The following is a 111388-nucleotide window of genomic DNA, read 5'->3' on the forward strand; positions in this document are numbered from 1 at the left end:
GCTACTTCGACTTTCTGCCCATGTATGCCATGTGGCGGGTCTATGTGCTGAAGAAGGACGTCTGAAATGAGCTCCGAATGGTTGAGCGGAGCGCAGCCACGCTTCGGCTTCGGTGACTGGTGGCGTCGGCAGGGGCTATGGGTGGAAAAACCCAACCAGCGGCGGGGCGGCTATAGCGGCGTTCAGCGCATCGAGCGAGGCGGTCGCCTGCTATATGCCAAGCGTCAGGTTGGCCATACCTATCGTGACTTCCTGCACCCGTTTGGCCAGCCCACCGTTCTTCGCGAGCGGGAGGCCCTATTCGGCCTGCAACGATTAGGGGTCCGCGTACCGCATCTTGTGTTCTGCGGGGCGACACGAACGGAACAGGGGTGGCATGGTTTGCTGGTAACCGAAGCGTTAGAAGGCTTCGTGGACCTGAACGAGTGGATCACCAGTGGCGAACACGAGCGGCAAGGCAAGGCCGTCCGTGAAAAGTTGCTGCAACATTTGGCATACACACTGGCGAGGATGCACCGTGGACGCTGGCAACATGGCTGCCTCTACGGCAAGCATGTCTTCGTTCGGGTGATGGGGATGAGCGACAGCGCCGAGGTGGAAATTGCGCTCATCGACCTTGAAAAGTGCCGGCGCAGACTGTCCGCGAGGCGCGCATCGCAAAATGACCTGGGTCAGCTCAAACGCCACTCGTCGCTCTCTGCTGGCGAATGGGAAAAGCTGACCTACTTTTATCAGTCGATGTTCACTCAAAGCGAATCGGGCCTCGATCCATGAAAAGCATAACTACAAGAACACTGTTCGTCGCCATGGCATTAGTTCTTACTGCCTATGCCGCTTCGGCTTGGTACCCGCCTCGGCCAGCCGTGGTGAGCTGCGCGGCGCCAGGCGAAGCGCTTTGCCCGATAACTACCCTTCGTGTCGGCACTGCTGCGGCAAGTCCGTCGGCCGATATATTGCTCTTCATGTTCGGCATGGCGCAGGGTGGGCGCGGGTACTGATCAGCAAGCCGGCATCCGTACGTGATTGTCCCACCAGCCTGAGGGTAGCTCGAGGGGCCGACCGACAGCCTCGCCCTTGCTGAAGTCGTACATTCGGCACCGGCCTTGTCCCGACGTCGCTACGAATCCATTGTCGACGGCGCCTACGCCTGCGCAATCCGGCATATGCACGTCCAGCCGAAGCGCCCCGGTGTCCAGGTCCCAGACGAAGAAGCGATTACCGCGCGGAGCGGTGACAGCCACTAAGCGCAGATCGCTATGGATGGCTACGCTTGCCGTGTACTGGCCCATCGCACGCCGCTGCGCTTCGCCTACCGGAAAAGGCTCCAACCGGCCGCCGGGACGTTTGATCGCCAACAAGGGGGCAACCTCGTCCGCATCACCCATGTACTGCTGGCATGTGGCAATCGTGCCGTCACGGCCTACGTCGAGATGGCGGATGCTGTTCATCGCTTGAGCCAGCGTTTCCTTGCTTAGCAGCGTGCCGTCAGGCCGCATCAGTACGAGGCTCGGCTCCATCGCATCCAGGTTCATCTCAACACGGCTTTCGGCTTCCGTGCGAATTCCGCCGTTAGCCACGACCAAGGTCTGGCCGTCTGGCATCCAGCAGACTTCGTGCGGGCCGAGGCCGTGGGTCGAACGCTCACCAACGCGCTGTAGGCACCTGTCTCGATAGGCATATACCCCAAGCAAGCCACGCCCGGGGTCAGTGGTGTCGTTTTCGGTGGCATACAGGTATTCGCCCGCCCTGTCGAACACGCCATGGCCGAAGAAGTGCCGGTCTGGCTCGCTGTCCAGCGTTTGCAGCAGCGTGCCGTCGCGTAGGTCAATCAGGTAGCTCTGTCTGCCAGGGCGTCGTGCGAAATAGAGCGCCAGTGGCTCGGTCGGGTGTTCGATTATGGCGTGGCACCGCAGTGGGACCTGCGTAGCGAACGCTTCTTCACCATCCAGTCGATAGCCAACCACATAGTGGCGGCCATCGGCGTCGTCTCGCGCCGAGAGCAACAGGGCATGAACATTTCGGATAGGACGGAATATCGTCAGAAGCTTAGCGAGCAGGGCGTTTGGCATGGGATGGGTCTCAGTCTCCGTCGTTGGCGTTGAAACCGATCTGAATGTTGAGCGCGCGGGCGAGATCGGTCTGGTGCAGACGGTGTAGTACGTTGAGCGAATCGTAGAACCGTGAAAGCTGGGCTCGGCCGTCTTCGCTCTTGAGCAGGGCATCCAGTGGGGGCTGCAGCGCACCCAGGTGTGACTGAGCTTGTGCGTAGGCGTCGTCGACCTGTTGGCGAAGCGGTTGGTGGTCGGCGGAGAGCAATGCGTTCAGGCCTTTGTTCTGCTCATGTCCCTCCCACAATTGTCGCGCACTGTTGAGGCTGGCCGCGATGCTGGCGAGAGATGCGTGGCTTCGCCAGGCCTCGGCCTGATACGGCTGGATAATGCCTTTGCTCTGGCGGCCCAGCGGGGCGCCCAACTTTTTCTTCAAGGTGTCCAACGCGGTGACCTGCGCACGATACAGATCGGAGATCGCTTCACTGGATTCCGCATATCGGGCATTCGGGAAGCGGCTCATCTGATCGAGCATGCCTTCCTTGGCTTTCCAGTTCGCAAGGATCTCATCAGCCAGGCTGCGCTGGTGTTCTGCAATCGCCTCGAGAAGCGGGCAATAGCGGGCGCGCGTCTCCGAATCCGCCAGTTCCACGTTACTGTCGAACAGGATGTATTCGTAGGCGCTGAGTCCCTGAACGACCACACTGGCGTTGGCCAAAGACGACTCGTCGATAGGGGTATCAGCCTTGATCAGCTGCTCGACCTGCCGTGCGACCAGGTTTTTCTTGTCGGGCCAGAATTGGACCTGCCAGGCGCGGTTGCCTTCGGCCATCGGCCCGATTAACAGCGGTTGCAGCTCTGCCCAGGCACGCTGTGCCGCCAGGAACGCCTGTCGTGCCTGCTCGAGATCCTCCTTGCCTGAGCAATAGGCAAGCGCGCTGCTGGCTAGCGCCTGATCGGCTTCGGCCCAGCGACTGTAGCTCGGTAGGATGACCTGCTCGGCGAGTGCCGCGCTGGTCACTGCCTGAGGATCCTGGGGTGCGCAGGCGCCCAGTGCGATTGCCAGACTGGTCAGTAATAGCTTGGGGCGGAACATCGTGGGCTCCTTATAGGGACTGCAGGAACGCGAGCAGCGCGGCACGCTGCTCGGCATCGAAGGTCAATACGCGATCGCGGGCCCAGGTGGCCTCACCGCCGTGCCAAAGAATAGCTTCGAGCAGGGTGCGGGCGCGGCCATCATGCAGGAATTCGCTACGGCCGCCGATGATCTCTGTGAGGCCAATTCCCCACAACGGAGGGGTGCGCCACTCGCGTCCGGTAGCCTGGAACTCGCTGCGGCCATCCGCCAGGCCTTCTCCCATGTCATGGAGCAACAGGTCGGTGTAGGGCCAGATGAGTTGGTTGGCCAGTTCCGGCTGTGCAGCATCGAGCCCGGTCCTGAAACTGGGCGTGTGGCAGCCGGCGCAGCCTGCCTGGTGGAAGAGTGTCTTGCCAGCCAGCACCTTCGGGTTGGCTACGTCACGGCGCTGGGGTACGGCGACGTTTCGGGTATAGAACAGCACACTGGCGAGAATGTTGTCGGCTACCTCGGGCTCGCCACCATTGGGGGCCTGCCGGCACTCGACTTGCCGCTCGGTGCATTCATCGTGGGGCAGTAACGTCGTTGTAAGCCCCATGTCGTTCGAGAACGCGTGGGCATTTTGTTGATTGAGGCTCGGCTGTCCGGCTTTCCAGCCAAAGCGACCCAGCCGGGTACGTTGTTCGGTCAGGTCCCAGACTTCGTTTGGCCGGCCGGATATGCCATCGCCATTTTTATCTTCAGGGTCGGCGTTGGCTCGGATGGCCGATTCGGGGATGGCCTCGAGCAGGCCCAGTCCGACCATCGGCGGGGCAATCCTGACTGAAAATTGTGTATCACGGTGCAGGGCTCCGTAGCCCAGCCGGTCGATATGGAGGCGAGGCGCACGAAGCTCGACGGTATGGCCGTCCGCGAACGCGATCGTGGATGACTGCCACTCCAGCCGAGCGCGGCCCTCAGGGGGCACGCCTGGTATTGCCATATCCTGCAACTGAGTGCCATAGGTCGGCTCCGGTACCACGCCGAGCGTTGCGAGTGTCTCGGGTGGTCCGGCTGCATCCGGCAACGAAATGCGTACCAGCATGGAGACGGCATTGGTGTCGTCCATGGATGCCGGATGCCCGCGCCCATCATTGATATGGCAGTTCTGGCAGGCATTGGTATTGAACAGTGGACCCAGTCCATCCCGTGCCGTCGTGGTCGAAGGCGCGATGACCCACGGACTCCGGAAGAAGCTGTTCCCGACGGCAAAATCCAACCGACGTTCCGGCTCGAGATTCGCCAGTGGCATGCGAAACGCGCGTTCATCCTGACGTGCGACCGTTGTCGCTCCGCCCGACATGGCCTCGCCGGGTTGTACCGGCATGTTCGGTACGCTGGAATCACAGGCCGCAAGGGGGAGTACGGTGAGCAGGACGAGGCAGCAGCGGTGCATGAACGCAGTCACACAGAAAGAGGGGGCGGACATGAACAAGCGGCACACGAAGCGCCGCTTGCAAGAAAGCGCCAGGGCGTTATGGCCCCGACTGATTTAGAACTCGTGATCGGCGTTGTCCGGGTTCAGGTCGGCCACGGTCAACGCTGAAGCGGCCCTTTCGATGGCGCCCGTCTGCTTCACCAGGGCTTGAATCGCATCGCGCACCAACTGCTGACCTTCGGTGTTGTCCGCTGCGATCAGCTGATCGAAATGCCGCCCGTTATTCGCCGAATCCACGAGCTTCTGCAGTTTGGCTTGAGTGTCGTGCAGGTCGGCCTTCAGCGTCTTGTCTGCATCGGCGTTCACCTTTGCGACCAGCGAAGACAGGCTCGGGCCGCTGAGCGTCTTGCCGTCGACGGCTTTGTACTCGCCCAGGTATACGTTCCGGATGCCAAGGCCGTTGTAGTAGTGCGAGTTGTGAGTGTTATCGCTGAAGCAGTCATGCTCGTCTTCGGTAGAGTTGGCTTCCAGCGCGACCTTCATTCGCTCGCCAGCGAGTTCGCCCAGGGACAGGCTACCCATGCCGAAGAACATCTTGCGCAAGCCATTGTCGACGGATTCGCCTTCGAGGGTTGCGCGATAGTTTTCGCTATCATTGGGTGCCCACTGCGCGGTCATTTCCTCGAGATCGTCCACGAGCAGGTCCGTGACGGCCTTCAGGTAGGCGCGGCGGCGATCACAGTGGCCGCCCGTGCAGCCCTCTCTCTCGACATAATCGGTGTGCGGACGTTCGCCGGCGCCTGGGCCGGTACCGTTTAGATCCTGGCCCCACAGCAGGAACTCGATGGCGTGGTACCCGGTCGCGACGTTAGCTTCGGAGCCGCCTAGCTCGTTCAGGCTGGCGAGCAGTTCGCCGTCGATGTTCGAAACATCGATCTTGTCTTCGCCGACCTGTATCTCGGTGTTGGCGATGATGTTCGCACTTGCAGCCGGGTTGCCCAAGGCATGTTCGTAGGTCGAGTCCACGTAGTCGATCAGGCCTTCATCAAGCGGCCAGGCGTTCACCTGACCTTCCCAGTCGTCGACGATGGTGTTGCCGAAGCGGAAAACTTCGCTTTGCATGTAAGGGACCCGGGCGGCGACCCAAGCTTTCTTGGCGGCTTCATGCGTATCCGCAGTCGGGTTGGCCAGGAAGGCGTCAACCGCCTGCTGAAGCTTTTGCGCAGTGGTGGTGGCATCACTGAATACCGCATGCGCCATATCTGCATAATGCTTGACGACTGCCTGGGCCGCCGCTTCATCGTAAGCGGCATTGGTGCTAGTTGCCGCCGGTGCTGCGCTTTGTTCGGCAGGCGCTGCGCTCTGCTGTTGGGTGGGGGCTTCTTTCTTGTCCTCGCCGCAACCGGCGAGAGCAATGGCAACGGCGAGCAGGCTAGCGGACACCAGAGGCGTACGGGTCATCTTGGCGAAATCCTTTGCAATGAAGTGGCTTATGCTAAGCGCAAATAGGAAGCCGTAACATAATGCGAAAGATTTTCATTTTTGAAAAGGGTTCTGCCGAGTATGGGCGTGCCGCTGTCAGGCTTCGACCGACTGCAGTGAATGACCGTGTTGCTTGAGGTACTGCAGACAATCCTGAGCGGGTAACGGCTTGCTGTACAGATAACCCTGACCTTCATTGCAGCCCTGCGCCACGATGTAGGCTTCCTGATCTTCGACCTCAACCCCTTCGGCGATCACCTGAAGGCCGAGGCTGCGCGCCAGCTGGATGATCGCGCGCACGATAGTCGCGCTGTCCTCGTCCTGCAGCAGGTCATTCACGAAGCTGCGGTCGATCTTGATCTTGTCGAGTGGAAGGCTTCGAAGGTAACTCAGGGATGAATAGCCTGTCCCGAAATCATCAATGGCGATCAGTGCGCCCGCGCGCCGGAGGGCCGCGAGGTGCTCGGTTGCTGCCGCTACGTCTTCCATCAGGCCGGTTTCAGTGACTTCCAGCTCCAGGGTGCCAGCGGGCAGGCGATAGGCCTGGATCATATTGTCGACGAGGCGAGGCAACTCGGCATGGCGAAGTTGAACGGTCGAAAGATTCACTGCCATCCGAACTGAAAGGCCAATATCACGCCACTCGCGAAGTTGTCGGCAAGCCTGGTCCAGTACCCATTCTCCGATCTGCAGGATGCTGCCACTCTGCTCAGCAATCGGTATGAACTGGTCTGGCGGAACGAAGCCGTATTGGGGGTGCTGCCAGCGGATCAAGGCTTCCACGCCACACACCCGCTTGGTCCGGTAGTCGACCTGCGGTTGATACACAAGGTGCATCTCGCCTCGGCAAGTGGCGTCCTTGAGGTCGTTTTCCAGTTCGCGGCGACGGCGCATCTCGCTGTCAACGCTCGCAATGTAGAACTGGTAGCGATGTCGGGAGCGCGTCTTGGCCAGCGTCATGGTCTGCTCGGCCTTCTGTAGCAGGGCCTCGGCGAGGTCGCCGTCGTCCGGGAAGAGCGTGATGCCGATCGTGGCGCTTAGGCGTACCTGTTGATCACCGATCAGGAACGGCTGATCGAGCGAGTCCAGCACACGCTGGGCGAGGTCGGCGGCTTCATAGGTCTGTTCGATATCCGCCTGGACCAGCGCGAACTGATCGCCGCCCAATCGCGCGAGTGCGCCCATGCTGCCTTGCAAGGCACGTAGTCGGTCAGCCAGGCGGACGAGTAGTTGATCGCCAGTACTGTAGCTGTAGCGCTCATTGATGGTCTTGAAATCATCCAGGCCCACGCAAAGGATAGCTACACGACGCTTGCGCTGTGCCGAACGTTCGATCATCCCGGTGAGCTGCGCCTGAAACTGCTGGCGATTGGCGAGGCCGGTGAGGAAGTCGTGCAGCGAGAGGCGATGCAGGCTGTCCTCGGCTTCACGACACATCTCGTTCGCTTGTTGGATGGAGGCGAGCAGCTTGTTCGCACTGTTGACCCATTGCCCGAGTTCGTTCTTCTCGTGGCCCTGGATCATGGGAAGCATGTGGTCAGCCGGGCGGCTCGGGTCAATCTTCGCCAGATGCTGAACCATCTTTGCCAGCGGGCGGGTTAGCAGCCATTGATAAATGAAATACAGTATCAGCGCCATGGCCAGCGCGCGCAGCATCCCGGACAGCATGATCACCATCGAATCCCGAAGAAACTCCCGGCCATAGGTCGCAGTGTCGAGGGTGATACCGAGGTCACCGTAGTGCTCGTTGTACGGTGGGCGGCCCTCCAGGCGAATGCTGTATACGCGCTGTGGCTCGAGCAGCAGGTCGGTGATCCAGCGGGTACGGTTCGTTGAAAGTGGGCGTGCCTTTTCGGCCAGGGGCGTCTCTCCATCCTGACCAATGCTCGCCTGTCGGATTGCATCGTGGCGGAGTAAGCCTTCGAGAACCTGCATAGCCATTTCACGATCCAGGCTGTAGATGGCCTGCGTGGAGGGGTCGCGAAACATCATGAGGATGCGCTGTGCGTCGGCGTCGAGGTTACGGCGCACCTTGTAGGCATCGAACACGATTTGCGAGCAGCTGAGCACGACGCCAATGACGAGCGCGGACAGCAGTACCGCACGCAGTAGCTTGCGCGACAGGCTCTGTTCGATGGACAGCGTCAAAGGAGGGCTCCTGGCTCAATGCGCGGCGGGCTGACTGAAACGGTTGGGCGCCACGCGTGGCAGGCGCTTGATAGTGTGTCGGTCAGACAGGGCAGGACTTGAGGTCCGTCGAGCAGGACAGCTGGCTGAAAATAGAAAGGGGTGCGGTGGACGTGCTTGGGCAACAGAATAAAGCGGAGCCAGTCTGAACCAGCTCCGTTCATGCTCAACGGCGAACCAGAGGCTGCTGCTCGAACGAAACGGCGACAAGGCCGTGCTTCTGGAGCGAGCGAATGTTGGCGTGGTCGAAGCCGTCCGGCGTTGCTCGCACGGCGCGGTAGTGTTCCCCAAAGGCCAGAAGGGCTTCCTCATCCGAGAATTGCTCGAGCAGCGCGAGCCCGAGGGTCTTGCACGAACCTTCGTTTTGGCCAGCGTCGTTTTCAACGTCGCCGTTACTAAATGCGGCGGGGGTGTACTGGTAATGCTCACTCACAAAAGCGAGTGTATCGGCGAACATGTGCTCGCCAGTCTTCAAGGCATCACGGAATTGATCGAGTGCGGTCATGGCTTGCTCTTTTCAAAGGCGGCTTTCTGTTCCGCCGTCGCTTCTTTCTGGTATTTGGCTTTCCACTCGGCATACGGCATGCCGTATATTTCTTCGCGCGCAGCGTCGGCGCTGACGTCATAACCCAGGTCGTCTGCGGCTGCCTTGTACCACTTGGACAGGCAATTGCGGCAGAACCCTGCCAGATTCATCAAGTCGATATTCTGCACGTCCGGCCGGTCTCGCAAATGCTGCACGAGCGTTCGGAAGGCTGCGGCTTCGAGCTGTTGGCGTTGATCATCGTTCATGGTGAACCTCGGAAAAAGTGGACTCAGGCGGCCGGCGCGTCGCGATGGGCCGTCAGCGTGATGGACACTGATTCCGCGAAACGTAGCGCATGTGGCTTGTCCACTTCCACCTCCGCGTAGCGGACGGACTCGTGGCTCATGACGAGGTCAAGAATCTCTTGCGTGAGTCGCTCGAGCAGCGCAAAGCGATTCTCTTCGACATGCCGAATGATGGCTTTCGTGATGGTGCGGTAGTTGAGCGCATGTTCGATCACGTTGTCGCGCACCGCATCTACTGCGGGGTAAAGGATGGTCAGGTTGATGAGCACGTCCTGCTTGTTGACGATCTCTTCTTCCTTGATGCCGATGAAGGTGCGAAGACGAAGGTCCTTGACCCTGATTCGCGCCATTCCGGGTTCTTGTCTGAGCATGATGTTCTCCTAACGGGCCCGCATTATTTCACGTGGCGACCGCCGTTGACGGTCAGCGTGGTGCCTGTCACGTAGGGATTGTCCAGCAGATAGCGCAGGCTTTGAAAGATCACGTCCGGTCCCGGCTCAATTCCTAATGCGGATTTGCACAGTGCCTTGCGTCGATAGGCCTCGTCGTCACCCTCGTTGAACATGATCAGTGCCGGCGCAATGGTGTTGACCTTAATGTCCGGTGCGAAGCGCGCCGCGAAGGACAGCGTGAGGCTTTCCAGCCCGGCCTTGGTTGCGCAATACGCCACGTGTTTACCGCTGCCCTTGCGCACCACATCGTCAGTGATATGGACGATGTCGGCCTTGGGCGACAACCTCAGGAGGTCTGCCGCGTGCGAGTTGATCAGGTACGGCGCCAACATGTGCACATGGAACATGCGTAGAAAATCTTCGGCCTCGTGGCCTGCTGTCTCGCTGATCCACTCAGAGGCGTTGTGCACGACTGCGCGCAGGCTCGGTGTGATTTGCTTGAGCGCGTCGATGAATGCCAGCGTGCCGGCTTCGCTGCTGAAATCGGCATACACGGTTGTAGCGCCAAGTGCTTCCAGCGCTTCGATAGACGCTCGGCGAGTGCGATAGGTGATGATAACCCGCTCGTCTTGCTCCAGCAGGCGCGTCGCACAGTGCAAACCGACGCGTTGCGTCGCGCCAGTGATGAGGATCGGCGGAGTGTCGGGAATCATGAGCAGCTCTATCTGTGCAGGCGGCCTAAATGGCCTGGAGTTGAACAGCGCCGCCCCTGTGCAGGGACGGACGAAGTGCTCCATGATGCCCGCTAAGGGCTGCGTGGCAAAGCGCCAACGAACTCGAAAGGCCTCAGGCTCGGCTCGGCCGACCAGTACGCTGCGTGCGGGGCATTTCGGCAAGTAGCCAGGGAGCCAGCAGGCGTGTAGACAGCGGGATGAACAAATACACCATGATTGGTGTAAGGGCGAGCGTGCTTACCAGGATGCGGGGCACGAGCGTGAGCGGAGCGAGCCAATCGCCGAACAGGGCATTGAATGCCAGCGAGACTGGAAAGAACGCAAGCCAGATTGCAATCGACTGCTTCCAGCGCGGCGGACGTTTGTCACCGCTGCCGAACCAGGCGTCCAATCCGCTGGCTCTGCGTTCGGACGGTTGCTCAAACAGGCCGGTACCACGCGCCAGCCATGCACGGCGGGATTCGGAATGCTCCCACGTGGCCATCGTTGCTTCGTCCGAGAAGCGGAAGACCATCTGAAACTGATCATCGCCGGCCGGTGGCGCCAGGACGCCAGAGCCAAGGTAGCCGGGGAAGTCTGTCGCGAGGCGCTCGCCTTCGCGTAGCCAGGTCATGAATTCATCATAGCGTCCGCGCGCGACGCGGCGGGCCACCATGAGGGTGACGGGTTCGGTAGACATGGTTATCTCCATAGTGTCTACGGGGCAGGTCTGGTGGACCGCTCCGCAATCGCAACGCCGGGGTATTGGCTGCGATAACAATCAGGCAAGGATTATTCCTGATTTGGACCTTCTTCGGTGAGATTCCGATCCGTGGCGCTCATCGGCAGGCGTTCGAAGACAAACTGTCGGAGGTGCTGCTCGTCCACTTCTGAGAGCTTGAGCCGATAAGCGCCACGGCCGGCGGGTGTCGTTCTGACCCAGCGACCTTTTACCCTCATCGTGGGCTGGCCCGGCAAGGGCAGCTGCCCTTCGAAGTGCTCGGGCATCAATCCCCCTCTGGTGGCCTCCACCAGTGCGCCATTGGGTGACAGCTCGCGAACATGGAGGCCCATCTCGGTGCCATTGGCTTCAAGCAGCGGCAGAGGCTCATCGAGCTCCAGGCGCCAAGGCCGGAGTGTCGGCCCTTTTTGAAGAATGCGCGGTGCATCAATGGTCAGATGAAGCGTGTCGGCTTCGCGCTCGCTGACATGTACTGAAAAGGTCAGGGCACGGTCGGGCAATTGAGCTTCAAGTGTGAGCTTGCCGCAGTCGGCCAGGCCCTTGAGTAGCGTTAGGGCCCGTGAGGACTCTTGCCCGAGTGAGGCCCCAGAGAGATGCAATCCCCATTGGGGGGTGTCGAGCACGTCTCGGATGAATGCGAGTTCGTCCTGCGTAAGCAGAGGTTCATCCGGGGAGTGTGGGTCGTTCATGTTGAAGCGGTCCGGCTTGCGTATCGAGCGTCGACTTACGACCTTGATAGGCCCTTTGAGGGCCTGCCTGTGATTCGTCAACGATGTTACGGATCTACTGCGAGCAGCCGCTGCCGTAGCGAGGCGTTATCGGCGAGGGCTTCGGTCTGCAGCGTAACGTCTTTCTGAACACCGATGTAGTAGGTCAGATTTTCATCCTGATCGAAGACCGGCGTGATCGACAACTCATTCCAGAACATGCTTCCGTCCTTGCGGTAGTTACGAATTACCTGCCGGCACGGGCGCTGTTGGCGGATGGCTTCGCGGATGGATACGAGGCCAGGCTGATCCCGATCATGTGCCTGGAGAAAGCGGCAGTCCTGATAAAGGATTTCTTCGGCGCTGTAGCCCGTCAGTCGCTCGAAGGCCGGGTTCACGTAGATCAAAATCGTGTCATGGCCTTCCTGCTCGGCCACGACGATTCCGTCGTTGGATGCGTGAACCATCTTTTCTAATAGCTGCGAGCTGATCACGGCCGCCTCCTTCGTGTCGGTGTCAGGGAGCCTTCCGGCATAATGCCGGGTCAGCACGTGTCACATGCTGTTAGCGGATCATGCACGCTGAGCACCGTGTCGCGATAGTCCAAAGACATTTCAACAGGAGTAGGCATGAATATCGCCATTCTATCGGGCAGTGTTTACGGGACGGCGGAGGAGGTCGCTCGCCACGCTGCGCAGCGTCTTGGGACAGCCGGCCACAATGCGCGCTATCTGGCCCGGGCGGGACTGGAGGACCTGTTGGGTTTTGAGCCCAAGGCGATTGTAGTCGTCTGTTCGACGACAGGGCTCGGTGAGCTGCCTGACGATATTCAGCCGCTCTATCACGCGCTTCGAGATGGGCTCCCAGCTGCGCTTCGCGGTCTGCAGGGCGGCATCGTCGCATTGGGCGATTCTGCCTACGGCGACACGTTCTGCGCAGGCGGTGAGCAGATAGGCGAACTATATTCGGAGTTGGGAATCGAGCAGCCCCTGGAAATGCTGCGCCTGGATGCGAGCGAAACGGTGACCCCGGAGTCAGACGCTGAGCCGTGGCTCGACGCGTTTGCGGCCGCCGTTAAGTGAAACTGTCGCCTTAAAGCCCGGCTCTGCCAGCGACAGAGACAGCCTAGTGGATTGGCCCGCGTGTATTAGGCAGGTTCCTTAGTTGCTGTGTGAGCGCAACACGCTGTGCAGCGTCGTTCGTGATCAGCAATGCGCGTTCCAGATCGTGGCGGGTCGCTTCGAGGCAGTCGAGTCGCTGATAGAGCCAGGCGCGGGCGAGGTGATCATCTACAGTAGGCTGCGTGATCTCCAGCACCCGGCTGGCATCCTTGAGTGCAGCGTTTAACGATTCCGCGTGTCGGTGAAGCTCACGTAGATTACGTGAGAGGCGTGTGAGCATTTCGCCGGGCGTTAGCGCCTTTAGGTGAGCAGCGGAAAGTTCGGCAAGGGGGCCCGCTTGCATGCGGAGAAGCTCGCGGCATTCCGATGTATAGAGGCGACGGCCACTGCATGGGTCAAGGCAGTGATCCGCGCCCGGCGCGCGCAATAGAAAGTACCCGGGGAAACCGACACCTTCGAGCGGTAGCTCAATACGCCGCGCGCACTCGAGTGCGACGATGGCAAGTGAAAGCGGCTGGCCGCGTTTTCGCTCGAGTACGCGGTCGAGCAAGGCAGCAGCGGGTGTGAGGGGCCGGTCATCGTCCATGGCGAACCCAAGAGCGATGAGTTGGCGGACCAGCGCCTGTGCACGTTCGTGAGGCGCGCCATCGACCACGGTGGCGCCTATGGTTCTGGCGAGATCGCCGACAAACTCTAAACAATGCTGAATGTCGAGCTTAGGGTCGTGCTCGGCCGCAATCCAAAGACCAGCTTCAAGCAGCGGAGCCGGTGTTCGGGTTAGACAATCCAAGAATGCGTCGCGCGGCGTCATGGACGGCTCCAACAGGGCACGTTCAACCTATTTAGCGCGTACGCGATCCCGAGTCCAGCAGTAGGCGAGGGCTGGCGTCAGGGCATCGCCATCCGGAGATTAATCGCCGATATCGCCGAGGTTAATCTCTTTGAGGGCATCCGGCTGATTCTTGAATGCCTTGGCAAACTGGTCGCGATTGCGTGCCATGAATATTCCAAGGTCTTCCACCTGCTGTTCGGAAAGCGACGGTACGGCCTGTTGCAGCACTTCAGCCAGGGTCTCGGCCAGCTCCAGCATGCGGTCGTAGCGATCCGCCTCCGCCTTATCCACGAACAGGCGCTCCTGATCTCGACTGCTGCGGTACACCACTTCGACGGCCATTCATCACCTCTGCCTTCCGTACGGATACTGTATGGATGAACAGCATAGCTGCGGCTGGCTATTTTGCAAGCCTGGCCGAGCTACCTTGGCACTGAACCGCTGCGTCGGCCCCGGTCGGTCAGGCCGCTCCAGGCATTGCTTGTCGAGCGGTCGCCTTGGTCGCGGCGGCGCGGACATGGTCAAACGCGCCGCCTTCTATCATGGTTGTCAGCATCTGGGGTGCGGTGTGGCCGCGCTCGATTGCGATGCCGAACCTTACGCTCTGAATCAGCCGATCAAGCTGGTGAATGTCCTTGAGAACGGGCGCACTGATCATGCGCTTCGCGACGAGCCCATCTTCATCAGACAGGGTCAACATGATGCTGCCATCGAGGCGTTCGACACTGAAGTTAACTCGATAGTCTGCCTGAAAGGCCTGAGTAAGGATTTTGAAAGGGTTATCCATGTCAATGTCCTGTCGCACGATAGCGGGGTCGTGGGAATGGACATATCCGCTAGAGGGTAAGTTTCGAACGGAAAAGCGGATCATCTAACTTGCGAGCTGTGTCATAAAAACCGTACATGCCTCGCGCCCCTCATTGGGGCAGGCGAAACGGCGAAATCTAACTTGTCTGGTGGTTTGGTCAGGCTTTGTGTACCGCAACTCCCTGGTTTGTGGCGCACGGTTGTGCACGTTCAGAAGGCTCGCCCCGGATGGGTACAAATGGCCGTTGCGACGGGTGGTATCCCATCAGGCTTTTATTTAACGCCATCCGGGAAGCGTCGGACGCATTCTTTTGGCGATGCGCAGCAGAGCGGAAGGCAACAAGACGCGGTGTGGTTGTTGTGCGCGGGCCAAGCCTGACCGTAATTGAAACCTGTTTGACAAAGCAGTCAGCTGTCGTCGAGTAATGGGTATGCCGAATGGCAAAGGCCTATGGATGTGGCACGTACGCGGCGTCACGGTGGGAAGGACGTCAGTCGAAGCTGCCGTTAAGCGATTCGGCCCGGTACTCAAGTGTTTCGGCGCGATAACCGGATCGGATAGGAGGCGTCGGTACGCATTCCTGCCACAGCCCGTCAGGCTGGATGCCACCCGGGGCATCGTAGCGGGGCCGGTCATAGTCGCGTTGCGCGAGGTTGCTGGTCTCGCCAGGAAAGTAGGCCGCAATCTGCCAGTTCAGGGACGAGAGCACCGCATCACTGCGATTACGGATGGCAATGGAGAGCGGTTTCGCCGGTGGGCAAGCGTTGAGGTCATAGGCGAGTCTGATGTCCAGGCTTGCGAGGCGATGATCAAGTCGATTCTGTTGCCAGACGACCCACGCCGCGACGATGCCGAGCAATGCGACGGCGGTCATTGAGACAGGCAGCGCTTTGGCCGGATATCGAAACAGCAGTACCAGCCAGATGACAACGAGTAAAACACCTACGATCATGCAACGTCCCGGAACGAAAGCCCCCTCGAAGGAGGGGGCCAGGGTTCGTCAGCGCGCGGTGCCGATCTTGGCGCGCGGCGCATCTTCTTGCGCTTCGGTACGTCCGTAGACGTCTTCGTAGCGCTCGATGTCGTCCTCGCCAAGGTAGCTTCCGGACTGCACTTCGATGATTTCCAGCGGAATCTTGCCGGGGTTGGCAAGGCGATGGACCGAAGCGATAGGAATGTAGGTCGACTGGTTTTCGGTCAGCAGGAAAACCTTGTCGTCACACGTTACCTGCGCGGTACCAGATACCACGATCCAGTGCTCGGCACGGTGGTGGTGCATCTGCAGAGACAGGCTTGCACCTGGCTTAACGGTGATGCGCTTCACCTGATGGCGGTCGCCATTGTCCACGGAGTCGTACGCACCCCAAGGGCGGTAGACTTCGCAGTGGCTGTTGGTTTCCTTGCGGCCGCTGGCGTCGAGCTTGTTTACAAGCTTCTTGACGTCCTGGACGCGGTCTTTGTGGGCCACCATTACGGCGTCCTTGGTCTCGACAACCACGATATCTTCAAGGCCAAGCACGGTGACGAGCTTGCCATTGCCCTGAACGAGGCAGTTGCGAGCATCGTGCATCACCACATCACCTTTGGTGACGTTGCCGTCTTCGTCCTTGTCCTGGACATCCCAGATGGACGACCAGCTACCGACATCGCTCCAGCCCGCGTTGAGGGGTACGACGCAGGCGCGGTCAGTGTTTTCCATGACGGCGTAGTCGATGGAGTTCTCTGGGCAGCACGCGAACGTAGCGGCGTCGATATGGATTTCTTCACCTTCAGTGCGGCTGCGCTCAAGCGCAAGGCGGCAGGTGTCGTAGATGTCAGCGTCGTGCTTTTTCAGCTCTTCGATGAAGCGGCTGGCACGGAACATGAACATGCCGCTGTTCCAGAAGTAATCGCCGGACGCGACAAACTCACGGGCGCGCGCTTCGTCGGGCTTCTCGACGAACTGCGCAACGCGCGCGACGCCTTCGGGCAGGCTGTCGATCTGGGTTGCGCGAATGTAACCGTACCCGGTTTCGGGATGCGTGGCGGGTACGCCGAAGAGGACCATTTCACCTTCGCGAGCGGCTTCGCTGGCGAGGAAAAGGGCCTTTTGGAACGCGCGCTTGTCTTCGATGACGTGGTCGGCTGGCAATACCAGCAGCAGTTCATCACGGTCTTCGGCAAGCAGTTTCATCGCGGCGATCGCGATGGCAGGTGCGGTGTTGCGCCCGAAGGGTTCGAACAGCATGGCCTGTGCTTTCTGACCGATGCCCGCCAACTGTTCGTTGACGATGAAGCGGTGTTCCTGGTTGCACACGACAACCGGCGGCTCCATGCCTTCGATGGCAAGGCGATTCACCGTCTGTTGGAACAGGGTGCGCTCGCCGGTCAGGGCAAGGAACTGCTTGGGAAATTGCTTGCGCGACAGCGGCCATAGGCGGGAGCCGCTGCCCCCGGACAAAATCACCGGAATCATATTATCTCTCCTGAGCGTAACTCATTGATTCGTGACGCATTGTTTGATCAGCGCGTAGTTTCAGTGCCGGGCTATATCAGGGCTTTGATGCTCTGTTCATACCACTCGGATGATGCGCGAGCGGAGGCAATGGGTCGGGATCGCAGGGCTGGGGGCAATCCATGGCATCGTCATAAGGTTCTCGTACTCGCCTGACATTCCGTGGCTGAAGGTCTAGTCCGTTACCTGGTAGGTCGGTACGCGGTATGTGACTGGCGTTTTTTGATTTGGTGCCGCGCCGAAAGAGAAATTTTGCGATGGGTTCGCGGGCGGAGGGATAGAGCGGATGAACGGTGGGAGGCAAGGGCATGCCGAAAGGCTTGATCCAGGGCGCCTGCACGGGTCGCGAGCGCCCCTGAAAAGCGAGTCAAACGGGGGCGGAATCCCGTAGAAACACAAGCTTGTTGCTCGACGAGCGGCTGTCATCGAAGCGATAACCGTGACTATCGAAGGCCGTAAGCTGCTCAACTGTGTCGATACGGTTTTTGACAACATGGCGCGCCATCATTCCGCGTGCTTTCTTGGCATGGAAGCTGATGATCTTGTACTCGCCGTTTTTAAAATCGCGAAACTCGACGTCAATAATGCGACCATCGAAAGCAGCCGGCTTTACCACGCCGAAGTACTCATTCGAAGCCAGGTTGAGCAGTACATCATCGCCTTGCTCAGCCAGATCGGCGTTGAGTTGTTCGGTGATGCGATTGCCCCAGAAACTGTATAGGTCCTTGCCCCGCGGGTTCTCGAGCCTGGTACCCATTTCCAGTCGGTAGGGTTGCATAAGGTCGAGCGGTCGCAGTACGCCGTAGAGCCCGGACAGCATACGCAGGTGTTCCTGCGCGAATGCCACATCATCATCGTCGAAGTCGTCGGCTGCCAAGCCGGTGTAAACATCACCTTTAAAGGCAAACAATGCTTGCTTGGCGTTTTTCGCCGTGGGCTTGAACGTCCAGCTTTCATAACGAGCGACATTGAGTGCGGCAAGTTTGTCCGAAAGCTTCATTAGGCTGGCAATCTGATCAGGCGTATACGGCTTGAGCGTATCTATCAGCGCCTGCGCCTCCTTCATGTGCCGGGGCTGTGTATGCGCTTTGGTGGGGGAGGGCGTGTCGTAGTCGAGGGTCTTGGCAGGCGATAGGACCAGCAGCATGTCGATTCTCCTTTAGCTGCGGAAATTCTAAGTGCTGCAGGCGTCCGGGGCGAGCTATGTCACGCTTAGCGGCTTTCTATTGACTAATGCTGGGCCAGGCCGTTGTCGTGAACGTCCTGTCTGGGGCTCAAGACGCGGAACCCGCTGATGTCCCTACGGGCCGGGCCCGTTTTAAACAAAACCGGAATTTCGTGGTCCGAAGGCGCGGCGCGCTTTTGGTCGCGGTGGAAATGTTCCCGAGCAAGCGTCCGTGCCGACCCGGGAAGACACGCCGATTAGCGACGTGAAATGCTGCAACAGGCGCTACAGCGGCCACCATCCTGGTGAGGGTGCCCCCCGACACCCGGTGAGTGGTTAGCAAACGGCATGCCAGGCCAAATAAGGCCAGCCATCGCGCCGGAGCGTCGTTCAGGGTGGTGGGGCTGCCCGATTGCGGTGCAACTGTGCACCGCGGTGATGCGCGCCTGAAACCGGCGCTTCTGCTGTTTATACTGCGCCCATTCCGGGCCAAGACGAATAGGACGCTACATGCGTAACGACTCATTTGATGAACTGGATGACATCCCGAGTGTGGTGACATCCAAGCGTGAGCGTAACGATCGGGAACCTTTCGACCGTCATCGTTCCCGCGAGAGTAATAAAGAGCGACCTCAGAGCGGGCGTGGTTCGGGAGTGCTCTGGACCATCGTCGTCGCGTTATTGATCACGCTGGGTGTACTAGGCTGGTGGAGCTATCGCCAGATCGCCATCCTTGAACAGCAGCTTGTTGCTACGCAGGAAAGTTTTGCGCGCATCAGTGAGGAAGCGGCCGGTCGTATACAGGACATCTCCGGCAAGGTCGTAGCGACGGAGACGAATGTGTCCTCAGGCAGCGAGGCATTGCAGACGCAGGTCCGTCAGCTGCAGAGCCGAGTGACGGACATGGGGAAGCAACAGCAGGCGCTGATTGGGCAGCTCGAGAATCTGGTGCAGCGCATGGACAGCGTCAGCAGGGACGTCGCCTCGGCTCCGAGGGGCGGAGATAGCGGCGCCAGCGATGCTCAACTACAAACCATGGCCAATCAGATCAAGCAGCTATTGGAGCAATCCACGGCGTTGGCCAATCAGCAGAAGACGTTGGCAAGCGAGCAGAATGCGCTGAAGGAAGCGCAGAGCGCGCCCGCGCCGCAACAACAGGATGTATCGGCCGACCTTGGCACGATCAATACACGTCTCGATGCGCTGGCGGCAGATATGAAGCGGTTGCGTGATCGGAACGCGGGCTATGACGTGCAGGCGCTCCAGCAGGACATGACCGTGCTACGTAGCCAGCTGGAAAATCGCGGTAACAGCGAATTCGATGCGTTTCGCGCTCAGATGACTCGCAACATCAACTCGCTGCAAAGCCAGCTTCAAAGCTTGCAGCAGCAGATCAACAGCCGTTAAGACGGCACCGCAAACGAAAACGCCCCGCCGGCACACCCCGCCCCTGAGAGAAGCGGTGCGCCGGCGGGGCGTTTCGTTATTGCGAGCGGGATCAGCCTGCGAAGTTCTTCGCGACGAAGTCCCAGTTCACCAGGCTCCAGAACGCTTCTACGTACTTCGGACGCGCGTTGCGATAGTCGATGTAGTAGGCATGCTCCCAGACGTCGCATGTCAACAGCGGGGTGTCGCCGCTGGTCATCGGGTTGCCGGCACCAATGGTGCTGGCCAGTGCCAACGAGCCGTCGGCCTTCTTGACCAGCCAGCCCCAGCCGGAGCCAAACGTGCCGATGCTGGTCTTGGTGAATTCTTCCTTGAACTTCTCGAAAGAACCGAACGCCGTGTTGATAGCGTCGGCCAGGGCGCCGGTGGGCTCGCCACCGCCATTCGGGCTCAGGCAGTTCCAGTAGAAGGTGTGGTTCCAGACTTGGGCGGCGTTGTTGAACACGGCACCCGAGGAGGACTTGATGATGCTTTCCAGGTCCTTGCCTTCGAACTCGGTTCCCGGAACCAGGTTGTTCAGCGTGTTGACGTAGGTAGCGTGGTGCTTGTCATGGTGAAACTCGAGGGTCTCGGCCGAGATATGTGGCTCGAGTGCATTCTTTTCATAGGGCAGCGGCGGCAATTCAAAAGCCATGGTTGTCTCCTTATCAGATCAGGCTGGTGCGCAAGCGCTGGGCCGTTCACGGTCGGCACTGGAAGTGCGGCAGGGGTATTCGCGTACCCTTCATGTACCGCAGCGGCCGGATCATAGCATCGCGTCTCCGTCCTATCCACGCTGCATCCATGCTGCAATAGGCTGGTTCAGAGCGGTTCCCGTCAGGTCTCCAAGACCAATCGTGCCGCGAGTGACCACATCATGACGGCTACCAGAAGATCTACGGCACGCCAGGTCGAAGGCCGGGACAGCCATTTCGACATGAACGACCCGGCAGCGGCTAACAGGCCAAACCAGAGAATCGAGGCGCTTGCAGCGCCAGCAGCATAGGCAATGGGAGAGGGTTGCTGAGCGCCGAGTGATCCGACGAGAACCACTGTATCGAGATAGACATGTGGATTTAGAAGCGTGACGGCAAGCGTCGACGCCATCACTGCGCCGAACGACCGCTTCGGTTGGAAGTGCGGACTAAGAGCGCTAGGGCGGATTGCGCGTTTCAACGCGCTCAGGCCGTAAATGAAGAGGAATATGGCGCCTGCCCAGCGCGTTATCCCAAGAAGGATCGGGCTCGAGACGAGGAGGGTGGCGAGGCCAAAAACGCCGGCGCAGATCAGTACCAGATCGCACAGGGCGCAGGTGGCAGCGACAGACCACTGGTGCTCTCTTCGCACGCTCTGGGCGAGCACGAAAGCGTTCTGGGCGCCAATGGCGACGATGAGCCCGGCCCCGATCATCATGCCATTCAGATAGCTTGGACTCATCATTGAGCACCGGCTATGACGAGGCAGCAGCCGTGGATAACAGGTGAACGAAACCGAAGCATCAGCATGTCCCAACTGAGAGAATGCTGCGAGTGTGGCCCGTTCTCCGTTATAAGAGAAACCGAATCAGTTAATTATGCATTAGGGTTTCTTATGCTCGACTACAAGTTACTTGCTGCTCTGGCTTCCGTGGTAGAGCAGGGCGGGTTCGAGCGAGCTGCAGCTGCCCTCGCCCTGTCTCAGTCTGCAGTCTCTCAGCGCATAAAACTGCTGGAGGCCCGCCTGGGGCAGCCTGTACTCGTTCGTGCGACTCCGCCTTCCCCGACGGATCTGGGGCGACAGCTGTTGAATCATGTCCAACAGGTGCGCTTGCTGGAGCGCGACCTCAAGTCGAGCGTTCCGGTGCTCGAAGATGGGCACGCGGAGCGCATACGGGTTGCCATCAACGCGGACAGCGTTGCCACCTGGTGGGTCAACGCGATCGCCGGGTTCTGTGTCGAGGAGGGCGTGCTTCTTGATCTTGTGGTCGAGGATCAGGATGTGGGATTGAAACGTATGAAGGCTGGAGAGGTGGCAGCTTGCTTGTGCGCTACCGAACGTCCGGTTGCAGGTGCGCGCTCGGTTGCCCTTGGCGCTATGCGTTACCTGGGTCTGGCGAGTTCAACGTTCATTGAACGGCATTTTAGGGACGGTGTAACGCCTGACTCGCTGGCGAATGCCCCAGCCATCGTCTTCGGGCCTGATGATCTGCTTCAGCACCGCTATATCGCCTCGCTCGGCGGCGGGGGCAGCTTTCGACACCATCTCTGTCCAAGCTCTGAAGGGTTCGTGCATATGGCCTGCGCGGGGATGGGCTGGGGGCTCATGCCGGAGTTGCAGGTCTCTGCAGAACTGAAATCCGGTGCGTTGAAGGAGCTCGTTCCTGGACTGTATGTGGACGTGCCGCTCTATTGGCACAGCTGGCGCAACGGCGGAGGGCTGCTAGACGCACTAACGAAACGGCTGAAGGAGGTGGCAGCACTGATGCTGCGCGAGCCGCCAGCGTAGTCGAGGACTTTAGCGGCGAGGGCCGGACGCGCCAAGCGGTATTCGTCAAGTCGCAAAATATTGAGGCGAAAGGTTAAAAATCCGTTGGGTTATCCAGCAAATTGAGGTATCAGGGAAGTAGACCGCCGAACCCTGCAGACAGGTGGCGGCCCTCGGCCCTCATCTATGCTCAGACTTCCGCGCCGCGGCCCGGAAGGTCGGTGGTCCATCACGGCGCATCGCTCCCATGGGCGATTGCCGTCTGGCTCAATAGGGGATGTCTGCCTCTCGACGGGCAGGGCACCCTAGACAAGGTGACCGAGTATGGATGACAACGGACGCGCCAGCGCCACTACGCCTATCTTTTATGTCCTCGATACCAACGTCCTGATCCACGATCCCAACGCCCTCCTGAACTTCCAGGAACACTACGTCGCCATCCCGATGACCGTGCTCGAGGAGCTGGACAAGCTCAAGACGGGTAAGCATACGGTCGCTGCAGAATGCCGTCAGGCGATACGCCTGATTGATACGGTGCTGGGCGAGGCGACGCCTGACGAAGTGGAGGAAGGCGTGCCGATTCAGCGCGGCAAGAGCGGCCCACGTGGTTACCTGACCATTCTGATGAGCAAGCGAGCAGCACCCACTACCTGGCTTCCAGACAACCTGAACGACAACCGGATCATCAACCAGCTAGTTGAGTTGAGAACGCAGCGGCCGGGCTTGAGCGTCGTATTGGTCACCAAAGACATCAATATGCGTCTCAAGGCGCGCGCCTGCGGTATTGCGGCCGAGGACTATCACACCGACCAGCTCGTCGACGACGTCAACCTGCTATCACGGGGGTATCACAACGTGACCGGCTCGTTCTGGGACCGCGTCGCGAAGGTGGATACGCGTCAGGAAGCGGGGCGAACCTGGCACAGGGTCCAAATGACCGAGCCGCTTCCTTCGGTCCACATGAACGAATTCATCCTGGATGAACAGGGTTTCGTCGGCTGGGTCAAGGGCGTTCGAAATGACGAACTCATTCTGCTGGACCTCCATCAGGAACCCCTGCTGCACCAGGAAGCTTGGGGCCTGCGCCCAAGGGATATCTACCAGTCGCTGGCCCTCTTCGCGCTGCTGGACCCAGATATACATCTGGTCAACCTGTCCGGGGCTGCAGGATCGGGCAAAACCATCCTGGCTCTAGCGGCCGCAATCGAACAGACCATGGTCAGCAAACGCTACCGTCGAATCATCGCGACCCGGAGCGTACAAGGACTCGATCAGGAGATCGGTTTTCTGCCCGGAACCGAAGCGGAGAAGATGGAACCCTGGCTCGGTGCGATTACCGATAACCTCGAAGCGCTGCACATGGATGACGAGAACACACACAGCAGCGTCGACTACATCCTTCAGAAAGTGCCGTTGCAGTTCAAATCGCTGAATTACATCCGAGGGCGCAGCTTCCAGCACAGTTTGATCCTCATCGACGAGTGCCAGAACCTGACGCCTCATCAGATGAAAACGATCATTACGCGCGCCGGCACCGGCTCGAAGGTGATCTGCCTAGGCAACCTGGCCCAGATCGATACGCCTTATCTGTCCGCGCCCAGTTCGGGATTGACCTACCTGACCGAGCGATTCAAGGACTTTTCCCATGGTGTACATATCACGCTCCAAGGCGTGCCGCGTTCCGTGTTGGCCGAGTATGCCGAAGCCCACATGTAACGAAATGTAGGCTGCGCGCTGTCTTAGCGCAGATGCAAAACCCCGGGCTGAGGGCCGGTCCGGGGTTTTGCTTCAAGGCCTGATGAGAGGTCATGCCCAGGGCTGCGACCATCGGTCTCGGTGTCCTCACCGCGCTCCAGGTAGCAAAAAATGCTATGTTTCGCGCCCTCTGACGTGAGGGTGTTTCATGACTGATCAATCGCAAACGCCTGCATCTTCCGGCCTCGGGAAGGGCGGATGCTTATGGCTCATGCTGGTAGGCATCGGCATCATTGTGCTGGTGTTCTCCGTCATCATCTATTCGATCACGCGGCCATCTACAGAAACCGTTCAGGCGAACGAGCGCGCAGCGATTACCTCGTGCTGGAAGAGGGCAAATGACGAGGCCGCGAAACCGACCTCGCGTTCCTTCGCCAAGGACAGCTGCCTGGAGATGGAAAAGCAGTACCGAATCAAGTTCGGTAGTGAGCCATGAGCCGGCTGGGGAATGGGACGCCATCGCGGCGCTTTCTTCTGATCTCCGCTGCCATCGCCGTCGTATTGATGATCGCGGTAGCGCTGGCATTCTGGTGGCGTTTTGGTGTTTCGAACCTGAGACCGTATGCGCAGCAGGCCTATTTCTTCAGCGGCGATGCATTGCGCTTACCTGACGAGCTCAAAGGGCCTGGCCCAATTCGTTTTGTGCACTTCTGGGACCCAAATTGCCCATGTCACAGGGAGACCGATGCGCATCTCAACTACCTGATCAGCTTGTATCGATTCTCGAACGTTGTGTTCTACAGCGTGCAGAAGCCTGGTACGCAAGGTGAGATGGCTTCCTATCTTAAAGGCAAGCTAAGGCCGCTCGACAGTATCGAAGGAATGGAGACGGTACCGGCCAGTCCGGCGGTCGCAATCTGGAACGAGGAGGGCGAGCTTGCGTACGCAGGTCCCTACAGCGAGGGGCTGGTATGCAATTCGTCAACGAGCTTCGTTGAACCCGTATTGGACGCACTCTCATCCGGGCGGGAGGTGTCTTCCACGAATACCATGGCGCTGGGTTGTTACTGCGATTGGTCGGGTAGTGCCAAGTAAGGCGCGACGGTGCGTTGCGCAACAGCAACAATAGGATGTCGAGAGGTGCGGTGCGACACATTGCCGCGCCATTTGAGAGGGTAATTTCGCTATTATTACCCGCGTATTTCGAGTGCCATCCCTGACCGGTCAGACAGGTCTTTCGCGAGTCGGTTCATATTGTTCGAACCCGCAATCGCTACGGTTCGTACAGCCGCACGTCGAATCACTACCGAACCGATCATTAATGTCTACTCTAAATGCGCGAGGTTCGTTCATGGGCGTGGCTGTTTAGCGCCGCATGAGAGGGTGCGTCGACAGAGGGAGACCGGTTGCTTGGATATCCGGTCGCGTTTTCCCCGGTTGTAACTGCATAATATGCGCCCTTCCGTACCAGCCGGTTTCATCGATGGCGTGTCCGGAGACGGTACCTCAGGTGCCGCGCGTTCCAGGTTCACCTCCAGCACGCAGTGCGGGGCGCTCCTGCGGCCCCGATCGAGCGCCGGGCGTTTGGCTGAACAAACCGATATGTGGGATATCACTTTGCTGAAGGTCGTGAAATGAGAGAAGAGAAGTACCACCGCTTTTTCCGCTCGCTTCTATTAATAGCCGCTGCCGTATCATTGAGCGGTTGTGACTGGGCGCTTTTCGACTCGAAAGGGCAGATAGGCATCGAGCAGCGGAACCTCATCATTACCGCCACCGCGCTGATGTTGATCGTAGTGGTCCCGGTCATTGTCATGACCTTCCTGTTCGCCTGGCGCTACCGTGCGTCCAACAAGCAGGCGACCTATACGCCTGAGTGGGCGCACTCGCACAAGATCGAGGCCGTCGTATGGGGCGTGCCACTGATCATCATCGCCGTACTCGCGGTCATCACGTGGCGCACCACCCACTCGCTCGACCCCTACCGGCCGATCGAAGCGGACAAGCCGGGAATGACGATCGAAGTCGTTTCGATGGACTGGAAGTGGCTGTTCATCTATCCCGAGCAGGGCATCGCTACGGTGAACGAGCTTTACATCCCCGAGAAGACGCCAGTGACCTTCCACGTGACTTCCCAGTCGGTCATGAACACGTTCTTCATCCCGCAGCTCGGCGGCATGATCTACGCCATGGGCGGCATGCGTACGCACCTCAATCTGATCGCGAACGAGACTGGCCAGTTCTTCGGTCTTTCTGGCAACTACAGCGGTCATGGCTTCACTGGCATGCGCTTCGTGACTCACTCTGTAACGGACCCGGAGTTCGATCAGTGGGTCAGCAAGGTCAAGGAGTCCCAGAACACGCTTGACTTCGAGAGCTACAAGATGCTCGCGAAGCCTAGCGAGAACAATCCAGTCGAGTACTTCAATGCTCAGCCAGGTCTGTTCCGTCAGATCCTCGGCCAGTACATCGACTACAAGAAGAGCAATCATGTAGGTGAGGCTACGCACGCCAGTTCCGGTGCGGAGGAATAAGAGATGTTCGGAAAGCTGACATTTGACGCAATACCCTTACACGAGCCCATTCTCGTCGTCACGATGATCGCGGTGGCGCTGGGCGGGCTCGCTGCAGTCGCCGGGCTGACCTACTTCAAGAAGTGGGGATATCTCTGGAACGAGTGGTTCACTTCGGTTGACCACAAGAAGATCGGTGTCATGTACATCGCGGTCGCACTCGTGATGCTGCTGCGTGGTTTCGCTGATGCCATCATGATGCGTACTCAGCAGATGCTGGCTCACGGCGGCGCTGAAGGGTACCTGCCACCTCACCACTATGATCAGATCTTTACCGCTCACGGTACGATCATGATCTTCTTCGTGGCGATGCCACTGGTAGTGGGCCTGATGAACATCGTCGTACCGCTGCAAATCGGTGCGCGCGATGTGGCATTCCCGTTCCTGAACTCGCTCAGCTTCTGGCTGTTCGTAGTTGGCGCGCTGCTCATCAACATCTCGCTGTTCGTTGGCGAGTTCGCGATGACCGGTTGGGTTGCGTACCCGCCGTTGTCAGGGATCGAGTACAGTCCCGGGGTCGGTGTCGACTATTACATCTGGGCGCTGCAGATATCGGGTATCGGTACGCTGCTCACGGGTGTGAACTTCTTCGTCACCATCATCAAGATGCGTGCCCCGGGCATGAACCTGATGAAGATGCCGATCTTCACCTGGACGATCCTGTGTACGTCGGTGATCATCTGTGGTGCCTTCCCGATCCTGACCGTCACGCTGGCCATGCTGACGCTCGATCGCTATCTGGATTTCCACTTCTTCACCAACGAGTTGGGCGGCAACCCAATGATGTACGTCAACCTCATCTGGGCCTGGGGCCATCCTGAGGTGTACATCCTGATCCTGCCAGCGTTTGGTGTGTTCTCCGAAGTCACCGCAACGTTCGCCCGCAAGCGTCTGTTCGGTTATCACTCGATGGTCTGGGCCACCGTGGCGATCACCGTGCTGTCCTTCGTGGTATGGCTGCACCACTTCTTCACCATGGGCTCGGGTGCGAGCGTCAACGCCTTCTTCGGTATTGCAACGATGATTATTGCGATTCCGACCGGGGTGAAGATCTTTACCTGGCTGTTCACGATGTATCGCGGCCGCCTGGAACTCACTGCCCCCATCATGTGGACGCTGGGCTTCCTGGTAACCTTCTCCATCGGTGGTATGACCGGCGTTCTGCTTGCTGTTCCGGGCGCTGACTTCCTGCTGCACAACAGCCTGTTCCTGATCGCGCACTTCCATAATGTGATCATCGGCGGTGCCGTATTCGGCTACATGGCCGGTATCACCTACTGGTTCCCGAAAGCGTTCGGCTTCAAGCTGCACGAAGGTTGGGGCAAGGCGTCGTTCTGGTTCTGGTGCATCGGCTTCTACTTCGCATTCATGCCGCTCTATATCTTGGGCTTCATGGGTATGACGCGTCGTCTGAACACCGTCGACAACCCAGAGTGGGTGCCGCTGACCTACGTTGCGATGATTGGTGTAACGCTGATCGCGATCGGTATTGCTTGTACGCTGATCCAGTTCGTCGTTTCGATCATTAATCGCAAGAAGCTGGCTGATGTTACTGGCGACCCGTGGGATGGCCGTACGCTCGAGTGGTCGATCTCTTCGCCGCCGCCGTTCTACAACTTCGCTGTTGTACCACGTGCCGACAAGCTGGACGCGTACCACGAGATGAAGCGTGATGGTCTACCGACTCCGCCAGCTGAATATGCGCCGATTCACATGCCCAAGAACACAAGCGTAGGTGTGATCATTTCGCTGTTCAGTGGTGTGCTTGGTTTCGCTCTGATCTGGCACATCTGGTGGTTGGCTGCAGTCTCGTTCGTAGGCGCCGCGGTCTTCCTGATCGCGCGTAGCTACAACGAAGACGTTGACTACTACGTGCAGCCCGACGAGATCGCGCGGATCGAGCAGGCTCACATTCAAGCTAAGGCAAATCAGGCGTAAACCATGTCCAGTGAAGTGATGAATAACCACGCCGCTCACGCCGACGAGCATGAGCATCACCATGACGCAGGGGAGTTGAAGGTCTTCGGGTTCTGGATCTACCTGATGACCGACTGCATCCTGTTCGCGAGCATCTTCGCCGGCTTTGCAGTGCTCAGCACTGCATATGCCGGTGGGCCCACGCCCAAGGAGTTGTTCGACCTGAACCTGGTTCTGGTCGAAACGTTCGCTCTGCTGTTCTCGAGCATCACCTACGGCATGGCGATGTTGGCCATGTACCGTGGGGACAAGTCCAAAACGCTGCTTTGGCTGGTCGCGACCTTTATCTTCGGCGCGATCTTCCTGAGCATCGAGCTCTATGAGTTCCATCACCTGATTCATGAAGGTGCTGGTCCGCAGACGAGCGCTTACTGGTCTGCGTTCTTCACCCTGGTCGGGACTCACGGTCTGCACGTCACCTGTGGCCTGATCTGGATGGCGATCATGATGCACCAGGTCGCCACCCGTGGCCTGACTTCGACCACCGAAACACGTTTGAGCTGCCTGAGCCTGTTCTGGCACTTCCTGGATATCGTCTGGATCTGCGTGTTTACCGTTGTATACCTGATGGGGGCTCTGTAATGGCTCACGACCACCACACCACTTCGGCTGGCGCCAGCCACGGTAGTGCCAAGTCCTACATGGTCGGCTTCGTCCTGTCGGTGATCCTGACCGTCATCCCGTTCGGGCTCGTGATGCATCCGATCATGTCGCCGGCTGCAACTTTGTTCACCATCGTCGGCTTCGGCGTTGTGCAGATCTTCGTACACCTCGTGTACTTCCTGCACATGAACACCTCGTCGGAGCAGCGCTGGAACACGGTTGCCTTCGTATTCACCGTGCTGATCAGCATCATCGTCGTCGTGCTCTCCATCTGGATCATCTGGAGCATGCACTTCTACATGATGACCAACTAAGAGAGCGTGCTCCGATGTTCAAGCAATACCTGCTCCTGACCAAGCCGGGCATCGTCTTCGGAAACCTCATTTCCGTTGCCGGTGGCTTCTTCCTGGCTTCGAAAGGGGATATCGACCTGGCGCTGTTCCTGGCAACAGCGGCCGGCGTCGCGCTGGTCATTGCTTCCGGTTGCGTGTTCAACAACTACATCGATAGGGATATCGATGTAAAAATGGAGCGGACCAAGAACCGGGTGCTGGTAAAAGGCCTGGTCGCTCCGGCAAATGCCATTCTCTATGCCTGTGCACTTCTGGTGGCAGGCATTGCCTTGCTCTATAAATCGACCAATATGCTTGCGGTCGGTCTGGTGCTGATGGGGTTCGTCGTATACGTCGGCCTCTATAGCCTCTACCTCAAGCGTCATTCGGTTTATGGAACGTTGGTTGGCAGTCTGTCGGGCGCCGCTCCGCCCGTTGTCGGCTACTGCGCCGTTAGCAACGAGTTCGATATGGGCGCGGCTATCCTGCTGCTGATCTTCAGCCTCTGGCAGATGCCCCATTCGTACGCCATCGCAATTTTTCGCTTCAACGATTACCAGGCTGCAAACATCCCGGTCCTTCCTGTTATCAAGGGTGTACCGGCTGCCAAGCGGCATATCGTGCTCTACATTGCGGCTTTCCTGATCGCTACGCTGATGCTTACCATCAGTGGCTACGCTGGCTACAACTACTTCGCGGTAGCGGCAGTAAGCGGCGCCTACTGGTTGTGGATGGGTGTTTCAGGGTACAAGGCTGCCGATGACAAGGTATGGGCGCGCAAGCTGTTCGTGTTTTCCATTGTGACGATCACAGCGCTTAGCGTAATGATGTCCGTGGATTTCCGTTCCACTCCCGATCAAGTGCTGATGACGTCGATCAACAGTATTTGCACGGGCATGGTCGGCGCGGAGAGCTCGATCTGCGAGACGTTCGCTGTACGTTGATGCGCGCTGCGTTCAAGAGGCCTGCCATTCATGATGGCGGGCCTTTTTTATTTAAGGGCTAGCCGGGCGGATGTGAGCGTTGCAGCCGCGCGGGCAGTCCAACAGTGGATTTCGGTTTTAAGGAGGTCGACATGCTGACTCATCTGGATGCGCAGGGGCGTGCCAATATGGTGGATGTTACGGACAAGGAAGTGACGTCCCGAGAAGCGCTGGCCTTGGCCACGGTAAGAATGCAGCCGGCCACGCTAGCGATGATTGTTGATGGCGCGCATCCAAAGGGCGATGTATTTGCCGTTGCGCGAATCGCGGGTATCCAGGCGGCAAAGAAGACCAGCGACCTCATACCGCTGTGCCATCCTTTGATGCTGACCAGCGTCAAGGTAGAGCTTCAGGCCGTGGGCGACGATACCGTGCGTATCGAGGCGCGGTGCAAGCTAGCGGGCCAGACGGGGGTAGAGATGGAAGCGCTCACAGCCGCCAGCGTCGCCGCGCTCACCATCTATGACATGTGCAAGGCGGTTGATCGGGGAATGGTCATCCAGGAGGTGCGCTTGTTGGAGAAGAAGGGTGGCAAGAGCGGGCATTACGTAGGGGAGGAGGGCTGATGGAGGTCCATTACTTTGCACGGTATCGAGAAGCGCTAGGGGTCGGCGTGGAGCAAGTCGAGTGGGATGAATCGCTACATACGCTCGAAGCACTGCGCGATCGGTTGGTAAGCCGAGGCGGGGCATGGGAGGTGTTGAACGAGCGCAATTTGATGTGCGCGGTCAATCAGGAGATGTGTAGCCTCTCCACGGCGCTGGGGCCCGATGACGAGGTCGCCTTCTTTCCTACCGTAACAGGGGGCTAATCATGAGCGTTCGTGTCCAGGAGCAATCGTTCGATCCGGGTACCGAGACGAATGCCATGCACGCGGCCAACCACGGTATTGGAGCCGTGGTCTGTTTTGTCGGCTACATGCGCGATTTCAATGCAGGGGACGACGTAACGGGGATGTACCTTGAGCACTATCCGGGGATGACCGAACGAGCCCTTGAGTCGATCGTGGACGAAGCGTACCAGCGTTGGGCACTGCTCAAGGTGCAGGTGGTTCACCGTGTGGGCGCGCTTGAGCCGGGAGACCCGATTGTCTTCGTGGGCGCGGCGAGTGCCCATCGGAAGGATGCGTTCGATGCATGTGCCTTCATCATGGACTATCTGAAGACGCGTGCACCCCTCTGGAAGAAGGAGCGGACCGCGAGCGGCAGCCGCTGGGTAGACGGTAGGGAGAGCGACCAACAAGCTGCTGGTCGCTGGTAGCGACTCGGTTTAGGAACCGCAAACCTGCTGCGCGACCGGAGCGGTCGATTGCGAGTCGCTTCGCAGGCGTGAGCCGCAGATTGTGGCGTCTTCGCTCGCTGGGCGCTCACTATCATCTAAGACGGCAACATGTACACGAGCCTGTAGAAGATCGGGCCGAACATTCCTACGATCCCCACGGCGATGAGCCCCATGGCCCATTCATGGTCGCGACAGGCAAAGCCAACGCACATTAGCAGGAAGCCGATCGGGAGAATGACCATCACCGCATGATACGGGTCCATCTTATTCCCCTCTGAGCAGTGTGGTTTAGATAAAGTCTAGACCGCCCTGCCCAGAGCGTCGAACGAGTGTGTCGAGCCGGGGGAAAGGAACGCTAAGGGTGAGTTAATCTCCGGTGGAGGCCTCTTACGAAGCCCCTCGAGGATGGATCAGGGCTGGGTCGCCGGCGGCGCGACACGCTTTGATAGCCGGGAGATCAACCACTTACGCGCGGGTACCACAAGGCGCTCCTGAAACAGGACGCTCGCCACGATGAGCAGTGCGAGGAAGATGAAATAGCCCGTTAGGGTGTTTTCCACGGCGCCTGCTGCAGCGATGCACGCATCCCATTCCGTGAAGCATGCCGCGAAATTTCCAAGCAGGAGCTTCTCGACGGTCCGGAACAGAGCCGACAGTGGCACGTGTAGCACGAAGATCGAGAGCGACGCAGCGCCAAGACGCGGCAACCAGCGCCTCAATGCTCCCGAAGCCGGTTCGCTTATCAGCGCGGTGAGGTATACCAGCATTAGCTGTGCGGGCAGCAGCAGCCCATTGTGAAGCAGGTAGTACCAGAATTTCGGCCCGTGCGTGAACAGTGCCGTGCCAATGATAAAGCTGACTGCCACATAGAAGATCATCCCTGCCCGCAGGGGCGTACCAGGCAGAGCTGAGGCCGCTTGCTGATGCCGGAAGATCGAGTAGACCAGGATTCCGGCGAGGAACTCCGGTAGTCGGAAAAGGGGGAAGCGATGGATCAGGCCTGTGAACGGGATACCATAGTCCTGATACCAGACCACGAAGAGAGGCGGGATCAGATAGAGCGCACCGACCAGGACAAGCAGTTTCCACGGATGCTGCGACGCCATCAGGCGTGGGCCCAATAGCGGGAACATCAGGTAGAAGAAAAACAGGGCCGAGATCGACCATAGCGGCGCGTTGAAAGTCAGGTAGAACGGGTTCCACGCATGCAAAAGCGTTAGCTGAAGGACGGAATTCAGCGCGAGTTCCCAGTTGCTCATGTAATGATGGAACAGTTCCGGCTGCTCGCGCGCCAACACTTCGTTGGTATCAAAGATCACGAACCGAATGCTGGCCTTGGGACCGTCTGGCGGTATCGCCAGATACTGCATTGTCAGCAGGACCCCAATAGTCAGAATCAGCGAAAACACGTGTATCGGGTAAAGGTTGGCCAGGCGTTTCAGCCAGAAGCTGGGTGCCGGCTCGCGAAGCCTGTTGTCGACAAAGTAAACGTGCGCAAGCAGGAAACCCGAGAGGACGAAGAAGGTGCTCGTCGCGAAGAAGCCCATGCTCGTAGCATCGCGGAGCCACTGCAGGCTGCCGTCGTCCGGGAAGTACATGTGTGCCGTGTGATAGACCGCTACGTACATCCCCATGAGGAATCGGAGCCATTCCAGCCCGATGAAGCGTTGTTTCTGGTTTGAGCCCACGGGCAAATGTCGTCCTGTTTCCAATGCAGGGGAATAGACCTGCAACGCGCCGCTTGGTGCCACGCGTTTTTCAGGGGCTGGAACCGCCCGCTGTGGGGCGATGCTCAGCGGGTGCGTTGGACGGGCGTCAACAATTCCGCTGGCGGCTGCTCGCAGTCGATCTTGCGACCGAGCAATTCTTCGATGGGAGGGAGAGCAAATGCATCGTCTTCACCTGCGAAGCTGATCGAGGTACCGCTGGTGCCTGCACGGCCCGTCCTTCCAATCCGGTGGACGTAATCGTCAGGGTCCTCTGGAAGCGTGAAATTGATCACATGGCTGATGCCGTCGACATGGATACCACGACCGGCGACATCGGTTGCGACCAGTACACGTATCCGGCCTTCGCGGAAACCTTCCAGGGTCTTGATGCGCTTGTGCTGCGGAACGTCGCCGGACATTTGGGCTGCGCTTACGCCGTCCTTGGTCAAGCGTTCTTCGATGCGGCGTACTTCGTCACGCCGGTTCGCGAACACCATGACGCGCTCCCAGTTGTTCTGGGTGATCAGGTTATAGAGCAGTGTGTATTTTTCGCGGTCCGAAACCGCATAGACGTGCTGCGTAACTGTATCGCTCGCGACATTCTCCGGCTCGATCTCTACTATCGCCGGATCCACGGTCCACTGCTTCGCCAGGTTCATGACGTCTTCGGTGAAGGTTGCAGAGAAGAGCAGTGTCTGGCGTTCGCCCTTGCGCGGAGTCTGCCGGATAATCTGCCGCACCTGTGGAATGAAGCCCATGTCGAGCATTCTGTCCGCTTCGTCCAGTACCATGACCTCGACCATATCGAGGTGGACTTCGCCGCGTTGGTTGAAATCCAGCAACCGGCCGGGCGTAGCGACCAGGATGTCGCAGTAGCGGGATTCAAGTTGCTTGAGCTGTTTGTCGAAGTCCATCCCACCGACGAAGCTCATGACGTTCAGTCCGCTGTAGCGAGTGAGCGCTTCGGCATCCCTGGCGATCTGAACCACCAGCTCGCGCGTAGGCGCGATGATGAGTGCGCGGGGCTCGCCCATGTAGCGCTCGTCCGGGACGGGCGTTTCGAGCAGCTGGGTAATGGTGGATATGAGGAAGGCGGCGGTTTTGCCTGTCCCAGTCTGAGCGCGACCGATCGCATCACGCCCTTTGAGCGTATAGCCCAACACCTGAGCCTGGATTGGCGTGCAGTAGGGGAAACCGAGGTCATGAATGGCATGCATGAGTCGGTCGTCGAGGTTGAAGTCATGGAAGCGCGTCTTGCCTTCCTGGGGCTCCACAACGAAATCTGCGATGGACCAAGTGTTGACTGGAAGTGGGGCAGGGCGCTTGGCGCGTGGTGTTCGGGCCCTGGGCGTGCTCGATGCTTGCTCTTGGGCTTCTGGGGAGACAGGCGCTGAGTGCCGAGCTGCTTCACCGCTTTGGCTTGGCGGCGTTACGTCGAGGTCCGCAGCGGTGTGCGGCGTCGCAGGATTGGAAGGCTCGCCCACGACGGCGCTGTCCTTGCCAAACATTTTCTTGAGTGCTTTGAGCACGGGATTCTCATCATTGGAATAGGGTCATTGATATCCGCCAGTGTAAAGCAAGAACCACGCCCGGCGAAGCGCCCACACGTGCTTGCGACCAAATGAGCTTTACCCAATGATGTTCAGCCGCAGAGACAGTTGCGGCCTTCCTGCTTGGCTTGGTAAAGCGCGCTGTCGGCGCGAGCAATCAGTGTTTCAAGCTTGTCCTTGGGGCGCATCTGGGCGACGCCTATCGAGATCGTGACGCCAGGTAGCGCGCCCAGGGGAGAATAGAAAATGTCGGCCCGCTCCAGGCTTCGGCGAAGCCGTTCGCCAATATCGCGCGTCTCCGCGAGCGTAAGATCCGGAAGAAGAATGATGAATTCCTCGCCACCATAACGCGCCATGCTGTCCTTGGGGCGGAGCTGGCCGCGTAACGTATTGGCGACCATGGCCAGTGCGTAGTCTCCGGCGAGATGGCCATGCGTATCGTTGTAGGCCTTGAAGTGATCCACGTCGAGCATGAGCATGCAAAGCGGAGAGCCATCGAAGGCGCAGCGGGTGCTTTCTCGTTCGTAGACATGACGCAGCCAACGCCGGTTTGGAAGCCCCGTAAGGCTGTCGATGTTGGCGGTCTGTTCCACGTCTTGAATGATGCGGTTGCCCTGACGAACCCGTTCGCACAAAAGTGCGAGCAGGTTGCGTGTCAAGGCAGGCGACTGGTCCAAGAGCCTCAGAAGACGCTCGCGGTGGAGGCGAAGTGCGACGGAGGCTTCAGAAGCAACGACAAACGCGCTAGGGTTTTCATCATCGATGAAGCTGATTTCACCCGCGCATTCACCGGGTCGGATGACGTTGACGGTCGGATTGTGGATATCACCAAGCCGTACCTCAAGTTGGCCATCCACAACCAGATAGAGGTAGTCATTCCGACTGGTCGGTGCTAGTAGCACCTCGCCGCGCTCAAACTCCCACGCAGACGCCTCATCGAGAAGCCGGTTGAGATCGTGCAGCTCAACATTTTTGAAAAGGCGCATGCGACGCAGGAAATGGATATCGCGCCATTCCTTCGTTTTCATGACTTCCTGTCTCCCCGTCGTGGGGCATGCATGACTGCGGCCATCTGGACGTCCCGGCGCTGCGATGGGTTATGGACCGAGCTGCTCTGACAAAGTGCCCGACCTGCCGACGGTCGGCGCTGTTGGGCGTCCCGGACGGCTCGGTGAGCCGTCTCGATACCGCTTAGGCAAGCTCCTGATTGGCCAGGCGCTCTCGTAGCCAGGCATCAACGGTATCGACCTCGACCAGCGTGACTTCATGGTCCATGTCGAACGCGTGCCATGTAACAGCTATACCCTGGCTTTCAAGGCAGTCATGTGCCAGGCGTCCAAAGGGCAGGGTGACGACATTGTCTTTCGTGCCGTGAGCGAACAATGCGGGCGTTTGGCGGCAGGCAGACAGGATCGGTTCGCTGCTATTCAGCGTCGGGCCATAGGTCGATAGGGCGATAGCGCCACCGATGGCGTAGGGCAGGGAACGGTACGCGGTGTGCAATACGACTGCGCCACCTTGTGAAAAGCCGGCAAGCACGATTCGGTTTTTTGCAATGCCCGCCTCGGCCTGAGCATCTATCAGTGCACGAATTGAGTGCGCGGACACCTCGATATCCGACTCGCTAATGTCGCGAGCGGTGGGACGCATCGCAAGGATGTCGTACCAGCTCGGCATGGCAATGCCGCCGTTGACAGTCACCGGCTTGGTCGGCGCCTGGGGAAAGACGAACCGGATCGTAGGCTGACGCTGCTGGAGCAGACGGCCTACAGGCTCGAAGTCGTAACGGTTGGCGCCGAGGCCGTGCAACCAAATGACGCACGCATCGGCAGTAGAAACAGGCTCAAGGATAAGGGGGTCGGTCATCGGTGCTCCTTTTTAGTGCTGCAATGGCCAAATTGGGGCGGTGTATTCGTCGGGCGGTGCCGGTTTACTGAACATAGTGTCGCAACGATGGAACTTTCATGCTTGACCCTATCGTTCGAGAGCCCTGATGGCACTCTGGTACGCCGCTTGCAATACCTGCTGCGTACTATCGCTCCAGCCAGCACGGTAACACCGTGTGGGACTGGGACGCACTGGTGACGCCCTGGCCTTATCGACTTCGTCCGGACCTCATCGGAACGAATCACGTGAACAGCCAAGGATGCAGCTGTACCCGTGGCGGGTGGAGGGCATTCATCCGACCGGACCCACACTAAGAAGAGCAACTGGAGGTTTTGATGAAGATGGTTAAGTCCACACTGGCGGCCCTGACCGCTGCTGGCGTGCTCGGCCTCGCCGGCACTGCACATGCGGGTGTCACCCTGGATGCTGTTAAGAAGAAAGGCTTCGTTCAGTGCGGTATCAGTGACGGTCTGCCGGGCTTCTCCTACGCCGAAGCAGGTGGCGCGTACAAAGGTCTGGACGTGGACGTTTGCCGGGCGGTCGCAGCAGCCGTATTCGGCGATGCCACCAAGGTCCGCTATTCGCCGCTGACGGCCAAGGAGCGCTTCACTGCCCTTCAGTCCGGCGAAATCGACATGCTGTCCCGTAATACGACCTGGACCAGCTCCCGCGATGCGGGTATGGGCATGAACTTTACCGGCGTTACCTACTACGACGGCGTGGGCTTCCTGGTGAACAAGGACCTGGGCGTCTCAAGCGCGAAGGAACTCGACGGCGCGACGATCTGCATCCAGGCCGGCACCACGACCGAGCTTAACGTCTCCGATTACTTCCGCGCCAATGGGCTGAAGTTCACCCCGATCACCTACGACCGCTCCGACGAAAGCGCCAAATCGCTCGAGGCCGGCCGTTGCGACGTACTGACGTCGGATCAGTCTCAGCTGTATGCACAGCGCATCAAGCTCGCACAGCCTGATCAATATGTCGTACTGCCGGAAGTCATCTCCAAGGAGCCGCTTGGCCCATCCGTTCGTCGCGGTGATGATGAATGGTTCGCCATTGTGAAGTGGTCACTGTTCGCCATGATCAATGCCGAAGAGCTGGGTCTGACTGCGGCGAATGTCGAGGAGCAGGCCAAGTCCTCCAAGAACCCGGACGTCGCGCGTCTGCTGGGCTCCGAAGGCAGCTTCGGCAACGATCTCAAGCTGCCCAAGGACTGGGCTGTTCAGATCGTCAAGCAGGTAGGTAACTACGGCGAATCGTTCGAGCGCAACGTGGGTCAGGGCAGTGAGCTCAAGATCAAGCGCGGCATGAATGCACTGTGGAATAACGGCGGCATCCTGTACGCGCCTCCGGTGCGCTGATCTGTCGTCGCCGTTGCCGGCGGGAGCATCGCTCCTGGTCGGCAACGGCGTTTTGTTTAGCCTTCACCGGAAAGCATCATGGCAAAGCCAGTCGGGGCATCGCGCTCCTCGTTTATCAACGATCCGCGCACACGAGCATGGGCGTTTCAGATCATCGCCATCCTGGCGGTGGTCGCATTGGGCTGGTATCTCTTCCAGAACACGCAAACCAACCTCCAGAATCGGGGCATTACCTCCGGTTTCGGCTTTCTGAACAACAGTGCGGGCTTTGGCGTCAGCCAGAGTCTCATCGACTATTCTGAAGCGAACACCTACGGAAGGCTGTTTTTCGTCGGCCTCCTGAATACGTTGTTGGTGTCGGCGCTAGGGATCATCATTGCTACGGTCCTTGGCTTCATCATTGGTGTGGCGCGGCTATCGCCGAACTGGCTGATCCGCAAGATGGCTTCGGTATACATCGAAGTCTTCCGAAATATCCCGCCGCTGCTGCAGATCTTCTTCTGGTATTTCGCGGTGCTGCGACTGGTGCCAAATCCGCGCCAGAGTCTCAGCTTCATGGACACACTGTTCCTCAACAACCGTGGCCTCTATGTTCCCGCACCACAAGCAGCGGAAGGCATCACGCCGTTTATCGTCGCGTTGATCATCGCGCTGGTGGGGAGCATTGCAGTGTGGCGCTGGGCTCGGATACGGCGCCACGAGACCGGCGAGCGGTTTCCCGTGTTGCTCACTATCCTCGCGTTGTTCGTTGCGCTGCCAGGGTTGGCCTCAGTGATTTTCGGAACACCCTTCCATTGGGAAGTACCGGAGCTCAGGGGCTTCAACTTCAACGGTGGCTGGGTTGTCATTCCAGAGCTGTTCGCACTGCTGGTCGCGCTCTCGGTGTATACCGCCGCGTTCATCGCCGAAACGGTGCGCTCCGGCATCCAGTCCGTCAGCCATGGCCAGACCGAGGCGGCCAGCTCGCTCGGCCTTCCAGCGGGCAAGACGCTGCGTCTGGTGATCATTCCCCAAGCCATGCGGGTGATCATTCCTCCGCTGACCAGCCAGTACCTCAATCTCACCAAGAACTCGTCGCTGGCGGCCGGTATCGGCTACCCGGACATGGTGGCGCTGTTCGCCGGTACGGTGCTCAACCAGACCGGCCAGGCCATTGAAACGATTGCCATCACGATGTCGGTGTATCTGACCATCAGCCTCACCATTTCGCTGCTGATGAACATCTATAACAAGCGGATGGCGCTGGCGGAGCGATAGGACATGACCACACATACATTCAAACCGGACCTGCCGCCGCCCAGCCAGACCGTGGGCGCATGGCCTTGGATGCGGGCGAATCTCTTTTCGAGCCCCATCAACACAGTTCTCACGCTGTTTGCGGCGTATCTGATCTGGCTGTTGGTTCCGCCGCTTCTGAACTGGGCGTTCTTCAGCGCGACATTCGTCGGTACGACGCGCGCGGATTGCGCCCCGGACGGTGCGTGCTGGGTGTTCATCAAGGAGCGTTTCGGCCAGTTCATGTACGGGTTCTACCCGACTGAGGAGCGCTGGCGCGTAAACCTGACGCTCATTCTGGCCGTCGTCGGTGCAGCGCCCGTGTTCTTTAAGGCTATGCCGCGGCGGGCCTTCTACGGGATTGGCTTCCTGATCGTATATCCGGTCGTTGCGTGGGTACTGCTCTACGGCGGCATGTTCGGGCTGGTCGAAGTGCCTACCGCACGCTGGGGCGGCCTCACTCTGACGCTGGTGATCGCGGCGGCGGGTATCGCTGGCGCACTGCCGCTCGGGATTCTGCTGGCACTGGGGCGGCGCTCGCACATGCCGGCCGTGCGGGTGCTGTGCGTAACCTTCATCGAGTTCTGGCGGGGCGTTCCGCTCATCACCGTGCTGTTTATGTCTTCAGTGATGTTGCCCCTGTTTCTGCCGGAAGGTATGAGCTTCGATAAGCTTCTTCGTGCATTGATTGGCGTGATTCTGTTCCAGTCAGCCTACATTGCCGAGGTGGTGCGTGGCGGTTTGCAGGCGATCCCCAAGGGGCAGTACGAAGCGGCGGGCGCGATGGGGTTGGGCTACTGGCGCATGATGGGGCTGGTGATTCTGCCTCAGGCGCTAAAGCTCGTTATCCCCGGCATCGTCAATACCTTCATCGCACTGTTCAAGGATACGAGCCTGGTCATCATCATCGGGCTGTTCGACCTGCTCAACAGCCTGCATCAGGCGACGGTCGATCCGGCGTGGCTGGGTATGTCCACCGAAGGCTATGTGTTCGGTGCGCTGATCTATTTCATCTTCTGCTTTGGCATGTCCCAGTACAGCCAACGTCTCGAACGCCGGCTCGACACCGGTCATCGCCGCTAAGGAGCGAAGCAACATGAGTGAGAACGCCAAGCGCCTGGAAATCGGCGACAAGACCATGATCCGCATGACGGACGTGAACAAGTGGTACGGCCAGTTTCACGTGCTCAAGGACATCAACCTGAACGTCAGGCAGGGTGAGCGAATCGTCCTGTGCGGCCCATCCGGTTCGGGCAAGTCGACGACGATCCGTTGCATCAATCGACTGGAAGAGCATCAGAAGGGCAGCATCATTGTTGATGACGTCGAGCTGACCGAAAACCTGAAGGACATCGAAACCGTGCGCCGTGAGGTTGGAATGGTGTTCCAGCACTTCAATCTTTTTCCGCATCTCACCGTTTTGCAGAACTGCACGCTCGCACCGATGTGGGTCCGCAAGATGCCCCGGAAGGAGGCAGAGGAAATCGCGATGCATTACCTGCAGCGCGTTCGCATCCCCGAACAGGCCAATAAGTTTCCCGGTCAGCTCTCGGGTGGGCAGCAACAGCGCGTAGCGATTGCCCGTGCGTTGTGCATGAAGCCCAAGATCATGCTGTTCGATGAGCCGACCTCGGCACTCGATCCGGAGATGGTGAAAGAAGTGCTCGACACCATGATCGGTCTCGCAGAGGACGGCATGACGATGCTGTGTGTGACCCACGAAATGGGCTTTGCCCGGACCGTAGCCAACCGCGTCATCTTTATGGACAAGGGTGAAATCGTCGAACAGGCTGAGCCGAACCAGTTCTTTGACAACCCGCAGAACGAGCGGACCAAGCTGTTCCTGGGACAGATACTGCACTGACCCACCAAGTCTGCTGCGCTGAGAAAGGGCCTTTCGAGGCCCTTTTTCTATGCATTATTCGAGCATATGACGTGTTTCAGCTCGTCAGGTGGGCTCGAACGAGGCCGGATTGTCATGGTCTACTGCGCAATTGGCAGACGTGAGGTGATGCGCCTACGTGTGCTCAAGCAAACATTTTTCGTTACAGGCATGGCTTGCGTGTGGCGAGGAAGGAATAATCCGCAGTTCCAAACAATGTCGAGATTCTGTTAGTGGCCGAGTACCTGATGTTCGATAAAGCCAAGGCCTGGAGCGCTCATGCCATCACCATCACGGGGGTGATCTTCGGGTTGCTTTCCATGCTTGCGCTCGTGCAGGGGCAACCACAAGCATGCCTGCTCTGGCTTGGCGCTGCGCTGATCGTGGACGGGCTCGACGGGACACTGGCGCGCAAGTTCCAAGTGAAGGTGGTGCTGCCTCACTTCGATGGCGTCATCCTCGACTCTGTGATCGACTACCTGAGCTACGTGTTCATTCCTGCACTCTTCATCTACCAATACATCGAGATGCCGCCAGCGCTTTCGCTCGTCGCGGTCGGACTGATTCTCGTGTCGTCGCTGTATTGCTTCTGCAATGTGAACATGAAGAGCAAGGACAACTACTTCGTCGGTTTTCCGGCCGCCTGGAACGTTGTTGCCCTCTATCTCTACCTGTTGGACATGAGCGCGACGGTCAACCTTGTTGTCGTGATCGTGTTGGCTGCACTGACGCTGACGCGTATGAAGTTCCTCCATCCCTTCCGAGTTCGCGAGTTCATGCCGTTGAACATCGCGGCCACCGCTATCTGGCTTCTCAGCAGCGCGCTGTTGATCTGGCAGCATCCGGATCACTCCGCATGGGCAACCGTTCTCTGGTGGCTGTCGGGCGTCTATTTCGTCGGGGTCTGCGTCTGGCGCACTGCGCGTGGACAGATGTCGGGTGCCTGAAGGCGCTCCATCCACTGCGGCAGTCGTGGATAAACCCTGGTATGTCTATCTGGTCAGGGCGTTGAATGGCGCCCTGTACTGCGGGATCAGTGATGACCCTCATAAACGCTTCGCCCGCCATCGGGCCGGCAAAGGCGCACGCTTCTTCCGGTCAAGCCCGGCTGTTGCGCTGGTGTATATCGAGCCGCTTGCAAATAAGTCAGACGCTTTGCGGCGCGAGCGAGCGATCAAGCGACTGAGCAAACCGCGCAAGGAAGCGATGGTGCATCAGTGGGTTACAGCGGAGCCATTGGCCCATTCGACGAATGCGCTGTCACTTGGTGGCACCGATTCAACCGTCGAGATGCCACCGAGCGAGGCACAAGCGTTGCCCCGCTCGGCTGAACCTGACGCTAGTCCTGCCGTCGCTTGAGCTGATCCTTCAGCTGCGTGGGCACTTGACGGATGATGAGCACATCCTGCTGCTCGTCATACTCGATCTTGGATCCCAACAGATGCGCCTCGAAACTGATCGATAACCCTTCGGCACGACCTGTGAAACGGCGGAACTGATTTAGCGTTCGTTTATCCGGGGGAATTTCAGGCGCAAGGCCGTAGTCCTTGTTCCGGATGTGGTCGTAAAAAGCCTTCGGCCGTTCCTCATCCAACAAGCTGGACAGTTCGTCGAGTGTCATTGGCTCGCCCAGTCGGGCCTGGGTGCTGGCGTAATCCACCAGCGTATCGGTCTTCGCCTTGGCCTGGGTCTCAGGCATGTCTTCGCTCTCAACGAAATCGCTGAAGGCCTTTAGCAGTGTTCTCGTTTCGCTTGGCGCGTCGACGCCTTCCTGGCAGCCGATGAAATCGCGGAAGTAGTCCGAGACTTTCTTTCCGCCTTTGCCCTTGATGAACGAAATGTACTGGCGCGACTGCTTGTTGTTCTGCCATTCCGACAGATTGATACGCGCGGCAAGGTGCAGCTGGCTCAGGTCCAGGTGTTTGGCAGGCGTCACGTCCAGGCTGTCCGTTACGGCAACGCCTTCGCTGTGGTGTAGCAGGGCAATGGCAAGATAGTCAGTCATGCCCTGTTGGTAATGCGCGAACAGTACGTGGCCACCTGTGGAGAGGTTGGATTCCTCCATGAGCTTCTGCAAATGCTCGACAGCCTGGCGTGTGAACGGAGCGAAGGGCTGTTCATCTTCCAGGTAAGCCTTGAGCCAACCGCTAAATGGGTAGGCGCCGGATTCCTCATGGAAGAGGCCCCAGGCTTTCCCCTGTTTGGCGTTGTAGCTGTCGTTCAGGTCAGCCAGCAGATTTTCGATGGCTTTGGATTCGGCGAGTTCGGAGTCGCGCGCGTGCAGGACGGCGGGGGAGCCGTCCGGCTTTTTCTCGATCAGATGAACGATGCAATGTCGGATGGGCATAGTGTGTCCCGGCGTGAGGGCAAAGCTCGAAATTCTACCCGAGACCGTCCGACTCCGCAGGGCTCGATCAGTCGCGCCGTTTGGGCGGCGTCTCCTGAAGCATGTGGACGATACCAGCGAGCTCGCGCATGTCGTCGAACACCCGTTCCACACCCAGCTGAAGCAACGTTTCACCGTGTTCGCTCGGGATATGGCTGGCACCAAGGAAGCCCACTACGCGCATGCCTGCCGTCAGCGCCGCCGTCACGCCCGTGGCACTGTCTTCGACTGCAAGGCACCGCTCGGGCGGAACACCGGCCGCTTTGGCGGCGGCCAGGTACACGTCGGGCGCCGGCTTGGGGCGTTCGACCTTGTCCGCACTGAAGATTCCGATGTCGACCCGCTCTGCGAGCTTGCAGCGGTCTAGGGCAAATTCCACGGCATCCAGACGGCTATTGGATGCAACCGCCAAAGGCAGGTCGATGGACATCAATGCATCACGGACGTAGGGGATGACCTCTACCTGGCTACGAATCTGTGCTTCGGTGCGCGCCCGCATATCGGTGTAGAAGGAAGGCGGGAGCTGGACGCCGAAATGCGCCTCGACCCGGGCGAGAATGTCTCGACTCTGAAGGCCGAAAGTGCCAGCGAGCACGCGTTCCAGCTCATCGGCTGGAAAGCGCTCTGCAAGGGTGTCGTGGACGTTGCGCTCGGCGATGATTTCACTGTCGATCAGCACGCCATCGCAGTCGCAGACGAGCAGATCGATGTATCGGGGCCTGTTCATTCAACCTCTGAAGCTATGGGCAAAGCGAATTGGATGGCCCGTGGCGTCCAAAGATTCAACGGGCCGGGCCTGAACAGTGTAGACCTGTGCCGTGACAGTTCGCCCGCCGTCTCTCCGGCACGAGCGCGTTCAGACATCGCTCGCGACCGCAACTGGCGCCTTTCGCATAAGCAGCAGCGGCAGGCCTGCCGCCAATACGACAAGGCCCAGCAACGCTCCCATTCCGGCATACACCGTGCTCGAACAGAACAGAGCAAAGCAAACGGCTGCGAACAGCAGTGGTAGCCACGGGAAAAGCGGCACGCTGAAGGGCCGCTTGCGCCCGCGATCGATGCGGCGAAGACGCATGAGGGACAGTGTCACCATCAGCATGAAGAACCAGAACACTGGGGCTGTGTAGGCGACCATGCTATGCACACTGTCTTCACTGAGTGCGCCGAACAGTACCAGGATCAATGTAATGCCGCCCTGCACGAGCAGGGCGCGGACGGGCGTCGAACCTCGGTCGTTCCATTCGCCTAGCATGCTGAGCTGCGGCACGTCCCGGCCAAGCGCGTAATACACGCGCGCGCCAGTCAGGATCGTGGCGTTCAGGGTGCTCAGCGCCGCAAGGCAGATCACGCCGCTGAGGGCAACCGAGGCCCAGGGGCCTGCGATCACATGCATGAGTTCGGCACCGACTGCCGTGGAGTTGCGCAGGCCTTCCAGTCCGAATATCTGAAGGAAGGCAAGATTCGACAGCAGGTAGAGCACGGTTACCACGAGTGTTCCGCCGATCAGTACGCGGACGACGTTGCGGCCGGGATCCTTGAGCTCGCCCGTCAGATAGGCAGCCTCATTCCAGCCACCGTAGGTAAGCAGTACGAAGACCATGCCCATGCCAAGCATCCCGAGCGTTGCGCCCGAGGGCTCCGTCGCCTGCGCAACGACGGGCTCTTCGCCGAACGCGATACCCGCGATCGCCAACCCCGTAAGGGTCGTGACGACCATCAGGCTGAGCACCACCTGGAGTCGTTTGGATTCGCGAGTGCCGAGGACATTGAGGGCGGTCAGCGCAACGACCGAGAACAGCGCATGCCAATTGGCACCATAGGCGCCCAGGGGAAGGAGCTGTTGGGCGTATTCGCCATAGATGAAGGCGACCACTGCGATTGCTCCGGTCTGGATGACCGTCCCGCGTGCCCACGCGAACAGCAACGCGAGGCGGCCTCCCCAGGCGCGTTGCAGATAGTGGTATTCGCCGCCTTCATGGGGGTAGCTTGCGCCTAGCTCGGCGTAGCAAAGCGCACCGACCAGCATCAGCAGGCCGCCTGCCAGCCACAGGCCTAGGTAAGCCAACGGCGTATCGGCGTGCTGCGCCACCATGGGTGGGAACCCGAATATGCCGATGCCCACCACGATTCCTACCACCACGGCGATGCCATCGGTAACCGAGAGTCCCTCGCGTGGATGCTTCAGCTGTGCCGGTGCGTTCATAAGGGTCAGCTCCGCGTGGCGCTCCAGTTTTCGACCGAGCCGTCTTCGCTTACGGCCGTGATGGAGTCGCCCTCGACGGTGCCTACGAAGACACGATCGCCCACGTTCAGCCGAACACGCTCACCGTCGAGTCGGCCCTCGACATTGGCAGGTTGCCCGGCCACGTTTGCCTTGCCCTGTACTTTCTGAAAGGTCTGATCCAGCTCCAGCGTGAAGCTTTCGTTACCGGCATTGACCTGCCACTGACCGTCGACCTTCGCGGGAACGATCCACAGGTAGATGTAGCGCCCATCAACTACCGCGGTCTGGTCTGCCTCCCAATCCTCCATGCTGAATGCATGGGAGACCACACGGGTGCCGGGCTCCATTTCGTTCAGGATCACCGGCCGCAGTTGCATGTTGACGCGTGGCAACAGGTACATCGTCAGCACATTGGCATCCGAGATGTCCTTCTTGAACAGATCGCCTTGTTCGAAAGTCACCTTGTCGGTGACCCCGGCTTTCTGCGCGTTGGCCTGTGCTTCTTCGATACGCTCGGGATTGAGATCGACTCCCAGGGCGGATTTCGCACCCCGGTCCTTCACCGCCGCGATTGCGATGCGGCCATCACCTGAGCCGAGGTCAACGACATGATCGTTCTGCTGTACGTCGGCCATTTCGAGCATACGCGTGACGACGGCTTCCGGGGTTGGCACATAAGGCACATCGAGACGGGGGGCTGTCTGGGCTGTTGCCGAGGCAGGTAGCCAGGCTGCGAGGAAGAGGGCGGGAATGAGGCTGTATCGGATAGCGGTAGCGGCGGTGAACATAGTCAGGGGCTCCAGGAGACGTGTTCGGGGCCTATACGGCAGGCGCTCAGAAAGCGGACCCATGCTTCGGTGAAACGGTTCGCCTCGTCCATAAGCCTCGGCGGGCGCGCTTCGACTCAAAACCGCTCTGGTGCAGGGTTTCCGGGCCTGGAAGGGGTATGGCACGTGTGTAACGTCATGTATCGCCAGCACGGCTATCGGCCGGTGTGCTGCCGAGCGGTGGCATGCCCGCATCACGCGAGTACAATGCGACGTCTTATTACCTGTCGGCGGTGCCGGCGTTTGGAGCGAGGGGTCGAGTCATGACGTTCAAGGTTTTCGTGGATGGCCAGGAGGGCACCACCGGGTTGCGTTTGCTGGATTATCTCGGCGGGCGATCCGATATCGAGCTGCTGCGCATCGATGAAGCCAAGCGCAAGGATTCGGCGGAGCGCGGCCGATTCCTGAATGCCGCAGACGTTGCCTTCCTGTGCCTGCCGGATGCCGCTTCGCGTGAGGCGGTATCCCTGGTCGACAACCCGAACACCTGCATCATCGACGCCAGCACTGCCTTCCGGACCGACACCGGCTGGACGTACGGGCTTCCGGAGCTGGCGTCAGGTCAGCGCGAGGCGATCAAGCGGAGCAAGCGCATCGCTAACCCGGGCTGCCATGCGACGGCGTTCATCCTGTTGGTTCGTCCGCTCGTGGATGCCGGCCTTCTACCTAAGGCCTACCCGCTGAGTGCCTTTTCGCTCACCGGCTACAGCGGCGGCGGCAAGCAGATGATTGCCGAGTACGAAGCGGGCGGTAATCCGAAGCTGACCAGCCCACGCCTGTACGCCATGCCTCAGTCCCACAAGCACCTACCCGAAATGCGCGTGCAGACAGGTATAGACGCTGCACCGGTGTTCAGCCCTATCGTCGGCAGCTTTTTGAAGGGACTGGCGGTAACCGTCCCGCTGCAGTTGGCGCATTTGCCAACGGGCGTAACAGCACAGCGCCTACGCGAAGCGCTTGCCGCGCATTACGAGGGCGAGCGTTTCATCCGTGTGATGCCGCTTGAGAGCGCCGAGAACCTGGACAGCGGATTCTTCGATGTCCAGGCGTGCAACGAGACCAACCGCGCCGACCTGTTCGTCTTTGGCAATGATGAGCGTGTCACGCTCGTGGCCCGGCTGGACAACCTCGGCAAAGGCGCCGCAGGAGCGGCTGTCCAGAGCATGAACATCCACCTTGGTGTAGATGAATCCATCAGCCTGGATAGCGGCCTCTGATCTCTCTTGCCCGCCGTTTGCCTCGTCGCTGACGGTGGGCCTGCCTTGCGCGACGACGCTGGATACCCGATGCAAACCCTGTCGCTGTTTGATTCGACTCTCCCACCCGGGCGGCGCTTTCGCCTGTTGCATACCTCTGATTGGCATTTGGGCCAGCATTTCCTTGGCAGAACGCGCCAGGCCGAGCACGAGGCGTTCTGCCAGTGGCTTATTACCTGCGTGCGAAAGCATGCCGTTGATGCTGTCGTGATAGCCGGAGATATCTTCGATACCGGTACGCCACCCAGTTACGCCCGCGAGCAATACAACCGTTTTGTGCTCGCGCTGCGTGAAACCGGTGCCCGACTGGTGGTATTGGGTGGCAATCACGACTCGGCAGCGATGCTGGGTGAGTCGCGTGGCCTGCTGGCGGCGCTCGATACCCACGTGGTGCCTTGCAGTACAGACGACCCTGCAGAGCAGGTCATCGTCCTGCGCCGTCGCGATGGCTCGCCGGGCGCAGTGCTTTGCGCTATCCCCTATCTGCGGCCGCGCGATCTGGTGCGAAGCGAGGGCGGACAGTCGGCGCAGGACAAGCAGCGTTCACTGCAGTCGGCCATTCATGAACATTACCAGACGGTTTTCACGCTGGCCGAAGCGCGGCGTGCATCGACCGGCATGGCGTTGCCCCTAATCGCCACGGGCCACCTGACGACCGTGGGCGCCTCAGCCAGCGAGTCAGTGCGGGAAATCTACGTGGGTGCGCTTGAGGCGTTCCCTACGAATGCCTTCCCGCCAGCGGATTACATCGCGCTTGGGCACATTCACCGTCCGCAGCGCGTGGGTGGCCTGGACCACATCCGCTACAGCGGCTCGCCCATTCCGCTGGCGTTCGACGAGGCGGGGCAGGATAAGCAGGTGCTCCTGGTGGATTTCGAAGACGCTGCGCTGCAAAGTGTCGAGGCGCTTCGGGTGCCGACCTTTCAGCCGATGGCTTCGGTATCCGGATCGTTGGCCACGTTGGCTGGTGCCATCGCTGGCATTGGGGGCGACCTTCAGGCAGGGCAGACCACATGGCTCGAAGTCGTAGTAAGCGAGGACGACTACCTGAGCGACTTGCAGAACCGCGTGTCGGCATTATGTGAAGGCCACCCAGTCGAGGTCTTGCGTGTACGCCGCGCGCGGAAGGCGACAGCTTCGGCGCTGCAGTCGAACACCCAGGAAACCTTGGCAGAACTCGATCCGGGCGATGTGTTCGAGCGCAGGCTCGCGCAGGAAACGCTCGACGCGCCACTGGAGGAGCGCCTGCGCACATTGCATCGCGATGTGTTGCAAAGCGTGCTCGAAACGAAGTAAACCGCTAGGCAGGCTCAGTGCGCTGGAGCGAAAGCCATATCTGGTTCGCTTCAGTGCGTAGCCGATCTCGAGACGCCGCGAGATCGTCCCGCTCTGCTTGGTCCGGAATCAGCGCAAGGTTGACCTCCACGTTCAGCAGCACCGCGTCCATCGCGGCATGCAACATAAGCGCACCTGCGACAACGTCCGGTCGAACGGATTGCTTGACCAGCGGCTTGGCGTGTTCGGCCAGGCGCAGGGCGGAGCGGCAGGCATGTGCGGTGGCGAGTGGAACGGCAATGCTGTCTCGCGCCGCCTGCTGCCGCGCTTCTTCGCTGTCAGCTTCAATAAAACCGCCGAATGCGCGGGCGTCCTCATCGGCGCTCGACATCAACTGACGCTGGAGCGGTTCCGACTGCCGCAGTAGCTCCTGAGCCTCACCGCGCTCCACATGGGTGCCCAGCCGTATCGCCATCTGAATGAGTGCCAGCCCGAAGCTCGCACTGACGGCCGCAGCTGCGCCGCAGCTCGGCGTGGGCTGCTTCGAGGCGACCTGATCGCGAAAATCCGACAGCGACAGCTGCCATAGTGAATGGGCCATGATCTGGTCTCGAATGGGGGTGTTCCAGATCAGAGTCCCGGCTCGGATCAAAGGTCCACACCAGCCGCGCGCATCGGATGCACGTAGGGGGTATTCAGTGACAAAATCGCCGGCTTGGTTCGTGGGGAAGTTAGCGTTGTGAGAATCCTGAGTCTGCGTCTGAAAAACATCAATTCGCTCAAGGGCGAGTGGAAGATCGATTTCACGGCGGAGCCGTTCGCGGGGAATGGCCTCTTCGCGATTACCGGGCCCACCGGCGCAGGCAAGACCACGCTGCTCGATGCGATTTGCCTGGCGCTCTACCACCGAACGCCACGCATGGAGCGCATTGGCAGCGAAAACGAAGTAATGAGTCGGCACACGGCGGAGTGCCTGGCCGAAGTCGAGTTCGAGGTGAAGGGCGACGCGTACCGCGCGTTCTGGAGCCAGCGCCGGGCACGGGACCGCAGCGACGGGGCCTTACAGCCCGCTCGCGCTGAACTTGCACGGGTCGATGGTGAAATCCTGACCGACAAGCTGAGCGAAAAGCCCAGGGAAGTGGAACGTCTTACCGGGCTCGATTTCGGTCGGTTCACCAAATCCATGTTGCTGGCCCAAGGCGGCTTTGCGGCATTTCTCGAAGCAAGTGCCAATCAGCGTGCCGAGCTGCTGGAGGAGCTGACCGGCAGCGAGATCTATGGGCTTATTTCCCAACGTGTCTTCGAAAACAGCCGCGAAGCCTCCCAGGTACTGTCGCAGCTGCGGGCTCATGCGCAGGGCGTATCGCTCCTCACGCCCGAGGCGATCGACCTACTGACAGCCGAACGGGCCACACTCTCGGAGCGCGATGCCGCGCTCAAGGCCGATCTCACGCGGCTGGCTCGGGAGCGTCAGTGGTGTCTGGACAAATCACAGACCGAAGCGCGGCTGGTGGCAGCTCAGTCCGAAGAACTACAAGCCCGGCAGGCACTTGAATCTGCGTCGGCAGACCTGCATCGCTTGGCCCGTAGCGAGCCTGCCACCCGGTTGCTTCCGGTGTTCGAGCGTCGTCAGCAGGCGGAGCGTGCGCGCACGTCCGGTTTGGAGCTCCAACGAGCCCGTTTGCAGGAGCGTGACGCCGTACGGTTAGAGGCAAATGCCAGTCTGGCGGCCGCCGTTCGGGTAAGCCAGGACCAGGTGGACAAGGCCACCGCCGCGCTGGCGGCCTTGCAGGAACAGCGTGAGTCGCTTGAAGCCAGCCTTTCCGAGCGCGCAATGCACGCGCGGCTGGGCGAATGGCTGAACGGCTGGCGAACCCGCTTCGAAGGGCGGCTCGATGCGCAGGCGGAGATAGCAGGCGCTGAGCAGCAGAACGCCCAGCTCCAGCAGCGGGCGGCCGCTTCGGGGGGCGAGCTCGCCACGGCGCGTCGATCTCAGCAGGACGCCCATGCGGCACTAGAAAAGGCCAGGGCAGAAGCCCAGGCAGCGCAGGCCCAGTGGGACGGCGCGCTGAACGGACGCAGCGAAGCCGAGTGGCGCGCCTCCTGGCAGTCCCTCCATGACAGAGGGGCGACGCTCGGTGAGCTCAACCAACTGGCAGAACGTCGCCTGCAGCTTGAGCGAAAATCCGCGCGTACCCTTGAGTCACTCCAGAAGCACCGGGACGGCATCGCCTCGCGCAAGACGGCATTGGACGCACTGCGAGCTCGCTATCGAGAGGTCAACCAGCAGATTCGTGAGCGCGAAAAACTGCTGGAGCAGGAACAGCGTATTCATGCGCTCGAGGCGCATCGCGCTGCGCTCCAGGCCGGGGATCCGTGCCCGTTGTGCGGCTCCACCTCGCATCCTGCAATCGAGGCCTACCAGGCGCTGAACGTCTCCGAGACCCAGCAGGCGCTAAAGGCGTCCCGGACGGAGCTTGAAACCCTGTCAGAGCGAGGTCAGGCGATGGCCACCGAGGTGGCCGCGGTCGAGGAGCAGATCAAGGCATGCACCGAGCAGGATGAGGAGAATCGCCAACAGCTGCATGCCCTGAGCGTGGCCTGGAGGGGCGCGTGCGAAAAACTCGGCTGCCGTCTCGAAACGGAGGCTGACGTGCGTGCTGAGCAGACACGTCAGATCACCGAACTGGGCGCGGTACAGCAAACGCTCAACGGGCTGGATGCTTTGCGCAACTCGCTTGAGCGCAACCGTACCATTGCCCAGGACTGCACACAGCGCGAGGCAGCGGCGGCGGGTCGGATTGCCCTGCTGGAGAAGGAGTTCGAGGCGATCGAGGCTCGTTTAGACGAGTCGAACGTAAGGCTAGACCAGCTTCGAAAACGCTCGGCCGACCTCGACGAGGCCCTGGCAAAGGAGTTGGCACCGTTCGGTTATTCGCTACCGGACGATAGCGAAGCCTGGCTCAAGCAGCGTCAGGGCGAGTGCGAGCGGTGGCAGGCGGACGAACAGCAGCGTGCGGCGCTCTCAGAGCAGCGGCCCCAGCTGGAGCATGCCTATAAGGACGCAACGCGACGCGCATCCGTTTGGCAGGCCAGATACGAAAAAGTCGGAAGTGGCATAGCTGTCGATCCTGCGTTGACGGGGCTTACCCTCGATATACTTCAAGCGCGCTGGGAAGACGCCGAGCGGCGCTGCGCCGAACTAGGCGGTGCATTGGAGGCAGTGGAAGCGCGTTGCGAATCCGATGCCCGTGTACTGGAGGAGGCGTCGCGGTCATGGGAGGTCGCACTGACTGAAAGCGTATTTCAAGACGAAGACGCTTTCCGCGCGGCGTTGCTAAGCGAGCCTGAGCGTGAAGCCCTGCAGGCATTGAAGGCATCCCTCGAGACCCGCCTTGCCGAAGCGCAGGCGGTTGGCGTTGCAGCACAACGCGACCTTGATGCGTTGATGGCGGAACCGCTGACCGATACCGAGCTTGCCGTGCTGGATGCGTCCATTGCATCCATCGACGAAGCGAGCAGGACCTGCCAACAGCGTCAGGGGGAGATACAGGCGCAGTTGCGTGAGGACACCGCCCGGCGCGAGGCTCAGCAGGCCCTATTGGTGCAAATCGCCGAGCAGGAGCGCGTCTGCGACGATTGGCAGCACCTGAGCAGCCTGATCGGCTCAGCCGATGGCGCCCGCTATCGCCGCTTTGCCCAAGGGCTCACCCTCGACCATCTGATCCACCTGGCCAATCGACAACTTCAACGGCTTCACGGGCGCTATCAATTGGCGCGTCGAACCGCCGGCGAGTTGGAACTGGAAGTCGTTGATACCTGGCAGGCGGATATCGCCCGGGACACCCGTACCTTGTCGGGAGGCGAAAGCTTCCTGGTCAGCCTGGCGCTCGCATTGGCATTGTCGGATCTGGTCAGTCACCGGACCCGAATCGACTCGCTCTTCCTGGATGAAGGGTTCGGTACGCTCGACGGCGAAACCCTCGAAATGGCGCTGGATGCGCTCGATAACCTTAATGCCAGCGGCAAGACGATCGGCATCATCAGTCACGTCGAAGCGCTGAAGGAACGGATCCCCGTGCAGATTAAGGTGAGCAAGGGCGTAGGCCTCGGCTATAGCACGCTTGACCGCCGCTATGCCGTCAGCGAATGATTCACGGCCGACACAGCCCGTAATGATTCGCGAACCGGTTTCCGCTGGCGAGCCATGGAACTGTCAGGCTAGTTGGCTATCTGTTGCAAAGTCTTTTTAACCGCTCCGCTGCGTGCCAAACCCACGCTCCGCACGGAGCGCCTATATCGTTCCGACCGCTAAGGTTATCCATGCAACGCAGAGACTTACTGAAAGCTTCCATGGCCCTGGCCGCCTACACCGGCATCCCCGCAACCAGCCTGTTCGCCGCGCGCGCCCTGGCTCAGACCGCCGATGGCAAGGCTGAAGCCTTCAGCTACGACCAGCTCAAGGCCCGAGCCAAGAAGATGGCCAGCGAAGCCTATGTCAGCAACGCCCAGGAACTGCCGCCGACACTGGCGACAATGACGCCACAGCAGTTCAACGCCATTCAGTACGACCCCGAACACTCGCTTTGGAAGGACCTGGAAGGCCAGCTGGATGTCCAGTTCTTCCACGTTGGCATGGGCTTCCGCCAGCCCGTCCGCATGCATAGCCTCGATCCGAAGACCGGTCAGGCGCGTGAGGTGCACTACCGTCCCGAGCTGTTCGACTATGGTCAGAGCGAAGTCGACGTCAGCCAATTGAAGGGTAAGGACCTGGCGTTCGCGGGTCTGAAGGTCTTCAAGCAACCCAACATCGACCGCTACGACATCGTGTCCTTCCTCGGTGCGAGTTATTTCCGTGCCGTGGATAACACGGGCCAGTACGGTCTTTCGGCGCGTGGGGTGGCAGTCAACACATACTCCGATACGCCTGAAGAATTTCCGGACTTCGTCGAATTCTGGTTCGAGACACCTGCCAAGGACAGCACGCGCTTCGTTCTCTATGCACTGCTCAACGGCCCTAGCGTGACGGGTGCCTATCGTTTCGATATCGACTGCCAGCCCGAGCAGGTCGTCATGGATATCGACATGAACATCCATGCCCGCAAAGCGATCAAACAGCTTGGCGTGACGCCTATCACCAGTATGTTCGCCTGCGGCCCTTACGAGCGGCGGATGTGTGACTTCATCAACCCAAACATCCACGATACCGATCGTCTGTCTATGTGGCGCGGGAATGGGGAATGGGTCTGCCGCCCGTTGAACAACCCTGAAGTGCTGCAATTCAACGCCTTCAGTGACGATAGCCCAAAGGGCTTCGGCCTCGTGCAGAGCGACCACGATTTCAAGACCTACCAGGACACCTCGAACTGGTATAGCCGTCGCCCGAGTCTTTGGGTGGAGCCCACGACACAATGGGGCGAGGGCAGCATCGACCTGCTGGAAATCCCGACTACGGGTGAAACGATGGATAACATCGTTGCCTTCTGGAACCCGAAGCAAGCCATCGAACCAGGCACGTCCCTCAATTTTGGCTACAAGCTGTACTGGGCGGCATTGCCTCCGGTGAAGCCTACGTTGGCGCAAGTGCTGGCCACGCGCTCGGGCATGGGCGGTTTCAAGCAGGGCTGGGCGCCGGGCGAACATTGGCCCAACGTTTGGGCGCGCCGCTTCGCCATCGACTTCGTGGGCGGGCCGCTCGAGAAGATGGATTGGAAAGACCCGGTCGAGTCAGTCGTCACCGTTTCCCATGGTGAGGCCAAGGACTTCAATATCTTCGCGCTACATCCCGAGGAGAAGGGTTTCCGGGCCCAATTCGACTGGTATCCCACCAGCGATAGCGTTGAGCCGGTCGAGATGCGTGCGTTCATTCGCCATGCGAAAACAAAGGAAGTTCTGAGCGAAACCTGGCTTTTCCAATATTTCCCGCCGAAGCCGGAAGAACGTAAGTATCCGCCGGTTGGCTGATGTACGCAGAAAAAACGCCGCGTATTGCGGCGTTTTTTCGTTAGGTGTAGTGGAAATACGATCTGCCTGGCTTGCCTTCATCATGCGAAGTTCTGGTAGAGATAACGGCCAACCATCGCGAAGCATACGATTACGATCAGCGGACGGATAAGCTTCGCGCCGCCCGCGATGAGGGCCATCGAGCCCAGGTAAGCGCCCATCAGCTGCCCGATGGCCATGACCGCACCGATCGTCCACAGCACCTTGCCGCCAATAATGAACACCACCAGGGACGCCACGTTGCTCGCCAAGTTCATGGCCTTGGCGGATGCCGTTGCCCGGATGAGGTTGCGCCCACGCAAGGCTACCTCGGCCAAGGAAAAGAAAGAGCCGGTCCCCGGGCCGAAAAAGCCGTCGTAGAAACCGATCACCGGTACCACGAAGGTCCGGTACGCCCGATCACCGATGCGCGGCTTTCGCTCCAGTGAGCCCGCACTTGGCGCGAGCAGGAAGTACAGGCCGATGCTGACCAGGACGACAGGGACCAGGATGTCCAGGGCCGAAGCGTCGATGAACTGTACGATCAGCGCGCCGAGGGCGGCCCCTGTCAACGAGGCGAGGCAGGCCAGCTTGACGTCCGAAACCGTGAGCTGCCGTTTGCGTATGAGCGTTACAGTCGCCACCAAGGCGCCGAACGTGCTCTGCATCTTGCTGGTGGCGATGGCTTGGATCGGTGGGATCTGCATGAGAAGCATCGCGGGCAGCGTGATCAGGCCTCCGCCACCTGCAAGTGTGTCGATGAAGCCTGCGGCAAACGCGATGGCACCCAGCAACAAAAGCATTTGTGGATCGAGCATCACGTCCATCGGGCTCATCTCAGGGGAATGCGGGCGCGGATTATGCGATGCGGCCGTGTCGGCTTACAAATCATGGTAAGCGGCTTCTGGCTCGTTTGGGGATCAGCGAACTGGGAAGAGTCTTCATATGATTCTGAGAACTTGAGATACCTCTTTCTGCGGGGCGTTCCGATTGTGCGGGCGGCCAACAGGCATGCACAAAAAAGCCCGGCGCATGGCCGGGCTTCTGTCCTGCAGTCCGAAGCGATTATTGCACTTCGACGGCCAGGTTTTCCGCGATCTTCTTCTGCCATATCGCCGGGCCGGTGATATGGACCGACTCGCCTTGTGTATCAACTGCCACCGTGACAGGCATGTCCTTCACGTCGAACTCGTAGATCGCTTCCATGCCCAGTTCCGGGAAGGCCAGTGTTTTCGCACCTTTGATTGCCTGAGCGACCAAGTAGGCCGCACCGCCGACTGCCATCAGGTATACAGCCTTGTTGTCCTTGATGGCTTCAATGGCGATCGGGCCACGTTCGGACTTGCCGATCATGCCGAGCAGACCGGTCTGCTCAAGGATCTGACGAGTGAACTTGTCCATCCGCGTCGCGGTGGTCGGGCCAGCCGGGCCAACCACTTCGTCACCGACCGGGTCGACCGGGCCGACGTAGTAGATGAAGCGACCCTTGAGGTCCACTGGAAGCGTCTCGCCCTTGTTGAGCATGTCCACCATGCGCTTGTGGGCGGCGTCACGGCCGGTGAGCATCTTGCCGTTGAGAAGCAGTGTCTCGCCGGGCTTCCAGCTCTGCACTTCTTCAGGCGTAACGGTGTTGAGATCGACGCGGCGCGCGGATGGGCCCGCTTCCCAGACGATCTCAGGGTAGGCGTCGAGCGGTGGTGCTTCGAGCGCGGCCGGGCCACTGCCATCCAGCACGAAGTGTGCGTGACGGGTAGCCGCGCAGTTCGGAATCATGCAGACCGGCAGGGAGGCTGCGTGAGTCGGATAGTCCTTGATCTTGACGTCAAGGACGGTAGTAAGGCCGCCTAGGCCCTGTGCGCCGATACCTAGTTGGTTGACCTTGTCGAAGATTTCCAGACGAAGTTCTTCGATACGGTTTTGTGGGCCGCGCGCCTTGAGTTCGTGAATGTCGATCTCGTCCATCAGCGATTCTTTCGCCAGTACCGCGGCTTTTTCGGCGGTACCGCCGATGCCAATGCCGAGCATGCCCGGTGGGCACCAGCCCGCGCCCATGGTCGGGACGGTCTTCAGAATCCAGTCGACGATCGAGTCGGACGGGTTGAGCATCGCCATCTTCGACTTGTTTTCCGAACCGCCGCCCTTGGCTGCTACATCCACTTCGACCTTGTCGCCTGGGACGATCGAGTAGTGAATGACGGCCGGGGTATTGTCCTTGGTGTTCTTGCGTGCACCGGCCGGGTCGGCCAGGATAGAGGCGCGCAGAACGTTTTCAGGCAGGTTGTACGCGCGGCGCACCCCTTCGTTGATCATGTCGTCCAGGCTCATGGTCGCACCGTCCCAGCGTACGTCCATGCCGACCTTGACGAAAACGGTCACGATGCCGGTGTCCTGGCAGATTGGACGATGGCCGGTGGCGCACATGCGCGAGTTGATAAGGATCTGAGCGATGGAATCCCGCGCAGCCGCCGACTCTTCGCGTTGGTAGGCCTCATGCATGGCCTGAATGAAGTCGACGGGATGGTAATAGGAGATGAATTGCAGGGCATCGGCGACGCTCTGAATCAGGTCGTCTTGCTTGATCACGGTCACGAGGAAGCTCCTCTATACAGGCGGGAACATTATTCTTGGCCGGCTGTTTCCGGCGATGCGGGCTAATCGCATAAAGCGCGGCAGTATACCGCGCCGCTTCCCTGCGGCGCACCTCGCAACGGCCAGTGTAACCACGAGTATCTAGCGGTCCGCATCGAGCCAGCACGATATAACGACATGGATGCGCACCGATCGGCTTGCTGGCATGCTGGACACCCCACTCGTGGTGCATGGCGAATGTACCGATCACTCCCTCGCAGGGCAGGTCAATGCCAGTAGTTCGCGTCGGCAATCGCATCCTGGATATCTCCACTGGCAGCAATCTACTGGATGCGCTAAATGAAGCCGGATGCTCCGTTCCATACGGTTGCCGGGCCGGCATATGCCAGGCCTGCCTGGTTCGATGCGTGGAGGGGCACCTTGAAGGGCAGACACGCGGTGAGCTTTCCGTCGCGCAGAGAAGCGATGGATGGTGCCTTGCCTGCCAATGCTCCGTTTCAGCACGGACAGCAATTGAAGTCTTCGATCCAGCGCAGCATGGCACGGCGAGCCGTGTGCTGGCAGCCGACTGGTTGAGCCCCACGGTGCGGCGGCTGGTGCTTGAACCCGTCCGGAAGATCCTCTATCGCGCAGGCCAGCACATCACGCTCTGGACCCCGGACAGGCATGCGCGTCCTTACTCGTTTGCCAGCATGCCAGGCGAGGAGAATTGCCTGGAGTTTCATGTAGGTTGCGCCGATCCGGGCAGGTTTCGTGACTTCGCACGTCGTCTGGAAGCCGGTGACCGAGTGCAGTTGGGGCAGGTGAGCGGCGCGCTCTCGCTCGATGAAGAGTGCGACGAGGATCCTTTGTTGCTGATCGGGCGGGGAACGGGTATCGCCCCTCTGTGGGCTATTGCTCAACAAGCGGTACGCGAGCCACTGGAACGTCACGTCCGTCTTGTACATGTTGCATCTGGCGAGGGGGAGCACTATCTGGCACGTCTACAGGGCGAGTCGGATCGGCCGCGGGCTATCGAGCATTATTGGGTCAGTGATTCGGAGTTCGATACCATGCTGGCCGCATGGCGCAGCCTGCCCCGACGAATGCGCGCGTTCGTCTGCGGCAACGCGGCGTTCGTGGAGCGTGTTGTCCGGCAGCTCTACCTGGCGGGTTTACCGCGGCCACGCATCAGGACCGAGGCGTTTCTGCCAAACAAGAATTGATAATGAGGAAAGCGCTATGAGCCAACACGTAAGGATTGCGCACGACGATGGCATCGTCGTTTTGACGCTGGACCGTCCGGAAAAGCTGAATGCGCTTACCCGGGAGATGTATACCTATCTGGCGGAAGCCCTCGAGCAGGCGCAGCGCGATAATGCTGTTCGTGCAGTGTTGATCCGGGGAAGCGAGACGTGCTTCAGCAGCGGTAACGACATCAAGGACTTCCTGCAGGATCCGCCGTCAAGCCAGGACAGCCCTGTCTTTCGGTTCATGCATGCCGTACTGGCTCTTGGCAAGCCGCTTGTGGCAGCGGTGACAGGGCCGGCGGTCGGCATCGGCACGACATTGCTTCTGCATTGCGATCTCGTCTATGTCAGCCGTGATGCACGTCTGCAGGTGCCGTTCATCAATCTCGGCCTTACGCCTGAATTCGGTGCAAGCCTTATCTTGCCACGCCGCCTTGGACAGGCTCGTGCCGCGGAACTGCTGCTACTGGGAGAGACGTTGGATGGCGCGAAAGCCGTCGCGTGGGGATTGGCAAACGACGTACTTGAGGATGGCGCAGCCACTCTAAAGAAAGCTGAAGAGGCCGTAGCGCGATTCAGGAGCTTGGCGCCGAGCGCCGTGACGGATAGCAAACGGCTGATGCGAAACGCCGAGCGTGACGTACTGCTCAACGTGATCGACGAAGAAGCGAAGCTGTTCGCCTTGCGTTTGCGTACGCCAGAAGCCGTCGAAGCATTCAGTGCCTTCATGCAGCGACGCAAGCCGGACTTCAATAAGCTGGGCTAAGCGAAAAAAGGCCACCCGAAGGTGGCCTTTTTACTGCTCAGGGTGCGATCAAACCAACGGGTCACCGACGTGCAGCACCTTCAACGTGTTGGTGCCGCCGGTACCGTGGTAGCTATCGCCCTTGGTCAGTACGACCCAGTCGCCGGGTTCGACCACGCCACGCTTGATCAGCTCGTCCACCGCTGCCTGGCTCACCTTGTCGGCAGGGTATGCCAGCGGGTCGAATGGCACGGTGTACACGCCGCGGAAGAGGGCAACACGGGCTTGGGCTTCGCGGTGTGGCGTGAACGCGTAAATCGGAACCGAGGACCGAAGACGCGACATGACCAGCGGACTGTAGCCACTCTCGGTCAGGCTGATGATGGCCTTGACGCCCGGGAAGTGGTTGGCGGTGTACATGGCCGCAAGAGCGACGCTTTCGTCGCACCGCTCGAAGGTCTTGCCGAGGCGGTGGCTCGATTTCTGGCTGGTGGGATGCTTCTCCGCGCCAAGGCACACGCGTGCCATGGCCTTGACGGCCTCAACCGGGTAGGCACCTGCTGCACTCTCAGCCGAGAGCATTACCGCATCGGTATTGTCGAGCGCTGCGTTGGCGACGTCCGAGACCTCGGCACGAGTGGGCATCGGGCTGCTGATCATGGATTCCATCATCTGCGTCGCAACGATCACCGCTTTGTTGTGGCGACGCGAGTGCAGAATGATCTTCTTCTGGATGCCAACGAGCTCGGCATCGCCGATCTCCACGCCGAGATCGCCCCGCGCGACCATTACTGCGTCGCTGGCACGGATCAAACCATCGAGCGCTTCATCATCGGCAACAGCTTCAGCACGCTCGATCTTGGAGACCAGCCATGCGGTGCTGCCTGCTTCGTCGCGCAGGCGACGCGCCAGTTCCATGTCCGCCGCATCGCGGGGGAAGGAGACAGCCAGGTAGTCCAGTTCCATTTCAGCCGCGAGCTTGATGTCCGCCTTGTCCTTCTGGGTCAGGGCCGGCGCGGTCAGGCCGCCACCGCGGCGGTTGATGCCCTTGTTGTCCGAGAGCGGGCCACCGATCAACACGGTGCAGACCAGCTCGTCGGCCGTCTTCTCGGTCACGCGCATGACGACGCGGCCGTCATCAAGCAGCAACTCATCGTCGACTCGGCAGTCGTTGATCAGGTCGGGGTAGTCGATGCCGACGACGTCCTGGGTACCCGCGTCGCGTGGATGGATGACGGAAAGGCGGAAGGTGTCGCCGTCCTTGAGCTCGATTCGCTTGTTGCTGAACTTGGCGATGCGGATCTTCGGACCCTGAAGATCGCCCAACAGTGCAACGTGTCGACCGTGTTTGGCGGCGAGTTCACGGATCAGGCGGGCGCGTGCCTTGTGCTCGTCCGGTGAGCCATGTGAGAAATTCAGACGAGCCACGTCGATACCGGCGATGATCAGTTGCTCCAGTACTTCCGGGGACTGACTGGCTGGGCCGATAGTAGCGACGATTTTGGTACGGCGCGTTGTCATGCAATTGCTCCTGGGCATCTTCAATGGCTGGCAGGCTACTACGGGGCGACGGTGTAGTCATCGTTTCCACCGTACTACCTCGAGCGGCTTGTTGCCTCTGTGACAGCGTTATAGACGTTCGGGTGCCGTTCGGTGGGTCTGAATGGAAATAGCACATTCTGGATTGAAGAATGGTGAATCGCAGCCGATGAACAAGCATCGGAGGATTGAACCATGCGACTTCTATTCATTTGTTCTGCAGTAATCGTGCTTGCGGGCTGCACGCGGGCCGCGCTGCACAGCCAGCTGGACGAGGCCTATCTTGCGTACGACCAAGGCGATTGTGCCAAGGCTATGCTCGAGCTTTCCCGTGCCGAGCGAAACAACCGGGCGCGTAACGACCTGCAACCGGAAATATCGCTTTTGCGCGGTCAATGCCTGGAGCGCCAGAGCCTCTATCTCGACGCAGCCGAAACCTATCGCTTCATCGTTGGCCGTTACCCTTCCAGCGAATATGCGTTTCGGGCGCGGGCGAGGCTACAGACGCTTGATCAGCTTGGGCTGGTTAAAGACCCGGCGCCGGTACGTACATACCCGGTCCCGTCGCCAGCGGCGAAATAGACTACCGTTCGGTGCACTCGCATTGTCATTCGCATCCCCCTCGGTCCATACTGGGACGCAATCATAGCGAAGTGCCTTCACGCTTATGCATCGACGAATCGAGCGTCACCAACTGCCGTATTACCTGAAGGTATTCAACGGCATTACCGACAAACCCATGGGCTACCTCGGCAATGTGTCCTTGGACGGCCTTATGATAGTCAGCCAGTTGCCCATGCTGGTGAATGCGCGCTTCGATCTGCGTATCAAGATCCCAGGGCAGGACGGCGTAATGCGCAACATTGACTTCGCGGCAACCTGTCACTGGAGCCGCGAAGATGTGAACCCGGGCACCTTCGATTCGGGCTTTTCGCTGGTCGATGCGCCAGCCGAGTACATCGAGTTGGTTGACGTGCTTCGCGCGTACTTCAGCTTCCATCCCCTTTCTGCCTCCGTTTGACCTTTCGTTCGCTCCTGCGCGCCGTGCGTAGGCGAACGGAAACCCGCCAACACGAATGGTAGACTCACCCCTTTTCAGGCGAAGGGGGTGCTCGTGAGCGCCAGCATCTTCTGGTACGACTACGAGACTACGGGTACGGACCCTCGCCGTGACCGTCCGGTCCAGGTTGCCGGCATACGCACGGACGAGGCGCTCAACGAAATCGGCGAGCCTCTCAACCTTTACTGCCGTCTGGCCGACGATATCCTTCCGCACCCCGCAGCCTGCTTGGTAACTGGAATCCGACCGTCCACACTCGAGCAGCAGGGCATGGATGAGGCCGAGTTCATGGCCCGATTGCACACGGAGCTGTGTCTGCCCGAAACCTGCGTAGCGGGCTACAACAGCCTTCGATTCGATGACGAGGTCACGCGCTTCAGCCTTTACCGCAACTTTCACGATCCGTATGGCAGGGAATGGCAGTGCGGGAACAGCCGATGGGACCTGATCGACCTGATCCGTACGGCGTATGCATTGCGTCCCGAAGGCATTGAATGGCCTGTTGGTCCGGACGGTGCGGTGAGCCTCAAGCTGGAATTGCTGACTCAGGCCAATGGCCTGGCTCATGGGCAGGCGCACGACGCCCTGTCCGACGTGCGTGCCACGATTGCACTGGCTCGCCTCGTTCGCGAACGCCAGCCTCGGCTCTACGACTACCTGTATCGTCTGCGCAGCAAGCATCGCGTTCGAGACCAGGTTCGACTGCTTGAGCCTGTTGTTCATGTTTCCAGTCGTTACGCGGGCAGTCGACGTTATTTGGCCGTTGTATTACCCCTTGCCTGGCATCCTACTAATCGAAATGCGGTAATCGTTTGCGACCTGCTTGGCGATGTGACCGATCTGCTGAATATGGACGCAGAGCAATTACGGCAGCGTTTGTATACCCGCCATTCCGACCTGGGCGAAGGTGAGCGCGCGCTTCCTTTGAAGTTAGTGCACATCAACAAATGCCCAGTGCTGGCGCCGATGTCAGTATTGCGGCCCGAAGACTATCTTCGCCTCGATATCGACGGTCAGATATTGAGTGAACGTACCGCGCTGCTGAGGGATAGCCAGGCGACTTGGCAGCCGAAGTTGCCCGTCATTTTCGAGTCGGCGGGCTTTGCAGAATGTGCCGATCCAGAGCAGCAACTTTATGACGGGTTTCTGAGCGAGCGTGATCGCCAGTTATGTGACCAAGTTCGCAATGCCGAGCCCCGGGATCTAGCGGATAGAAAGTGGGCCTTTTCGGATGAGCGCCTGGCGGAGCTGTTATTTCGGTATCGTGCACGTAACTTTCCGGATACGCTGACGGTGACCGAGCAGCAGGCCTGGTATCGCTTTTGTCAGATGCGTCTTAGTAACCCCGCCATGGGCGCGCCTCTGATATTGGCCGAATTCCGCGCGGCTTTGGACGGCTTGATAGCGTCCGCCACCAAAGAGAAGGCCGACTTGCTTTCCGAATGGCAGGATTACGCTGAACGCCTGGCGTTGCGCTTCGCGCTTCCATTGGACGGTGTGGGCACCACCGTACGATAAAATGTAACCATGTGCCGACCCAATAAAAAAACGCCAGCATCTGCTGGCGTTTTTAGTATTAGTTGAGCAGCGTCGCCCAACCTTCGACTTCTTCGCTTCCCCACTTGGCTTTCCACTCTTTCAGTGTCTTGTGATTGCCACCTTTGGTTTCAATCACTTCTCCGGAGTGTGGGTTCTTGTACTGCTTGACCTTACGAGCCCGCTTGGCGGTAGTGGTTTTGGCAGGTGTGCGGCCAAGCTTTGTCTTGGCGTCTGGATCAAGCAGGGCAATGATGTCACGAAGCGACTTCTGATATTCGCCCATCAGTTCGCGCAGTTTGCCTTCGAACTCCAGTTCCTTTTTCAGTTTGTCATCCTGAGAAAGGTTCTTCAGGCGCTCCTGCAGCTCCTTGATGGCTTCCTCAGTAGCGCGATATTCATTGATAAGTGACATGGGTATACCTTCAAGAAAAAGAGGGAGGGTTAGAGTGGGTGCAATAATAAACAGTGCGGCTCACTAGAGTAAATAACATTTAGAATCGCGCACGCCCTTTGTAGCTAATGCGCCCTTTAATATGTAAAAAGTGTGAAAAGATCCAGTTTGTTGGCCTGGTTCCCTGCGCAGCTGGTCGGTCAGAGCGGCAAGGATGCGTCTTGCGCTGAAGTTTTTTGCCGACCTCGCTAGAATGGCGCCTTTCGAAGTACTGGAGTCCTTTCACAATGCGCACCTTTCGTTTGGTGATCGCTTGCCCCGACCGTGTCGGAATCGTTGCCAAGGTGAGTAATTTTCTGGCGACATATAACGGTTGGATCACCGAGGCTAGCCACCATTCCGATACACAGAGCGGTTGGTTCTTCATGAGGCACGAGATTCGGGCCGATTCGCTGCCGTTCGATCTGGACGGATTTCGTCAGGCCTTCGCTCCAATTGCCAACGAATTCTCCATGGAATGGCGCGTTACCGATTCAGCGGTTCGCAAGCGTGTCGTGTTGATGGCGAGCCGTGAGTCCCATTGTCTGGCTGATCTGCTTCACCGATGGCAGAGCGGCGACCTGGAATGCGACATTCCATGCGTCATCGCCAACCACGACGATCTCCGCGGCATGGTGGAATGGCACGGCATTCCCTATCACCATGTGCCAGTGGACCCAAGCGACAAGCAGCCAGCATTCGACGAGGTCACCCGCCTGATTGATGCGCAGAATGCTGACGCCGTTGTGCTCGCGCGGTATATGCAGATTCTGCCGCCGTCACTGTGTGAGAAGTTTGCCCAGCGAGTCATTAATATTCACCACAGCTTCTTGCCATCGTTCGTTGGTGCCAAGCCGTACCACCAGGCGGCCCGCAGAGGGGTCAAGCTTATTGGTGCGACCTGTCATTACGTCACTGAAGAGCTGGATGCCGGCCCGATCATCGAGCAGGACGTTGCTCGGGTGACCCATGGGGATAGCCCCGAAGACATGGTACGTTTGGGCAAGGATGTCGAGCGCCGCGTGCTCGCACGTGGCCTGCGCTTCCACCTGGAAGATCGCGTTCTGGTGCATGACAACAAGACAGTTGTCTTCGCATAAGCAAACAGCTTAGCCAGTCGATCGTCTTGCCCGCGGTATAAAAAGGCCGCTGTTTCAGCGGCCTTTTTGTCGTGTCGACCGTATTGCATGAGCCGAGAGCGGCGACCTTTTCCAAGTTGCGGCTTCGGCTCTGCAGATCCAGCTAGCTTCGGTTAGCCGCCCTTAGGCGATTCAACTTCAGCGCGATCGGCTTCGATCTTTTCGATCTCTCGTTGAAACGCTTTGTCGAGTAGGCTCGCTTTCTTGCGCCACGGTTTTCGCTCCGGGGCGTGCTGCGCAGCGTAAGTGATCACTTCACCGCCATAAACATCCGTGTACCGTTTCTCCTGACGCTGTAATTCAGCGCGCAGTTCGTCTTTCGTCACATCGTATTCCAGTAATTGCGGCAAGGTAGAGCAATACTCCGCCTTATGAGCCAGGATTGACAGCGCCCGGAAGATTACAGTCCCCGTTTGGTGGGGACAACTGCGTATATCGCACCTTCCAGTGGCCGGTGGGGTCCATTGTGTACAGGGTGGTATGCGACAAAGGGCCTAAGCGGGCGCGACAGGTGGTTGATCGATGAAGCGTGATATTGCGAAAGCGAAGCAGATCGTAGATCTGATCGAGTGCCACGCCGACAAGTACGGCATCGCGCCGACGCGGCTCGCGGCGTTGTATCTGAAGACCTATCGGCCAAGCGCCGCAGAGCTCGAAGAGTCTGAGTACCTCATGAAACTCATGGATGAGGAGGGGCTGATCCGCCTGGAGCAGCACCCTGTCAGTGGCGAGAGTCTTATTCAGCTGACTTCGCTTGGGCACGACTTCATTGATAATTACGAGCCATTGAAAGCCGGGTAGGGGTTAGTCTTCGAGTTCAGCCCACGGGCCGAAGGCATCGGGATAGGCGCGCCAGGCCTCGTCGCCCCCGGCCAACTCGCTATCGGTCAGAAGGCATCCATCCAGTGCCGCGCGCAGCTCCTCGTGGTCCATTCGTTGGCCGATGAAGACGAGCGCCTGCCGTCGATCGCCGGTTTGGGCATCCCAATGCCGTTCGATTTCGGCGACTTCATCGGCATCGTCCGGCCATTCCGACTGAGGTACATCAGCCCACCAGGGTCCGGCGTAGCTAACACGCAGTACGCCTCCTGCCTGTGACAGTATGCCGACCTCACCGGGCTTGTTGGCAAGCCAGAACTCGCCCTTGGAGCGCAGCAGGCGGCCATTGGCCCAATCCGCGCTCAGGAAGTCGTAGAGGCGCTGTGGATGAAACGGGCGACGGGCCTGGTAGCTCATCGAGCTTATGCCATACGCCTCGGTCTCGGGAATGTGCTCCCCGCGCACCTCTTTCAACCAGCCGGACGCCTCGCTGGCGCGCTCGAAGTCGAATTTTCCGGTGTCGAGGATCTTCTCAAGCGCAACTTGGCCGTGGGCCATAGGCAGTATTTCCGCATCGGGGTTGAGACGCTGGAGGATGGCTGCCAGTTCGTTCCTCGCTTCCTCGGTAATAAGGTCGACCTTGCTGATCAGAATGACGTCGGCGAATTCCACTTGCTCTACAAGTAAGTCAGTGATGGTGCGGTCGTCATGCTCATCAGCGGTTTCGCCACGGCTGGCAAGGCTGTCGGCCCGTTGGAAATCATCGAGAAAGGCGACGCCGTCCACCACCGTCACCATAGTGTCAAGACGTGCACGATCGGCGAGGTAACGCCCCTGGTCATCGGTATAGGTGAAGGTTTCGGCAACCGGAAGCGGCTCCGAGATACCGGTCGATTCGATCAGCAAGTAATCGAAACGCTGTTCTTCTGCCAGCCTGGAAACCTCGAGGAGAAGATCTTCGCGTAGGGTGCAACAGATGCAGCCGTTGGTCATCTCGACTAGCCGTTCCTCTGCGCGGCTGAGCGCGACATCACGCTGAACGTCGCGCCCGTCGATGTTGATTTCACTCATATCATTGACGATGACTGCGACACGCCGACCATTGCGGTTGCGCAAAATATGATTGAGCAGTGTGCTTTTTCCGGCACCGAGAAAGCCGGATAGCACCGTGACGGGGAGTCGCCGGGGCATGAGTCTGTCCTTGGTATTACGGCCGCAGCCATCTCTTGAATGCGCCCGTTATGTCCTGCTGCTGACAGCGTGCTGAAAATAACGGTTATAACGTAACGCGCCAATGAGCTAAAAAAACCTGGAAAGCCAGGCCAGATTGCGCGTACGCAGAGGAAGTGCGAAGAAAAATAGTGGAGCGGGCGAAGGGAATCGAACTATCTAGTGAATACGGGGCTTTCAGGCTGTTTTAAAGTTCGGGTGTACATATGGGTGTACAAGATGCCGGTTGCTGGGGCTGAATTGGCTATTTTTTGAGCAGTTCTTTTTATCGTTCGAGCTGATCGAATTCGCACGCTCTCAGCTCCTGAATTTTCCCAAAACGCACCCATGGTTCACCTACAAAACCTACAGAACCGCCTTCCTTGGCAACTGCTCATCAGATCCACAGCTTCATCTTGAGCGCCTTCACGATATCTCGCCTCAGGCAGCCATATCGCACCGCATCAGCCCCATGATCCGGCCCGGTACTATCCAGGTCTTCCACACGCTTCTGATCGCGTGCCAGCGTGGGTAGCGTCTCCCACAGGTAGGTGCATCCACGACTGATATACAGACCAGGTTTATCTACCTTCCCGGCATCAGCGAGTAACCGCCGCATAATGTTCCATCCGGTGATTCGATCCGCCTTTCTAGCCGGCCTGAACGAAACGCGGCACCGTTGGAACTCATCTGCGATAGAGCCGGCTGCATGGCCTCCCTTGGCGAATATGGCATCGTCTGCCACGCCATAAGGTCGGATGTCCCATCGCTTGCACATCTCTACGATTTCTTCCGCTAGCACAGGTACGGTCCACCCCAGCCCCGCGTTGGGATTGTCGCGTTTTGCCGTCACCAGCTCGTCTACCAGGACAAGGCTTCCCCTCGGGTAGAACTTCCCATCCGGGCCTTCACCGCCTGGCGACTGCGCGAAGATGTAGGTTGCACTCGGAGCGGATGAACCGAAGTCGTGCGCTAGCCAGGTCTCCCATGTGTCGGGAATGTGCTTCCATGGGTCAACCGCGTTCCGGCTCTCATCGAGCACAGACGCGAAGTAGGCACCACGGTTCACAGCCCAATCGCCCGTCATCCATGCGCGCAGCAACTCGGGATCATCGGGGCAGGCCGATTCGAGCTGGTCGCGGTACTGGTCTGTATCAATGAAGCGGTTGCTATCGAAGGTGGACGGCGCATAGACCCACTGGCGTTTGCTCTTGGCCTCTAGGAACGGCTTCCACGGCGCCGTGGTGAAAACATAACGCTTGGCTAGCCAGTAGTGCCCAGGGCCACCGGGGTTCGCCGCTACGATCATCCGAATCGGCATATCCTTGGGGCCGCGCAGGTTCGAGCGCATCAGATCGAGCAGATCCGGGTTAGGGTACTGGCCCGCCTCATCCACGATCAGCAGCGTGAACGATCGGCCTTGGTACTTCGTGTAGTCCGCGTGCGTTTCGAGCTGGCCTAACTCCAGATAACCGCCGTTCGGGAAGCGCCAGACATGTTCGGCGGCGTTGTATCGTGCGGCTGATCCGTAGACCGTGCCGTACAGCTCCCGGCAGATCAGTTCGAAGTCTGCCAAGCCCTTATAGGTGCGGCGCAGGTACAGAATGCGGGCCTTCTCTTGGTATTGCTCGACGTGGCGCAGGCAGAGCAGGGCCAGACCATACGACTTGCCGCCCCCACGGCCGCCTCCACAGAACACGTCCAGTTCCTCAGGTAGCAGCATGATTCGCTGCTGAAAGTCGTTGAGTTCAATCGTCATGGCTCAGGCTCCCTTTTGACGGGCTAACGTCCTTGGCGAAGTCCTCCAGGCGCAGCGCCCCCGGAAGCTGGAAGTTGATAGAGACTTTGTTGGCGATCTCTGACTGATCCCCTTCGCGGTAGCCATGACGCGCTTTCAGCAGAAAGATGGCGGCGGTTACGTTGCCGCCCTTGGTAGCGTTCTCGTACAGCGCATTGAACAGAGCGTGATGCTCGCGCTCTCTGCCTTCGTCGAGCGCCTGTTGCAGCTCCGGGTGGATCTCCAGCCACTTGTTGAGGGTCTCCACGGTAGTGCCCAGCCGGTAGGCCAGACCTTTCTTGTTGTAGCCACTAGCGGCCAGTTCGAGCAGCGTCTCTGCTGCATTCGCTGGTGGCTTCTTGCGGGTGCCGGTGACGGCGTTTCGCGCTTTCTTCTCGGTCATAACGACAAAGGGGCCATTGCTGGCCCCTCCCTCACTTACTTGGTGACCAGGAAGGCCAGCGGGACGGCTTTCCGCTCGACTACGCGGCTCCAGTGGGCTGCTGTAGCAAGCTCCGCAATAGTCGGAGACTCACCAGCGATGGTGCCTTCTACCCAGGCGAAGCCGGCAGGGTGTACGGCCAGGTTCACGCGGGAATGCAGGATCTGTTGACCAGCACCACGGCCAGCGCTCGGCAGGTTCTCCAGCTCCGTGCCATCTGCGACGGTTGGGGCAGTCAGGCCGAAGCCGATAGCGCCTTGACCGAAAAGAACGCTGGTGTAGTTGAAGCCGGTATCGCCGTCCGAAACCTTGGGCATTCCGTCATCGACGATGACAGCAAGACCACGATAGGTCGGCATCCGCATCGAGCCAGCGCTCGGTTGAACGAACTCGATGAGGTCGGCTTTCAGCGCCTGGCGGTAGAGGTCGGAGTGCATCGCGATGCCGGTAACGCCGTCCATTGCATCGCCAAGCGTGCCGGCAGCGTCGATGACTGCCTCGGGGCTGAATGCATTGGCGGTAGCGGCAGTGATATCGAGCACCATATCGGAGCTGTCCTTGGCCACGTTGTCGGCCAGTACCCCGTTAAGCGATGCGACAAGGCGGCGCTGTAGCTGGCGGTCCCAGTAGGCTACGGCGCGATCTTGGATGCGCGCCATTGCATCAGATCCGGCCAGCTCGCTTGCCAGGTTCATTGCCGACCAGGACTGGTGCAGAAACGCCTTGCGGACGAGCTGCTTGCTTGCCTGAATCAGATTCGGAGTGGAGAAAACGGTGGGATCGTCGGAGCTAATGTTGGCCTCCTCATCCCCCAAATCACGCCAGAACGGCACAGAGAACGAATCAGCACCAGCATTGAGCTGGGCAGTGATAACGGCGTTTCGTGCCATGACGCCGGATTGCACCAGGGCGGTACGCTCCATAGTGTTTTGCACGAGATAGTCGGTAAAGGCTTCGGGAACGATTACGTCGGTTAGGCGGGTAACGGCCATGAGATATTGCCTCGAATCAGATTGGTTTGATTCGCAGGGTCACAGACTCAAGCGGAGGGGGGTGGCCACGGGCCGGGGTGTAACGAGAGGGTGCCCACAGGGCGGAGGGAGCGACCCCCACGGGAGGTCGCTGTAACATTATAGCATTAGCGAAGACCAAAGCCAGCTTTGGCAGGCTGCGGTTCCCCGGCTGGGGCGGCTGTAGTGGTTTGGCCTCGGTAAGGCTGAGCAGAAGCGCCGCCACCCGTAGCGCGAGTGCCAATCAGGATGCGGTCCCACTTTCCCGTCTCGGCTAGCACTTTGCGCAGGTCGTCGCGGTTAAATCCAATCGGGCGCTGCTTGCCTCGGATATGGCCTTGCTCGGGCGGATCTTCGACAGTGACGCGCTCGCCTTCCTTGTTCAGCACCACGATATCGCCGGCTTCATCCAGCTCGAAGCTGAATTCTTGCTCAAGCTCTGCGCGAGCCAGTCGCGGGGAGACGACGAACAGGTCAGCCAACATAGCGTCGAGCGGCTTATCGAGACGCAGACTGCGAACCTCTGCGCGCAGCGTCTCCAATTCGCCACTGCTGTCGTTGCTCTTTGCCTTGGCGCGTTTGAGTTCGTCCAGCAGCTCGGCGTTCTTCTGGCGTAGGCGTTCAAGCTCAGCGGTAAGTTCTTCGTGGCTGGGCTGGGTATTGTCGGTCATGTGGATATCCTCAGTTGAACAGGCGGGCCAGCAGACCCTTGGGTTGTGGGGTGAGAACGGCGGTCACTTCAAGCGTGAGCAGTGCGAGCGGCTCGCCCTTGTCGTTGATCGTGGGCATCACGCGCAGCAAGCCAGATATAGCCACGGGCGATCCTTGCGGCAGCTCCATCAGCTGCTTCGCGTGAACCTGGCGGCGGATCGCGATCCGCACCGGTCTGTCAGCCTCGAAGCACGCCACAGTTCCTACGTAGCGACCCTCACCGTTGAGCTGGGGCAGCTTCACAAGCCGCCCGGTAATCATTGCGGTCAGCATTGGCGCCACCTCGGGTTGGATTTGATGAGTGCGGCAGCTGTGCGTGGATCGGCGTTTGCCTGTTCCTCTAGGTCGTGCCGGTCTACGAAGCCCTTCTCTATCAAGTGCATCGTGCCGACCTCCAGTAGCGAGGCTACTGCTGCAAGCCAGCCCAGTTGAGGAGCGGTTATCGGGTCGTTTGCAGACGGCGTTTTCTGAAAATGCGCCGATGGGGTGCCTACAGAACCTACAAAACTGGGTTTCGTTGGTTTTGTAGGTGCCTCGCCTGCGTGTTTTTCGATTTTCTGCATCCACCGTCCCATCATGCAGCCCTCCGCCAGACGTACCGCTTGGACGGGCGTCCGCCCTTATCGCTAGCGACTTCGTAGCCGATGACGATGTGGTGTTCGGCCAGGGTGGCGAGCGCATCGTTAACCGCTTCCAGCGAGTCGAGACCGGCCCAGCCTTTGAGCCGAACTTCCCTCGGGGTAAACGGTTCTGGCAGTTTTTCCTTGCGCTCCAGAATCAAGCGGGCGCCCATCAGCGGCGCATTGATCGCGGCACCGTACAGGCGCGCAGCGTGCGACTTGAGGTAATCGGCCCAGTCCAGGGCGCGAGCCGTGGCGTGCATGCAAACAGCCTCGGTCCCGCCGTCGATCAGGCCGAACAGCAAGGCCAGTCCGGCGATGGTCTGCGGCATCTTCATAAAGTGCGATTGCAGCGCCGGGTGGATATCGCCTTGCCTGATTTCGAGCATGTGCTCGGTGTACCAAGCGTTGAATAGCTCTTGCGCCTCAGGTACGAAGTGCAGCGCCTTGCGGGGTTCATCCGGCATCTGGTCCAGACGCTCGATAACCGCGTCTACCCGATCCTTGGCAGATTTGTTCGGCCAGCGATCCACGAGCGACCACTCCCGATCATCATCCGGCCATACAGCGAGTTGCAGGCGTTGCACCAGGCCATCGTCGAGTTCACCAGTGACCGCCCCGCGCACCAGTGGCGCGATACGCGAGGGCTGAATGCCACCGATCAGCGAGAGGCAGCAGGATTCGATAAACACGGTTCCGCGCCCGATCCGGTCATAAACGAAAGATCCGTTGCCGTCGAAGCATTCCAGGTAGAAGGCGCGACCAACAGCGCCATCCTCCGTCTGCATCGTTGCAAGCCATCCGCCCAGCTCGTCGCGTACTAGCAGCAGGCCGTTGGGGTTTTCGTTCAGCAGCTCGCCCAGCTTTTCCACCGTGGCATCGTTGACGATGTAGCGGCGGGCGACTGGTGCTGGAAGATCGTTTGCGAACTCGGTCAGGGCGGCTAGCGCGGCGTCCTTCTTGCCATCGGTCATCAGCTTCTTGGCTTTTTCCTTGGCGGACTTGCGCTCCAGGTCCAGGATTTCGCCAGCGGCCTTATGCTCGGTCATCGCGTCCCGGTGCTTTTCCCGCTCTTTTGCCTCCAACGCGGCCAGCGGGCGTAGCGCCTGCTTCATGGCGGGTGACTTCATCGCGGAAGGTCTGCCGATGATGCAGCCCCACTGATTCGGCACGACCTCCCAGTCGTCGTGCTGCTTCGGGTGGATGCTGAACTTGCGTCCTACCACAGCGCTGATTCCGACGATGAGCGCGACGGCTACGAAGTCTGGCGGGCACTGGGTACGGTCTGCCACGTCTCGGACGAAGTAGCGAAGCTCTTTCGGCAGCAGCTCATCCTCCCAAGGCAGCGCTGGTGTAAGTCCTACTGGCAGCGCTTGCGGCTGAATCGCCGGGTTGATGAATGACGCGAGCGCATGTTCTGGCATCTCGGCTGCAAAGCCTGGCAGCTGATCCAGCAAACTCCACTCGGTTGCGAAGCGATCTTTAGCGACGGCAGTCATTGATTCACCCCCAGTCGTTTCTTGGCCAGATCGAAACGGGCTTGGTCTTCGGCGTCTAAGCGGCAGCCCTGCATCTGCATCGAGAGGCCGATCTGATAAATGGTGCGCTCGTGCTGTACTGCGGCTTTGCTTGGTCCACGTCGCGGTTGATGCAGGCCGGGGAACAGGTCGCGCAATTCCAGGCCGATAGCGGCGGCGATATCGGTAGCAGTGCAACCAGCGAAGCAATGCAGCAGCACCTTGCCGTCGCTGGCCTCGCGAATGCTCAGGCTGGGGTCTTTATCGTCGTGCGCCGGGCAGCACGCTTTCCACTTACCGGCACCGTCCGATTTCACCTTGTCGAGCCGGGCCAGGACTTTTTCCAGGCACGCCGATCCCCTCGGCGCACTGGCGCCGTTTTGAATATTCATGGTTTAGCCCTCTGCGGTCGGGGTCGGTGCGGCGGCTTTGCGGCGCTCTAGTTCGTACTCGGCGCCGTTTGCAACATCAGCGAGCCTGCCGGACAGCGTGCCCAGCGAGTTGATAAGCCAGCCGATATTGCGGGCGGTGTCGTTGTCCAGCTCGCCAGCGTCAGCGGTCCAGGCCAGTAGCTCGCCAATGGCGGAAATGCCGTGGGCCACGGTCAGCGCCTCGCATTCAGCTGTGCGCTCGATGGCGTCCAGATCATCAGCGGACAGACGGCCCATGCGCGACGGATCGGGCAGCAGGTGACTCCAGCAGACGGCGCTCATTGGGCACCCCCAGCAGCATCAGCCTGCTGTTGCAGTTCATCGGCGCGGCTGTGCATGTAGTTGGCCAGATCATCAGCTAGGTATTGCCCCAGGCTGGCCAAATCCTTCGCGCGGTTTGCGCGGCACTCCAGCAGCGCGGGGCTTGGCTCTAGCTCTCGGTGAATCGCAGTCATCAGCGCGGCAAGCCAGCGGGCGTGTTCCTTCCCATAACGGACCTGCTCGATTGCGTCGTCCGTGACCATCGCCAGATTGGTGTCTGCCTTGCTCATTTCGCACCCCCTACGGTTTCCAGGGAGCGGGCGCGGGCCATCGCTTCGTTGTAGCGGCGCAGGCGGACGGAAAGGGACGAATCAGCGCGCAGGGCCGCGAAGGCGCGGGCCTTCCAGGCGGCGGCGTGGGCGGACGGATTGAGGGTCAGGGTAGTGCGCATGGGTGTAGCTCCTAGAGTTAAGGAGCTGCCACGGATCGTCGCCAAACGATTATGGGTGGCAGCTGTACGCAGGTTGGCGAACCGAGACTCTAGGAACCCGGCAGACCTTTCGGTCTCCCACGCACAGCCGCCATAACTCGAAACGGCGGACGCAAAAAAAGCGCCTGCTATCGGATATGGGGCGCTTGTGCGCCTAGAAGTGTTCGGGTCGCCAAACCCGGTCGCTGAATTTGCAGCGACAGGCCGACGATACATGCGGGGAGGTGTGGATGCAAGAATCATCATTGCAAGCCCTCCGGCGCATCGTGCGATGTGGGCCGGGCGCTGTCGATACAAGCCACCATTTCGTCGCGGGAGACGCCTTTCGCATACAGAAGGGTGGAGATGAATAAGAACGATGCCACCAAAGCCGCTTGCGGCGGATGCCCGCTGCTATGCGCATAGCCGGCAACCAAGGGCAACAGCTCGTTAAGCCCGAAGTCCATGTGCGACGACATATCGAACGAATTGTTGGTGGTCATGCGGCATCCCTCGCTTCGATCTTCGAGCGGAGCCAGCTTTCTACCTCAGCCACGACGTAATACGCAGCGGCCTGGCGGGTATCGCCGTCTTTGATCGGCTTCGGGAAGGAGGGATCTTTCTTGCGGAGCTTGTCCAATCCCGAGCGGGACAGGTCGAGCCATTCGCAAAGCGCGGGTTGGCGGATGAGTGCTTTGGAAGGTGTTTGCATAAGCGCAGTCCTCGAACAATTTTCAAGGCTTACGCTTCATAGGCAGTGAGAAGCGTAAGCACAACGCACTCTCACGGCCTAGCGGCTGTGCGGAGTGCATGGGCTTATCGCTTCCCCCCTGGGGACTTAGAAATCTACTCCTGCATAGGCCATCCGGCCGCTCCACCTGGAGCCTTGATGCAGTGCCTCAATTTCAGCAATAGCGGGAACTGTTCTGTTCCTAATAAAAGCCTAGCTGGCACCTGTATGCATATACAACAGAATAGATGTAACAGAATGTGTCAAAGTATTGTAGGTTTTGTAGGTATGGCATCAGGCCGTTTTTCGTTTTTTCATGCGCGCACCAGCTCGACGATGTTGCTCTCGATGACGTTGACGCGACGGTCATAGTCGGCCCGCTGTGCCGGGGTCATGCCATCAGCCAGGCAGTCCAGGTAGTCGCAATACCACTGCATCATGGCCCGGCGCTGGGGCAGGTACTGGGCTTGGTTGTAGATGCCTGCCACGCCTTCCTCCTTATGCGCTAGCTGGGCCTCTACATGGTCCCTATGCCACCCGTGTTCGCGTAATAGTGTGCTAGCGGTGTGTCTGGTGCCGTGACCTACCAAACGGCCTCTGTAGCCGATCTTGCGCAGTGTCAGGTTAATTGTGTTCTCGCTGATAACTGGCTGCTTCGCACCGATGCCGGGGAATAGATAGCGGCCACGTCCAGTCAGGCGGTGCAGTTCGCGTAGCGCATCGAGCGCTTGGCGGGATAGCGGCACTACATGGTCACGGCGGGCCTTCATCTTGGCCGCTGGAATCGTCCACAGCGCCGTTTCGAAGTCGATCTCTGACCATTCAGCCCATCGCACCATTCCAGGCCGTGAAGCCGTCCAGAGGCACAGCCAGGTCGCTGTACGGGCAGGCGTGCGGCTGGTACTACCCCGCATGGCTTGCAGGAAGGCCGGCAGCTCAGGTTCTAACAGGTGAGGGTATGGCTTAGCGCGTGGCGTCTTGGTAGCGATAGTGACCAGCTCGGACGCTGGGTTGACCTCGCATAGGCCACGGGCGATTGCCTGGCTGAATATCTGGCGTAGGGCAACGCGGATCTTGTCGCGTGTGTTCGTTGCGCCTCGGGCCTCGATGCTCTCCTGCAAGGCAACGCAGTCCCTCGGGGTAATCTCTGTGATTGGCTTATCGCCTAGCGCCGGCAGAATGTCGTTGTCCAGGTAGCCCCGCATCAGGCGGAGTGTGCTTTCGGCTAGGCCGTCATCCACCTTGCGCTGATACCAGTAGGCTACCGATTCGCGGAACGGGTTCAGCACAGCGGCTTCCCTGGCGGCTTTCTGCGCTGCCTTGTGCTGTACCGGATCTACGCCATGGGCTACCAGTTCACGTAGCTCCAGTGCTTTCTTGCGGGCTACCTTGGCTGGTATCTCGGGATAGCCCCCCAGGCCGTGCCAGCCCCAGCGCCCGTCAGGCTTCTTGTGACGCAGCAGCCAGCCCTTTTGACCATTGGCCTTTACGCGGAAGTACAGGCCGTTGCCGTCCAGCTCCCGATATTCCTTGCTTTCAGGCTCCAGGCTCGCCAATACCGTGTCGGCGAGCGGGCGTTTTCTGATCTCCGAACGCTTCATCCGTGTACACCTTAGTTAGGTCATTTTTCCCAGTGTACAAGCTGGTGTACACCGTGGGCAATGCTATATGGGCATATCGGTAAGCATGTAGAAACAAGAAACCCCGCACTAGGCGGGGCTTCGAGGGTGTTTCCGGTGCATGTGGGAACATGTGGAAACGGGCATGTGGAGCGGGCGAAGGGAATCGAACCCTCGTCATGAGCTTGGGAAGCTCAGGTAATGCCATTATACGACGCCCGCATCGGCGCACTTTATACCTGAATGTCGAACCGATGAGAAGCGTAGGTGGCTGACCTGCATGCCACGGGTTAAAAAGCATCGATCTCGGCGGATGTAAGGGGACGGAACATCCCTGGCGCGAGTCCTGAAATGTTGAGTGGGCCTATTGCTTCGCGATGCAGGCGGGTCACCTTGTTTCGAAAATGGCCGAACATCCGCTTCACCTGGTGATAGCGGCCTTCGTGCAGTGTCAGCCTTGCGAGCTTCGGTTCGAGGATTTCGAGTTCAGCCGGCAACGTAGTGATGCCTTCGTACGCGAAGTACAGGCCCTGAGCGAAGGCGTCGATGCATCGTGGATCGATAGGGTTTTCCGTTTCAACGCGGTAGACCTTGGCGTGCCGCCGGTCTGGCAAGGTAAGTCGACGGGACCATTGGCCGTCGTTCGTCAATAGCACTAGGCCCGTGGTGTTGAGGTCCAGGCGACCGGCCAGGTGCAGTCCGCCCGGTTCGCCGATCAGGTCAAGTACGGTGGGATGTTCGTGATGCTCGGTCGCGCTGACATATCCTGGCGGTTTATGAAGCATCAGGTATCGCGCTGGCAGGCCCGCTTGAATGACCTCGTCATCGATTTGCACTGTATCGAAGACGCGTACCTCCAGCCGCGCGTCGTTCGCAAGCGTTCCATTCACACGCACGCGTCCGCTGCTCAATAGATATCGAGCCTGTTGCCGGTTATAGCAAGGCAGGTTGCTGATCAGTCGGTCTATGCGCACGGCTCAACTATCGGCCGCACGATGTGTATCGCTAAGTCGGGCGTCGCTACGTCGGGCACAGCTGGGGCAGAGGCAGGCCTTCGTCACGGCGTCAGGGGGGAGCTGTGCTAGCGCCGCCTGGTTAACAGTTGTGTGGAAACACCAGCAATCCAAGGCGGTGCCGGGCTTGGCGGTTGCCAGGGCGCAGCTGTTCCGCGCGCCACACAAGGGGCAGCGATCCGGCGCGATAGTGGTGGGAGATAGAGAGCCGTTCATCAGTAATCCATGGGCAGAGCGCGATCCTACCGCGCACGCCTGAACGCGTCACCCCGCTGGGCACCGGGGCGTACTCAAGTTGACTTGCCATAGCGGGTTCACTAGCGTGCCCGGCTTCGGCAACAAGGCGGTGCAGCGATGGATCACGAAGAACGTATCAAGCTTGAACCCGGCTGGAAGCACGCCTTGCGTGACGAGTTCGACAAGCCTTATATGGCACAGCTCCGGGCATTCCTGCAAAAGGAAAAGGCCGCTGGCAAGGCCATCTATCCTCCGGGGCCGCTCATCTTCAACGCGCTCAATACGACGCCCCTCGAGCAGGTGAAGGTGGTCATCCTTGGCCAGGACCCTTACCACGGGCCCGGCCAAGCGCATGGCCTTTGCTTTTCTGTCCAGCCAGGTGTGCCAGCACCGCCATCCTTGCAGAACATCTATAAAGAGCTTAAGCGCGATCTCAACATCGACATGCCGACGCATGGCTACTTGCAATCGTGGGCGGAACAGGGAGTTCTTTTGCTCAATACATCGCTGACCGTCGAACAGGGGAATGCCGGCTCGCATGCCAAGCAGGGATGGCAGCCCTTCACGGACCGCATCATCGAAGTTGTGAGCGAGCAGCGGGATCACCTGGTGTTCCTGCTATGGGGTGCACACGCGCAAAGCAAACAGCGCCTGGTCGATCCTAAGAAGCATTTGGTACTGAAGTCTGCACACCCGTCGCCGCTCTCTGCGCATCGGGGCTTTCTGGGCAACGGACATTTCAGCCGCTGCAATGCGTTTCTCGAGCAGCGTGGCCTGGCTGCAATCGATTGGCGCCTACCGGACGTCGTCTGAGTTTGTGAGGTGGTAGCCGCCTGCCATGGTGAGCCTTGGTAGGCGGCGGGGTACACTGCGCGTCTTCGTCACGCTCGAAGAGGGAACAGGCGATGCGAATTTTGCTGGCCGAAGACCATCCGCCGCTCGCCGAAAGCGTTGCCAAGGCGCTCAAGGCGGCTGGTCTGAGTGTTGATGTGCTTCAGGATGGCGTCGCCGCAGACCTGGCGCTGACCAGCGAGGAGTATGCACTGGCCATCCTGGATGTCGGGTTGCCCCGGCTTGACGGTTTCCAGGTACTGTCCCGCTTGCGTGATCGCGGCAAGACCCTCCCGGTGCTCATGCTGACCGCGAGGGCAGACGTGAAGGACCGTGTCCACGGCCTGAATCTGGGTGCGGATGACTATCTGGCCAAGCCTTTCGAGCTGACCGAGCTGGAGGCGCGCGTGAAGGCGTTGCTCCGCCGTAGTGTGCTTGGTGGTGAACAGTCTCAGCGGTGCGGATCACTGACCTATGAGCTGGGCACGCGACGCTTCATGCTCGGCGAGCAGGCGTTAAGCCTGACGTCGCGTGAGCAGGCGGTGCTAGAGGCGTTGATCGCCCGGCCTGGTCGGGTCATGAGTAAAGAGCAGTTGGCTTCGCAGGTCTTTGGCCTCGACGAGGAGGCGAGCCCCGACGCGATCGAGATCTACGTGCACCGATTACGCAAGAAGATCGAAGGCCACGACATTCGCATCGTGACCTTCCGCGGACTTGGTTATCTGCTGGAACAAGTCGATGCGTGACAATGGCAGTCTGCGCGGGCGGCTACTGCGAAGGTTGGCGGCATTACTTGCGGTCCTGCTCATCATCAGTGGTTGGACTGCCTACCTTAACGGCCGCGCTGCCGCCGATACTGCCTACGATCGTGCCTTGCTGGCATTCGCACGCTCGGTGTCCGAGCGGCTGGATCTTCAGAATGGCGAGCTGCAGGTCAACGTCCCCTATCTCGCGCTTGATGCTTTCGCGCTCGATAGCACGGGACGCATCTTTTATCAGGTGCTCGACTTCAAAGGGGAGTTGCTGTCTGGCTATGAAGACCTGCCCAGTCCGCCGCCTGATGTAGATCTTACCGAGGACTATCCTGCCCTGGCCCGATTCTATGACGCGACGTACCAGGGGCTGGGTGTGCGAGTCGTCAGTTTGATGCAGCCGGTGTCAGGGCCAGTGGGCAGCGGGATGGCTGAGATCCGTGTCGCCGAAACGGAAGGGCAGCGAGAGGCACTTGCCCGGACGTTGCTCAACGACACCCTGTGGCGCATGGCGCTACTGGCTATCGGTGCGCTATTGCTCGTCTGGATGGCGGTGAGTGCTGCGCTCAGACCACTGGCCAAGCTAAGCGCTGATGTCACCGTGCGGCAGCCAGACGATCTCCGTCCGCTACCCGAGCTCACCGTACAACGCGAGCTTCGTCCGTTGGTGACGGCCTTGAATCAGTTTACGGGCCGACTGAAAAACCAGTTCGAGCGTCAGGCTCAGTTCATTGCCGATGCGGCCCATGAGTTGAGGACGCCTTTGGCGGCGCTCAAGGCTCGTATAGAGCTGGGTCTACGGGACGAGAGTCCCACGGTATGGCGTGAGACTTTGCAAGCGTCGGCACAGGACACAAACCGTCTTACCCAGCTGGCAAACCAGCTGTTGTCCCTCGCGCGGGTCGAGCACGGTGCGCAAACCATTGCGGAAGGCGGAGCGCAGCGCGTGGACCTTTCCCAGGTCGCACGGGATCTTGCACTTGCCATGGCGGCGCTTGCCCATGAGCGTGGCGTCGCGTTGGCACTGGAGGCGGACGCCCCGTTCCGAGTCTCCGGTGACCCGATCCTGCTGAACGAATTGCTGAGCAATCTGCTTGATAATGCGATCGCGCATACCCCGATTGGCGGCAATGTCGTGCTCCGAGTGCTGTCGGACGGGGCGCTCGAAGTGGAAGATGATGGCCCGGGGATCCCCGAAGCGCAGCGCGAGCAGGTATTCCAACGGTTCTACCGCGGCCAGGAACATGGGGCCGGAGCGGGATTGGGGCTCGCCATTGTCGGTGAGATCGTCCGAATTCATCGAGCGGGCATCACGTTGGACCACGGTGTGTCTGGCGGACTCAAGGTGCGTGTGCAGTTTCCGGCCGAGTAGGGCCTAGGGGATGTCCAGTTCGGATGCCATCTGCTTTACATAGGCTTCGATCGTGCCGCGTGCTTTCAATATGGCGAGACCACGATTAAAAGCCTGAATTCGTGCGGCGTTCTCTGGGTTCTTCCGTGACAACATCAGGTGAAGCGATTCTCGGCGCCATACGTGCGGGCTCTCCATGATCGCCGTTCGCTGCTCCTCAGAAAGTCGATCGAGAATCGTGTCTGCAGCGATGCGATCGATCGGCACCACATCTACCCTTGCGGCGAGTAGTAGATCCAGCGCTTGTGCCTCCCGGGAAACGCGAATCACGTCGAGCGTCCCGTCGGCCTCGGCGTCCCTGAACGCCTCACCGTAGTAGTGTCCAATTACTGCGGCAACGCGTAGCCCTTGCATATGCTCCATTTCCGCGCGTTCCGGCAAGGGGGCGTTGGTGCGATAGAACAGGTAGTACTCGCTTTCGAGTACGGGGTCACTTACGTAGTACGCAGCCAGGCGTTCCGGTGTCCTCAGCCAAAGTGCGCTACCGTCGCGCTGGCCCAGTTCGGCCAACCTGAGCGAGCGCGCCCAGGGATAGAACTCCCAGGAGACAGCGATACCCTGTATCGCGAACGCTTCCTCTACAATCCGCGAACCTACGCCACGGTGTGGCAGGGCGCTGCCAAGGTAGGGTGGCCATTCTCCGCTGGTCAAGCGTAGCCTGTCCTGAGCGAAGCTTTCGCCAGCCATAACCATCAGCAGTGTGAACAGTAGCTGCCGCATGTCGGTTCGCCTGCAAAGGTGGCTGGGTAGCGGGGATGCGCTCAGGGTTGTTAGCCGCGCATGGCGCGGCGGCGCGTTAGCTCTGTAGCATGCGGGTAGCCGCCGCCATCGCTTCGGAAAGGTCCTCGTCCTCTTTCATGTTCGTGCTGGGGTCCAGCCCAAGCCTCGCGAACGCGGCGACGTTGGCCCAGTCTTCTTCCTGCACCGCTGGCGCATTTCCGACGGGGCTTTGCAGCGTAGCGACCTGCACGATGTCGACATAGTCCACGCTATTGGATTGGCGCGTGTAGTTAAGGTACTGCATTGGCACGATGGCGATCGGCTTCGGGAAGTCCCAAGTGGTGAGGATCTTCTCTCCCAGCATCGGATGAAGCTTGTCTATGAGCCGGTCCAGGCTGATCGCGTCGTCAAGTAGCCCTCCGCGCTCCTCGGCAAAGGTCAGGATCGGCAGCGCCCCAATCTGATGAACCAAACCGGCGAGCATCGCTTGGTCCGCTGGGAGGCGCGTGTAATAGCGGCAAAGCGCGTGACAGATACCGGCGACTTCCGTACTGCGGGTCCAGACCTCACGCAGGCGACGGTCGACAACATCGGAGGTCGCCTGAAACATCTGCTCCATGGCGAGCCCGGTTGCCAGATTGCAGGTGTAGTTGATCCCGAGCCGCCCGATGGCTGTCTGAAGGTCAGTGATCTCCTTGCTGGTACGCAGCAGAGGGCTGTTGACGATCTTGATGATTCGAGCACTCAGTGCGGCATCGTTTCCAATCACGCGAGCCAGTTGCGGGATGCCAATATCGGGATCCTCGGCGGCCTCGCGTACCTTGAGCGCAACTTCGGGAAGCGTTGGCAAGGTGATGCGATCGTTTTCGATCGCATCAATGAGTTCCTTCTGTATGGCATCGGCGAGGGTGTTCAAGGCAGCACTTCCTTATCAGAGATAGCCGGCTGCAGGGCCGGCTGATTCCCGCGCCGAGCTATTGTCAGCGGCGGATTTCCTGGTCACGGTCCAGGGTGTAGGGAAGCTCCAGCAAATTCAGTGCCGTTCCATCTGGCTCGAACAGATGCACGTTGCCATCTTGCGCCGCGTCGTCCTGCAGGACGGCGAGGAGCTCGACTCCGCTTGGTGTTGTCGCCGCCAAGACGACTTCGCCGACACTGCTGCCATGTACGGGCGAGAAGAGCGGAGTGCCCGGCGGGGCAATTACATTCGTATCGGCCGACAGGCGATAGAGGCGGCGCTTGAGTTTTCCCAAGTACTGCATCCGGGCCACGATCTCCTGGCCGGTGTAGCAACCCTTCTTGAAGCTGACGCCGCCAACCGCCTGCAGGTTGATCATTTGCGGAATGAAAAGCTCGCGGGTCTCACCGAACACCTGGCCTACGCCGGCTCGTATCTGCGCAAGCAGCCAGTCGTTCAGCGCCGCTTCGCTGAACGTTGCTGATATGTCCGTCAGCACGTCATCGGCTTTGGCTCCCCGGACCCAGACTTCGCCGCGGTGGGCATCGAGGGCGAGGTAGAGTCGGTTTCCAATTACGGCCGTCGCGCCTGCATCATGCAGAAAGGCGGGCTCGACCTCTACAAGAGGAGCGTCCGGCGCATACAGGCCAATCCGCGTCCACTCCGCTTCTTCGGCGAGAGTGACTTTCGAGAAAACGCCATATTTCTTAAGGTCAGCCAGCTGAGCATCAAGCAAATCACCCGACATGGCCAGCAGGTATCCATCGCCATCCTTGACGATGCGGAAGCTCGAAATCATGCGACCTTTTGGTGTGCAACGTGCCCCGAGGCTAGAGGCGCCGTCATCCAGATAATCAAGGTTACAGGTGAGCTGGCCCTGAAGGAATTTCTTGGCGTCTGGGCCGCGTACGGCCAGGACACGCTCATGTGTCAGGCGAACGAAGAAGGATTGCGTCATGGGTCCATCGAATCTGTTGACTGTTCTTCATCATAGAGTGCGGCCGGTGGCTTGTCAGCGGCGGGGTGCCGCTATAATGCGCGACCGACTGAAGGAGTCCCCATGTCTGACGAGATCGAACTCAACCGACTGTTCTGGCACAGCCGCCGCGGCATGCTGGAACTTGATGTTCTGCTGGTGCCGTTCGTGAAGGAGGTCTACCCGCATCTTGATGCGGATGATCAGGCGCGCTACAGAAAGCTGTTGTCTTGCGAGGATCAGGACATGTTCGGCTGGTTCATGCAGCGCGGCGAGCCCGAAGATCCAGACCTTCGGCGCATGGTCCGCATGATTCTGGATCGCGTACAGCCAAAATCCTGAAGGGGCCTACCACATGGACGTGGGGCGGATCGAACCGTTTGAATGCCACTGGCGGCCGTCGCGGGTACTGCTTTGGCTATATGGGCTCGTGCAGCTTGGCTGCGTGTTCTCATTAACCCTGTCCGATATTCCGATCTGGGCGTGCCTGTTCGGCCTTGCGGTGTGCGGCGTACACGCAAAGCGCACCCTGCGTCGCGACATCCTCCAGCGCTGTGATGCTGCAGTGACCGGCGTACGGCACGATGGGCAGGGGTGGCGGTTTCATTCCAGGGCAGGACAGTGGCGCGCGGCCCAGTTGCTTCCGACAAGCATCGCGTTGCCGTTCTGCATCGTGATCTGTTTCCGGCTTGTAGATGACCGCTTCGCTCGGGCGGTCGTTCTGCCACTGGATGCGCTCGCGCCTCGCAGTCATCGGCGCCTGCGGGTGCGATTGCGTTTCAGTCGGCAGCGGTGGGCGGTTCCAGAATAGTGTCCTCCGCGACTGGCAGGGTAGCGGGGTAGTCGAGTGTATAGTGGAGGCCTCGTGATTCCTGGCGTTGCAGCGCGCATCGAATGGTTAGGTCAGCCACAAGCGCAAGATTGCGCAGCTCGATCAGATCCCTGCTGACCTTGTAATTGCTATAGAACTCGTCAATCTCGTCCAACAGCAGGCGGATCCTGTTCTGGGCTCGCTGCAACCTTTTGGTCGTCCGCACGATACCCACGTAGTCCCACATGAAGCGCCGCAACTCGTCCCAATTGTGCGCGATGATGACGTCTTCGTCCGAGTCAGTCACTTGGCTTGCATCCCAATCAGGCAGGTTCGCGGGCATCAGCACATTCTGGTTCTCCTGAATATCGGCAGCAGCGGCTCTGCCGTAGACAAAGCACTCCAGTAGCGAATTGCTCGCCATTCGGTTTGCGCCGTGCAGGCCGGTGCAACTGGTTTCGCCAATGGCATACAGGCCGGGCACATCGGTGCGGCCATGCTCATCGACCATCACCCCTCCGCAGGTATAGTGCGCCGCTGGTACGACCGGGATGAGGTCTTTGGTGATATCGATGCCGAAGCTCAGGCAGCGCTCATGGACGGTAGGGAAGTGAGACCTGACGAAGTCGGCCGGACGGTGGGTAATATCGAGGTACACGAAGTCGACACCCAGACGTTTCATCTCATGGTCGATCGCGCGCGCCACGATGTCGCGAGGAGCAAGCTCACCGCGAGGGTCGAAGCGATCCATGAATCGCTCACCATTAGGAAGCCTCAGGTAGGCGCCTTCGCCTCGTAGCGCCTCGGTGATAAGGAAGCTTTTTGCCTGGGGATGATACAGGCAGGTTGGATGGAACTGGTTGAACTCCAGGTTCGCGACACGGCAACCTGCACGCCATGCCATGGCGATGCCGTCACCGGTATTCCCGTCGGGGTTGCTTGTATAAAGGTAGACTTTCGCTGCACCACCACAGGCGAGGATTGTGAAGCGTGCCGCGAATGTTTCCACCACTCCGGTTTCGCGATTCAGTACGTAGGCACCCAGACAGCGATCCCCATGCAAGCCAAGTTTGCGTTCGGTCAGCAGATCTACGGCAGCGTAGTGCTCGTGGATCTGGATATTCTCCCGGTCGAGGGCTTGCGCGTAGAGCGTTTGGAAAATCGCCGCACCTGTCGCGTCATCTGCATGAATGACGCGGCGATGGCTGTGGCCACCTTCTCGAGTAAGGTGGAATGCGCTCGTCCCTTCATCCTGATTCGAAGAAGGTGATCGCGTGAACGGCACGTGCTGCCCGATCAGCCAATCGATCGATGTGCGCCCGCTTTCTACAGTGAAACGCACAGCCCGCTCATTGCACAGCCCGCCGCCTGCTACAAGGGTGTCCTCGATATGTGATTCAACGCTGTCTGCCGGGTCCATTACAACGGCCACGCCGCCCTGCGCCCAATACGTTGAGCCATCAGCAGGCGAGCCCTTGGTGAGCATTGCAACGCGGAGGTTTTCCGGAAGCGAAAGGGCGGCGGTGAGCCCGGCGGCTCCGCTACCGATAATCAGAACGTCGTACGAATGCATGGGGTTCATGTAGGCTATTAGCCCTCATCTCTAGCGAAAGGCACCGAGGGTCGGCAGAATAGCGCCCCAGCCCACTGCCTGTCGCATCTGGAACCTTTCGAGCCACGGATAATCAATATCCGTTATGGCCCGGGTACCTAGCTCGGTGAACGTGATTCTTCCCGAGGTGTCATGGAGCGTCAGTTTTTGTAAAAAATTCAGCATCGACCTGACGATGTTCGTCAGGTCGAGTCGTGTAGTAAAGAGCTTCGTTTCGAAGCTTGCCTAGAGGGGAGAACTTTTGCGCAACTTCTTGGTCAATGTTGGCGAGTCGGTCCATTGGGTTGCGCAACACTCTCATCGGCTTAACGAGGAGTGTTCATGTTGACCCAGGAACAGGATCAGCAACTGGTTGAACGGGTACAGCGCGGTGACAAGCGCGCATTCGATTTGCTGGTAATGAAATACCAGCACAAGATCCTAGGTTTGATCGTGCGCTTCGTACATGACGCACAGGAAGCCCAGGACGTCGCTCAAGAAGCTTTCATCAAGGCTTACAGAGCGCTTGGCAATTTCCGCGGTGACAGTGCGTTTTATACGTGGCTGTATCGTATCGCCATCAATACGGCGAAGAATCATCTGGTGGCACGCGGCAGACGTCCGCCAGATAGCGATGTGAGTGCCGAGGACGCGGAGTTCTATGAGGGCGATCACGCTCTGAAGGACATCGAGTCTCCGGAACGATCCTTGCTGAGGGATGAGATCGAAGGTGCCGTGCACCGGACAATCCAGCAGCTGCCTGAGGATCTGCGTACGGCGTTGACCCTGCGTGAATTTGACGGCCTTAGCTATGAGGACATTGCGAGCGTCATGCAGTGTCCGGTAGGTACAGTGCGATCGCGCATATTCAGGGCGCGTGAAGCGATAGACAAGGCACTGCAGCCCCTGCTGCAGGAAACCTGAGACAGCGGCGACAGCCAAGAGAGGAAACACATGAGTCGTGAAGCCCTGCAGGAAACGCTGTCCGCGGTGATGGATAACGAAGCGGACGAATTGGAACTTCGCCGAGTGCTTGCCGCTAGTGGCGAGTCCGAAGTTCGTGACACGTGGGCACGTTATCAGATCGCTCGGGCAGCAATGCACAAGGATCTGCTGGTGCCCCGGCTCGACCTGGCTTCGGCAGTCTCCGCTGCCATCGCTGAGGAAGAGGCACCTGTTCAGGTCAAGCGCCGCCCTGCGGGTGGCCTGGCTCGCATTGCTGTGGCGGCTTCCGTCACCGTCGCTGTGCTTGCCGGTGTCAGCCTATACAACCAGGACGACGTTGGTACGCAGCAACTGGCCGCCCAGTCGACTCAGCCCGCGATCGAAGCGCCACAGGTCCAAGGGCCGGCCGTTCTGGCTGGTTACAAGGAAGGTGGTGCGCAGCCGGAGGTGACCGAGAAGTCGGGATCCAACTGGCAAGAGCAGCGTATGCCGGAATATATCCGTCAGCATGCTCAGCAGTCTGGCGCTGACAGTGCGTTGCCGTTTGCGCGTGAAGCTGGCGCAGAAAATCGCTAAGGAGGCGCATGCGCCGCTTCACCATTCCGCTATTGCTTCTTGGTATTGCAACCTCGCCAGTCCATGCGTCCGACGCGGAGGACTGGTTGGGTCGAATAGCTAAGGCGGAGCAGCATAGCTTCCAAGGCGTTTTTATCTACGAAAAAAGCGGCAGCTTTTCTAGCCATCAACTATGGCACCTTGCTCGCAACGGGCAGGCAAGCGAAAAGCTGCTTCAGCTCGACGGTCCACCAATCGAAACCATTAGAGTTGACGGTCAGCCGCAATGCGTCAGTGCCGGCTTCAGTGCGCCACTTGCGGCGACAGCTCTCGTAGGGAATGGGTTTGATGTAGAGCGTTTGAAGCGCTCCTACCATATGAAGGTGCTGGGTGAGTCCCGGGTGGCAGGGCGGCCTGCCCAAGTCGTTGGGCTGCTACCCAAGGATCAGCATCGCTATGGACTGGAAGTCCACATCGATACGGAGTTAGGCCTTCCTCTCAAGATGTTGCTCGTCAGTGATGGCGGCCAGTTGCTTGAGCGCTTCCAGTTCACACAACTGAGCTCGGAGGCGCCGTTAGCGTCATCGCTTGAGCCTGAGGGCGAATGCATCGCAGGTGCACGCAAAGCAAGTGCTGCTCAGGTTGAGACAAGCTGGCGTCCTGATTGGGTGCCAGCAGGTTTTGAGCCGCGCGTGGCGAGCCAGACGGGCGGAAACGGCGCAGTCGTTCTTAACTATGGGGACGGGTTGGCAAACTTCTCCATCTTCGTAGAGCCCGTGAGCGATCCGGCTGCTGGAGATGCGCGTAGCCAGGTTGGGCCGACATCTGTTGTTTCCAAGCGACTCAATACCGGCGAGACCGACTACATGGTGACGGTAGTGGGTGAAATTCCGCTTGGGACTGCTGAGCGCATAGCGCTTTCCACGACGTCGGAGCCGCCCAAAGGGTGAGACGTGAAGGGATGCATTCGCTGCGCGATGTGGCGGATGGCCCGTGAACTGTTCAATGCCTCTTGCGTGTGTACGGGCTTCTGGCGGATTTACACTATCTTTTCATTGTCTCTACCGTAGTCTGAGCTGCTTCGTAATAGGCTGTGTCGGTAAAGCGAGTGGGTTTGCTAGGCTCGTTCTCATATGCGGCAAGTTGCCCCTGTATTTGGCGCCAGCGGCGTAGGTCAGGGGGTATGTCGGCAATACGGCGGGCCGGCATGGCCTGTTTGCGGTTGTGCTAGTTATCGGGAGTGTTTTGATGAAGATGATCAAGTCTTGGTCTGCAGCGATTCTGGGGATGTGGCTCGTTGCCCAGGCGGCGGTGGCACAAGCGGTAGACCTGCCAGACTTCACTCAGTTGGTTGAGGATGCGTCACCTGCGGTCGTTAATATCAGTACGCGTCAGAAAGCCCCGGCCAACAGTGTTGGTCAGCTTTCCATTCCGGATCTGGAAGGCCTGCCTCCCATGTTTCGTGAATTCTTCGAGCGGAGCATTCCGCGCGGACCAGGTGGTCGTCAGCCCCAGCCGCAGCGGGAGGCTCAGTCACTGGGCTCCGGATTTATCATTTCTTCCGACGGCTACGTGCTAACGAACAACCATGTTGTGGCTGATGCCGATGAAATCATGGTTCGCTTGCCCGATCGCAGCGAATTAAAAGCCAAGCTGATCGGTGCGGATCGGCGAACAGACGTGGCGCTTCTGAAGGTTGAGGGCAAGAATCTGCCAACGGTCAAACTTGGTGATTCCAACTCGCTAAAAGTGGGTGCGTGGGTGCTTGCGATCGGTTCCCCGTTCGGTTTCGATCATTCAGTTACAACTGGCATTGTTAGTGCAAAGGGTCGAAGCTTGCCGAACGACAACTACGTTCCGTTCATTCAGACTGACGTGGCGATTAATCCTGGTAACTCAGGTGGTCCCCTGTTCAATCTCGACGGCGAAGTCGTAGGCATCAACTCTCAGATCTTTACCCGTTCTGGTGGCTTCATGGGCCTGTCTTTTGCCATTCCGATCGACGTGGCAATGAATGTGGCGGACCAGTTGAAAAAGACTGGTAAAGTCGACCGTGGTTGGTTGGGCGTCGTCATTCAAGAAGTCAACAAGGACCTCGCCGAGTCGTTCGGTCTGGATCGTCCAGCAGGTGCGCTCGTGGCGCAGGTGCTGGAGAACGGTCCTGCCGCGAAGGGCGGGCTGCGGGTTGGTGACGTCATTCTTAGCGTCAATGGCCAGCCGGTCGTCATGTCGGCGGACCTCCCGCACATGGTCGGTGCACTCAAGCCCGGCACCAAGATCGACCTGGAAGTGGCTCGCGACGGTTCACGACAGAAGATCAACCTTGCAGTCGGATCCATGCCTGCGGATGAGCAATCGGAGGCTGCGGCAGGTGCGCCGAACGCGACGCCGAAGAGCGATAATCGCTTGGGCGTGTCTGTTGCAGATTTGACAGCTGAGCAGAAAAAGAGCCTCGATCTGACGGGTGGCGTGGTCATCCGCGAGGTGCAAGGCGGCCCGGCAGCGATGATTGGCCTCCGTCCAGGCGACATCATTTCCCATCTCAACAATCAGTCCATCGACTCGGTGGCAACGTTCGAGAAGGTCGCGAAGGCATTGCCCACCAATCGCTCGGTATCGATGCGAGTGCTGCGAGAAGGCCGTGCGAGCTTCATCACCTTCAAGCTCGGCGAGTAGATCGCCTTCGGGAAAAAGGCAGCTTCGGCTGCCTTTTTTCATTCCGGCGCCTAACGTGGCGACCTGTTGGGGTATCAGGTACACTTTCGGGCTGTTTTTCGGCCCGGCAGTACTGGCCCTTACTTATTCGAGTGCTTCCTCGTGAGTGACCTGAGTCATATCCGTAATTTTTCGATCATCGCCCATATCGACCATGGCAAGTCGACCCTGGCGGATCGCTTCATCCAGATGTGTGGCGGCCTATCCGATCGCGAGATGGAGGCGCAGGTCCTCGATTCGATGGATCTTGAGCGCGAGCGCGGCATTACGATCAAGGCGCACAGCGTTACCCTGTACTACAAGGCACAGGATGGCCGTACGTATCAGCTGAACTTCATCGATACGCCTGGGCACGTTGACTTCACCTACGAAGTCAGCCGCTCGTTGGCTGCGTGTGAAGGCGCATTGCTGGTTGTGGACGCGGGGCAGGGGGTCGAAGCCCAGTCCGTTGCGAACTGCTATACCGCCATCGAGCAGGGGCTCGAGGTCATGCCGGTCCTCAATAAAATGGACCTTCCGCAGGCCGAGCCCGAACGCGTGAAGCAGGAGATCGAGCACATCATCGGTATTGACGCAACGGACGCCGTGCCGTGCAGCGCCAAGAGCGGATTGGGTGTTATCGACGTGCTTGAGCGTCTGGTCAAGGTCATTCCGGCTCCGGAAGGCGAGATCAACGCACCATTGCAGGCGCTGATCATCGATTCCTGGTTCGACAATTACCTCGGCGTGGTCTCGCTCGTACGCGTCAAGCATGGACGCATCAAGAAGGGCGACAAGGTCCTTGTGAAGTCTACCGGCAAGTTCCACCAAGTGGACGCTGTCGGCGTGTTCTCGCCCAAACACACTGAAACGGCGGATCTGAAGGCAGGTGAAGTAGGCTTCATCATCGCCGGAATCAAGGACATCCAGGGCGCCCCCGTGGGCGACACGCTGACGCTTTCCAGCACGCCAGACGTAGCCATGCTGCCAGGCTTCCAGCGTATCAAGCCGCAGGTCTACGCAGGCTTGTTCCCGGTAAGCTCCGACGACTTCGAAGACTTCCGCGATGCGCTGCAGAAATTGACGCTCAATGATGCCGCGCTGCAGTATGAGCCTGAGAGCTCCGACGCCTTGGGCTTTGGCTTTCGTATCGGCTTCCTCGGAATGCTCCACATGGAGATCATCCAGGAACGGCTGGAGCGTGAATACGATCTTGACCTCATCACGACTGCACCAACGGTTGTGTTCGAGATCGTGCTCAAGAGTGGCGAAGTCATTTATGTCGACAACCCGTCGAAGCTGCCAGACCTCGCGTCCATAGATGAAATGCGCGAGCCTATCGTGCGCGCGAACATTCTTGTGCCGCAGGAGCACCTCGGTAACGTCATCACACTGTGTATCGAGAAGCGTGGCGTACAGCGCGACATGCAATTCCTCAGTACGCAGGTCCAGGTCAGCTACGACCTGCCGATGAACGAAGTCGTTCTGGACTTCTTCGATCGCCTCAAGTCGGTTAGCCGTGGCTACGCGTCGCTTGACTACAGCTTCGACCGTTTCCAGACGGCTAATCTTGTTCGACTGGATGTGCTGATTAACGGCGAGAAGGTCGATGCGCTGGCATTGATCGTGCACCGTGACAAGGCGCACCACAAAGGTCGAGTCCTGACCGAGAAGATGAAAGAGCTGATTCCTCGTCAGATGTTCGATGTGGCCATACAGGCTGCCATTGGTGGGCAGATTGTGGCACGGACGACGGTCAAGGCGCTGCGCAAGAACGTTCTGGCCAAGTGCTACGGCGGCGACGTGAGCCGTAAGCGCAAGCTGCTGGAAAAACAGAAAGCAGGCAAAAAGCGTATGAAGCAGGTTGGCAGTGTGGAGATCCCACAAGAGGCCTTCCTCGCCGTGCTCAAGGTGGATAGCTAACCTCTATGTCGATCAATTTCCCGTTGCTGCTGGTCATTGCCGTTGCCGTCTGTGGTGCACTGGCGCTCCTGGATCTTCTGGTATTGGCACCGAGGCGTCGGTCTGCGATCGCGGCCTATAACGGCCGCGTCGATACGCCTGACCAGAGCGTCATTGACCAGCTGAACAAGGAGCCGCTGCTCGTCGAGTACGGCAAATCGTTCTTTCCAGTACTGGCCATCGTGTTGGTCCTTCGGTCGTTTCTGGTCGAACCTTTCCAAATTCCGTCCGGCTCAATGAAGCCGACGCTGGAGGTCGGCGACTTCATCCTCGTCAACAAGTTTGCCTACGGGATTCGCCTTCCGGTTGTCGACCTGAAAGTCATCGATATCGAAGACCCGAAGCGTGGCGATGTAATGGTATTCCGTTATCCCAGCGATCCGAATATCAACTACATCAAGCGCGTCGTCGGTCTACCAGGCGATACGGTTCGCTACACCTCTGACAAGCAACTGTTCGTCAACGGGCAGCCTGTGAGTCGTCAATTTTTGGGTGAAGAGCCCGGCACACTGGGGAGCGCTACGCTCTATCGAGAAAAGCTGGGCGAGGTTGAGCACCTGATTCGCCTGGAGATGCAGCGCTACCGTATGGAGCCGGGCGGCGAGTGGAAGGTCCCTGCTGACCACTACTTCATGATGGGTGACAACCGCGACAACTCCAACGACAGTCGCTTTTGGGAAGATCCAAGCATTCCCACAGAACTCCACGGAATGGTTCCGGATCGCAACATTGTCGGCAAGGCATTCGCGGTATGGATGAGTTGGCCGGATCCCAAATTTAGCCATCTACCAAACTTTTCCAGAGTCGGCCTCATTCATTGAGGCCGATGTTTCATGGGTAGTCCGTTCGGGCAGCCGACTCGGGCAGGGACGTAATGGCGCAGCGAGGACGAGCTATGAAGTGCGCAAAATCGGAACAGGGACTTTCTTTGCTGGGATGGCTGATGGCCTTGGCCATCGTTGCCTTCCTGGCCAGTACGGCATTCAAAATGGTGCCGCACTACATGGACTACATGGCCCTTGAGAAGATCATCAGTTCGGTCGAGACCGACCGTGCAGCCAATGTCACAACCGTTGGTGACTTCTACAATCATGTGAGCAAAGGCATGCAGGTCAACGGCATTCGTGATCTGAATGCCAAGGACATCCTGGATGTGAAGGTTGAGAACCAATCCTTCGTTGCTCATCTACAGTATGAAAAACGCGAGCCGATGATTCAGAACCTGGATCTGGTTGCCCGCTTCGACAAAGAGTTCCGCATCCGGATACCGTGAATACATCGTTGAATCGACTCGAGCGCAGGCTCGGCCATACGTTTGCCGATCCAGAACTGATGACGCTTGCGCTTACCCACCGTAGCTTTGCCGGGCGTAATAACGAGCGTCTGGAGTTTCTTGGCGACGCCGTACTTAATTTCGTAGCCGGCGAGGCGCTTTACGAGCGTTTCCCGCAAGCCCGTGAAGGGCAGCTGTCCCGGCTTCGCGCTCGCTTGGTAAAGGGTGAGACGCTCGCATTCCTGGCGCGTGGCTTCGAACTTGGGGATTACCTCCGACTGGGCTCTGGTGAACTCAAGAGTGGTGGTTTTCGACGTGAGTCGATCCTGGCAGATGCGCTTGAAGCGTTGATAGGCGCGATTTACCTCGACGCCGGGATGGACGTAGCACGAGAGCGTGTCCTGGATTGGTTGGCGACTGAGCTCGAAGGCCTGACGTTGGTCGATACGAACAAGGACCCGAAGACCCGGTTGCAGGAGCTGCTTCAATCACGGGCGTGTGAGCTGCCGCGGTACGAAGTCGTGGATATCCAGGGCGAACCGCACTGCCGTACTTTTTTCGTGGAGTGCGAGGTCAAATTGCTTAACGAGAAGACACAAGGGCACGGTGCAAGCCGCCGCATCGCCGAGCAGGTGGCTGCAGCCGCTGCGTTGGCCGCTTTGGGAGTAGGGAACGGCAATGAGTGAGCAGAAAGCAAGCATGCGCTGCGGGTATGTGGCGATCGTGGGCCGTCCGAATGTCGGCAAGTCGACATTGCTGAACCATATCCTTGGCCAAAAACTTGCGATCACGTCACGCAAGCCGCAAACGACCCGTCACAACATGCTCGGGATCAAGACCGAGGGTGACGTGCAGGCGGTTTACGTGGACACCCCTGGATTACACAAGAACAACGAGCGCGCACTCAATCGCTTCATGAACAAGACGGCGTCCTCGGCACTGAAAGATGTCGATGTGGTCGTTTTTGTCGTCGACCGTACCCGTTGGACCGATGAAGACCAGATGGTCCTCGATCGTCTCGAGCATGTGCGCTGTCCCATTCTCATCGCAGTCAACAAGTCCGACCGACTCGACGATAAGGGCGAGTTGCTGCCCCATCTGGACTGGCTGGCGCAACAGTTGCCGAGTGCTGAGATCGTTCCGATCTCAGCACTCCATGGCCAGAATCTAGACATTCTCGAAAGATTGGTCGGGGACCGCCTGCCTGAGAGCGAACATTTCTATCCTGAAGACCAGATCACCGATCGGTCCAGCCGCTTCCTCGCTGCCGAGCTCGTTCGGGAGAAGATCATGCGGCAGCTGGGAGCCGAGCTCCCTTATCAGATGACCGTCGAGATTGAGTCCTTCCAGCAGGAAGGCCGCGTGCTCCACATTCACGCGCTCATTCTTGTCGAGCGTGAGGGGCAGAAGAAGATCATCATTGGCGAGAAGGGTGAACGGATCAAGAGCATCGGCCAGAATGCCCGAAAGGACATGGAAGTACTGTTCGATTCCAAGGTGATGCTGAACCTTTGGGTCAAAGTGAAGAGCGGCTGGTCCGACGACGAGCGCGCGCTGCACTCACTCGGTTACCACGATCAGTAACACGCTTCGGGTCCATTCGGTTGGTATCGCCAGCCATGTCTGCACCGCCTTCGATGTTCACCGGATACGGTAGGCCGTCGAAGGGGTGGTCGATGGGGTACAAGGCTCTATCGGGCGGTCATCACAATGCTCACCTATGTTCTTCATAGCCGGCCTTACAAGGAAAGTAGTGCACTCGTCGATCTTTTTACAGTGCATGGGCGCTCCCGCGCCGTGCTGCGTAATGCGCGCGGTCGAAGTGGAAGCCTTGCCCGGCCCTTCGTGCCGCTGGACGTGGAGCTGCGTGGCAAAAGCGAACTGAAAAGCGTGGCGCGTCTAGAGCCTAATGGGATTCCCCACTTGCTCGCTGGAGAGGTGCTTTTCAGCGGGTTGTACCTCAATGAGTTGATCGTTCGCCTGCTGCCTTCCGACGACCCTCATCCCGGCTTGTTCGATCACTATGCGGCAACGCTGATGGCGCTGGCTGAAGCGCGTCCGTTACAGCCGCTGCTACGCGCTTTTGAATGGCGATTGCTCGATGACCTCGGCTACGGCTTCTCGCTAACAGAGGACGCGCTGGGCGAGCCGCTGGAGGCTTCCGGGCTTTACCGGTATCGTTCGGAAGGTGGCTTCGAACCGATCGCTGCGCTGGAGCCCGGGGCATTCAATGGGCGTGATCTGCTGTCCTTGGCTCATGCGGACTGGTCCGCCCCTGGCGCTTTGCTCGCGGCCAAGCGGTTAATGCGCCAAGCACTGGCGCCTCACCTGGGCGGCAAGCCACTCTTGAGCCGAGAACTGTTCATCCATCGAAAGGAAAACTCTCGTGACTGATCCCAATCGCGTCCTGCTAGGCGTCAACATAGATCACGTCGCCACGCTTCGGCAAGCCCGTGGCACGCGTTACCCGGATCCGCTCAAAGCGGCGCTGGACGCAGAGGAAGCGGGCGCGGACGGCATCACGCTACACCTGCGCGAGGACCGTCGGCATATCCAGGATCGCGACGTTCACCTGTTCAAGCAGGCCCTGCAGACCCGCATGAATTTCGAGATGGGTGTCACCGAGGAAATGCTCGCGCTGGCCGAATCGATCACGCCTGAGCATGTCTGTCTGGTGCCCGAAACGCGCCAGGAACTTACGACAGAGGGCGGGTTGGACGTCTCTGGACAGGCCGATCGTATCCGCCGAGCCGTTGAACGCCTATCAGGTGCCGGTTGTGAGGTTTCGCTCTTCATCGACGCCGACCCTCGTCAGATCGAAGCCGCGCTTGCCGTTGGCGCGCGTGCCATCGAGTTGCACACGGGTCGCTACGCTGATGCAGCCGATGACGCGACGCAGCAGGCCGAGCTGGAGCGAATACAAGCGGGCATCGAACTGGGTGTGTCGCATGGATTGATCGTCAACGCAGGCCATGGTTTGCATTACCACAACGTCGAGCCTATCGCCGCGCTCAAGGGCGTACATGAACTCAATATCGGCCATGCAATTGTTGCCCACGCTCTGTTCGTCGGCTTTCGGCAGGCGGTGAAGGAAATGAAACACCTCATTCTCGGTGCGGCGGCTCAACGCGCACGATAGGCGCAACATTTACGAAAACTGTTCCCGACCACGGGGCGACGCCACACGCTAGAGTCGAGGCTCCTGAACAGGTGGAGCGATTCGATGAATACGCGTGGCTTGCTCGATCAGCTATTGAAATCTGGTCAACAGATCCTTCAACAAAGGCAAACTGGCCAACCTGCGGATCCATCCGGGGGCGCCAGTACCGATTTTGTCGATCAACTGGGCGGTCTGCTTGGCGGATCAAAGGGCGCACTGGGCGGCGGTGCGCTCGCGATGCTTCTGGCCAGTAAGGGTGGACGTAAGTTGGGCGGCAAGGCACTCACCTACGGTGGCCTCGCGGCGCTGGGCACATTGGCCTACAAGGCGTACGGCAACTGGCAGGCCCAGCAGCAGGCGACAGGCGCGACGGTTGAGCCGAAGACGGTTGACCGATTGCCTGCCGCAGAGGCCGAGACTCACAGCCAGGCCATCCTTACCGCCCTTATTGCTGCAGCCAAAGCGGACGGGCACGTCGACACTCGCGAGCGTGAGCTGATCGAGCAGGAGTTTGCCAAGTTCTCGCCCGATGCGGGCCTCCAGCACTGGTTGGACGCAGAGCTGAACAAGCCACTGGACCCCGTCGAAGTCGCGCGCGCCGGTACGACGCCCGAAATGGCGTCCGAAATGTACCTCGCAAGCCTGCTTATGGTTGACGAAGAACAATTCATGGAGCGCGCCTATCTGGATGAGCTCGCCCGACAGCTCAAGTTGCCGGATGCGCTTAAAGCCGAGCTCGAGCGGCAGATGGACCAAGCGCCTGACTAAAGCGCGCTCGACTGCCGCTTCGATTGTGCATTTATGAGCAACTGGCAGGCAAAAATCCCGTGACGCTTTGCACGTTCTACGGACTAGTCTGAGTCGACCACAAGAAGAACGAGCGAGGCGTCCCATGCCCGAGGCAGTCGGTCCCTACGATTATGTGATAGTGGGTGCTGGCCCCGCCGGTTGCCTGATGGCCAACAGGCTCTCTGCCGACCCTGCCGTCCGCGTCCTGTTGCTCGAAGCCGGTGGTCACGACAACCTGCCATGGATTCATATCCCAGTCGGCTACCTGTTTTGTATTGGCAACCCTCGCACCGATTGGTGTTTCAAGACTGAAGCAGAGGCCGGCCTTGGCGGCCGCAGTATTGGCTACCCGCGAGGCCGCGTGCTTGGCGGCTCCTCATCCATAAACGGCATGATCTACATGCGCGGTCAGGCACGCGACTATGACCTGTGGGCGGAGCAGGGCAACGCTGGTTGGGGCTGGAAGGACATGCTTCCGCTATTCAAGCGCATGGAGGATCACTACGCCGGAGCGTCTGAGATTCATGGCGCGGGCGGGGAGTGGCGCGTTGAAAAGCAGCGCCTTCATTGGGATTTGCTTGACGCCTTCAGAGAGGCCGCCGGCCAAGCGGGCATCCCCGCCGTCGATGACTTCAATACGGGCGATAACGAAGGCTGCGGTTACTTCCAAGTGAACCAGCGAGGCGGCATTCGATGGAATGCAGCAAAGGCGTTTCTGAAGCCGGTACGCAACCGCCCGAACCTGACGATTCATAGCGATGTGGAAGTCGAGCGGCTTTTGCTGGGGAACGGTCGTGCGCAATCGGTTGTCGTTCGGCGCAAGGGGCAATCGTCGCTCGATACGCTATCGGCCCGGCGGGAAATAATCCTGTGTGCCGGAGCGATCGGTTCGCCAGCACTTTTGCAGCGTTCCGGTATTGGATCGCCTGCGCGGCTCGCATCGATCGGGATGGGTGTCGCACATACGCTCGAGGGTGTCGGTGCGAATCTGCAGGATCATCTGCAACTGCGGATGGTTTACAAAGTGACGGGCGTTCCGACCCTGAACCTGATGGCAGCCAGTCTGTTCGGCAAGCTCGGGATGGGTTGGCAGTACCTGCTTAGCCGCAGCGGGCCTTTAGCGATGGCGCCAAGCCAGCTCGGTGCCTTTGCGCGATCCGACCCTAGTCAGCTATCCGCGAACCTTGAATATCACGTACAGCCGTTGTCGCTGGAGCGTTTCGGTGAGCCGCTGCATCCCTTCGCCGCGTTCACGGCGTCGGTCTGCAATCTTCGGCCTGCCAGTCGCGGCAGAGTGGACATCCGCTCGACGGATCCGCGCGATCCGCCGTACATCCAGCCTAATTACCTTAGTGATCGAGAGGATTTGCGCGTCGCTGCCGACGCCATCCGACTGACACGCCGCATCGTTGCCGCGCCTGCACTCGCTGGCTACAAACCAGAAGAATATTTGCCAGGGTCAACTTATCAGACCGAAGAGGCGCTCCAGGAAGCAGCCGCCCGGATCGGGACGACCATCTTCCATCCCGCCGGTACCTGCCGGATGGGCAACGATGCGATGGCCGTTGTTGATTCGCGGTTGCAGGTGCATGGCATTCCGGGGCTGCGCGTGGCAGACGCGTCGATCATGCCGGAAATCGTGTCCGGCAATACCTGTTCGCCAACACTTGCGATTGCCGAAAAAGCCGCCGCACTCATCATCGAAGATGCGCGCGCTACACATACCGCTGGTGCGATAAGCACTGCCGCTTCACGCGCGCTCGCCTACTGACAGGCGAAACCGATTTCTACATAGGAGGCTACGCCGACCCATCACCCACACGCTTTGCGCTCCACGTCCAGCAGTCGCACAACAAAAACAAAAGCCACTGAGGCCTATTCAGGCCAGGAGAGCCAAGATGTCCGAGTACGCACCACCTGCGTCGATCCCTCATGCCGCACCCAGTCGCAGCGAAGAGCGGAAGGTGATATTCGCCTCGTCGCTGGGTACCGTTTTCGAATGGTATGACTTTTTCCTGTATGGCGCGCTCGCCGCCATCATCAGCCGTCAGTTCTTCGCTGGCGTTAACGAGACCACTGCATTCATCTTTGCACTCATGGCCTTTGCAGCTGGCTTCCTCGTTCGGCCTTTCGGCGCACTGGTGTTCGGCCGGCTTGGTGATCTGGTCGGCCGCAAGTACACCTTTCTAGTCACGATCATCCTCATGGGCGCCGCCACATTCGCGGTTGGCCTGCTGCCGAACTACGCCAGCATTGGCGTAGCCGCCCCCATCATACTGATCGTGTTGCGCCTGCTTCAGGGGCTGGCACTCGGTGGGGAATATGGCGGTGCGGCGACCTATGTGGCAGAACACGCGCCCCAGGGCAAGCGTGGTTTCCATACAAGCTGGATCCAGGCTACAGCGACGGCCGGTCTTCTGCTTTCCCTCCTTGTCATCCTCGTCTGCCGGCAGCTGACCGGTGATCAATTCGAGGTCTGGGGCTGGCGGCTACCATTCCTGCTTTCGATCTTCCTGCTTGGTATCTCGGTATGGATCCGGATGTCCATGCATGAGTCGCCCGCATTTCTGAGGATGAAGTCCGAAGGCAAGCAGGCCAAGTCGCCCATTCGCGAGTCTTTCACGAACTGGAGCAATTTGAAGGTCGTTCTGATCGCGTTGTTCAGCATCAATGCAGGGCAGGCCGTCACGTTCTACGCGGCGCACTTCTACGTCATGTTTTTCCTTACACAGACGCTGAAGATGGATGCCGCGGTGGCGAATAACCTACTCATCATCAGCGTTGTGATCGGCGCGCCTTTCTTCATATTCTTTGGCTGGCTATCCGACAAGATCGGGCGCAAGCCAATCCTGATGGCGGGGCTTCTGCTCGCAACGCTGACGTATTTCCCGCTGTTCAAAGCGCTCACGCACTATGCCAATCCAGAGATCTATCAGGCACGGCAAAGTGCGCCGATTACGGTGCAGGCCGACCCTGCTACCTGCACCTTCCAGTTCGATCCGGTAGGAAAGGCCACGTTCGATAGCCCGTGCGACAGGGTAAAGACACTACTCGTGAAGCGTGGCTTGCCCTATGAAACGGCCAGCGGCGCTGCGGGCAGCCAAGTTGTAGTGACGATCGGTGATCAGAAGATTACAGGCTTCGACCAAGCAGCGATCAATGCTGCGGCAACGCAGGCAGGCTATCCGGAAAAGGCCAACCCGGACAACGTCAACAAACCCATGGTCGTGGCAGTCATCGTTGCGCTCATCCTGATCGCGACGCTGTGCTACGGCCCGTTGGCAGCGCTCATGGTTGAGCTGTTTCCAACCCGGATTCGCTACACCTCTATGTCGCTGCCTTATCACATCGGCAATGGCTGGTTCGGCGGTTTGCTACCAACGGTTTCCTTCGCGTTGGTGGTGTATACGGGAGATATCTTCTACGGCTTGTGGTATCCAGTGCTGATCACCGCTGCCAGCCTCGTTGTCGGTTTGATCTTTCTGCCTGAAACGCGGCATCGAGACTTGAACGCGGATTGACGGCCCTCCATTCCGGGCCCAATGTTGGTAGTCGAACGGCGTCACGCGTCTTCGGCTATCAACGCGCGCTGGAATTTCCGGTTTCCCAGCCGTCCGGCTAGACGAGCCGGCTGCAACGTCAGGCCGCGGTGGCGTATACTCCCCAGCTTTTCGTTTGCTTGCCTGCGAGTGCCGCCCGCCATGGAAATCAATCCAATTCTGAACAGCATCAAGGACCTTTCCGAACGCACCCAGACTATTCGGGGGTATCTTTGACTACGATCACAAGAGTGATCGTCTGACCGAAGTCAATCGCGAGCTGGAAGATCCGGCTGTCTGGAACAATCCAGAGTACGCCCAGAACCTGGGGCGCGAGCGCGCTCAGCTCGCTGAGGTCGTCGAGACGCTTGATGAGCTGACTGGCGGATTTGCCGATTCCCGAGATTTGCTCGACATGGCTGCCGAAGAGAACGACGAAAGCGCCGTGAACGACGTAGCCGTTGAGGTGGAGCGTCTGCGGGCAATTCTCGAAAAGCTGGAATTCCGCCGCATGTTCGCCGGCGAGATGGATGCCAACAATGCCTATCTCGACATTCAGGCAGGCTCCGGAGGCACCGAGGCGCAGGACTGGGCGAACATGTTGTTGCGCATGTACCTGCGCTGGGCTGACAAGCGCGGTTTCGATGCCGAGATCGTCGAACTGTCCGAAGGCGAAGTCGCGGGCATCAAGAGCGCGTCGGTGCACATCAAGGGCGAATATGCCTTTGGCTGGCTGCGTACCGAGATCGGTGTGCACCGCCTGGTGCGCAAGAGCCCATTCGATTCGGGTAACCGCCGTCACACTTCATTCTGCGCGGTGTTCGCATCACCCGAAATCGACGACAACGTTGAGATCGAGATCAACCCGGCCGATCTGCGAATCGATACCTATCGGTCTTCGGGGGCAGGTGGTCAGCACGTAAACACCACTGATTCGGCGGTTCGAATTACCCACGTACCCACTAACACGGTCGTGCAGTGTCAGAACCAGCGCTCTCAGCATGCGAACCGCGATACGGCGATGAAGATGCTGCGGGCGAAGTTGTACGAGATGGAGATGATGAAGCGCAACGCTGCGGCGCAGGCGCTCGAAGATACCAAGTCGGATATCGGCTGGGGCCATCAAATCCGTTCGTATGTGCTCGATCAGTCGCGTATCAAGGACCTTCGCACGGGTGTCGAACGCAGTGATTGCGAGAAGGTACTCGACGGAGACATCGACGAGTATCTCGAGGCCAGCCTCAAGCAGGGACTCTAAGCTACTCCACCAAGGCAATGCCTGCTGGCCGCATCGACGGCCTGGCGTTCGCGTCAAGATGATGGGGATGCCGTTGGCAGGCACGCTGCATCAGCCCGTTCCGCGGCTGAGTAGAACCGTTTCAATAGGCAAATGAGCCAATCAGGAACCACCAGAACCATGAGCGAACAACCGCTGAACCCTAGTGCCCAACATGAGGAAGAAAACAAGCTGATCGCGCAGCGCAAGGAGAAACTTGCCGCTATCCGTGAGAAACAGCCGATTTCCTTCCCGAATGACTTCCGCCGCGACAGCCTGTGCGACGAACTGCAGAAACAGTACGCAGACAAGAGCAAGGAAGCGCTGGAGGCCGAGGGCGTCAAGGTCAAGGTGGCCGGGCGTATCATGCTCAACCGTGGTGCCTTTATGGTCATCCAGGACACCAGTGGCCGAATTCAAGTCTATGTCGACCGCAAGACGCTGCCAGCGGATACGCTGGAAGCCGTCAAATCCTGGGACCTGGGCGATATCATTGCAGCAGAGGGCACGCTGGCGCGCAGCGGCAAGGGCGATCTGTACGTCTACATGACGGACGTCCGCCTTCTCACCAAGTCGCTTCGCCCATTGCCGGACAAGCATCACGGCCTGACCGACACCGAGCAGCGCTACCGCCAGCGCTACGTCGACCTGATCGTCAACGACGAAACGCGCCAGACGTTCCGCGTTCGCTCTCAGGTAATTGCGCATGTCCGTCGGTTCCTGAATGAGCGTGGCTTCCTGGAAGTCGAGACGCCGATGCTGCAGACCATTCCGGGTGGCGCTGCGGCCAAGCCTTTCGAAACGCACCACAACGCACTTGATATGCCGATGTTCCTGCGTATTGCGCCTGAGCTCTACCTCAAGCGCCTCGTCGTGGGCGGGTTCGAGAAGGTCTTCGAGATCAACCGTAATTTCCGTAACGAAGGTGTGTCCACGCGGCACAATCCTGAATTCACCATGCTTGAGTTCTACCAGGCGTACGCGGATTACAAAGACAACATGGACCTGACAGAAGCCCTGTTCCGTGAGCTCGCGCAGGCCGTTTTGGGCACGACCGACGTTCCGTACCAAGGCAAGGTGTTCCATTTCGGTGAGCCGTTCGTACGCCTGTCCGTATTCGACTCGATCCTGAAGTACAACCCTGAGATCACGGCTGCCGATCTGAACGATGTGGACAAAGCGCGTGACATCGCCAAGAAGGCTGGCGCCAAGGTGCTCGGGCACGAGGGGCTGGGTAAGCTCCAGGTGATGATTTTCGAGGAGCTGGTCGAGCACAAGCTGGAGCAGCCTCACTTCATTACCCAGTATCCGTTCGAAGTGTCGCCGTTAGCGCGTCGCAATGACGAAGACCCCAGCGTCACTGACCGCTTCGAACTCTTCATCGGTGGTCGCGAGATCGCGAACGCCTATTCCGAGTTGAATGACGCGGAAGATCAGGCAGAGCGATTCCATCAGCAGGTCGCCGAGAAAGACGCCGGTGACGATGAGGCCATGCATTACGATGCCGATTTCGTTCGCGCGCTTGAATACGGCATGCCACCGACAGCAGGTGAAGGTATTGGAATCGATCGTCTGGTGATGCTGCTGACTGACTCTCCGTCTATTCGCGATGTCATCCTGTTCCCGCACATGCGGCCGGAATAATCGAGTCGACGAGACATGAGGCCGCCTTCGGGCGGCTTCTTCGTTTTTGCACGATGTTCTAGGGCCGCGGCCGGGCTAAGATAAGGCTGTCGCCCTGAGCCGAGGCTTGCATGAACGTCCACCAAAAGCTCGATGATTATCAGCTGACCGTCCGAGCGTTGTCGGATCGAATCGTTGAGGCGCAAACACCCATTCGCGTGCTCGATGCGATCAAGTGGGACGACGCTGTGAAGCAGGACTTCCTTGCAGCGGGAGGTAAAGTGCTGCCGGCGGTAGACCGCGCCTATTACAGCGCGCGACCGCTGGCCTTCGATGCGTCAGCCAAAAAGCAGGAATTCCAGAATATCGAGCGAGATATCACACGTCAGCTGGGGCAGTTCAATCCGGTTGGCCAGATCATGCGGCGGATGTGCCGCGAATACCGGATGGTCATCCGGATGCTCGAAGCCAGGGGGACGGATGATTTCGGGCTGATTTCCCAAGAGCTCTATGGTGCCGCTTCGGATGCGTTTCATGCAGGCGACCCAACCCTGGCGGACTTGGGGCTCATGCTATCCGACTACCTGAACAACATTGCCGACCGTGGTGACTTGCACGACGAGCCCAAGACACTTACCGCCAAGGATGCTGTTTCGCTGCTGCAGTCCCGGCTCGACCAGGTGTTCGGCGAAGGTGAAGGTGTCATTCGTGTGTTCGAGTCGGATGGCATTCTTGCAGACGCCGCCGCGGGTGCGGACTACATCAAGGTTCGAGCGGATGCCATGTTCAACGAGCGAGACGTGCGCGCCCTGGAAGTGCACGAGGGTCTGGTTCACGTCGGCACGACACTAAACGGTCAAAACCAGCCGATCTGCACTTTTCTCGCGAAGGGCCCGCCTTCCTCGACGGTAACGCAGGAAGGCCTGGCCATTCTCATGGAGGTCATTGCGTTCGCCTCTTACCCAACTCGCCTGCGCAAGCTCACCAACCGAACACGGGCGATTCACATGGCGGAGGAGGGTGCGGACTTCCTTGATGTCTTCGCCTTCTACCGTGAGCAGGGCTACGCGATGGAAGAGAGCTATACCAACGCAAGTCGCGTGTTTCGGGGGTCGACCCCGGACGGGCTGCCGTTCACCAAGGACCTGTCATATCTGAAGGGATTCATCCTCATCTACAACTACATCCAGTTGGCGGTGCGCAAAGGCAAGCTCGAGCAGATCCCGTTGCTCTTCTGCGGCAAGACGACGCTGGAGGACATGCGCACGCTGGGCAAGCTCGTAGAGGAAGGCCTGGTCGTGCCGCCGCGGTACCTGCCGACGCAATTCAAGGACTTGAACGCATTGTCAGCGTGGATGTGCTTTTCGAACTTCCTCAACCACCTGAGCCTGGAGCGGATCGAGGCGGATTACGCTAACATTCTTTGATCGACCACTCACGCCGCAACAAAAAGCCCGAGCCAGCGCTGCTGGGCTCGGGCTTTTTGTTGCGGGCGCCCTTAAAGCGCCGCGGCGGATGGTTTAGCGCTTGAGGCTGGGAGGCAGGTGTGGCTGGATGGCGGTCAGCACGGCCTTGAAGCACTTGGTGTTACCGGCGACGATATGGCCCTTATCCAGGTACTCATGGCTACCGGAGAAGTCGCTGACGAGACCGCCTGCTTCCTGAATCAGCAGGGCGCCCGCCGCCATGTCCCACTCGGACAGGCCAAACTCCCAGAATGCGTCGTAGCGACCCGCAGCCACGTAGGCAAGGTCGAGGCTGGCGGCACCGGCGCGGCGCAGGCCTGCTGTCTGGCCAACCAGGCTGCGGAACATGTTCAAGTAGTTATCCAGATGATCCATCTGCCCGTCACGGAACGGGAAGCCCGTACCTAGCAACGCGCCTTCGAGGCCCTTGCGGCTGCTGACGCGCAGGCGACGGCCATTGAGTGCGGCGCCACGGCCACGGCTAGCCGTGAATTCTTCCTGGCGAACGGGGTCCAGTACGACTGCGTGTTCGAGGCGGCCCTTGTACTTGCACGCGATGCTGACTGCAAAATGGGGCACGCCCCGAAGGAAGTTCGTCGTGCCATCGAGAGGGTCGATGATCCACTGGTAGTCGGCGCCTTCGCCGCTGCCCTCGATCATTCCGCCTTCCTCGCCGAGGATGCTATGGGTCGGGTAAGCCTTCTTGAGGACAGCGATTATCGCTTGTTCGGCGGCGCGATCGACTTCGCTGACGTAGTCCTTGGCTTCTTTCTCGTTCACCGAGATGACGTCCAGGCGTTCGATGGAGCGGAAGATCAATTCGCCAGCACTGCGCGCAGCGCGCAGCGCGATATTCAGCATAGGCTGCATGGGGACAATCACCTGGGTCGTTAAAGAAAGCCGGCCATATTAGCAGAAAGTACGACTTCACATAGAGCGCCGCGTGTCGCGCCTCGCGTTGAGCTCGTACGTTCTGTAACATTCCGATCCCTTGCGTACCGAACCAGAGGTCAGGCCTTGCTCGACAAGATTCGCGTGGTGCTCGTAAACACCAGCCATCCCGGGAATATTGGGGGAGCGGCTCGTGCGATGAAAAATATGGGGCTGTCGCGTCTCGTACTCGTGCAGCCCGAAGATTTCCCGAGTAGCGAAGCGGTTGCGCGCGCGTCCGGCGCGACCGATATCCTCGATGCCGCCATCGTCGTAGACACGCTTGAAGAGGCGCTTGTCGGGTGCAGTCTCGCTTTCGGAACGAGCGCGCGTGATCGACGCATTCCCTGGCCGCTGCTCGATCCAAGGGAAAGCGCAGGCGTGGCATTGGAGCAGGTCGGGCTTGGCGGGGAGGTCGCGCTGGTCTTCGGTCGCGAATATGCGGGGTTGACCAATGAGGAACTGCAGCGGTGCCAGTACCACGTGCATATCCCGTCGGACCCGACGTTCGGCTCGCTCAACCTGGCGGCGGCAGTGCAGGTGCTGACCTATGAGGTCCGCATGACCTGGCTGGCCGCCCAGGGCCAGCCAACGAAGATGAACAAGCTCGAGACGACTGCCATGCTCAACGCCGAGCTGTGCACAGTCGAAGAGATGGAGCTGTTCTATCAGCATTTAGAGCGCTCGTTGGTTACGATCGGCTTTCTCGATCCAGAAAAACCGCGTCATCTCATGGCGCGTCTTCGCCGGCTCTATGGTCGAAGCGCCGTGACGCGGCTTGAGATGAATATTCTGAGGGGAATCCTGACTGAGACCGAAAAGGCAGCGCGTGGCGATGCACATAAGCGGAGTGATGTTTGATGTTCGAGCGCATCCGAGAAGACGTACAAAGCGTATTTCACCGTGACCCCGCAGCGCGCAATACCTTCGAAGTCGTGACCTGCTACCCCGGTCTCCATGCGCTCTGGTTGCACCGGATCGCGCACCGGCTCTGGCGATCGGACTGGAAATGGATGGCTCGCTCGGTATCCAACTTCAGTCGATGGTTGACGGGTATCGAGATTCACCCCGGTGCCCGGATTGGACGCCGTTTCTTCATCGACCATGGTATGGGCGTTGTCATTGGCGAAACGGCGGAAATAGGCGATGACGTCACACTCTATCAGGGCGTGACGCTCGGCGGCACCAGTTGGAACAAGGGCAAGCGCCACCCGACGCTCGAGGATGGCGTCGTAGTAGGGGCGGGTGCCAAGGTCCTTGGGCCTTTTACTGTTGGGGCGGGCGCGAAGATTGGTTCCAACGCCGTTGTTACCAAGGCAGTGCCAGCGGGTGCGACTGCCGTGGGTATTCCAGGCCGCATCATCGTCAAAAGGGACGACGCAGCCGAAGAGAAGCGTCGCGTAATGGCTGAGAAGCTGGGGTTCGATGCTTATGGGGTAGGCCAGGACATGCCCGACCCGGTAGCGCGCGCGATTGGTCAGATCCTCGATCACCTCCAGGCTGTGGATGGCCGCCTCGAGGGGATGTGTGGTGCATTGAAGGCCATGGGTAGTGACTATTGTGCGAAAGACTTACCGACGCTCCCTGAAAGCGAATTCGCAACATCCGAGGATGCCGACACCCAGCGTGAGCATCAACCGCCAGCCTGAATGGATACTTGAGTAATTCAATCAGGTTTATAGTTGACCTAAATGGTCGGAAAAGCCCATAATCGCGGCTAAACAGCATTACCTGGTAGCCGCCCATGCGACTGACAACCAAAGGCCGTTATGCGGTCACCGCGATGCTCGACCTGGCGCTTCATGCGCGCAAGGGGCCGGTGTCGCTGGCCGATATCTCCGAGCGTCAGGGAATTTCCCTGTCGTACCTCGAGCAGCTTTTCGCCAAGCTTCGGCGTGGACAATTGGTCTCCAGCGTACGCGGTCCGGGCGGCGGTTATCAGCTTGCTCGGGGCATGCAGGACATCCAGGTGGTCCAGGTTATCGACGCCGTTAATGAGTCCGTCGATGCCACGCGTTGCCAGGGACACGGTGATTGCCATTCGGGTGACACCTGTCTGACGCACCATCTGTGGTGCGACTTGAGTCAACAGATTCATGACTTCCTTAGCGGTATCAGTCTGGCCGACCTGGTCGGGCGAAGAGAAGTTCAGGAAGTTGCCCAGCGTCAGGATCTGCGTCAGTGCGGATCGAAAGTACAACGACTGGATAAGATCGAAGCGTCTGCCGTGGAATGAGCGGGGCGCCAGCCTGATAGGAGAAGCTTCATGAAATCGCCAATTTATCTGGATTACTCCGCGACCACGCCGGTCGACCCGCGTGTCGCCAAGAAAATGATCGAGTGTCTCGAGATGGAGGGGAACTTCGGTAACCCCGCGTCCCGTTCGCACCTGTTCGGTTGGAAAGCGGAAGAGGCTGTCGAAAACGCCCGTCGTCAGGTGGCCGACCTGGTCAATGCTGACCCGCGTGAAATTGTCTGGACGTCGGGTGCCACCGAGTCCGACAACCTCGCTATCAAGGGCGTCGCTCATTTCTACGCTGGCAAGGGCAAACACATCATCACCTCCAAGATCGAGCACAAGGCGGTCCTGGATACGACTCGCCAGCTCGAACGTGAAGGCTTCGAGGTTACCTATCTCGATCCGGGCGAAGATGGGCTGATCACCCCCGCGATGGTTGAAGCCGCGCTGCGTGAAGACACCATCCTCGTTTCCATCATGCATGTGAACAACGAGATCGGCACGGTCAACGACATCGCTGCGATCGGTGAGCTCACACGATCGCGCGGCGTGCTCTTTCACGTCGATGCAGCGCAGTCCACGGGCAAGGTCGAGGTCGATCTTGATGCCCTGAAAGTGGACCTGATGTCATTCTCCGCGCATAAGACCTACGGCCCTAAAGGTATCGGCGCGCTTTACGTACGCCGCAAGCCGCGTGTTCGCCTCGAGGCGCAGATGCACGGTGGCGGCCATGAACGCGGTATGCGTTCCGGCACGCTGGCCACGCACCAGATCGTCGGCATGGGCGAAGCGTTCCGTATCGCGAAAGAAGAGATGGCCGAAGAGAATGCACGCGTCGCAGCGCTTCGCGACCGCTTCTTCAAGCATGTCGAAGACATGGAAGAGCTGTACGTGAACGGCAGCCTGACAGCCCGTGTGCCGCACAACCTGAACATCAGCTTCAACTTCGTCGAAGGTGAATCGCTGATCATGGCACTGAAGGACTTGGCCGTGTCTTCCGGGTCGGCTTGTACCTCTGCATCCCTTGAGCCTTCGTATGTATTGCGCGCCCTCGGCCGCAACGACGAACTGGCCCATAGCTCGATCCGCTTCACCTTCGGCCGTTTCACCACGAACGAAGAGGTCGACTATGCAGCCTCGAAGGTCCGCGATGCCGTGACCAAGCTCCGTGAATTGTCCCCGCTGTGGGATATGTATAAAGAGGGCGTCGATCTTTCGGCGGTCGAATGGCAAGCGCACTGACGCTGCCACTGATGAGTGAGGATAGATAACCATGGCATATAGCGAAAAGGTCATCGACCACTACGAGAACCCCCGTAACGTAGGCAAGATGGATTCGGCCGATCCTGATGTTGGTACCGGCATGGTCGGCGCGCCGGCGTGCGGTGACGTCATGCGCTTGCAGATCAAAGTAAACGAGCAGGGCGTAATCGAAGACGCCAAGTTCAAGACCTACGGCTGCGGCTCTGCCATTGCGTCCAGTTCGCTCGCCACCGAGTGGATGAAGGGCAAGACGCTTGAAGAGGCAGCGTTGATCAAGAACACGACCATCGCCGAAGAGCTGGCGCTGCCGCCAGTCAAGATCCACTGCTCCGTTCTGGCCGAAGACGCCATCAAGGCGGCAGTAGAGGATTACAAGAAAAAGAAAGGGTTGGTTTGACCTGAAATTGCGAGGAGGCTTTCCATGGCTGTCAGCATGACCGACGCCGCTGCCCAGCACATTCGGCGTTCACTCGAAGGACGCGGCAAGGGCGAAGGTATCCGCTTGGGTGTCCGCACGACGGGTTGCTCCGGGTTGGCCTACGTACTTGAATTTGTCGATGAAGTGGCAAGCGAAGATCAGGTTTTCGAAAGCCATGGTGTAAAGGTCATCATTGACCCCAAAAGCCTCGTCTACATCGACGGTACCGAGCTCGACTTCGTCCGCGAAGGGTTGAACGAAGGGTTCAAGTTCAACAACCCGAACGTTCGCGGCGAGTGTGGCTGCGGTGAAAGCTTCAATGTGTGAGGTCCGACATGGGTAGCCCCTGTCACTTTGCGCTGTTCGATCTCAAGCCTACCTTTCTCGTCGATCTCGATGCGTTGGCGGTGCGCTACCGTGAGCTCGCTCGATCCGTGCATCCTGACAAGTTTGCAGATGCAGCGGAGAGCGAGAAGCGGCAGTCGCTCGAACGCGCGGCCAGCCTCAATGAGGCGTATCAGGTCCTGAAGAGTCCGCCTCGGCGCGCGCTCTATCTGCTCACGATGCAGGGGCGGGACGTTCCGCTCGAGGCGACTGTGCAGGATCCAGAGTTTCTCATGCAGCAAATGCAATGGCGCGAGGAGCTCGAGGATCTACAGGATCAGGCGGACCTGGATGGGGTCGCTCGATTCAAGCGGCGGCTCAAGTCTGATCAAGCCAGCCTCAACGAAGCTTTCGCAGCCTGTTGGGATGATCCCGAGCGCCTGGCTGACGCCGAGAAACTCATGCGTCGCATGCAGTTCCTGGAAAAGCTGACGCAGGAAGTCCGGCAGCTCGAAGAGCGTCTCGACGACTAACCCGCACTGCAGCGCAGTGCGCCGAATACGCAGGTAAGCATGGCTCTTCTGCAAATTTCCGAGCCCGGCCAGGCACCCCGCCCTCATCAGCGGCGCTTAGCAGTGGGTATCGACCTAGGTACAACCAATTCGTTAGTGGCTGCCGTTCGCAGCGGCCTGAGCGAGCCCCTGTCGGACGAGCAGGGCGAAATCATTTTGCCGTCGGTGGTGCGCTACCACGGCGATCGCGTCGAAGTCGGTGCCGCCGC

118 protein-coding genes, 1 tRNA gene and 1 pseudogene (2 of these 120 cut by a window edge) are annotated in these 111388 nt (G+C 59.3%); 63 read left to right on the forward strand and 57 right to left on the reverse strand.

Going from position 1 to position 111388, the window contains the following annotated elements; genetic code table 11:
- Together ACY8D3_RS03275 and ACY8D3_RS03280 are read left to right on the forward strand one after the other, a co-directional pair.
- Positions 1-65, forward strand: the 3' portion of a protein-coding gene (locus tag ACY8D3_RS03275) for a class I SAM-dependent methyltransferase (protein WP_462381597.1). Its footprint begins 613 nt before the window's first position; 65 of the gene's 678 nt are visible here — the last part of the coding sequence; the start codon falls outside the window, past its left edge; it ends in the stop codon at positions 63-65.
- 1 nt (position 66) lies between these two features.
- Entirely contained in the window at positions 67-774 is a 708-nt protein-coding gene (locus ACY8D3_RS03280; RefSeq protein ID WP_462381598.1) for a lipopolysaccharide kinase InaA family protein, read from the forward strand.
- A 224-nt stretch (positions 775-998) separates the two neighbouring features.
- Here ACY8D3_RS03280 and ACY8D3_RS03285 read toward each other — a convergent pair whose 3' ends face one another.
- From ACY8D3_RS03285 to ACY8D3_RS03340, 12 genes are all read right to left on the reverse strand, one after another.
- Complete coding sequence (locus ACY8D3_RS03285; RefSeq protein WP_462381599.1) at positions 999-2069, reverse strand: DUF1513 domain-containing protein; 1071 nt, start codon at positions 2067-2069, stop codon at positions 999-1001.
- 10 nt (positions 2070-2079) lie between these two features.
- Positions 2080-3144, reverse strand: a complete 1065-nt coding sequence (locus ACY8D3_RS03290) for an imelysin family protein (RefSeq protein ID WP_462381600.1) — start codon at positions 3142-3144, stop codon at positions 2080-2082.
- A 10-nt stretch (positions 3145-3154) separates the two neighbouring features.
- Positions 3155-4561: a di-heme oxidoreductase family protein gene (locus ACY8D3_RS03295; RefSeq protein WP_462384220.1), complete on the reverse strand. Its 1407-nt coding sequence runs from the start codon at positions 4559-4561 to the stop codon at positions 3155-3157.
- A gap of 96 nt (positions 4562-4657) precedes the next feature.
- Positions 4658-6004 carry an imelysin family protein gene (locus ACY8D3_RS03300; protein ID WP_462381601.1) on the reverse strand — a complete coding sequence of 449 codons (1347 nt, stop codon included), beginning with the start codon at positions 6002-6004 and terminating at the stop codon, positions 4658-4660.
- A gap of 117 nt (positions 6005-6121) precedes the next feature.
- Complete coding sequence (locus tag ACY8D3_RS03305; RefSeq protein ID WP_462381602.1) at positions 6122-8173, reverse strand: putative bifunctional diguanylate cyclase/phosphodiesterase; 2052 nt, start codon at positions 8171-8173, stop codon at positions 6122-6124.
- 205 nt (positions 8174-8378) lie between these two features.
- Positions 8379-8717 carry a HopJ type III effector protein gene (locus ACY8D3_RS03310; protein WP_462381603.1) on the reverse strand — a complete coding sequence of 113 codons (339 nt, stop codon included), beginning with the start codon at positions 8715-8717 and terminating at the stop codon, positions 8379-8381.
- Positions 8714-9004, reverse strand: a complete 291-nt coding sequence (locus tag ACY8D3_RS03315) for a DUF1244 domain-containing protein (protein WP_462381604.1) — start codon at positions 9002-9004, stop codon at positions 8714-8716. The genes ACY8D3_RS03310 and ACY8D3_RS03315 overlap by 4 nt, the downstream gene beginning before the upstream one ends.
- 23 nt (positions 9005-9027) lie before the next feature.
- Positions 9028-9414 (reverse strand): dihydroneopterin triphosphate 2'-epimerase, encoded by a 387-nt coding sequence (folX, locus tag ACY8D3_RS03320; protein ID WP_462381605.1) that lies wholly within the window; start codon positions 9412-9414, stop codon positions 9028-9030.
- 23 nt (positions 9415-9437) lie between these two features.
- On the reverse strand, positions 9438-10148 hold the full coding sequence (folM, locus tag ACY8D3_RS03325) for a dihydromonapterin reductase (RefSeq protein ID WP_462381606.1): 711 nt from the start codon (positions 10146-10148) through the stop codon (positions 9438-9440).
- A gap of 133 nt (positions 10149-10281) precedes the next feature.
- On the reverse strand, positions 10282-10848 hold the full coding sequence (locus tag ACY8D3_RS03330; protein ID WP_462381607.1) for an antibiotic biosynthesis monooxygenase: 567 nt from the start codon (positions 10846-10848) through the stop codon (positions 10282-10284).
- Between the two features lie 92 nt (positions 10849-10940).
- Positions 10941-11579, reverse strand: coding sequence for a PilZ domain-containing protein (locus ACY8D3_RS03335; protein WP_462381609.1), 639 nt, complete (start codon positions 11577-11579; stop codon positions 10941-10943).
- An 86-nt stretch (positions 11580-11665) separates the two neighbouring features.
- Positions 11666-12091, reverse strand: a complete 426-nt coding sequence (locus ACY8D3_RS03340) for a PAS domain-containing protein (protein WP_462381611.1) — start codon at positions 12089-12091, stop codon at positions 11666-11668.
- Positions 12092-12226: 135 nt separating this feature from the next.
- On the opposite strand from ACY8D3_RS03340, the gene ACY8D3_RS03345 reads away from it, so the two are divergent.
- Positions 12227-12679, forward strand: a complete 453-nt coding sequence (locus tag ACY8D3_RS03345; RefSeq protein WP_462381612.1) for a flavodoxin — start codon at positions 12227-12229, stop codon at positions 12677-12679.
- A gap of 43 nt (positions 12680-12722) precedes the next feature.
- Here ACY8D3_RS03345 and ACY8D3_RS03350 read toward each other — a convergent pair whose 3' ends face one another.
- The 6 genes from ACY8D3_RS03350 to yaaA all read right to left on the reverse strand — a co-directional run bounded on the left by ACY8D3_RS03350 (position 12723) and on the right by yaaA (position 17999).
- A complete protein-coding gene (locus ACY8D3_RS03350; protein WP_462381614.1) occupies positions 12723-13529 on the reverse strand; it encodes a SirB1 family protein in 807 nt (268 codons plus the stop codon).
- Between the two features lie 99 nt (positions 13530-13628).
- A complete protein-coding gene (locus ACY8D3_RS03355; RefSeq protein ID WP_462381616.1) occupies positions 13629-13892 on the reverse strand; it encodes a YebG family protein in 264 nt (87 codons plus the stop codon).
- A gap of 118 nt (positions 13893-14010) precedes the next feature.
- Complete coding sequence (locus ACY8D3_RS03360) at positions 14011-14337, reverse strand: DUF3509 domain-containing protein (protein WP_462381617.1); 327 nt, start codon at positions 14335-14337, stop codon at positions 14011-14013.
- A 511-nt stretch (positions 14338-14848) separates the two neighbouring features.
- Entirely contained in the window at positions 14849-15310 is a 462-nt protein-coding gene (locus ACY8D3_RS03365) for a multidrug transporter (protein WP_462381618.1), read from the reverse strand.
- Positions 15311-15358: 48 nt separating this feature from the next.
- On the reverse strand, positions 15359-16813 hold the full coding sequence (locus tag ACY8D3_RS03370) for a mannose-1-phosphate guanylyltransferase/mannose-6-phosphate isomerase (protein ID WP_462381620.1): 1455 nt from the start codon (positions 16811-16813) through the stop codon (positions 15359-15361).
- 406 nt (positions 16814-17219) lie between these two features.
- Positions 17220-17999 (reverse strand): peroxide stress protein YaaA, encoded by a 780-nt coding sequence (gene yaaA, locus ACY8D3_RS03375; protein WP_462381621.1) that lies wholly within the window; start codon positions 17997-17999, stop codon positions 17220-17222.
- 528 nt (positions 18000-18527) lie between these two features.
- On the opposite strand from yaaA, the gene ACY8D3_RS03380 reads away from it, so the two are divergent.
- Positions 18528-19424: an ATPase gene (locus ACY8D3_RS03380; RefSeq protein WP_462381622.1), complete on the forward strand. Its 897-nt coding sequence runs from the start codon at positions 18528-18530 to the stop codon at positions 19422-19424.
- Positions 19425-19515: 91 nt separating this feature from the next.
- On the opposite strand, the gene ACY8D3_RS03385 is transcribed toward ACY8D3_RS03380, so the two are convergent.
- Together ACY8D3_RS03385 and ACY8D3_RS03390 are read right to left on the reverse strand one after the other, a co-directional pair.
- Positions 19516-20097 (reverse strand): superoxide dismutase, encoded by a 582-nt coding sequence (locus tag ACY8D3_RS03385; protein ID WP_462381623.1) that lies wholly within the window; start codon positions 20095-20097, stop codon positions 19516-19518.
- Positions 20098-20279: 182 nt separating this feature from the next.
- Entirely contained in the window at positions 20280-20879 is a 600-nt protein-coding gene (locus ACY8D3_RS03390) for a LysE/ArgO family amino acid transporter (protein ID WP_462381624.1), read from the reverse strand.
- 153 nt (positions 20880-21032) lie between these two features.
- Here ACY8D3_RS03390 and ACY8D3_RS03395 point away from each other — a divergent pair, with 153 nt between their 5' ends.
- The 12 genes from ACY8D3_RS03395 to moaE all read left to right on the forward strand — a co-directional run bounded on the left by ACY8D3_RS03395 (position 21033) and on the right by moaE (position 31328).
- Entirely contained in the window at positions 21033-21926 is an 894-nt protein-coding gene (locus ACY8D3_RS03395) for a LysR family transcriptional regulator ArgP (RefSeq protein WP_462381625.1), read from the forward strand.
- 303 nt (positions 21927-22229) lie between these two features.
- A complete protein-coding gene (locus tag ACY8D3_RS03400; RefSeq protein WP_462381627.1) occupies positions 22230-23621 on the forward strand; it encodes a PhoH family protein in 1392 nt (463 codons plus the stop codon).
- A gap of 187 nt (positions 23622-23808) precedes the next feature.
- Positions 23809-24096, forward strand: coding sequence for a hypothetical protein (locus tag ACY8D3_RS03405; RefSeq protein WP_462381628.1), 288 nt, complete (start codon positions 23809-23811; stop codon positions 24094-24096).
- Positions 24093-24695, forward strand: coding sequence for a DUF6436 domain-containing protein (locus ACY8D3_RS03410; RefSeq protein WP_462381630.1), 603 nt, complete (start codon positions 24093-24095; stop codon positions 24693-24695). The genes ACY8D3_RS03405 and ACY8D3_RS03410 overlap by 4 nt, the downstream gene beginning before the upstream one ends.
- A 539-nt stretch (positions 24696-25234) precedes the next feature.
- Positions 25235-26134 carry a ubiquinol oxidase subunit II gene (gene cyoA, locus ACY8D3_RS03415; protein ID WP_462381632.1) on the forward strand — a complete coding sequence of 300 codons (900 nt, stop codon included), beginning with the start codon at positions 25235-25237 and terminating at the stop codon, positions 26132-26134.
- Positions 26135-26137: 3 nt separating this feature from the next.
- Positions 26138-28111, forward strand: coding sequence for a cytochrome o ubiquinol oxidase subunit I (cyoB, locus tag ACY8D3_RS03420; protein WP_462381633.1), 1974 nt, complete (start codon positions 26138-26140; stop codon positions 28109-28111).
- 3 nt (positions 28112-28114) lie between these two features.
- Positions 28115-28732 carry a cytochrome o ubiquinol oxidase subunit III gene (cyoC, locus tag ACY8D3_RS03425; RefSeq protein ID WP_462381635.1) on the forward strand — a complete coding sequence of 206 codons (618 nt, stop codon included), beginning with the start codon at positions 28115-28117 and terminating at the stop codon, positions 28730-28732.
- The gene (locus ACY8D3_RS03430) at positions 28732-29067 is read left to right on the forward strand and encodes a cytochrome o ubiquinol oxidase subunit IV (protein WP_462381637.1); all 336 of its coding nucleotides are present in this window, start codon (positions 28732-28734) and stop codon (positions 29065-29067) included. Before cyoC ends, ACY8D3_RS03430 begins: the two co-directional genes overlap by 1 nt.
- Positions 29068-29081: 14 nt before the next feature.
- Complete coding sequence (cyoE, locus tag ACY8D3_RS03435; RefSeq protein ID WP_462381639.1) at positions 29082-30029, forward strand: heme o synthase; 948 nt, start codon at positions 29082-29084, stop codon at positions 30027-30029.
- 131 nt (positions 30030-30160) lie between these two features.
- Positions 30161-30634, forward strand: coding sequence for a cyclic pyranopterin monophosphate synthase MoaC (gene moaC / locus ACY8D3_RS03440; protein ID WP_462381641.1), 474 nt, complete (start codon positions 30161-30163; stop codon positions 30632-30634).
- Complete coding sequence (locus ACY8D3_RS03445) at positions 30631-30879, forward strand: MoaD/ThiS family protein (protein ID WP_462384222.1); 249 nt, start codon at positions 30631-30633, stop codon at positions 30877-30879. The genes moaC and ACY8D3_RS03445 overlap by 4 nt, the downstream gene beginning before the upstream one ends.
- 2 nt (positions 30880-30881) lie before the next feature.
- Entirely contained in the window at positions 30882-31328 is a 447-nt protein-coding gene (gene moaE / locus ACY8D3_RS03450; protein WP_462381643.1) for a molybdopterin synthase catalytic subunit MoaE, read from the forward strand.
- A 116-nt stretch (positions 31329-31444) separates the two neighbouring features.
- On the opposite strand, the gene ACY8D3_RS03455 is transcribed toward moaE, so the two are convergent.
- The 5 genes from ACY8D3_RS03455 to ACY8D3_RS03475 form a co-directional block, all read right to left on the reverse strand.
- A complete protein-coding gene (locus ACY8D3_RS03455; RefSeq protein WP_462381645.1) occupies positions 31445-31612 on the reverse strand; it encodes a hypothetical protein in 168 nt (55 codons plus the stop codon).
- Between the two features lie 147 nt (positions 31613-31759).
- Entirely contained in the window at positions 31760-32983 is a 1224-nt protein-coding gene (locus tag ACY8D3_RS03460; RefSeq protein WP_462384224.1) for an acyltransferase family protein, read from the reverse strand.
- Between the two features lie 158 nt (positions 32984-33141).
- Positions 33142-34587 (reverse strand): ATP-dependent RNA helicase RhlB, encoded by a 1446-nt coding sequence (gene rhlB, locus ACY8D3_RS03465; RefSeq protein ID WP_462381647.1) that lies wholly within the window; start codon positions 34585-34587, stop codon positions 33142-33144.
- A gap of 113 nt (positions 34588-34700) precedes the next feature.
- Positions 34701-35636 carry a GGDEF domain-containing protein gene (locus tag ACY8D3_RS03470; protein WP_462381649.1) on the reverse strand — a complete coding sequence of 312 codons (936 nt, stop codon included), beginning with the start codon at positions 35634-35636 and terminating at the stop codon, positions 34701-34703.
- Between the two features lie 163 nt (positions 35637-35799).
- The gene (locus ACY8D3_RS03475; RefSeq protein ID WP_462381651.1) at positions 35800-36474 is read right to left on the reverse strand and encodes an alpha/beta hydrolase; all 675 of its coding nucleotides are present in this window, start codon (positions 36472-36474) and stop codon (positions 35800-35802) included.
- Between the two features lie 356 nt (positions 36475-36830).
- Here ACY8D3_RS03475 and ACY8D3_RS03480 point away from each other — a divergent pair, with 356 nt between their 5' ends.
- The 6 genes and pseudogenes from ACY8D3_RS03480 to ACY8D3_RS03505 all read left to right on the forward strand — a co-directional run.
- Entirely contained in the window at positions 36831-37859 is a 1029-nt protein-coding gene (locus ACY8D3_RS03480) for an amino acid ABC transporter substrate-binding protein (protein WP_462381653.1), read from the forward strand.
- Positions 37860-37937: 78 nt separating this feature from the next.
- Positions 37938-39116 carry an amino acid ABC transporter permease gene (locus tag ACY8D3_RS03485; RefSeq protein WP_462381655.1) on the forward strand — a complete coding sequence of 393 codons (1179 nt, stop codon included), beginning with the start codon at positions 37938-37940 and terminating at the stop codon, positions 39114-39116.
- 3 nt (positions 39117-39119) lie between these two features.
- Positions 39120-40217, forward strand: a complete 1098-nt coding sequence (locus tag ACY8D3_RS03490; RefSeq protein ID WP_462381657.1) for an amino acid ABC transporter permease — start codon at positions 39120-39122, stop codon at positions 40215-40217.
- Between the two features lie 13 nt (positions 40218-40230).
- Complete coding sequence (locus tag ACY8D3_RS03495) at positions 40231-40998, forward strand: amino acid ABC transporter ATP-binding protein (protein WP_462381658.1); 768 nt, start codon at positions 40231-40233, stop codon at positions 40996-40998.
- Positions 40999-41264: 266 nt separating this feature from the next.
- Positions 41265-41963, forward strand: coding sequence for a phosphatidylcholine synthase (pcsA, locus tag ACY8D3_RS03500; RefSeq protein ID WP_462381660.1), 699 nt, complete (start codon positions 41265-41267; stop codon positions 41961-41963).
- Positions 41956-42228, forward strand: a pseudogene (locus tag ACY8D3_RS03505) (GIY-YIG nuclease family protein); the annotation flags it as partial. The gene pcsA and the pseudogene ACY8D3_RS03505, both read left to right, overlap by 8 nt.
- 127 nt (positions 42229-42355) lie before the next feature.
- On the opposite strand, the gene yejK reads toward ACY8D3_RS03505, so the two are convergent.
- The 4 genes from yejK to ACY8D3_RS03525 form a co-directional block, all read right to left on the reverse strand.
- Positions 42356-43363: a nucleoid-associated protein YejK gene (gene yejK / locus ACY8D3_RS03510; protein ID WP_462381662.1), complete on the reverse strand. Its 1008-nt coding sequence runs from the start codon at positions 43361-43363 to the stop codon at positions 42356-42358.
- 67 nt (positions 43364-43430) lie between these two features.
- Positions 43431-44129: an HAD family hydrolase gene (locus ACY8D3_RS03515; RefSeq protein ID WP_462381664.1), complete on the reverse strand. Its 699-nt coding sequence runs from the start codon at positions 44127-44129 to the stop codon at positions 43431-43433.
- 129 nt (positions 44130-44258) lie between these two features.
- A complete protein-coding gene (locus ACY8D3_RS03520) occupies positions 44259-45605 on the reverse strand; it encodes an APC family permease (protein WP_462381666.1) in 1347 nt (448 codons plus the stop codon).
- 5 nt (positions 45606-45610) lie between these two features.
- Positions 45611-46414 (reverse strand): SAM-dependent methyltransferase, encoded by an 804-nt coding sequence (locus ACY8D3_RS03525; protein ID WP_462381668.1) that lies wholly within the window; start codon positions 46412-46414, stop codon positions 45611-45613.
- A 302-nt stretch (positions 46415-46716) separates the two neighbouring features.
- On the opposite strand from ACY8D3_RS03525, the gene argC reads away from it, so the two are divergent.
- Both argC and sbcD read left to right on the forward strand, forming a co-directional pair.
- The gene (argC, locus tag ACY8D3_RS03530) at positions 46717-47670 is read left to right on the forward strand and encodes an N-acetyl-gamma-glutamyl-phosphate reductase (protein ID WP_462381670.1); all 954 of its coding nucleotides are present in this window, start codon (positions 46717-46719) and stop codon (positions 47668-47670) included.
- Positions 47671-47739: 69 nt separating this feature from the next.
- Complete coding sequence (gene sbcD / locus ACY8D3_RS03535) at positions 47740-49005, forward strand: exonuclease subunit SbcD (RefSeq protein ID WP_462381672.1); 1266 nt, start codon at positions 47740-47742, stop codon at positions 49003-49005.
- Between the two features lie 4 nt (positions 49006-49009).
- On the opposite strand, the gene ACY8D3_RS03540 is transcribed toward sbcD, so the two are convergent.
- Positions 49010-49585, reverse strand: a complete 576-nt coding sequence (locus ACY8D3_RS03540) for a cyclodeaminase/cyclohydrolase family protein (protein ID WP_462381674.1) — start codon at positions 49583-49585, stop codon at positions 49010-49012.
- 138 nt (positions 49586-49723) lie between these two features.
- On the opposite strand from ACY8D3_RS03540, the gene ACY8D3_RS03545 reads away from it, so the two are divergent.
- Entirely contained in the window at positions 49724-53137 is a 3414-nt protein-coding gene (locus ACY8D3_RS03545) for an AAA family ATPase (RefSeq protein ID WP_462381676.1), read from the forward strand.
- 170 nt (positions 53138-53307) lie between these two features.
- Complete coding sequence (locus tag ACY8D3_RS03550; protein WP_462381678.1) at positions 53308-54948, forward strand: OpgD/OpgG family glucan biosynthesis protein; 1641 nt, start codon at positions 53308-53310, stop codon at positions 54946-54948.
- An 80-nt stretch (positions 54949-55028) separates the two neighbouring features.
- Here the strand turns inward: ACY8D3_RS03550 and ACY8D3_RS03555 are convergent, their stop codons facing one another.
- A complete protein-coding gene (locus ACY8D3_RS03555; RefSeq protein ID WP_462381680.1) occupies positions 55029-55802 on the reverse strand; it encodes a TSUP family transporter in 774 nt (257 codons plus the stop codon).
- Between the two features lie 229 nt (positions 55803-56031).
- Positions 56032-57555, reverse strand: a complete 1524-nt coding sequence (locus ACY8D3_RS03560; RefSeq protein WP_462381682.1) for a fumarate hydratase — start codon at positions 57553-57555, stop codon at positions 56032-56034.
- A 269-nt stretch (positions 57556-57824) separates the two neighbouring features.
- On the opposite strand from ACY8D3_RS03560, the gene ACY8D3_RS03565 reads away from it, so the two are divergent.
- Both ACY8D3_RS03565 and ACY8D3_RS03570 read left to right on the forward strand, forming a co-directional pair.
- On the forward strand, positions 57825-58760 hold the full coding sequence (locus tag ACY8D3_RS03565; RefSeq protein WP_462381684.1) for an iron-sulfur-binding ferredoxin reductase: 936 nt from the start codon (positions 57825-57827) through the stop codon (positions 58758-58760).
- A gap of 16 nt (positions 58761-58776) precedes the next feature.
- Positions 58777-59550 carry an enoyl-CoA hydratase gene (locus tag ACY8D3_RS03570; protein WP_462381686.1) on the forward strand — a complete coding sequence of 258 codons (774 nt, stop codon included), beginning with the start codon at positions 58777-58779 and terminating at the stop codon, positions 59548-59550.
- A gap of 48 nt (positions 59551-59598) precedes the next feature.
- Here the strand turns inward: ACY8D3_RS03570 and pyk are convergent, their stop codons facing one another.
- Positions 59599-61050 carry a pyruvate kinase gene (pyk, locus tag ACY8D3_RS03575; RefSeq protein WP_462381688.1) on the reverse strand — a complete coding sequence of 484 codons (1452 nt, stop codon included), beginning with the start codon at positions 61048-61050 and terminating at the stop codon, positions 59599-59601.
- A 213-nt stretch (positions 61051-61263) separates the two neighbouring features.
- On the opposite strand from pyk, the gene ACY8D3_RS03580 reads away from it, so the two are divergent.
- From ACY8D3_RS03580 to sbcB, 3 genes are all read left to right on the forward strand, one after another.
- Positions 61264-61650: a tetratricopeptide repeat protein gene (locus ACY8D3_RS03580; protein ID WP_462381690.1), complete on the forward strand. Its 387-nt coding sequence runs from the start codon at positions 61264-61266 to the stop codon at positions 61648-61650.
- 85 nt (positions 61651-61735) lie between these two features.
- Positions 61736-62089, forward strand: coding sequence for a PilZ domain-containing protein (locus ACY8D3_RS03585; RefSeq protein ID WP_462381692.1), 354 nt, complete (start codon positions 61736-61738; stop codon positions 62087-62089).
- A 93-nt stretch (positions 62090-62182) separates the two neighbouring features.
- Positions 62183-63646, forward strand: coding sequence for an exodeoxyribonuclease I (gene sbcB / locus ACY8D3_RS03590; protein WP_462381694.1), 1464 nt, complete (start codon positions 62183-62185; stop codon positions 63644-63646).
- A 58-nt stretch (positions 63647-63704) separates the two neighbouring features.
- Here sbcB and mvaT read toward each other — a convergent pair whose 3' ends face one another.
- Positions 63705-64079: a histone-like nucleoid-structuring protein MvaT gene (mvaT, locus tag ACY8D3_RS03595; protein WP_462381696.1), complete on the reverse strand. Its 375-nt coding sequence runs from the start codon at positions 64077-64079 to the stop codon at positions 63705-63707.
- A gap of 266 nt (positions 64080-64345) precedes the next feature.
- On the opposite strand from mvaT, the gene purU reads away from it, so the two are divergent.
- Complete coding sequence (gene purU / locus ACY8D3_RS03600; RefSeq protein ID WP_462381697.1) at positions 64346-65197, forward strand: formyltetrahydrofolate deformylase; 852 nt, start codon at positions 64346-64348, stop codon at positions 65195-65197.
- Positions 65198-65349: 152 nt separating this feature from the next.
- Here purU and ACY8D3_RS03605 read toward each other — a convergent pair whose 3' ends face one another.
- Positions 65350-65562, reverse strand: a complete 213-nt coding sequence (locus tag ACY8D3_RS03605) for a hypothetical protein (protein WP_462384226.1) — start codon at positions 65560-65562, stop codon at positions 65350-65352.
- 196 nt (positions 65563-65758) lie between these two features.
- On the opposite strand from ACY8D3_RS03605, the gene ACY8D3_RS03610 reads away from it, so the two are divergent.
- Entirely contained in the window at positions 65759-66037 is a 279-nt protein-coding gene (locus ACY8D3_RS03610) for a hypothetical protein (protein WP_462381701.1), read from the forward strand.
- Positions 66038-66040: 3 nt separating this feature from the next.
- On the opposite strand, the gene zigA is transcribed toward ACY8D3_RS03610, so the two are convergent.
- The 17 genes from zigA to ACY8D3_RS03695 form a co-directional block, all read right to left on the reverse strand.
- On the reverse strand, positions 66041-67246 hold the full coding sequence (zigA, locus tag ACY8D3_RS03615; RefSeq protein ID WP_462381703.1) for a zinc metallochaperone GTPase ZigA: 1206 nt from the start codon (positions 67244-67246) through the stop codon (positions 66041-66043).
- A 415-nt stretch (positions 67247-67661) separates the two neighbouring features.
- Positions 67662-69023, reverse strand: coding sequence for a phage terminase large subunit (locus ACY8D3_RS03620; protein ID WP_462381705.1), 1362 nt, complete (start codon positions 69021-69023; stop codon positions 67662-67664).
- Positions 69013-69444, reverse strand: coding sequence for a hypothetical protein (locus ACY8D3_RS03625; RefSeq protein WP_313239733.1), 432 nt, complete (start codon positions 69442-69444; stop codon positions 69013-69015). Before ACY8D3_RS03625 ends, ACY8D3_RS03620 begins: the two co-directional genes overlap by 11 nt.
- A gap of 35 nt (positions 69445-69479) precedes the next feature.
- Positions 69480-70475 carry a major capsid protein gene (locus tag ACY8D3_RS03630; protein WP_462381707.1) on the reverse strand — a complete coding sequence of 332 codons (996 nt, stop codon included), beginning with the start codon at positions 70473-70475 and terminating at the stop codon, positions 69480-69482.
- Between the two features lie 146 nt (positions 70476-70621).
- Complete coding sequence (locus ACY8D3_RS03635) at positions 70622-71164, reverse strand: hypothetical protein (RefSeq protein ID WP_462381709.1); 543 nt, start codon at positions 71162-71164, stop codon at positions 70622-70624.
- 10 nt (positions 71165-71174) lie between these two features.
- Complete coding sequence (locus ACY8D3_RS03640) at positions 71175-71477, reverse strand: hypothetical protein (RefSeq protein WP_462381711.1); 303 nt, start codon at positions 71475-71477, stop codon at positions 71175-71177.
- 301 nt (positions 71478-71778) lie between these two features.
- Positions 71779-73323, reverse strand: a complete 1545-nt coding sequence (locus ACY8D3_RS03645) for a YfjI family protein (protein WP_462381713.1) — start codon at positions 73321-73323, stop codon at positions 71779-71781.
- Positions 73320-73733 (reverse strand): CHC2 zinc finger domain-containing protein, encoded by a 414-nt coding sequence (locus ACY8D3_RS03650; protein WP_462381715.1) that lies wholly within the window; start codon positions 73731-73733, stop codon positions 73320-73322. Before ACY8D3_RS03650 ends, ACY8D3_RS03645 begins: the two co-directional genes overlap by 4 nt.
- A 3-nt stretch (positions 73734-73736) precedes the next feature.
- Positions 73737-74054: a hypothetical protein gene (locus ACY8D3_RS03655; RefSeq protein WP_462381717.1), complete on the reverse strand. Its 318-nt coding sequence runs from the start codon at positions 74052-74054 to the stop codon at positions 73737-73739.
- The gene (locus tag ACY8D3_RS03660; protein WP_462381719.1) at positions 74051-74323 is read right to left on the reverse strand and encodes a hypothetical protein; all 273 of its coding nucleotides are present in this window, start codon (positions 74321-74323) and stop codon (positions 74051-74053) included. Before ACY8D3_RS03660 ends, ACY8D3_RS03655 begins: the two co-directional genes overlap by 4 nt.
- Positions 74320-74484, reverse strand: coding sequence for a hypothetical protein (locus ACY8D3_RS03665; RefSeq protein ID WP_462381721.1), 165 nt, complete (start codon positions 74482-74484; stop codon positions 74320-74322). Before ACY8D3_RS03665 ends, ACY8D3_RS03660 begins: the two co-directional genes overlap by 4 nt.
- Positions 74485-74765: 281 nt before the next feature.
- Positions 74766-75005 carry a hypothetical protein gene (locus ACY8D3_RS03670; RefSeq protein ID WP_418651928.1) on the reverse strand — a complete coding sequence of 80 codons (240 nt, stop codon included), beginning with the start codon at positions 75003-75005 and terminating at the stop codon, positions 74766-74768.
- Positions 75002-75214, reverse strand: a complete 213-nt coding sequence (locus ACY8D3_RS03675) for a helix-turn-helix transcriptional regulator (protein ID WP_462381723.1) — start codon at positions 75212-75214, stop codon at positions 75002-75004. Before ACY8D3_RS03675 ends, ACY8D3_RS03670 begins: the two co-directional genes overlap by 4 nt.
- 332 nt (positions 75215-75546) lie before the next feature.
- Positions 75547-76833, reverse strand: a complete 1287-nt coding sequence (locus tag ACY8D3_RS03680) for a tyrosine-type recombinase/integrase (protein ID WP_462381725.1) — start codon at positions 76831-76833, stop codon at positions 75547-75549.
- 166 nt (positions 76834-76999) lie between these two features.
- Positions 77000-77073: transfer RNA gene (locus ACY8D3_RS03685), tRNA-Gly, on the reverse strand.
- A 68-nt stretch (positions 77074-77141) separates the two neighbouring features.
- Positions 77142-77825, reverse strand: a complete 684-nt coding sequence (locus tag ACY8D3_RS03690) for a pseudouridine synthase (RefSeq protein WP_462381728.1) — start codon at positions 77823-77825, stop codon at positions 77142-77144.
- Between the two features lie 3 nt (positions 77826-77828).
- Positions 77829-78080 (reverse strand): cysteine-rich CWC family protein, encoded by a 252-nt coding sequence (locus ACY8D3_RS03695; protein ID WP_462381730.1) that lies wholly within the window; start codon positions 78078-78080, stop codon positions 77829-77831.
- A gap of 138 nt (positions 78081-78218) precedes the next feature.
- Between ACY8D3_RS03695 and ung the strand changes: the two genes are divergently transcribed.
- The 3 genes from ung to ACY8D3_RS03710 all read left to right on the forward strand — a co-directional run bounded on the left by ung (position 78219) and on the right by ACY8D3_RS03710 (position 81056).
- On the forward strand, positions 78219-78914 hold the full coding sequence (ung, locus tag ACY8D3_RS03700) for a uracil-DNA glycosylase (RefSeq protein WP_462381732.1): 696 nt from the start codon (positions 78219-78221) through the stop codon (positions 78912-78914).
- A 92-nt stretch (positions 78915-79006) separates the two neighbouring features.
- The gene (locus ACY8D3_RS03705) at positions 79007-79678 is read left to right on the forward strand and encodes a response regulator (protein WP_462381734.1); all 672 of its coding nucleotides are present in this window, start codon (positions 79007-79009) and stop codon (positions 79676-79678) included.
- Entirely contained in the window at positions 79671-81056 is a 1386-nt protein-coding gene (locus tag ACY8D3_RS03710) for a sensor histidine kinase (RefSeq protein WP_462381736.1), read from the forward strand. The genes ACY8D3_RS03705 and ACY8D3_RS03710 overlap by 8 nt, the downstream gene beginning before the upstream one ends.
- Before the next feature lie 3 nt (positions 81057-81059).
- On the opposite strand, the gene ACY8D3_RS03715 is transcribed toward ACY8D3_RS03710, so the two are convergent.
- From ACY8D3_RS03715 to ygfZ, 3 genes are all read right to left on the reverse strand, one after another.
- Positions 81060-81815, reverse strand: a complete 756-nt coding sequence (locus ACY8D3_RS03715) for a substrate-binding periplasmic protein (RefSeq protein ID WP_462381738.1) — start codon at positions 81813-81815, stop codon at positions 81060-81062.
- A gap of 76 nt (positions 81816-81891) precedes the next feature.
- Entirely contained in the window at positions 81892-82731 is an 840-nt protein-coding gene (locus ACY8D3_RS03720; protein WP_462381740.1) for an HDOD domain-containing protein, read from the reverse strand.
- A 64-nt stretch (positions 82732-82795) separates the two neighbouring features.
- The gene (ygfZ, locus tag ACY8D3_RS03725; RefSeq protein ID WP_462381742.1) at positions 82796-83731 is read right to left on the reverse strand and encodes a CAF17-like 4Fe-4S cluster assembly/insertion protein YgfZ; all 936 of its coding nucleotides are present in this window, start codon (positions 83729-83731) and stop codon (positions 82796-82798) included.
- Between the two features lie 102 nt (positions 83732-83833).
- Between ygfZ and ACY8D3_RS03730 the strand changes: the two genes are divergently transcribed.
- Both ACY8D3_RS03730 and ACY8D3_RS03735 read left to right on the forward strand, forming a co-directional pair.
- Positions 83834-84091 (forward strand): FAD assembly factor SdhE, encoded by a 258-nt coding sequence (locus ACY8D3_RS03730; protein WP_462381744.1) that lies wholly within the window; start codon positions 83834-83836, stop codon positions 84089-84091.
- 13 nt (positions 84092-84104) lie between these two features.
- Positions 84105-84560: a protein YgfX gene (locus tag ACY8D3_RS03735; RefSeq protein ID WP_462381746.1), complete on the forward strand. Its 456-nt coding sequence runs from the start codon at positions 84105-84107 to the stop codon at positions 84558-84560.
- Here the strand turns inward: ACY8D3_RS03735 and nadB are convergent.
- Positions 84529-86142 (reverse strand): L-aspartate oxidase, encoded by a 1614-nt coding sequence (gene nadB, locus ACY8D3_RS03740; RefSeq protein WP_462381748.1) that lies wholly within the window; start codon positions 86140-86142, stop codon positions 84529-84531. The two genes, ACY8D3_RS03735 and nadB, sit on opposite strands and share 32 nt — an antisense overlap.
- A gap of 351 nt (positions 86143-86493) precedes the next feature.
- Here nadB and rpoE point away from each other — a divergent pair, with 351 nt between their 5' ends.
- From rpoE to ACY8D3_RS03825, 17 genes are all read left to right on the forward strand, one after another.
- A complete protein-coding gene (rpoE, locus tag ACY8D3_RS03745) occupies positions 86494-87075 on the forward strand; it encodes an RNA polymerase sigma factor RpoE (protein ID WP_462381749.1) in 582 nt (193 codons plus the stop codon).
- Between the two features lie 30 nt (positions 87076-87105).
- Positions 87106-87672, forward strand: a complete 567-nt coding sequence (locus ACY8D3_RS03750) for a sigma-E factor negative regulatory protein (protein ID WP_462381751.1) — start codon at positions 87106-87108, stop codon at positions 87670-87672.
- Positions 87673-87680: 8 nt separating this feature from the next.
- Positions 87681-88601, forward strand: coding sequence for a MucB/RseB C-terminal domain-containing protein (locus ACY8D3_RS03755; RefSeq protein ID WP_462381753.1), 921 nt, complete (start codon positions 87681-87683; stop codon positions 88599-88601).
- A 337-nt stretch (positions 88602-88938) separates the two neighbouring features.
- Positions 88939-90327: a DegQ family serine endoprotease gene (locus ACY8D3_RS03760; RefSeq protein ID WP_462384228.1), complete on the forward strand. Its 1389-nt coding sequence runs from the start codon at positions 88939-88941 to the stop codon at positions 90325-90327.
- A gap of 141 nt (positions 90328-90468) precedes the next feature.
- Entirely contained in the window at positions 90469-92268 is a 1800-nt protein-coding gene (gene lepA / locus ACY8D3_RS03765) for a translation elongation factor 4 (RefSeq protein WP_462381755.1), read from the forward strand.
- Positions 92269-92273: 5 nt separating this feature from the next.
- Complete coding sequence (gene lepB / locus ACY8D3_RS03770; protein WP_462381757.1) at positions 92274-93128, forward strand: signal peptidase I; 855 nt, start codon at positions 92274-92276, stop codon at positions 93126-93128.
- Between the two features lie 74 nt (positions 93129-93202).
- Entirely contained in the window at positions 93203-93580 is a 378-nt protein-coding gene (locus ACY8D3_RS03775) for a DUF4845 domain-containing protein (RefSeq protein ID WP_462381759.1), read from the forward strand.
- Positions 93577-94266 carry a ribonuclease III gene (gene rnc, locus ACY8D3_RS03780; protein ID WP_462381761.1) on the forward strand — a complete coding sequence of 230 codons (690 nt, stop codon included), beginning with the start codon at positions 93577-93579 and terminating at the stop codon, positions 94264-94266. The genes ACY8D3_RS03775 and rnc overlap by 4 nt, the downstream gene beginning before the upstream one ends.
- Positions 94259-95164: a GTPase Era gene (gene era / locus ACY8D3_RS03785; protein ID WP_462381763.1), complete on the forward strand. Its 906-nt coding sequence runs from the start codon at positions 94259-94261 to the stop codon at positions 95162-95164. The genes rnc and era overlap by 8 nt, the downstream gene beginning before the upstream one ends.
- A gap of 126 nt (positions 95165-95290) precedes the next feature.
- Positions 95291-95974, forward strand: coding sequence for a DNA repair protein RecO (recO, locus tag ACY8D3_RS03790; protein ID WP_462381765.1), 684 nt, complete (start codon positions 95291-95293; stop codon positions 95972-95974).
- Positions 95967-96719: a pyridoxine 5'-phosphate synthase gene (gene pdxJ / locus ACY8D3_RS03795; RefSeq protein WP_462381767.1), complete on the forward strand. Its 753-nt coding sequence runs from the start codon at positions 95967-95969 to the stop codon at positions 96717-96719. Before recO ends, pdxJ begins: the two co-directional genes overlap by 8 nt.
- Before the next feature lie 84 nt (positions 96720-96803).
- Positions 96804-97508 (forward strand): tellurite resistance TerB family protein, encoded by a 705-nt coding sequence (locus ACY8D3_RS03800; RefSeq protein ID WP_462381769.1) that lies wholly within the window; start codon positions 96804-96806, stop codon positions 97506-97508.
- 124 nt (positions 97509-97632) lie between these two features.
- Entirely contained in the window at positions 97633-99300 is a 1668-nt protein-coding gene (locus tag ACY8D3_RS03805) for a GMC family oxidoreductase (protein WP_462381771.1), read from the forward strand.
- Between the two features lie 127 nt (positions 99301-99427).
- A complete protein-coding gene (locus ACY8D3_RS03810) occupies positions 99428-101050 on the forward strand; it encodes an MFS transporter (RefSeq protein ID WP_462381772.1) in 1623 nt (540 codons plus the stop codon).
- Between the two features lie 180 nt (positions 101051-101230).
- Positions 101231-102326 (forward strand): peptide chain release factor 2 gene (gene prfB / locus ACY8D3_RS03815; RefSeq protein ID WP_462381774.1). Its coding sequence is split into 2 segments (ribosomal slippage): positions 101231-101302 and positions 101304-102326, totalling 1095 coding nucleotides; the frame shifts between segments, so codons are not numbered across the junction.
- Positions 102327-102485: 159 nt separating this feature from the next.
- The gene (gene lysS / locus ACY8D3_RS03820; RefSeq protein WP_462381776.1) at positions 102486-103988 is read left to right on the forward strand and encodes a lysine--tRNA ligase; all 1503 of its coding nucleotides are present in this window, start codon (positions 102486-102488) and stop codon (positions 103986-103988) included.
- 110 nt (positions 103989-104098) lie between these two features.
- The gene (locus ACY8D3_RS03825; protein ID WP_462381778.1) at positions 104099-105394 is read left to right on the forward strand and encodes a flavohemoglobin expression-modulating QEGLA motif protein; all 1296 of its coding nucleotides are present in this window, start codon (positions 104099-104101) and stop codon (positions 105392-105394) included.
- A gap of 93 nt (positions 105395-105487) precedes the next feature.
- Here the strand turns inward: ACY8D3_RS03825 and suhB are convergent, their stop codons facing one another.
- A complete protein-coding gene (suhB, locus tag ACY8D3_RS03830) occupies positions 105488-106303 on the reverse strand; it encodes a type III secretion system regulator SuhB (RefSeq protein ID WP_462381780.1) in 816 nt (271 codons plus the stop codon).
- 147 nt (positions 106304-106450) lie between these two features.
- On the opposite strand from suhB, the gene trmJ reads away from it, so the two are divergent.
- From trmJ to hscA, 8 genes are all read left to right on the forward strand, one after another.
- Entirely contained in the window at positions 106451-107224 is a 774-nt protein-coding gene (gene trmJ, locus ACY8D3_RS03835; RefSeq protein ID WP_462381782.1) for a tRNA (cytosine(32)/uridine(32)-2'-O)-methyltransferase TrmJ, read from the forward strand.
- Positions 107224-108012, forward strand: a complete 789-nt coding sequence (cysE, locus tag ACY8D3_RS03840; protein ID WP_462381784.1) for a serine O-acetyltransferase — start codon at positions 107224-107226, stop codon at positions 108010-108012. The genes trmJ and cysE overlap by 1 nt, the downstream gene beginning before the upstream one ends.
- A 95-nt stretch (positions 108013-108107) precedes the next feature.
- The gene (gene iscR, locus ACY8D3_RS03845) at positions 108108-108599 is read left to right on the forward strand and encodes a Fe-S cluster assembly transcriptional regulator IscR (protein WP_462381785.1); all 492 of its coding nucleotides are present in this window, start codon (positions 108108-108110) and stop codon (positions 108597-108599) included.
- A 30-nt stretch (positions 108600-108629) separates the two neighbouring features.
- A complete protein-coding gene (locus ACY8D3_RS03850) occupies positions 108630-109844 on the forward strand; it encodes an IscS subfamily cysteine desulfurase (protein ID WP_462381787.1) in 1215 nt (404 codons plus the stop codon).
- A 31-nt stretch (positions 109845-109875) separates the two neighbouring features.
- A complete protein-coding gene (gene iscU, locus ACY8D3_RS03855; RefSeq protein ID WP_462381789.1) occupies positions 109876-110262 on the forward strand; it encodes a Fe-S cluster assembly scaffold IscU in 387 nt (128 codons plus the stop codon).
- A 24-nt stretch (positions 110263-110286) separates the two neighbouring features.
- On the forward strand, positions 110287-110610 hold the full coding sequence (gene iscA / locus ACY8D3_RS03860; protein WP_462381791.1) for an iron-sulfur cluster assembly protein IscA: 324 nt from the start codon (positions 110287-110289) through the stop codon (positions 110608-110610).
- Between the two features lie 8 nt (positions 110611-110618).
- Positions 110619-111140 (forward strand): co-chaperone HscB, encoded by a 522-nt coding sequence (gene hscB, locus ACY8D3_RS03865; RefSeq protein ID WP_462381792.1) that lies wholly within the window; start codon positions 110619-110621, stop codon positions 111138-111140.
- Positions 111141-111179: 39 nt separating this feature from the next.
- Positions 111180-111388 carry the start of a Fe-S protein assembly chaperone HscA gene (gene hscA / locus ACY8D3_RS03870; protein ID WP_462381794.1) on the forward strand. 1657 nt of this gene lie beyond the right edge of the window, so the window shows 209 of its 1866 coding nt (coding positions 1-209); the start codon lies at positions 111180-111182; its stop codon lies off the right edge, out of view.

This window comes from Pseudomonas sp. Marseille-QA0892 (genome assembly GCF_054950135.1).

Excerpts from the sequence above, each read along its gene's own strand:
- ACY8D3_RS03730 (WP_462381744.1), top strand. The coding sequence starts at position 83,834 with ATGTCTGACGAGATCGAACTCAACCGACTGTTCTGGCACAGCCGCCGC.
- ACY8D3_RS03625 (WP_313239733.1), bottom strand. The coding sequence starts at position 69,444 with ATGACCGAGAAGAAAGCGCGAAACGCCGTCACCGGCACCCGCAAGAAG.
- ACY8D3_RS03525 (WP_462381668.1), bottom strand. The coding sequence starts at position 46,414 with ATGTTCACCGCCGCTACCGCTATCCGATACAGCCTCATTCCCGCCCTC.
- cyoE (WP_462381639.1), top strand. The coding sequence starts at position 29,082 with ATGTTCAAGCAATACCTGCTCCTGACCAAGCCGGGCATCGTCTTCGGA.
- ACY8D3_RS03330 (WP_462381607.1), bottom strand. The coding sequence starts at position 10,848 with ATGTCTACCGAACCCGTCACCCTCATGGTGGCCCGCCGCGTCGCGCGC.
- ACY8D3_RS03660 (WP_462381719.1), bottom strand. The coding sequence starts at position 74,323 with ATGAGCAAGGCAGACACCAATCTGGCGATGGTCACGGACGACGCAATC.
- ACY8D3_RS03290 (WP_462381600.1), bottom strand. The coding sequence starts at position 3,144 with ATGTTCCGCCCCAAGCTATTACTGACCAGTCTGGCAATCGCACTGGGC.
- ACY8D3_RS03370 (WP_462381620.1), bottom strand. The coding sequence starts at position 16,813 with ATGATTCCGGTGATTTTGTCCGGGGGCAGCGGCTCCCGCCTATGGCCG.
- ACY8D3_RS03310 (WP_462381603.1), bottom strand. The coding sequence starts at position 8,717 with ATGACCGCACTCGATCAATTCCGTGATGCCTTGAAGACTGGCGAGCAC.
- ACY8D3_RS03410 (WP_462381630.1), top strand. The coding sequence starts at position 24,093 with ATGAGCCGGCTGGGGAATGGGACGCCATCGCGGCGCTTTCTTCTGATC.
- folX (WP_462381605.1), bottom strand. The coding sequence starts at position 9,414 with ATGCTCAGACAAGAACCCGGAATGGCGCGAATCAGGGTCAAGGACCTT.
- ACY8D3_RS03555 (WP_462381680.1), bottom strand. The coding sequence starts at position 55,802 with ATGAGCCCGATGGACGTGATGCTCGATCCACAAATGCTTTTGTTGCTG.
- ACY8D3_RS03540 (WP_462381674.1), bottom strand. The coding sequence starts at position 49,585 with ATGGCCCATTCACTATGGCAGCTGTCGCTGTCGGATTTTCGCGATCAG.
- ACY8D3_RS03760 (WP_462384228.1), top strand. The coding sequence starts at position 88,939 with ATGTGGCTCGTTGCCCAGGCGGCGGTGGCACAAGCGGTAGACCTGCCA.
- ygfZ (WP_462381742.1), bottom strand. The coding sequence starts at position 83,731 with ATGACGCAATCCTTCTTCGTTCGCCTGACACATGAGCGTGTCCTGGCC.
- ACY8D3_RS03455 (WP_462381645.1), bottom strand. The coding sequence starts at position 31,612 with ATGGACCCGTATCATGCGGTGATGGTCATTCTCCCGATCGGCTTCCTG.
- moaE (WP_462381643.1), top strand. The coding sequence starts at position 30,882 with ATGAGCGTTCGTGTCCAGGAGCAATCGTTCGATCCGGGTACCGAGACG.
- ACY8D3_RS03390 (WP_462381624.1), bottom strand. The coding sequence starts at position 20,879 with ATGAGTCCAAGCTATCTGAATGGCATGATGATCGGGGCCGGGCTCATC.
- ACY8D3_RS03565 (WP_462381684.1), top strand. The coding sequence starts at position 57,825 with ATGCCAGTAGTTCGCGTCGGCAATCGCATCCTGGATATCTCCACTGGC.
- suhB (WP_462381780.1), bottom strand. The coding sequence starts at position 106,303 with ATGCAGCCTATGCTGAATATCGCGCTGCGCGCTGCGCGCAGTGCTGGC.
- recO (WP_462381765.1), top strand. The coding sequence starts at position 95,291 with ATGCTCACCTATGTTCTTCATAGCCGGCCTTACAAGGAAAGTAGTGCA.
- ACY8D3_RS03550 (WP_462381678.1), top strand. The coding sequence starts at position 53,308 with ATGCAACGCAGAGACTTACTGAAAGCTTCCATGGCCCTGGCCGCCTAC.
- ung (WP_462381732.1), top strand. The coding sequence starts at position 78,219 with ATGGATCACGAAGAACGTATCAAGCTTGAACCCGGCTGGAAGCACGCC.
- purU (WP_462381697.1), top strand. The coding sequence starts at position 64,346 with ATGCGCACCTTTCGTTTGGTGATCGCTTGCCCCGACCGTGTCGGAATC.
- ACY8D3_RS03570 (WP_462381686.1), top strand. The coding sequence starts at position 58,777 with ATGAGCCAACACGTAAGGATTGCGCACGACGATGGCATCGTCGTTTTG.
- ACY8D3_RS03395 (WP_462381625.1), top strand. The coding sequence starts at position 21,033 with ATGCTCGACTACAAGTTACTTGCTGCTCTGGCTTCCGTGGTAGAGCAG.
- ACY8D3_RS03365 (WP_462381618.1), bottom strand. The coding sequence starts at position 15,310 with ATGATCGTAGGTGTTTTACTCGTTGTCATCTGGCTGGTACTGCTGTTT.
- ACY8D3_RS03650 (WP_462381715.1), bottom strand. The coding sequence starts at position 73,733 with ATGAATATTCAAAACGGCGCCAGTGCGCCGAGGGGATCGGCGTGCCTG.
- iscA (WP_462381791.1), top strand. The coding sequence starts at position 110,287 with ATGGCTGTCAGCATGACCGACGCCGCTGCCCAGCACATTCGGCGTTCA.
- ACY8D3_RS03655 (WP_462381717.1), bottom strand. The coding sequence starts at position 74,054 with ATGAGCGCCGTCTGCTGGAGTCACCTGCTGCCCGATCCGTCGCGCATG.
- ACY8D3_RS03635 (WP_462381709.1), bottom strand. The coding sequence starts at position 71,164 with ATGACCGACAATACCCAGCCCAGCCACGAAGAACTTACCGCTGAGCTT.
- zigA (WP_462381703.1), bottom strand. The coding sequence starts at position 67,246 with ATGCCCCGGCGACTCCCCGTCACGGTGCTATCCGGCTTTCTCGGTGCC.
- ACY8D3_RS03490 (WP_462381657.1), top strand. The coding sequence starts at position 39,120 with ATGACCACACATACATTCAAACCGGACCTGCCGCCGCCCAGCCAGACC.
- ACY8D3_RS03805 (WP_462381771.1), top strand. The coding sequence starts at position 97,633 with ATGCCCGAGGCAGTCGGTCCCTACGATTATGTGATAGTGGGTGCTGGC.
- ACY8D3_RS03470 (WP_462381649.1), bottom strand. The coding sequence starts at position 35,636 with ATGAAAACGAAGGAATGGCGCGATATCCATTTCCTGCGTCGCATGCGC.
- ACY8D3_RS03460 (WP_462384224.1), bottom strand. The coding sequence starts at position 32,983 with ATGGGGATGTACGTAGCGGTCTATCACACGGCACACATGTACTTCCCG.
- rpoE (WP_462381749.1), top strand. The coding sequence starts at position 86,494 with ATGTTGACCCAGGAACAGGATCAGCAACTGGTTGAACGGGTACAGCGC.
- ACY8D3_RS03680 (WP_462381725.1), bottom strand. The coding sequence starts at position 76,833 with ATGAAGCGTTCGGAGATCAGAAAACGCCCGCTCGCCGACACGGTATTG.
- ACY8D3_RS03430 (WP_462381637.1), top strand. The coding sequence starts at position 28,732 with ATGGCTCACGACCACCACACCACTTCGGCTGGCGCCAGCCACGGTAGT.
- nadB (WP_462381748.1), bottom strand. The coding sequence starts at position 86,142 with ATGAACCCCATGCATTCGTACGACGTTCTGATTATCGGTAGCGGAGCC.
- ACY8D3_RS03735 (WP_462381746.1), top strand. The coding sequence starts at position 84,105 with ATGGACGTGGGGCGGATCGAACCGTTTGAATGCCACTGGCGGCCGTCG.
- ACY8D3_RS03475 (WP_462381651.1), bottom strand. The coding sequence starts at position 36,474 with ATGACCGACCCCCTTATCCTTGAGCCTGTTTCTACTGCCGATGCGTGC.
- ACY8D3_RS03480 (WP_462381653.1), top strand. The coding sequence starts at position 36,831 with ATGAAGATGGTTAAGTCCACACTGGCGGCCCTGACCGCTGCTGGCGTG.
- hscB (WP_462381792.1), top strand. The coding sequence starts at position 110,619 with ATGGGTAGCCCCTGTCACTTTGCGCTGTTCGATCTCAAGCCTACCTTT.
- ACY8D3_RS03640 (WP_462381711.1), bottom strand. The coding sequence starts at position 71,477 with ATGCTGACCGCAATGATTACCGGGCGGCTTGTGAAGCTGCCCCAGCTC.
- ACY8D3_RS03810 (WP_462381772.1), top strand. The coding sequence starts at position 99,428 with ATGTCCGAGTACGCACCACCTGCGTCGATCCCTCATGCCGCACCCAGT.
- ACY8D3_RS03385 (WP_462381623.1), bottom strand. The coding sequence starts at position 20,097 with ATGGCTTTTGAATTGCCGCCGCTGCCCTATGAAAAGAATGCACTCGAG.
- lysS (WP_462381776.1), top strand. The coding sequence starts at position 102,486 with ATGAGCGAACAACCGCTGAACCCTAGTGCCCAACATGAGGAAGAAAAC.
- ACY8D3_RS03405 (WP_462381628.1), top strand. The coding sequence starts at position 23,809 with ATGACTGATCAATCGCAAACGCCTGCATCTTCCGGCCTCGGGAAGGGC.
- ACY8D3_RS03515 (WP_462381664.1), bottom strand. The coding sequence starts at position 44,129 with ATGAACAGGCCCCGATACATCGATCTGCTCGTCTGCGACTGCGATGGC.
- ACY8D3_RS03630 (WP_462381707.1), bottom strand. The coding sequence starts at position 70,475 with ATGGCCGTTACCCGCCTAACCGACGTAATCGTTCCCGAAGCCTTTACC.
- ACY8D3_RS03585 (WP_462381692.1), top strand. The coding sequence starts at position 61,736 with ATGCATCGACGAATCGAGCGTCACCAACTGCCGTATTACCTGAAGGTA.
- ACY8D3_RS03400 (WP_462381627.1), top strand. The coding sequence starts at position 22,230 with ATGGATGACAACGGACGCGCCAGCGCCACTACGCCTATCTTTTATGTC.
- yejK (WP_462381662.1), bottom strand. The coding sequence starts at position 43,363 with ATGCCCATCCGACATTGCATCGTTCATCTGATCGAGAAAAAGCCGGAC.
- ACY8D3_RS03825 (WP_462381778.1), top strand. The coding sequence starts at position 104,099 with ATGAACGTCCACCAAAAGCTCGATGATTATCAGCTGACCGTCCGAGCG.
- ACY8D3_RS03775 (WP_462381759.1), top strand. The coding sequence starts at position 93,203 with ATGAAGTGCGCAAAATCGGAACAGGGACTTTCTTTGCTGGGATGGCTG.
- ACY8D3_RS03670 (WP_418651928.1), bottom strand. The coding sequence starts at position 75,005 with ATGACCACCAACAATTCGTTCGATATGTCGTCGCACATGGACTTCGGG.
- ACY8D3_RS03620 (WP_462381705.1), bottom strand. The coding sequence starts at position 69,023 with ATGACGATTGAACTCAACGACTTTCAGCAGCGAATCATGCTGCTACCT.
- cyoA (WP_462381632.1), top strand. The coding sequence starts at position 25,235 with ATGAGAGAAGAGAAGTACCACCGCTTTTTCCGCTCGCTTCTATTAATA.
- cysE (WP_462381784.1), top strand. The coding sequence starts at position 107,224 with ATGTTCGAGCGCATCCGAGAAGACGTACAAAGCGTATTTCACCGTGAC.
- ACY8D3_RS03750 (WP_462381751.1), top strand. The coding sequence starts at position 87,106 with ATGAGTCGTGAAGCCCTGCAGGAAACGCTGTCCGCGGTGATGGATAAC.
- ACY8D3_RS03300 (WP_462381601.1), bottom strand. The coding sequence starts at position 6,004 with ATGACCCGTACGCCTCTGGTGTCCGCTAGCCTGCTCGCCGTTGCCATT.
- ACY8D3_RS03665 (WP_462381721.1), bottom strand. The coding sequence starts at position 74,484 with ATGCGCACTACCCTGACCCTCAATCCGTCCGCCCACGCCGCCGCCTGG.
- ACY8D3_RS03485 (WP_462381655.1), top strand. The coding sequence starts at position 37,938 with ATGGCAAAGCCAGTCGGGGCATCGCGCTCCTCGTTTATCAACGATCCG.
- ACY8D3_RS03850 (WP_462381787.1), top strand. The coding sequence starts at position 108,630 with ATGAAATCGCCAATTTATCTGGATTACTCCGCGACCACGCCGGTCGAC.
- ACY8D3_RS03710 (WP_462381736.1), top strand. The coding sequence starts at position 79,671 with ATGCGTGACAATGGCAGTCTGCGCGGGCGGCTACTGCGAAGGTTGGCG.
- ACY8D3_RS03705 (WP_462381734.1), top strand. The coding sequence starts at position 79,007 with ATGCGAATTTTGCTGGCCGAAGACCATCCGCCGCTCGCCGAAAGCGTT.
- pyk (WP_462381688.1), bottom strand. The coding sequence starts at position 61,050 with ATGACAACGCGCCGTACCAAAATCGTCGCTACTATCGGCCCAGCCAGT.
- ACY8D3_RS03315 (WP_462381604.1), bottom strand. The coding sequence starts at position 9,004 with ATGAACGATGATCAACGCCAACAGCTCGAAGCCGCAGCCTTCCGAACG.
- ACY8D3_RS03355 (WP_462381616.1), bottom strand. The coding sequence starts at position 13,892 with ATGGCCGTCGAAGTGGTGTACCGCAGCAGTCGAGATCAGGAGCGCCTG.
- cyoB (WP_462381633.1), top strand. The coding sequence starts at position 26,138 with ATGTTCGGAAAGCTGACATTTGACGCAATACCCTTACACGAGCCCATT.
- iscU (WP_462381789.1), top strand. The coding sequence starts at position 109,876 with ATGGCATATAGCGAAAAGGTCATCGACCACTACGAGAACCCCCGTAAC.
- ACY8D3_RS03715 (WP_462381738.1), bottom strand. The coding sequence starts at position 81,815 with ATGCGGCAGCTACTGTTCACACTGCTGATGGTTATGGCTGGCGAAAGC.
- ACY8D3_RS03380 (WP_462381622.1), top strand. The coding sequence starts at position 18,528 with ATGCGTAACGACTCATTTGATGAACTGGATGACATCCCGAGTGTGGTG.
- era (WP_462381763.1), top strand. The coding sequence starts at position 94,259 with ATGAGTGAGCAGAAAGCAAGCATGCGCTGCGGGTATGTGGCGATCGTG.
- ACY8D3_RS03495 (WP_462381658.1), top strand. The coding sequence starts at position 40,231 with ATGAGTGAGAACGCCAAGCGCCTGGAAATCGGCGACAAGACCATGATC.
- ACY8D3_RS03800 (WP_462381769.1), top strand. The coding sequence starts at position 96,804 with ATGAATACGCGTGGCTTGCTCGATCAGCTATTGAAATCTGGTCAACAG.
- mvaT (WP_462381696.1), bottom strand. The coding sequence starts at position 64,079 with ATGTCACTTATCAATGAATATCGCGCTACTGAGGAAGCCATCAAGGAG.
- ACY8D3_RS03285 (WP_462381599.1), bottom strand. The coding sequence starts at position 2,069 with ATGCCAAACGCCCTGCTCGCTAAGCTTCTGACGATATTCCGTCCTATC.
- cyoC (WP_462381635.1), top strand. The coding sequence starts at position 28,115 with ATGTCCAGTGAAGTGATGAATAACCACGCCGCTCACGCCGACGAGCAT.
- ACY8D3_RS03335 (WP_462381609.1), bottom strand. The coding sequence starts at position 11,579 with ATGAACGACCCACACTCCCCGGATGAACCTCTGCTTACGCAGGACGAA.
- lepB (WP_462381757.1), top strand. The coding sequence starts at position 92,274 with ATGTCGATCAATTTCCCGTTGCTGCTGGTCATTGCCGTTGCCGTCTGT.
- sbcD (WP_462381672.1), top strand. The coding sequence starts at position 47,740 with ATGCAAACCCTGTCGCTGTTTGATTCGACTCTCCCACCCGGGCGGCGC.
- ACY8D3_RS03695 (WP_462381730.1), bottom strand. The coding sequence starts at position 78,080 with ATGAACGGCTCTCTATCTCCCACCACTATCGCGCCGGATCGCTGCCCC.
- ACY8D3_RS03755 (WP_462381753.1), top strand. The coding sequence starts at position 87,681 with ATGCGCCGCTTCACCATTCCGCTATTGCTTCTTGGTATTGCAACCTCG.
- iscR (WP_462381785.1), top strand. The coding sequence starts at position 108,108 with ATGCGACTGACAACCAAAGGCCGTTATGCGGTCACCGCGATGCTCGAC.
- ACY8D3_RS03350 (WP_462381614.1), bottom strand. The coding sequence starts at position 13,529 with ATGACGCCGCGCGACGCATTCTTGGATTGTCTAACCCGAACACCGGCT.
- pcsA (WP_462381660.1), top strand. The coding sequence starts at position 41,265 with ATGTTCGATAAAGCCAAGGCCTGGAGCGCTCATGCCATCACCATCACG.
- folM (WP_462381606.1), bottom strand. The coding sequence starts at position 10,148 with ATGATTCCCGACACTCCGCCGATCCTCATCACTGGCGCGACGCAACGC.
- ACY8D3_RS03360 (WP_462381617.1), bottom strand. The coding sequence starts at position 14,337 with ATGGATAACCCTTTCAAAATCCTTACTCAGGCCTTTCAGGCAGACTAT.
- ACY8D3_RS03645 (WP_462381713.1), bottom strand. The coding sequence starts at position 73,323 with ATGACTGCCGTCGCTAAAGATCGCTTCGCAACCGAGTGGAGTTTGCTG.
- argC (WP_462381670.1), top strand. The coding sequence starts at position 46,717 with ATGACGTTCAAGGTTTTCGTGGATGGCCAGGAGGGCACCACCGGGTTG.
- ACY8D3_RS03675 (WP_462381723.1), bottom strand. The coding sequence starts at position 75,214 with ATGCAAACACCTTCCAAAGCACTCATCCGCCAACCCGCGCTTTGCGAA.
- ACY8D3_RS03345 (WP_462381612.1), top strand. The coding sequence starts at position 12,227 with ATGAATATCGCCATTCTATCGGGCAGTGTTTACGGGACGGCGGAGGAG.
- ACY8D3_RS03520 (WP_462381666.1), bottom strand. The coding sequence starts at position 45,605 with ATGAACGCACCGGCACAGCTGAAGCATCCACGCGAGGGACTCTCGGTT.
- ACY8D3_RS03580 (WP_462381690.1), top strand. The coding sequence starts at position 61,264 with ATGCGACTTCTATTCATTTGTTCTGCAGTAATCGTGCTTGCGGGCTGC.
- moaC (WP_462381641.1), top strand. The coding sequence starts at position 30,161 with ATGCTGACTCATCTGGATGCGCAGGGGCGTGCCAATATGGTGGATGTT.
- ACY8D3_RS03295 (WP_462384220.1), bottom strand. The coding sequence starts at position 4,561 with ATGCACCGCTGCTGCCTCGTCCTGCTCACCGTACTCCCCCTTGCGGCC.
- ACY8D3_RS03610 (WP_462381701.1), top strand. The coding sequence starts at position 65,759 with ATGAAGCGTGATATTGCGAAAGCGAAGCAGATCGTAGATCTGATCGAG.
- yaaA (WP_462381621.1), bottom strand. The coding sequence starts at position 17,999 with ATGCTGCTGGTCCTATCGCCTGCCAAGACCCTCGACTACGACACGCCC.
- ACY8D3_RS03280 (WP_462381598.1), top strand. The coding sequence starts at position 67 with ATGAGCTCCGAATGGTTGAGCGGAGCGCAGCCACGCTTCGGCTTCGGT.